This window comes from Burkholderia sp. NRF60-BP8, from assembly GCF_001522585.2.
Taxonomy (GTDB): domain Bacteria; phylum Pseudomonadota; class Gammaproteobacteria; order Burkholderiales; family Burkholderiaceae; genus Burkholderia.
Genome location: NZ_CP013373.1, coordinates 1,592,242 through 1,705,364, shown reverse-complemented (window position 1 = coordinate 1,705,364; position 113,123 = coordinate 1,592,242). Strand labels below are relative to the sequence as shown.

The 113,123-nt window shown below is 66.5% G+C and carries 106 protein-coding genes and 5 tRNA genes (1 of these 111 running past the window's edge); 41 read left to right on the top strand and 70 right to left on the bottom strand.

Features of this window, described 5'->3' with window-relative positions; genetic code table 11:
- Positions 1-831 carry the 3' portion of a M23 family metallopeptidase gene (locus tag WS54_RS21330; RefSeq protein ID WP_059785649.1) on the top strand. Its footprint begins 435 nt before the window's first position, so only the last 831 of its 1,266 coding nucleotides appear in the window; its start codon lies off the left edge, out of view; its stop codon occupies positions 829-831.
- Between the two features lie 140 nt (positions 832-971).
- Here WS54_RS21330 and WS54_RS21325 read toward each other — a convergent pair whose 3' ends face one another.
- The 13 genes from WS54_RS21325 to WS54_RS21260 all read right to left on the bottom strand — a co-directional run bounded on the left by WS54_RS21325 (position 972) and on the right by WS54_RS21260 (position 18,622).
- A complete protein-coding gene (locus WS54_RS21325; protein WP_034207264.1) occupies positions 972-1,694 on the bottom strand; it encodes an amino acid ABC transporter permease in 723 nt (240 codons plus the stop codon).
- Between the two features lie 2 nt (positions 1,695-1,696).
- On the bottom strand, positions 1,697-2,419 hold the full coding sequence (locus tag WS54_RS21320) for an amino acid ABC transporter permease (protein ID WP_059785646.1): 723 nt from the start codon (positions 2,417-2,419) through the stop codon (positions 1,697-1,699).
- Between the two features lie 94 nt (positions 2,420-2,513).
- Positions 2,514-3,329, bottom strand: a complete 816-nt coding sequence (locus tag WS54_RS21315) for an ABC transporter substrate-binding protein (RefSeq protein WP_059498964.1) — start codon at positions 3,327-3,329, stop codon at positions 2,514-2,516.
- Between the two features lie 448 nt (positions 3,330-3,777).
- Positions 3,778-5,082: an MFS family transporter gene (locus tag WS54_RS21310; RefSeq protein WP_034207261.1), complete on the bottom strand. Its 1,305-nt coding sequence runs from the start codon at positions 5,080-5,082 to the stop codon at positions 3,778-3,780.
- A gap of 233 nt (positions 5,083-5,315) precedes the next feature.
- Complete coding sequence (locus tag WS54_RS21305) at positions 5,316-6,995, bottom strand: SpoVR family protein (RefSeq protein WP_034207260.1); 1,680 nt, start codon at positions 6,993-6,995, stop codon at positions 5,316-5,318.
- Positions 6,992-8,260, bottom strand: coding sequence for a YeaH/YhbH family protein (locus tag WS54_RS21300; RefSeq protein ID WP_034207259.1), 1,269 nt, complete (start codon positions 8,258-8,260; stop codon positions 6,992-6,994). The genes WS54_RS21305 and WS54_RS21300 overlap by 4 nt, the downstream gene beginning before the upstream one ends.
- Positions 8,261-8,385: 125 nt before the next feature.
- Positions 8,386-10,308 (bottom strand): PrkA family serine protein kinase, encoded by a 1,923-nt coding sequence (locus WS54_RS21295; RefSeq protein ID WP_027784391.1) that lies wholly within the window; start codon positions 10,306-10,308, stop codon positions 8,386-8,388.
- A gap of 557 nt (positions 10,309-10,865) precedes the next feature.
- Positions 10,866-12,632: a methyl-accepting chemotaxis protein gene (locus WS54_RS21285; protein WP_059785644.1), complete on the bottom strand. Its 1,767-nt coding sequence runs from the start codon at positions 12,630-12,632 to the stop codon at positions 10,866-10,868.
- Between the two features lie 268 nt (positions 12,633-12,900).
- Positions 12,901-13,830: a ribokinase gene (gene rbsK / locus WS54_RS21280; protein ID WP_059785642.1), complete on the bottom strand. Its 930-nt coding sequence runs from the start codon at positions 13,828-13,830 to the stop codon at positions 12,901-12,903.
- Positions 13,827-14,858, bottom strand: a complete 1,032-nt coding sequence (locus tag WS54_RS21275) for a LacI family DNA-binding transcriptional regulator (RefSeq protein ID WP_059785640.1) — start codon at positions 14,856-14,858, stop codon at positions 13,827-13,829. The genes rbsK and WS54_RS21275 overlap by 4 nt, the downstream gene beginning before the upstream one ends.
- Positions 14,859-14,893: 35 nt before the next feature.
- Entirely contained in the window at positions 14,894-15,913 is a 1,020-nt protein-coding gene (locus tag WS54_RS21270) for an ABC transporter permease (RefSeq protein WP_059785638.1), read from the bottom strand.
- Positions 15,910-17,523, bottom strand: a complete 1,614-nt coding sequence (locus tag WS54_RS21265) for a sugar ABC transporter ATP-binding protein (protein ID WP_059785636.1) — start codon at positions 17,521-17,523, stop codon at positions 15,910-15,912. The genes WS54_RS21270 and WS54_RS21265 overlap by 4 nt, the downstream gene beginning before the upstream one ends.
- Before the next feature lie 145 nt (positions 17,524-17,668).
- Positions 17,669-18,622 (bottom strand): sugar ABC transporter substrate-binding protein, encoded by a 954-nt coding sequence (locus tag WS54_RS21260; RefSeq protein WP_059785633.1) that lies wholly within the window; start codon positions 18,620-18,622, stop codon positions 17,669-17,671.
- Positions 18,623-18,900: 278 nt separating this feature from the next.
- Here WS54_RS21260 and WS54_RS33745 point away from each other — a divergent pair, with 278 nt between their 5' ends.
- The gene (locus WS54_RS33745; RefSeq protein WP_159086701.1) at positions 18,901-19,224 is read left to right on the top strand and encodes a hypothetical protein; all 324 of its coding nucleotides are present in this window, start codon (positions 18,901-18,903) and stop codon (positions 19,222-19,224) included.
- 121 nt (positions 19,225-19,345) lie between these two features.
- On the opposite strand, the gene WS54_RS21250 is transcribed toward WS54_RS33745, so the two are convergent.
- The 5 genes from WS54_RS21250 to WS54_RS21230 form a co-directional block, all read right to left on the bottom strand.
- Positions 19,346-20,272: a CysB family HTH-type transcriptional regulator gene (locus WS54_RS21250; protein ID WP_059785631.1), complete on the bottom strand. Its 927-nt coding sequence runs from the start codon at positions 20,270-20,272 to the stop codon at positions 19,346-19,348.
- A 75-nt stretch (positions 20,273-20,347) separates the two neighbouring features.
- Positions 20,348-21,406, bottom strand: a complete 1,059-nt coding sequence (locus WS54_RS21245; RefSeq protein WP_059785629.1) for a sulfate/molybdate ABC transporter ATP-binding protein — start codon at positions 21,404-21,406, stop codon at positions 20,348-20,350.
- Positions 21,407-21,419: 13 nt separating this feature from the next.
- On the bottom strand, positions 21,420-22,364 hold the full coding sequence (gene cysW / locus WS54_RS21240) for a sulfate ABC transporter permease subunit CysW (RefSeq protein ID WP_059785626.1): 945 nt from the start codon (positions 22,362-22,364) through the stop codon (positions 21,420-21,422).
- A complete protein-coding gene (cysT, locus tag WS54_RS21235) occupies positions 22,361-23,254 on the bottom strand; it encodes a sulfate ABC transporter permease subunit CysT (protein WP_034207249.1) in 894 nt (297 codons plus the stop codon). The genes cysW and cysT overlap by 4 nt, the downstream gene beginning before the upstream one ends.
- Positions 23,255-23,377: 123 nt before the next feature.
- Entirely contained in the window at positions 23,378-24,415 is a 1,038-nt protein-coding gene (locus WS54_RS21230; RefSeq protein WP_059785625.1) for a sulfate ABC transporter substrate-binding protein, read from the bottom strand.
- 264 nt (positions 24,416-24,679) lie between these two features.
- On the opposite strand from WS54_RS21230, the gene lexA reads away from it, so the two are divergent.
- Genes lexA through WS54_RS21210 form a run of 3 tightly spaced genes read left to right on the top strand, consistent with a single transcriptional unit; the run spans position 24,680 to position 26,455 of the window.
- Positions 24,680-25,327 (top strand): transcriptional repressor LexA, encoded by a 648-nt coding sequence (gene lexA / locus WS54_RS21220; protein ID WP_006476077.1) that lies wholly within the window; start codon positions 24,680-24,682, stop codon positions 25,325-25,327.
- Between the two features lie 25 nt (positions 25,328-25,352).
- Positions 25,353-25,688: a hypothetical protein gene (locus WS54_RS21215; RefSeq protein ID WP_034207247.1), complete on the top strand. Its 336-nt coding sequence runs from the start codon at positions 25,353-25,355 to the stop codon at positions 25,686-25,688.
- A gap of 29 nt (positions 25,689-25,717) precedes the next feature.
- Positions 25,718-26,455, top strand: a complete 738-nt coding sequence (locus WS54_RS21210; RefSeq protein WP_059785622.1) for a DUF2939 domain-containing protein — start codon at positions 25,718-25,720, stop codon at positions 26,453-26,455.
- 87 nt (positions 26,456-26,542) lie between these two features.
- Here the strand turns inward: WS54_RS21210 and WS54_RS21205 are convergent, their stop codons facing one another.
- Positions 26,543-27,040: a universal stress protein gene (locus WS54_RS21205; protein WP_034207245.1), complete on the bottom strand. Its 498-nt coding sequence runs from the start codon at positions 27,038-27,040 to the stop codon at positions 26,543-26,545.
- A gap of 331 nt (positions 27,041-27,371) precedes the next feature.
- On the opposite strand from WS54_RS21205, the gene nodI reads away from it, so the two are divergent.
- Both nodI and WS54_RS21195 read left to right on the top strand, forming a co-directional pair.
- Positions 27,372-28,286, top strand: a complete 915-nt coding sequence (gene nodI / locus WS54_RS21200; RefSeq protein WP_059785619.1) for a nodulation factor ABC transporter ATP-binding protein NodI — start codon at positions 27,372-27,374, stop codon at positions 28,284-28,286.
- Between the two features lie 6 nt (positions 28,287-28,292).
- Positions 28,293-29,126 carry an ABC transporter permease gene (locus WS54_RS21195; protein ID WP_059785617.1) on the top strand — a complete coding sequence of 278 codons (834 nt, stop codon included), beginning with the start codon at positions 28,293-28,295 and terminating at the stop codon, positions 29,124-29,126.
- 37 nt (positions 29,127-29,163) lie between these two features.
- On the opposite strand, the gene WS54_RS21190 is transcribed toward WS54_RS21195, so the two are convergent.
- From WS54_RS21190 to WS54_RS21175, 4 genes are all read right to left on the bottom strand, one after another.
- Positions 29,164-29,586, bottom strand: a complete 423-nt coding sequence (locus WS54_RS21190) for a hypothetical protein (RefSeq protein WP_034207242.1) — start codon at positions 29,584-29,586, stop codon at positions 29,164-29,166.
- A gap of 101 nt (positions 29,587-29,687) precedes the next feature.
- Entirely contained in the window at positions 29,688-30,746 is a 1,059-nt protein-coding gene (locus tag WS54_RS21185) for a permease (protein ID WP_059785615.1), read from the bottom strand.
- Positions 30,743-31,873 (bottom strand): tRNA 2-selenouridine(34) synthase MnmH, encoded by a 1,131-nt coding sequence (mnmH, locus tag WS54_RS21180; protein WP_059785612.1) that lies wholly within the window; start codon positions 31,871-31,873, stop codon positions 30,743-30,745. The genes WS54_RS21185 and mnmH overlap by 4 nt, the downstream gene beginning before the upstream one ends.
- Before the next feature lie 64 nt (positions 31,874-31,937).
- Entirely contained in the window at positions 31,938-32,891 is a 954-nt protein-coding gene (locus WS54_RS21175) for a LysR substrate-binding domain-containing protein (RefSeq protein WP_059785609.1), read from the bottom strand.
- A 162-nt stretch (positions 32,892-33,053) separates the two neighbouring features.
- Here WS54_RS21175 and WS54_RS21170 point away from each other — a divergent pair, with 162 nt between their 5' ends.
- Positions 33,054-34,475: a M20 family metallopeptidase gene (locus WS54_RS21170; protein WP_059785606.1), complete on the top strand. Its 1,422-nt coding sequence runs from the start codon at positions 33,054-33,056 to the stop codon at positions 34,473-34,475.
- Between the two features lie 34 nt (positions 34,476-34,509).
- Positions 34,510-35,796, top strand: coding sequence for an MFS transporter (locus WS54_RS21165; protein WP_059785604.1), 1,287 nt, complete (start codon positions 34,510-34,512; stop codon positions 35,794-35,796).
- Between the two features lie 77 nt (positions 35,797-35,873).
- Here WS54_RS21165 and WS54_RS21160 read toward each other — a convergent pair whose 3' ends face one another.
- Positions 35,874-36,926 (bottom strand): NADP(H)-dependent aldo-keto reductase, encoded by a 1,053-nt coding sequence (locus WS54_RS21160; RefSeq protein WP_059785601.1) that lies wholly within the window; start codon positions 36,924-36,926, stop codon positions 35,874-35,876.
- Between the two features lie 149 nt (positions 36,927-37,075).
- Entirely contained in the window at positions 37,076-37,513 is a 438-nt protein-coding gene (locus tag WS54_RS21155) for a PaaI family thioesterase (protein ID WP_006484216.1), read from the bottom strand.
- 187 nt (positions 37,514-37,700) lie between these two features.
- On the opposite strand from WS54_RS21155, the gene WS54_RS21150 reads away from it, so the two are divergent.
- Both WS54_RS21150 and WS54_RS21145 read left to right on the top strand, forming a co-directional pair.
- Positions 37,701-38,189, top strand: a complete 489-nt coding sequence (locus WS54_RS21150; RefSeq protein WP_034207235.1) for a winged helix-turn-helix transcriptional regulator — start codon at positions 37,701-37,703, stop codon at positions 38,187-38,189.
- Positions 38,190-38,538: 349 nt separating this feature from the next.
- The gene (locus WS54_RS21145) at positions 38,539-39,162 is read left to right on the top strand and encodes a phospholipase D family nuclease (RefSeq protein WP_027784365.1); all 624 of its coding nucleotides are present in this window, start codon (positions 38,539-38,541) and stop codon (positions 39,160-39,162) included.
- 150 nt (positions 39,163-39,312) lie between these two features.
- Here the strand turns inward: WS54_RS21145 and WS54_RS21140 are convergent, their stop codons facing one another.
- Complete coding sequence (locus WS54_RS21140; protein ID WP_059785598.1) at positions 39,313-39,540, bottom strand: hypothetical protein; 228 nt, start codon at positions 39,538-39,540, stop codon at positions 39,313-39,315.
- A 264-nt stretch (positions 39,541-39,804) separates the two neighbouring features.
- Between WS54_RS21140 and WS54_RS21135 the strand changes: the two genes are divergently transcribed.
- A complete protein-coding gene (locus WS54_RS21135) occupies positions 39,805-40,776 on the top strand; it encodes a GGDEF domain-containing protein (protein ID WP_059785594.1) in 972 nt (323 codons plus the stop codon).
- 78 nt (positions 40,777-40,854) lie between these two features.
- Here WS54_RS21135 and WS54_RS21130 read toward each other — a convergent pair whose 3' ends face one another.
- The 4 genes from WS54_RS21130 to WS54_RS21115 all read right to left on the bottom strand — a co-directional run bounded on the left by WS54_RS21130 (position 40,855) and on the right by WS54_RS21115 (position 42,728).
- Positions 40,855-41,328, bottom strand: a complete 474-nt coding sequence (locus WS54_RS21130; RefSeq protein WP_059785590.1) for a VOC family protein — start codon at positions 41,326-41,328, stop codon at positions 40,855-40,857.
- 162 nt (positions 41,329-41,490) lie between these two features.
- Positions 41,491-42,027, bottom strand: coding sequence for a hypothetical protein (locus WS54_RS21125; RefSeq protein ID WP_059785586.1), 537 nt, complete (start codon positions 42,025-42,027; stop codon positions 41,491-41,493).
- Positions 42,028-42,130: 103 nt separating this feature from the next.
- Positions 42,131-42,379, bottom strand: coding sequence for a hypothetical protein (locus WS54_RS34470; protein WP_082725185.1), 249 nt, complete (start codon positions 42,377-42,379; stop codon positions 42,131-42,133).
- A 40-nt stretch (positions 42,380-42,419) separates the two neighbouring features.
- Complete coding sequence (locus WS54_RS21115) at positions 42,420-42,728, bottom strand: hypothetical protein (RefSeq protein WP_034207896.1); 309 nt, start codon at positions 42,726-42,728, stop codon at positions 42,420-42,422.
- A gap of 183 nt (positions 42,729-42,911) precedes the next feature.
- On the opposite strand from WS54_RS21115, the gene WS54_RS21110 reads away from it, so the two are divergent.
- Entirely contained in the window at positions 42,912-43,655 is a 744-nt protein-coding gene (locus tag WS54_RS21110) for a DUF695 domain-containing protein (RefSeq protein ID WP_059785582.1), read from the top strand.
- A 666-nt stretch (positions 43,656-44,321) separates the two neighbouring features.
- Here the strand turns inward: WS54_RS21110 and WS54_RS21105 are convergent.
- Positions 44,322-44,717, bottom strand: a complete 396-nt coding sequence (locus WS54_RS21105) for a hypothetical protein (protein WP_059785579.1) — start codon at positions 44,715-44,717, stop codon at positions 44,322-44,324.
- A gap of 287 nt (positions 44,718-45,004) precedes the next feature.
- On the opposite strand from WS54_RS21105, the gene WS54_RS21100 reads away from it, so the two are divergent.
- Positions 45,005-45,469 (top strand): plasmid fertility inhibition factor family protein, encoded by a 465-nt coding sequence (locus WS54_RS21100; protein ID WP_059785576.1) that lies wholly within the window; start codon positions 45,005-45,007, stop codon positions 45,467-45,469.
- A 95-nt stretch (positions 45,470-45,564) separates the two neighbouring features.
- Here the strand turns inward: WS54_RS21100 and WS54_RS21095 are convergent, their stop codons facing one another.
- From WS54_RS21095 to ssuD, 9 genes are all read right to left on the bottom strand, one after another.
- Positions 45,565-46,080 (bottom strand): GNAT family N-acetyltransferase, encoded by a 516-nt coding sequence (locus tag WS54_RS21095; protein ID WP_059785573.1) that lies wholly within the window; start codon positions 46,078-46,080, stop codon positions 45,565-45,567.
- 971 nt (positions 46,081-47,051) lie between these two features.
- Positions 47,052-47,127 (bottom strand) — tRNA-His (locus tag WS54_RS21085).
- A 54-nt stretch (positions 47,128-47,181) separates the two neighbouring features.
- Positions 47,182-48,168 (bottom strand): tRNA dihydrouridine(20/20a) synthase DusA, encoded by a 987-nt coding sequence (gene dusA, locus WS54_RS21080; RefSeq protein ID WP_059785570.1) that lies wholly within the window; start codon positions 48,166-48,168, stop codon positions 47,182-47,184.
- Between the two features lie 128 nt (positions 48,169-48,296).
- Positions 48,297-48,542 carry a hypothetical protein gene (locus WS54_RS21075; protein ID WP_034207177.1) on the bottom strand — a complete coding sequence of 82 codons (246 nt, stop codon included), beginning with the start codon at positions 48,540-48,542 and terminating at the stop codon, positions 48,297-48,299.
- Between the two features lie 55 nt (positions 48,543-48,597).
- Entirely contained in the window at positions 48,598-48,795 is a 198-nt protein-coding gene (locus WS54_RS21070; RefSeq protein ID WP_034207176.1) for a hypothetical protein, read from the bottom strand.
- 147 nt (positions 48,796-48,942) lie between these two features.
- On the bottom strand, positions 48,943-49,158 hold the full coding sequence (locus tag WS54_RS21065) for a TOBE domain-containing protein (protein WP_006476104.1): 216 nt from the start codon (positions 49,156-49,158) through the stop codon (positions 48,943-48,945).
- Positions 49,159-49,215: 57 nt separating this feature from the next.
- Entirely contained in the window at positions 49,216-50,175 is a 960-nt protein-coding gene (locus WS54_RS21060) for an ATP-binding cassette domain-containing protein (protein ID WP_059785566.1), read from the bottom strand.
- Positions 50,172-50,984 carry an aliphatic sulfonate ABC transporter permease SsuC gene (gene ssuC, locus WS54_RS21055; RefSeq protein WP_059785563.1) on the bottom strand — a complete coding sequence of 271 codons (813 nt, stop codon included), beginning with the start codon at positions 50,982-50,984 and terminating at the stop codon, positions 50,172-50,174. The genes WS54_RS21060 and ssuC overlap by 4 nt, the downstream gene beginning before the upstream one ends.
- 17 nt (positions 50,985-51,001) lie before the next feature.
- On the bottom strand, positions 51,002-52,159 hold the full coding sequence (ssuD, locus tag WS54_RS21050) for an FMNH2-dependent alkanesulfonate monooxygenase (RefSeq protein WP_059785973.1): 1,158 nt from the start codon (positions 52,157-52,159) through the stop codon (positions 51,002-51,004).
- Positions 52,160-52,499: 340 nt separating this feature from the next.
- Here ssuD and WS54_RS21045 point away from each other — a divergent pair, with 340 nt between their 5' ends.
- Positions 52,500-52,928 carry a hypothetical protein gene (locus WS54_RS21045; RefSeq protein ID WP_059785560.1) on the top strand — a complete coding sequence of 143 codons (429 nt, stop codon included), beginning with the start codon at positions 52,500-52,502 and terminating at the stop codon, positions 52,926-52,928.
- Positions 52,929-53,060: 132 nt separating this feature from the next.
- Here the strand turns inward: WS54_RS21045 and WS54_RS21040 are convergent, their stop codons facing one another.
- From WS54_RS21040 to WS54_RS21030, 3 genes are read right to left on the bottom strand one after another with little or no spacing between them, the layout of a single operon-like run.
- Positions 53,061-54,215, bottom strand: a complete 1,155-nt coding sequence (locus tag WS54_RS21040; RefSeq protein WP_059785970.1) for an enoyl-CoA hydratase/isomerase family protein — start codon at positions 54,213-54,215, stop codon at positions 53,061-53,063.
- A gap of 31 nt (positions 54,216-54,246) precedes the next feature.
- Positions 54,247-54,579 (bottom strand): DMT family transporter, encoded by a 333-nt coding sequence (locus tag WS54_RS21035; RefSeq protein WP_373557168.1) that lies wholly within the window; start codon positions 54,577-54,579, stop codon positions 54,247-54,249.
- 9 nt (positions 54,580-54,588) lie between these two features.
- A complete protein-coding gene (locus WS54_RS21030) occupies positions 54,589-55,086 on the bottom strand; it encodes a heme-degrading domain-containing protein (protein WP_006476110.1) in 498 nt (165 codons plus the stop codon).
- A gap of 197 nt (positions 55,087-55,283) precedes the next feature.
- Between WS54_RS21030 and WS54_RS21025 the strand changes: the two genes are divergently transcribed.
- The 7 genes from WS54_RS21025 to WS54_RS20995 all read left to right on the top strand — a co-directional run bounded on the left by WS54_RS21025 (position 55,284) and on the right by WS54_RS20995 (position 60,565).
- A tRNA-Met gene (locus WS54_RS21025) sits at positions 55,284-55,360 on the top strand.
- A gap of 172 nt (positions 55,361-55,532) precedes the next feature.
- On the top strand, positions 55,533-56,078 hold the full coding sequence (locus tag WS54_RS21020; protein ID WP_006476111.1) for an NUDIX hydrolase: 546 nt from the start codon (positions 55,533-55,535) through the stop codon (positions 56,076-56,078).
- A gap of 11 nt (positions 56,079-56,089) precedes the next feature.
- Positions 56,090-56,854 (top strand): leucyl/phenylalanyl-tRNA--protein transferase, encoded by a 765-nt coding sequence (aat, locus tag WS54_RS21015; RefSeq protein WP_059785558.1) that lies wholly within the window; start codon positions 56,090-56,092, stop codon positions 56,852-56,854.
- Positions 56,855-56,887: 33 nt separating this feature from the next.
- A complete protein-coding gene (locus tag WS54_RS21010) occupies positions 56,888-57,718 on the top strand; it encodes an arginyltransferase (protein ID WP_034207170.1) in 831 nt (276 codons plus the stop codon).
- Between the two features lie 98 nt (positions 57,719-57,816).
- The gene (locus WS54_RS21005; protein WP_027807358.1) at positions 57,817-58,854 is read left to right on the top strand and encodes a quinone-dependent dihydroorotate dehydrogenase; all 1,038 of its coding nucleotides are present in this window, start codon (positions 57,817-57,819) and stop codon (positions 58,852-58,854) included.
- 100 nt (positions 58,855-58,954) lie between these two features.
- The gene (locus WS54_RS21000; protein WP_059785555.1) at positions 58,955-59,749 is read left to right on the top strand and encodes a cystine ABC transporter substrate-binding protein; all 795 of its coding nucleotides are present in this window, start codon (positions 58,955-58,957) and stop codon (positions 59,747-59,749) included.
- Positions 59,750-59,872: 123 nt separating this feature from the next.
- Positions 59,873-60,565, top strand: a complete 693-nt coding sequence (locus WS54_RS20995) for an amino acid ABC transporter permease (RefSeq protein WP_006484207.1) — start codon at positions 59,873-59,875, stop codon at positions 60,563-60,565.
- 52 nt (positions 60,566-60,617) lie between these two features.
- Here the strand turns inward: WS54_RS20995 and WS54_RS20990 are convergent, their stop codons facing one another.
- From WS54_RS20990 to rnr, 6 genes are all read right to left on the bottom strand, one after another.
- Positions 60,618-61,604 (bottom strand): Gfo/Idh/MocA family protein, encoded by a 987-nt coding sequence (locus WS54_RS20990; protein ID WP_059785552.1) that lies wholly within the window; start codon positions 61,602-61,604, stop codon positions 60,618-60,620.
- Positions 61,605-61,702: 98 nt separating this feature from the next.
- The gene (locus tag WS54_RS20985) at positions 61,703-62,419 is read right to left on the bottom strand and encodes a FadR/GntR family transcriptional regulator (RefSeq protein WP_006476118.1); all 717 of its coding nucleotides are present in this window, start codon (positions 62,417-62,419) and stop codon (positions 61,703-61,705) included.
- 280 nt (positions 62,420-62,699) lie between these two features.
- Positions 62,700-63,395, bottom strand: coding sequence for a ribose-5-phosphate isomerase RpiA (gene rpiA / locus WS54_RS20980; RefSeq protein ID WP_034207167.1), 696 nt, complete (start codon positions 63,393-63,395; stop codon positions 62,700-62,702).
- 92 nt (positions 63,396-63,487) lie between these two features.
- Positions 63,488-64,360: an N-acetylmuramoyl-L-alanine amidase gene (locus tag WS54_RS20975; RefSeq protein ID WP_059785549.1), complete on the bottom strand. Its 873-nt coding sequence runs from the start codon at positions 64,358-64,360 to the stop codon at positions 63,488-63,490.
- 118 nt (positions 64,361-64,478) lie between these two features.
- Positions 64,479-65,222 (bottom strand): 23S rRNA (guanosine(2251)-2'-O)-methyltransferase RlmB, encoded by a 744-nt coding sequence (gene rlmB / locus WS54_RS20970; protein ID WP_034207165.1) that lies wholly within the window; start codon positions 65,220-65,222, stop codon positions 64,479-64,481.
- Positions 65,223-65,370: 148 nt separating this feature from the next.
- Positions 65,371-67,842: a ribonuclease R gene (rnr, locus tag WS54_RS20965; RefSeq protein ID WP_059785546.1), complete on the bottom strand. Its 2,472-nt coding sequence runs from the start codon at positions 67,840-67,842 to the stop codon at positions 65,371-65,373.
- A 251-nt stretch (positions 67,843-68,093) separates the two neighbouring features.
- Here rnr and WS54_RS20960 point away from each other — a divergent pair.
- Positions 68,094-68,180 (top strand) — tRNA-Leu (locus tag WS54_RS20960).
- 228 nt (positions 68,181-68,408) lie between these two features.
- Here the strand turns inward: WS54_RS20960 and WS54_RS20955 are convergent.
- A complete protein-coding gene (locus WS54_RS20955; protein ID WP_034207163.1) occupies positions 68,409-68,981 on the bottom strand; it encodes a ferritin-like domain-containing protein in 573 nt (190 codons plus the stop codon).
- Between the two features lie 181 nt (positions 68,982-69,162).
- Here WS54_RS20955 and WS54_RS20950 point away from each other — a divergent pair, with 181 nt between their 5' ends.
- Positions 69,163-71,544 (top strand): AsmA family protein, encoded by a 2,382-nt coding sequence (locus WS54_RS20950; RefSeq protein ID WP_059785543.1) that lies wholly within the window; start codon positions 69,163-69,165, stop codon positions 71,542-71,544.
- 384 nt (positions 71,545-71,928) lie between these two features.
- On the opposite strand, the gene WS54_RS20945 is transcribed toward WS54_RS20950, so the two are convergent.
- On the bottom strand, positions 71,929-73,593 hold the full coding sequence (locus tag WS54_RS20945; RefSeq protein ID WP_442861321.1) for a SulP family inorganic anion transporter: 1,665 nt from the start codon (positions 73,591-73,593) through the stop codon (positions 71,929-71,931).
- 651 nt (positions 73,594-74,244) lie between these two features.
- On the opposite strand from WS54_RS20945, the gene WS54_RS20940 reads away from it, so the two are divergent.
- A complete protein-coding gene (locus WS54_RS20940; RefSeq protein WP_059785537.1) occupies positions 74,245-75,777 on the top strand; it encodes a CYTH and CHAD domain-containing protein in 1,533 nt (510 codons plus the stop codon).
- Positions 75,778-75,942: 165 nt separating this feature from the next.
- On the opposite strand, the gene WS54_RS20935 is transcribed toward WS54_RS20940, so the two are convergent.
- Complete coding sequence (locus tag WS54_RS20935; protein WP_059785533.1) at positions 75,943-76,464, bottom strand: DUF6496 domain-containing protein; 522 nt, start codon at positions 76,462-76,464, stop codon at positions 75,943-75,945.
- A 289-nt stretch (positions 76,465-76,753) separates the two neighbouring features.
- Here WS54_RS20935 and WS54_RS20930 point away from each other — a divergent pair, with 289 nt between their 5' ends.
- The 8 genes from WS54_RS20930 (at position 76,754) to WS54_RS20895 (ending at position 84,437) form a co-directional block, all read left to right on the top strand.
- Positions 76,754-77,743 (top strand): aliphatic sulfonate ABC transporter substrate-binding protein, encoded by a 990-nt coding sequence (locus tag WS54_RS20930; RefSeq protein WP_059785530.1) that lies wholly within the window; start codon positions 76,754-76,756, stop codon positions 77,741-77,743.
- Between the two features lie 112 nt (positions 77,744-77,855).
- Positions 77,856-77,942 (top strand) — tRNA-Leu (locus tag WS54_RS20925).
- A gap of 188 nt (positions 77,943-78,130) precedes the next feature.
- Positions 78,131-78,217 (top strand) — tRNA-Leu (locus WS54_RS20920).
- A 241-nt stretch (positions 78,218-78,458) separates the two neighbouring features.
- A complete protein-coding gene (locus WS54_RS20915; protein ID WP_034207157.1) occupies positions 78,459-79,706 on the top strand; it encodes an ROK family protein in 1,248 nt (415 codons plus the stop codon).
- The gene (locus tag WS54_RS20910) at positions 79,693-81,246 is read left to right on the top strand and encodes a sugar ABC transporter ATP-binding protein (protein WP_059785527.1); all 1,554 of its coding nucleotides are present in this window, start codon (positions 79,693-79,695) and stop codon (positions 81,244-81,246) included. The genes WS54_RS20915 and WS54_RS20910 overlap by 14 nt, the downstream gene beginning before the upstream one ends.
- Positions 81,247-81,286: 40 nt before the next feature.
- On the top strand, positions 81,287-82,324 hold the full coding sequence (locus WS54_RS20905; RefSeq protein ID WP_034207155.1) for an ABC transporter permease subunit: 1,038 nt from the start codon (positions 81,287-81,289) through the stop codon (positions 82,322-82,324).
- A 96-nt stretch (positions 82,325-82,420) separates the two neighbouring features.
- The gene (locus WS54_RS20900; protein ID WP_059785526.1) at positions 82,421-83,365 is read left to right on the top strand and encodes an ABC transporter substrate-binding protein; all 945 of its coding nucleotides are present in this window, start codon (positions 82,421-82,423) and stop codon (positions 83,363-83,365) included.
- Positions 83,366-83,498: 133 nt separating this feature from the next.
- A complete protein-coding gene (locus WS54_RS20895) occupies positions 83,499-84,437 on the top strand; it encodes a carbohydrate kinase family protein (protein ID WP_059785969.1) in 939 nt (312 codons plus the stop codon).
- Between the two features lie 22 nt (positions 84,438-84,459).
- Here the strand turns inward: WS54_RS20895 and WS54_RS20890 are convergent, their stop codons facing one another.
- The 3 genes from WS54_RS20890 to WS54_RS20880 all read right to left on the bottom strand — a co-directional run bounded on the left by WS54_RS20890 (position 84,460) and on the right by WS54_RS20880 (position 87,512).
- Positions 84,460-86,199: a SulP family inorganic anion transporter gene (locus WS54_RS20890; RefSeq protein ID WP_059785524.1), complete on the bottom strand. Its 1,740-nt coding sequence runs from the start codon at positions 86,197-86,199 to the stop codon at positions 84,460-84,462.
- Positions 86,200-86,216: 17 nt separating this feature from the next.
- Positions 86,217-86,843 carry a ParB-like protein gene (locus WS54_RS20885; protein ID WP_034207152.1) on the bottom strand — a complete coding sequence of 209 codons (627 nt, stop codon included), beginning with the start codon at positions 86,841-86,843 and terminating at the stop codon, positions 86,217-86,219.
- 126 nt (positions 86,844-86,969) lie between these two features.
- Positions 86,970-87,512: a GNAT family N-acetyltransferase gene (locus WS54_RS20880; RefSeq protein WP_059785521.1), complete on the bottom strand. Its 543-nt coding sequence runs from the start codon at positions 87,510-87,512 to the stop codon at positions 86,970-86,972.
- Positions 87,513-87,793: 281 nt separating this feature from the next.
- Between WS54_RS20880 and WS54_RS20875 the strand changes: the two genes are divergently transcribed.
- From WS54_RS20875 to WS54_RS20860, 4 genes are all read left to right on the top strand, one after another.
- The gene (locus WS54_RS20875) at positions 87,794-89,014 is read left to right on the top strand and encodes an MFS transporter (RefSeq protein ID WP_059785518.1); all 1,221 of its coding nucleotides are present in this window, start codon (positions 87,794-87,796) and stop codon (positions 89,012-89,014) included.
- Between the two features lie 215 nt (positions 89,015-89,229).
- The gene (locus WS54_RS20870; protein ID WP_059785514.1) at positions 89,230-90,051 is read left to right on the top strand and encodes a TetR/AcrR family transcriptional regulator; all 822 of its coding nucleotides are present in this window, start codon (positions 89,230-89,232) and stop codon (positions 90,049-90,051) included.
- Between the two features lie 157 nt (positions 90,052-90,208).
- Positions 90,209-91,963 (top strand): AMP-binding protein, encoded by a 1,755-nt coding sequence (locus tag WS54_RS20865; RefSeq protein ID WP_059785511.1) that lies wholly within the window; start codon positions 90,209-90,211, stop codon positions 91,961-91,963.
- Positions 91,964-91,992: 29 nt separating this feature from the next.
- The gene (locus WS54_RS20860; protein WP_059785507.1) at positions 91,993-92,910 is read left to right on the top strand and encodes a DUF1571 domain-containing protein; all 918 of its coding nucleotides are present in this window, start codon (positions 91,993-91,995) and stop codon (positions 92,908-92,910) included.
- A 27-nt stretch (positions 92,911-92,937) separates the two neighbouring features.
- On the opposite strand, the gene WS54_RS20855 is transcribed toward WS54_RS20860, so the two are convergent.
- The gene (locus tag WS54_RS20855) at positions 92,938-93,225 is read right to left on the bottom strand and encodes a hypothetical protein (protein ID WP_059785503.1); all 288 of its coding nucleotides are present in this window, start codon (positions 93,223-93,225) and stop codon (positions 92,938-92,940) included.
- A gap of 295 nt (positions 93,226-93,520) precedes the next feature.
- Between WS54_RS20855 and hfq the strand changes: the two genes are divergently transcribed.
- Positions 93,521-94,069: an RNA chaperone Hfq gene (gene hfq / locus WS54_RS20850; protein ID WP_059785501.1), complete on the top strand. Its 549-nt coding sequence runs from the start codon at positions 93,521-93,523 to the stop codon at positions 94,067-94,069.
- 81 nt (positions 94,070-94,150) lie between these two features.
- On the opposite strand, the gene WS54_RS20845 is transcribed toward hfq, so the two are convergent.
- The 14 genes from WS54_RS20845 to WS54_RS20780 form a co-directional block, all read right to left on the bottom strand.
- A complete protein-coding gene (locus WS54_RS20845; protein WP_059785498.1) occupies positions 94,151-94,858 on the bottom strand; it encodes a DUF2968 domain-containing protein in 708 nt (235 codons plus the stop codon).
- A gap of 54 nt (positions 94,859-94,912) precedes the next feature.
- Positions 94,913-96,304, bottom strand: a complete 1,392-nt coding sequence (locus WS54_RS20840; RefSeq protein WP_034207143.1) for a sigma 54-interacting transcriptional regulator — start codon at positions 96,302-96,304, stop codon at positions 94,913-94,915.
- Between the two features lie 13 nt (positions 96,305-96,317).
- Positions 96,318-98,129 carry a TadG family pilus assembly protein gene (locus WS54_RS20835; protein ID WP_059785493.1) on the bottom strand — a complete coding sequence of 604 codons (1,812 nt, stop codon included), beginning with the start codon at positions 98,127-98,129 and terminating at the stop codon, positions 96,318-96,320.
- A gap of 12 nt (positions 98,130-98,141) precedes the next feature.
- The gene (locus WS54_RS20830) at positions 98,142-98,486 is read right to left on the bottom strand and encodes a DUF3613 domain-containing protein (protein ID WP_059785490.1); all 345 of its coding nucleotides are present in this window, start codon (positions 98,484-98,486) and stop codon (positions 98,142-98,144) included.
- A gap of 23 nt (positions 98,487-98,509) precedes the next feature.
- The gene (locus WS54_RS20825; protein WP_034207140.1) at positions 98,510-99,337 is read right to left on the bottom strand and encodes a pilus assembly protein; all 828 of its coding nucleotides are present in this window, start codon (positions 99,335-99,337) and stop codon (positions 98,510-98,512) included.
- Positions 99,338-99,366: 29 nt separating this feature from the next.
- Positions 99,367-100,365, bottom strand: coding sequence for a type II secretion system F family protein (locus WS54_RS20820; RefSeq protein ID WP_059785486.1), 999 nt, complete (start codon positions 100,363-100,365; stop codon positions 99,367-99,369).
- Positions 100,366-100,369: 4 nt separating this feature from the next.
- Complete coding sequence (locus tag WS54_RS20815; RefSeq protein WP_034207138.1) at positions 100,370-101,350, bottom strand: type II secretion system F family protein; 981 nt, start codon at positions 101,348-101,350, stop codon at positions 100,370-100,372.
- Positions 101,343-102,689, bottom strand: coding sequence for a CpaF family protein (locus tag WS54_RS20810; protein ID WP_034207137.1), 1,347 nt, complete (start codon positions 102,687-102,689; stop codon positions 101,343-101,345). Before WS54_RS20810 ends, WS54_RS20815 begins: the two co-directional genes overlap by 8 nt.
- Positions 102,690-102,692: 3 nt before the next feature.
- A complete protein-coding gene (locus WS54_RS20805) occupies positions 102,693-103,931 on the bottom strand; it encodes a fimbrial protein (RefSeq protein WP_034207136.1) in 1,239 nt (412 codons plus the stop codon).
- A 75-nt stretch (positions 103,932-104,006) separates the two neighbouring features.
- Positions 104,007-105,338: a type II and III secretion system protein family protein gene (locus WS54_RS20800; RefSeq protein WP_034207135.1), complete on the bottom strand. Its 1,332-nt coding sequence runs from the start codon at positions 105,336-105,338 to the stop codon at positions 104,007-104,009.
- Between the two features lie 21 nt (positions 105,339-105,359).
- Positions 105,360-106,259 (bottom strand): Flp pilus assembly protein CpaB, encoded by a 900-nt coding sequence (gene cpaB, locus WS54_RS20795; protein WP_034207134.1) that lies wholly within the window; start codon positions 106,257-106,259, stop codon positions 105,360-105,362.
- 95 nt (positions 106,260-106,354) lie between these two features.
- A complete protein-coding gene (locus WS54_RS20790; RefSeq protein ID WP_059785483.1) occupies positions 106,355-106,849 on the bottom strand; it encodes a TadE/TadG family type IV pilus assembly protein in 495 nt (164 codons plus the stop codon).
- Positions 106,846-107,340 carry an A24 family peptidase gene (locus WS54_RS20785; protein ID WP_059785479.1) on the bottom strand — a complete coding sequence of 165 codons (495 nt, stop codon included), beginning with the start codon at positions 107,338-107,340 and terminating at the stop codon, positions 106,846-106,848. Before WS54_RS20785 ends, WS54_RS20790 begins: the two co-directional genes overlap by 4 nt.
- A gap of 86 nt (positions 107,341-107,426) precedes the next feature.
- Positions 107,427-107,597 carry a Flp family type IVb pilin gene (locus WS54_RS20780; RefSeq protein WP_059785476.1) on the bottom strand — a complete coding sequence of 57 codons (171 nt, stop codon included), beginning with the start codon at positions 107,595-107,597 and terminating at the stop codon, positions 107,427-107,429.
- A 677-nt stretch (positions 107,598-108,274) separates the two neighbouring features.
- Here WS54_RS20780 and WS54_RS20770 point away from each other — a divergent pair.
- The 3 genes from WS54_RS20770 (at position 108,275) to WS54_RS20760 (ending at position 113,048) form a co-directional block, all read left to right on the top strand.
- Positions 108,275-109,828, top strand: coding sequence for a collagen-like triple helix repeat-containing protein (locus WS54_RS20770; RefSeq protein ID WP_059785473.1), 1,554 nt, complete (start codon positions 108,275-108,277; stop codon positions 109,826-109,828).
- 40 nt (positions 109,829-109,868) lie between these two features.
- Complete coding sequence (locus WS54_RS20765) at positions 109,869-111,218, top strand: collagen-like triple helix repeat-containing protein (protein ID WP_059785468.1); 1,350 nt, start codon at positions 109,869-109,871, stop codon at positions 111,216-111,218.
- A gap of 144 nt (positions 111,219-111,362) precedes the next feature.
- Entirely contained in the window at positions 111,363-113,048 is a 1,686-nt protein-coding gene (locus WS54_RS20760; protein WP_059785464.1) for a ShlB/FhaC/HecB family hemolysin secretion/activation protein, read from the top strand.
- Positions 113,049-113,123 lie beyond the last annotated feature (75 nt).

Below are 113,123 nucleotides of genomic sequence, written 5' to 3'. Positions count from 1 at the left end.
CTCGACGTGCCGCCCGAAGTGCGCATCCAGCTCGGCGATCTCGTCACCGGCAAGGTCGCGATGCGCGCGAGTGCGCAGCGCGGCGACTATTACCGCATCGCGTTCGACACGAACGACGGCACGCCGCGCCTCACCGCGCTCGAGCTGCGCGTCGCCGGCCGCACGTTCGGCGCGATCTGGTTCCGCGCGCCGGGCGCCGAGCATGGCGCGTACTACACGCTCGACGGTTCGCCGCTCGAAGCTGCCGCGTTCACGATGCCGGTCAAGTGGACGCGCATCAGCTCGTTCTTCGGCGAGCGCATCCATCCGCTGTCGCAGGCGATGGCATTCCATACGGGCGTGGACCTCGCCGCGCCCAGCGGCACGCCGGTCGATGCGGCCGCGGACGGCGTCGTGTCGTTCGTCGGCACCGATCCGGGCGGCTACGGCCGCTATGTGATCGTCGATCATGCGGACGGCTATTCGACCTACTACGCGCACCTGTCCGCGTTCGCGCGCGGGCTGAAGGTCGGCGAAACCGTGAAGCAAGGCCAGCGCATCGGCTCGGTCGGGATGACCGGTGCCGCAACGGGCCCGCACCTGCATTTCGAGGTGCGAGTCGCGAACGAGCCGGTCGATCCGCTCGTCACGCTCGCGAGCGCGCAGACGGCGCTGTCCGACATGCAGCTCACCGCGTTCCGCCAGGAAGCCGCGCAATGGCGCTTGCGCCTCGCGTCGATCAGTACGACGCCGTTCGCGTTCGCGCAGAACGACGGGCCGCTGTGGGGCGATTTCGCGATCGGTTCGTCGACGCTGCGCGCGGTGTTCGATACGCATTACAGCGCGTCCTGACGCGCGAACGCCGGCACGCACGCCAAGAAGCGCACCGCGACCACAGCAGCATGCTCACGCCCGTCGCCGCTCGACCAGCGGCGACGCGGCCATCCATCTTCATCACCGGGAATCGGCCACCTGCATCGGGCGGCATGCCGTCACCGCGCGGGTTCGGTGCGCTCCGCCGCCTGCGCAATGCGCTGCGCCCTCGGACGGCGCGACAGCAACCAACGCGCCGCGCCGTCGAGCGACGTGCACAGCACCAGATAGATCGCCGCGACGAACAGGAAGATCGGCGCCGGATACACCATCAGCCGGTTGTTCACCTGGGTCGCGACGAACGACAGTTCCGGCACGCCGACGATATACGCGAGCGACGTGTCCTTCACGAGCGCGACCCACTGGTTGACGAACGAAGGCGTCATGATCCGGATCGCCTGCGGCAGCAGCACGTAGCGCACCGTCTGCCAACGCGTGAGGCCGAGCGACAGCCCGGCCTGCCATTGCCCGTCGCCCGCCGCGACGATCCCCGCATGCACCGCATGCGCGAGATACGCGCCGCCGACCAGCGCCAGCGCGCACACGACCGTCGCGAGCCCCGGCACGTCCATGTGCAGCAGCACGGGCATCAGGAAATACGTCCAGAAGATCAGCATCAGCACCGGAATCGCGCGAAAGAAGCCGATGAATGCGAGCAGCAGCACGCGCGCCGGACCGCGTGCGAGCGCCATCGCGACGCCGAGCGCCACGCCGAGCCCGGCCGACGCGATCGCGGACGCGAGCGCCAGCACCAGCGACAGCGCGGCGCCGCCGAGCGGACCGTCCGGGAACGCGCCGACGAGCAGGTACGGCAAATTGGAGACGAGCAGCGAAAGATCCATCGTCAGCGCCCCGCTCCGAGCCGGTCGCGCCATTGCGTGGCCGCATACGCACCGGCCTCGATCGCGGCCACCGCCGCGACGTACAGCAACGTCGCGACGCCGAACGCGGCGAACGTCTTGAACGTTTCGGTCTCGACCTGGCGCGACGCATACGACAGCTCGGCGACGCCGATCGCCATCGCGAGCGACGAGTTCTTCACGAGATTCATGTATTGGCCGAACAGCGGCGGCAGCGCGATGCGCACGGCCTGCGGCAGCACCACGTAGCGCAGCGACTGCATCGGCGTGAGGCCGAGCGCGGCCGCCGCATCGTGTTGCGCACGTCGCACGCCGCGCAGGCCGGCCTCGCATTCCTCGGCGACGAATGCCGCGGTATAGGCGCTCAAGCCGACCCAGCCCGCGACGAATTCGAACGACGGCCACGCGAGCGTGAACGGGCCCACGCTCGCCGCATGGCGCGCGTTGAGCCACGCGATCCACGTATCGGGCAGCAACGACGCGACGCCGAAATACCAGAACAGCAACTGCACGAGCAGCGGCGTGTTGCGGAACGCGACGACGTAGGTGGCGGCGACCGCGCGCGGCGCCCTGCCGCGCGCATGCCGCATCACGGCGAGCAGTAGCCCGCCGACGGTCGCGGCGACCGCCGACGCGGCCGCGAGGCCGAGTGTCAGCAGGAAGCCCTGCCAGAGCCAGGACAGATATTTGGGAGCCAACCCGAGCATGCTGTGGCGCGCGCACGAAGCGCACGTTCGGATGAAAACAAAAAGCGCCGCACGGCCGATGTTCAGGCCGGTCGCGGCGCACGTGCGAGACCGCTCAGGTCTTGTCGCCGATACGGAAAATGCGCGTGAGCGGCGTTTTCGTGGTCGGCCCGAACCATGCGTCGTAGATCTGCGTGGCGCGACCGCTCGCCTCGAGCCCCTTCAGCGTGTCGTTGACGAAGCCGAGCAGGCGCGTCTCGCCTTTCGGCACGCCGACGCCCATGTAGTCGTTCGAGATCGTGAACGCCGGGATCTCGTAGTTCTGCTTGTCGGGCACGTTCGCGAGCAGGCCGATCAGTTTCGGGCCGTCCTGCGTGATGGCCTGCACGTTGCCGGCGCGCAGCGCGGCGAACGCGAACGGCGTGTCGTCGTACGCGACGATCGTCGCCTTCGGGAATTTCTCGCGCAGCGTGATCTCGTTGGTCGTGCCCTTGTCCGCGCCGACGCGCAGGCCGTTCAACTGGTCGGCCGATTTCAGCACGCCCTTCTTCGCGAGAAACTGCTGGCCCGACGAGAAATACGGAATGCTGAAGTCGACCTGCTTCGCGCGCTCGTCGGTGATCGTGAAATTCGCGAGCACGAGATCGACCTTGCCGGACGTCAGGAACGGGATGCGATTCGCGGGGTTGGTCGGTTGCAGCTGCAGCTTCACGCCGAGCTTGTCGGCCAGCGCCTTCGCGTAATCGACGTCGAGACCGACGATGCGGTTGCTTTTCGCGTCGACATAGCCGAACGGCGGATTGCTGTCGAACGTCGCGACGCGCAGCACGCCGGCCTTCCTGATGTCGTCGAGACGGTCCGCATGCGCGACGGTGCCTGCGGTAACGAGCGCGACCCCGATGAGCCACGTAGCGAGCGTGTTGATTTTCATGAGCACGACCTGATTTGTTATGGAGGCCGCCGCGGATCGCGCGGCGGCACGGTTCGAAGAACATCGCGACGAAGTGTGTCGTCGCGAAGCCGCTAACGTATCAGCGCGCGCGGCGAATTCGAACCAACAATTGGTGCTTTGCTCTGCGGGTTTCGTGATGAGGCGCGCGGGCTGCAGGCACGCGCTGCCGCATAAAAAAACGCCCGCTGCAAGCAGCGGGCGCGAATCCCAGTCAAGGAGGTGTCACACGAACTACGCAGTCAGATTAAGGAAATCGCGCGCCGTGGACAACGAATCGATTTCCATATCGATATGACGCGGCACGCTCGTGCCGGCACGTGCCGGGTCGAACAGCGGATTTCGCCGCACGTGTCATCACACGCCGCAAAAAAAACCGCTAACCGACCGGACGTTCGTCATCGTGCAAGTCCGCGCGACGCGCATCCGATCACGGCTCGTGGCGCAGATACCCTTCCTTGCTCGGATCGCGCATGCGCCACGACACGATCAGCGAGATCGCGCACAGCACGGTCACGTACCAGTAGAAGGTTTCCTCGCTGCCGATCGACTTGAACCACAGCGCGACGTACTCGGCCGAGCCGCCGAAGATCGCGTTCGCGACCGCATACGACAGGCCCACCCCCATCGCGCGCACTTCCGGCGGGAACATCTCGGCCTTGATGAGGCCGCTGATCGACGTGTAGAAGCTGACGATCGCCAGCGCGACCGTGATCAGCACGAACGCGGCCACGGGGCTCGTCACGTCCTTCAGCGCATGCATCAGCGGCACCGTGCCGATCACCGCGAACGCACCGAACAGGATCATCGACGTGCGGCGGCCGATCTTGTCCGACAGCGCGCCGAACACCGGCTGCATCAGCATGTAGACGAGCAGCGCGACGGTCATCACGTTGCTGGCCGTCTTCGCGTGCATGCCGGCGGTGTTGACCAGGTACTTCTGCATGTACGTCGTGAACGTGTAGAAGATCAGCGAGCCGCCGGCCGTGAAGCCGACCACCGTGAAGAACGCCCCCTTGTGTTGCCACACGCCGCGGATCGTGCCGGCGTCCTTCTTGTCGCGCGATGCGCTCGTCGACGTCTCGTCGAGCGACTTTCGCAGGTACAGCGAGATCAGCGCGGCCGCCGCGCCGACCACGAACGGAATGCGCCAGCCCCATGCTTTCAGCTCGCCGGCCGACAGCGTCTGCTGCAGGATCACGAGCACCAGCAGCGCGCACAGCTGGCCGCCGATCAGCGTCACGTACTGGAACGACGCGAAGAAGCCGCGACGGCCCTTCAGCGCGACTTCACTCATGTAGGTCGCGCTGGTGCCGTATTCGCCGCCGACGGAGAGCCCCTGGAACAGGCGCGCGACCAGCAGCAGTGCCGGCGCGAGCGCGCCGATCTGCGCATAGGTCGGCAGCACCGCGATCACGAGCGAGCCGCCGCACATCATCAGCACCGAGATCATCATCGCCGTGCGACGGCCGTGACGGTCGGCGATGCGGCCGAACAGCCAACCGCCGATCGGACGCATCAGGAAGCCGGCCGCGAACACGCCCGCCGTGTTCAGCAGCTGGGTCGTCGTGTTGCCGCTCGGGAAGAATGCCGGCGCGAAGTACAGCGCGCAGAACGAGTAGATATAGAAGTCGAACCACTCGACGAGGTTGCCCGACGAGGCGCCGACGATGGCGAACACGCGCCGCCGGGTGTCATGCGCGGACAGCGCAGCTTGGTCGGTCTGGACGTCCATGGGTTGGTCTGTTCCTTTTAGTGCTTTCTGGGCGAGACGGCTGGGCCGCCGCGTGCGGTCGCGCGTGGCACCGGTTCCGGCGCACGGCGCTACGGGATTTTAGCGAAATGTAAAGTAACAAGCGCTCCGGGTTCGTCCGGATGTAGAAAATTTTTCTCCGGCCGCGCGTTCGTCATATGAAAACGCCAGCCCTCAGGCTGGCGTCCGATGCAAACATTTTCGCTTGGCGACGATCACACGCGCACTTCCGGCGGCACGTAGCGGCATTCGTAGCGCTTGCGCACGGTGCCGGCCTCGTCGACGCTTTCCAGATACACGTCGAACTGCCAGAGCCGCGCCATGTGCTTGAGCACCTCCTCGCTGTCGTTCGACAGGTGACGGTTGTCGGTCATGAAGTGACGCAGCGTGAGGCTACGGTCGCCGCGCGTGTTGACGGCCCATACCTGGATGTTCGGCTCGCGATGATGGATGTCGTACTGCCGCGACAACGCCTGCCGCACGTACTGATAGCCGGAATCGTCGTGGATCGCCGATACCTCGAGCGAATCGCGCATGTCGTCGTCGAGCACCGAGAAGAGCCGCATCTCGCGAATCAGGTTCGGCGACAGGTACTGCGCGATGAAGCTCTCGTCCTTGAAGTTGCGCATCGCATAGTGCATCGCCGGCAGCCACGGCGTGCCCGCGATCTCCGGAAACCACTTGTAGTCCTCTTCCGTCGGCGCTTCGCAGATCCTTCGGATGTCGCTCATCATCGAGAAACCGAGCGCATACGGGTTGATCCCGCTGTAGTACGGCTTCGTGACGGGCGGCTGGTAGACCACGTTGCTGTGCGAATGCAGGAACTCCATCATGAAGCCGTCTTCCAGCTTCCCCTGGTTGTACAGCGTATTGAGCAGCGTGTAGTGCCAGAACGTCGCCCAGCCTTCGTTCATCACCTGCGTCTGCCGCTGCGGATAGAAATACTGGCCGATCTTGCGCACGATGCGGATTACTTCCCGCTCCCACGGTTCGAGCAGCGGCGCGTTCTTCTCCGCGAAATACAGCAGGTTCTCCTGCGGCTCGGGCGGATAGCGGTCTTCCTGCTCCTCCGTCAGTTCGGGCTTCTTGCCCGGCAGCGTGCGCCACAGTTCGTTGACCTGCGACTGCAGGTACGCCTCACGCTCGCGCCGCAGGGCCGCTTCCTTCGACAGCGACGGTTTCTGCGGCCGCTTGTAACGGTCGACGCCGTAGTTCATCAGCGCATGGCACGAGTCGAGCAGTTCCTCGACGCGATCGAGGCCGTAGCGCTCCTCGCATTCCGCGACGTAGTTCTTCGCGTACACGAGATAGTCGATGATCGCGTGCGCGTCGGTCCACAGCCGGAACAGGTAGTTGCCCTTGAAGAACGAGTTGTGCCCGTACGCCGCGTGCGCGATGACGAGCGCCTGCATCGTCATCGTGTTCTCTTCCATCAGATACGCGATGCACGGGTTCGAATTGATGACGATTTCGTAGGCCAGGCCCATCTGGCCGCGGCGGTAGCTTTTTTCGGTCGCGAGGAAGTGCTTGCCGAACGACCAGTGGCGGTAGTTGACGGGCATCCCGACCGACGCGTACGCATCCATCATCTGCTCGGCGCTGATCAGCTCGAGCTGGATCGGGTAGATGTCGAGCTCGTATTGTTCGGCGACCTGCGAGATGTGCGTGTCGTATTCCTCGAGCAATTCGAACGTCCAGTCGGACGGGCACGGCAGTGGCTTGCGTTCGGCAACGTTCATACGCGCTTCCTTTTGCCCGGAACCGGGCAAGTCGGCGGCCGGCGGCGGCGGTTCGGCCTGCACGCGTTGCTGCGGTGCGGCAGGGCCGGCCGTGTCGTCGCCGGAAGAGCGCGGCTCGTAGCCGCGCGACTCGTTGTGCAGATGGCGGGTCGTCATGACATTTCCACCTGCTTTTCGAACAATTCGCGAAACACCGGGTAAATGTCCGCAGCCGATTCCACTTTTTTCATCGCGAGATGCGGTTGCGACAGGGCCAGTTGCGCGTATTCCAGCCACAGATTCTGCTCTTCCGGCGCGACCTGGATATACGCGAAGTAACGCGTCTTGGTGAGAATATCCTCTTCCAGGATTTTGCGACACTTCGGCGAATCGTCAGTCCAGTTGTCGCCGTCGGACGCTTGCGCGCCGTAGATGTTCCACTCGGTCGGCGAGTAGCGCTCGTTCATCACCTTGCGCATCAGTTCGAGCGCGCTCGACACCACCGTGCCGCCGCTTTCGGTCGAATGGAAGAAGGTATCTTCGTCGACTTCCTCGGCGCGCGTATGGTGACGGATGAACACCACTTCGATGCGCTCGTAGTTGCGCTTGAGGAACAGGTAAAGCAGGATGAAGAAGCGCTTCGCGAGATCCTTGCGCTGCTCGTCCATCGAGCCCGACACGTCCATCAGGCAGAACATCACGGCCTGGCTCGACGGTTGCGGCTGCTTCACGCGGTTGATGTAGCGCAGGTCGAACGGATCGATGAACGGAATCCGCCAGATGCGCCCTTTCAGGTGATGGATCTCGGCTTCGAGCGTCGCGATTTCCGCGCGGCGGTCTTCGGTGTCGTTCTTCAGCGCTTCGAGCCGCGCCTCGAGCTCGCGCAGCTCGTTGACGAGCGGCGAGCCGAGCGCGATGCGCCGGCCGAGCGCGCTGCGCAGCGAGCGCACGACGTCGATGTTGTTCGGCGTGCCCTCCGCCGACCAGCCCGCGCGCACGTTCTTCCAGCTCGGCACCGTCAGCAGGTGCGTCTTCACGAGGCGCGGCAGTTCGAGATCGTCGAAGAAGTACTGCATGAACTCGTCGCGAGACAGCTCGAACACGAAGTCGTCCTGCCCTTCGCCCTCGTTGCTCGCCTGACTGCCGCCGCCGCCCGAGCCGCCCTGCGGACGCGGAATCTTGTCGCCGCGCACGTAGTCCTCGTTGCCGGGGTGCACGTATTCGCGACGCCCGCCCGGCGCGTGCCGGAAATTCGGCTCCGCGATGTCCTTGCGCGGGATCGTGATGCTCTGCGTGCTCTGGATATCCTTGATGCTACGGTCGCGCACCGCGTCGGACACGGCACGACGAATGTAGTTCTTGACGCGACGCAGAAAGCGTTCGCGATTGGCGATGCTCTTGTTCTTGCCGGCCAGCCTGCGGTCGATGATTTGATGAAGCACTCCCGGTCTCCCGCTCGAAAGTCGATCTGCCGGGGCACTCGCCGCGCATGCCGTCTGCCGTCATGCGGGCGGCGCCTCTGAAAGCGCCCGGGCGGACTCGCCGTCCGGGCACGATACCGCGCGTGTCATGACGACTTGCGCACGCGCAGGTACCAGTCGCAAAGCAGCCTCACCTGCTTCGGCGTATAGCCCTTCGCGACCATCCGGTTCACAAAGTCCTCATGCTTGCGCTGCTCCTCCGCCGAACCCTTGGCGTTGAACGAAATGACCGGCAACAACTCCTCGGTGTTCGAGAACATCTTCTTCTCGATCACGACGCGCAACTTCTCGTAGCTCGTCCACACGGGGTTCTTGCCGGCGTTCGCCGCCCGTGCGCGCAACACGAAGTTCACGATCTCGTTGCGGAAATCCTTCGGATTGCTGATCCCGGCCGGCTTCTCGATCTTCTCCAGCTCCGCGTTCAGCGCGGCGCGGTCGAAGCTCTCGCCCGTGTCGTGGTCGCGGAATTCCTGATCCTGGATCCAGAAATCCGCATACGTGACGTAGCGGTCGAAGATGTTCTGCCCGTATTCCGAATACGATTCGAGATACGCCGTCTGGATCTCCTTGCCGATGAATTCCGCGTAGCGCGACGCGAGCACGTCCTTCACGAAGGACAGATACTTCTGCTCGGTTTCCGGCGGGAACTGCTCGCGTTCGATCTGCTGTTCGAGCACGTACATCAGGTGCACCGGGTTGGCCGCGACCTCGCTCGTATCGAAGTTGAACACGCGCGACAGGATCTTGAACGCGAAGCGCGTCGATACGCCGGTCATCCCTTCGTCGACGCCCGCGTAGTCGCGATACTCCTGGTACGACTTCGCCTTCGGATCGGTGTCCTTCAGATTCTCGCCGTCGTACACCTGCATCTTCGAGAACAGGCTGGAATTCTCCGGCTCGTGCAGCCGCGACAGCACCGAGAACTGCGACATCATCTTCAGCGTGCCCGGCGCGCACACGGCCTCGGCCAGCGACGAATTGCGGATCAGCTTCTCGTAAATCTTGATCTCTTCCGACACGCGCAGGCAGTACGGCACCTTCACGACGAAGATCCGGTCGAGCAGCGCCTCGTTGTTGCGGTTGTTGCGGAAGGCCTTCCACTCCGATTCGTTCGAGTGCGCAAGAATCACGCCGTCGAACGGAATCGCGCCGAAGCCTTCGGTGCCCTTGAAGTTGCCTTCCTGCGTGGCGGTCAGCAGCGGGTGCAGCACCTTGATCGGCGCCTTGAACATTTCGACGAATTCGAGCAGGCCCTGGTTCGCGAGGCACAGGCCGCCCGAGTAGCTGTATGCGTCGGCATCGTCCTGCGCGTACTGTTCGAGCTTGCGGATATCGACCTTGCCGACCAGCGACGAGATGTCCTGATTGTTCTCGTCGCCCGGCTCCGTCTTCGCGATGCCGACCTGCCGCAGGATCGACGGATAGCGTCGCACCACGCGGAACTGGCGGATGTCGCCGTTGTATTCGTGCAGGCGCTTGACGGCCCACGGACTCAGGATGCTTTTCAGGTAGCGGCGCGGAATGCCGTACTGTTCCTCGAGGATCGGACCATCCTCGTCGTAGTCGAACAGCCCGAGCGGCGATTCGTTGACGGGCGAGCCCTTCAGCGCATAGAACGGCACGCGCTCCATCAGTTGCTTCAGACGCTCGGCGATCGACGACTTGCCGCCGCCCACCGGGCCCAGCAGGTAGAGGATCTGCTTCTTCTCTTCGAGACCTTGCGCAGCGTGGCGGAAATACGCGACCACCTGCTCGATCACCTCCTCCATTCCGTAGAACTCACGGAATGCCGGATACACCTTGATGACCTTGTTCGCGAAGATCCGCGACAGGCGCGGGTCGTTGCGGGTATCGATCTGTTCAGGTTCCCCGATTGCTTCCAGCATGCGTTCACCCGCCGTCGCATACGCGGATGGATCGTTCTTGCAGAGCGCGAGATACTCCTCCAGCGAGAGCTCTTCCTCTCGCGTTTTTTCGAAGCGGTTCGCGAAGCTGCTGTAAATATCCATGCTACCTCCCTCGCCTGAGTCTGAAGACGTGCCTGCCTTCGTATGACTGCGCAGAAGCAAGCGCGTTCGAATTCATCCTAAACCCTTTCTTATTTTTTTTCACGAACTCTTCGTATGAAGTTCGTCATTCTCGACAACACCGCTTGGACAACGCATTTCGTCGTTTTACAATCGACTTCCCGAGCCGCAGAAACTGCATCCGCCGCGTCTCGTCGAACATCGAAACGGCTCGTGCGTTGGACGCCGCCGACACCCCCACTTCTCCCCTTCATCCCTATACGTTCGAGCGGCCGCGTGCGATGACACGCCGCCCGCACCGTTACAACTTTTTTTGCAGTCCCTTACGGACATACCCGTACGGTGAACGCGGGAACATGACGTGCACGCAGCGCATCCGCGCGAACCCGTCGGTGCGTCACGCACGATGCGCGATGCACGTGCCTGTGCCCGATCGATCGTCCGCGTTGTCACATTCGGCCTGTCGCAGAAACGACGACGCCCGCGGAGCGCGGGCGTCGTTCGTCACCAAATGGGGATAGATACGCGGCGCACTCGGATCAGAACGTCTCCCAGTCGTCGCCGCCGGCGCTCGCGACGGCCGGCGCGGGCGCCGGCGCAGCCGATACGGCGGCAGGCTTGCGCGCCGGCATCGCGGCGGCCGCGCGCTTCGGCGCGGCATCGCGTTCGATGCGCGCGGCAGCCTGTGCCGGCGCCGCCGGCGCGGACGGCGTGCGTGGTGCGTGCCGCGCCGCCGCAACGACGGTGTCCGCACGCGCCGCTTCGTCGTCGAGCTGGAATACCGCCGCCGTTTCGCGCAGGCGCGTCGCCTGTTCGTCGAGCGACTGCGCGGCGGCGGCGGCTTCCTCGACGAGCGCCGCATTCTGCTGCGTGACTTCGTCCATCTGCGCGACCGCGCGTGCCACCTGGTCGATCCCGCCGCTCTGCTCCTCGGACGCCGCCGCGATCTCGCCCATGATGTCCGTCACGCGCTGGACCGCGCCGATCACCTCGTTCATCGTGCGCCCGGCTTCGTCGACCAGCGTCGAGCCGGTCCGGATACGCTCCACTGACGCGTCGATCAGCGCCTTGATTTCCTTCGCCGCGCTCGACGAACGCTGCGCGAGGCTGCGCACTTCGCCGGCGACGACCGCGAAGCCGCGGCCTTCCTCGCCCGCGCGCGCGGCTTCGACGGCCGCATTCAGCGCAAGTATGTTGGTCTGGAACGCGATTCCCTCGATGATCGTGATGATGTCCGCGATTTTCGCCGAGCTGTCGTTGATTTCGCCCATCGTGCCGACCACCTGGCCCACCACCGTATTACCCTTGTTTGCAATGTCGGACGCATTCGCGGCCAGCGAGCTTGCCTGGCGCGCATTGTCCGCATTCTGCTTCACGGTGCCGGTCAGTTGCTCCATGCTCGACGCGGTTTCCTGCAGCGCAGCGGCCTGTTCCTCGGTACGCGACGACAGGTCGATGTTACCGGCCGCGATCTGGCGAGCCGCGGTCGCGATCGACTCGCTGCCGCCGCGCACGGTGCGCACCGTGTCGACGAGCCCGCGCTGCATCCGCGCGAGGCCTTCCAGCAGCTGCCCCATCTCGTCGCGCCGGTCGACGACGATCGGTCGGCGCAGGTCGCCCGCGGCGATCGCGTCGAAATGCGACAGCGCATCGGCGATCGGGCGGCCGATCGCGCGGCTCAGCGTCAGCCACGACAGCACCGCGGCCCCGATGCCGGCCAGCAGCACGACGATCGACAGCACGCGCATCGTCTCGAACACCGATTCCGCCTGATCGAAGCGCGCCTGCGCATCGGTGAACTGAAAGTTGCGCAGCGCTTCGCCGGCCACGGCCAGTTCGTTATAGCGCGCCTGCAGCTGCTTCGCGCCGTCGCCGATCCGGTCGTGATCGCCCGTGCCGATCGCGCTCGCGAACGCGTCGCAGGCATCCTGCAGCACCTTGCGCCGAGCGGCGACGCCCTGGGCGAGGCGATCCTCCTCGGCGCCGCGCGGCAGCGCGAGGTACTTCTGCCACCATGCGTCGGATTGCGTGCGCATCGCGCGGCTGCGCTCGACGGCAGCCGCGGAATCGGGCGTGCCGGCCAGCAGCGCCGCCCGGTCGAGTGCGAGGCGCTCGCGCGCGGCGAACATTTCCGCGACCGACACGTCGACCGCGCTCGGCATCTGGTTCGTGAAAATCTCGCGCGTCGAATCGTTCGAACGCGTCATGCCGTACAGACCGAGTACGCCGGTGACACCCAGCAGTACCGCCAGAAACGCCATCGTCAAACCGATGCGCGCACGAATCGTCAGGTTCCTGAACACCATCTTCCATCCTGTATTGCGTCGTCATGAACGGGCTCGGCCCGTTGGCTCGAAGCATTGCTTCACTCGGTGCAATTACGACCGTGTGGCGCATAACTTGATGGTTTTGGCGTCATTATTTCGAATTATTCGTCTGTTTATTACAAATGGCTGAATTATTGACGCAATTCGGGGCGGGATGGCGAACAGGAGAAAGGCGCGCCGGTACGCGGCCGGCCGTCTCGTGCGACGGGCGGGCCGCGTAGCGGAACCGGAAAACGGTGATCCGGCCCTAGTCGGCCAGTTCGATGCGGCTCGGAATCGACGGTTGTGCGCCCGCGCGCGTGACCGACAGCGCCGCAGCGCGTTGCGCGAAGCGGATGGCCGTGTCGACATCCGCGCCCCCCGCGAGCCGTGCGGAAAAGCCGCCGATGAAGGTGTCGCCGGCCGCCGTCGTGTCGACGGCCTGCACGACCGGCGCCGGATAGTGTCGCGCGGCGCCGTCGGCCGTCAACGCGAGCACGCCGCGCGCACCGAGCGTGACCAGCACGTTGCGCGCACCGCCGGCCTGGAGCGCCCGTGCAGCGGCCTCGGCCTCCGTCGGGTCGCGCACGGGCAGCCCGGTGAGCGCGGCCGCCTCGACCTCGTTCGGGATCAGGTAATCGACGAGCGGCAGCCAGCCGTCCGGCAGCGGCGCGACGGCCGGGGCCGGATTGAGCACCACCGTGCGGCCGAGCCGGCGCCCGGCCGACAAGGCCGCGAACACCGCGTCCGGCGGCGTCTCGAGCTGGCAGATCAGCACGTCGGCCGCGGCGAGCGCGGCCTCGTGCCGGGCGATCGTGTCGGTCGTGACCTCGCCGTTGCCGCCTGCGACGATCACGATCGCGTTCTGGCTCGCATCGTCGACGACGATCAGCGCGACGCCGGTCGACGCCGACGCGCTCGTCGCGAGCCCCGTGCAGTCGATTCCCTCGACCTCGAGGCCCGCGCGCAGTGCCGCGCCGTGCGCATCCGCGCCGACGCAGCCGATCATCGCGACCTGCGCGCCGAGCCGGGCGGCGGCGACGGCCTGATTGCCGCCCTTGCCACCCGCTGCCTGCGCGAACGCGTGCCCGGCCAGCGTTTCGCCCGGCAGCGGCAAGCGCGGCGCCCGCACGACGAGATCCATGTTGAGGCTGCCGACCACCGTCACGCGGCCGGTGCCGATTGCGCTCGCCGTCATGCGCGGGCGCCCGGCGCGGCCGGCTCGCGGTAGACCGCCGTCGATTCGCGCAGCACGAGGCGCGGCGACACGACGCGGCGGCGGCTCGGCACGGCGCTCGAACCGCCGCCGATCCGTTCGATCAGCGTCTGCGCGGCCATTTCGCCGAGCGCGCGCACCGACTGGCCGACCGTCGACAGCGCCGGATACGTGTAGCGGGAAAATTCGATGTCGTCGAACCCGATGATCGAGCAGTCGTCGGGCACGCGCATCCCGCGCTCGGCCGCCGCGCGCAGCGCGCCGACCCCCATCAGGTCGTTGCCCGCGAAGATCGCGCTCGGCCGCACCGATTCGAACAGCCGCGACGCCGCGTGATAGCCGCCCAGGCACGAGAAATCGCTTTCGGCGATCGCGCCCGGCACGATGTCGACCCCGCGCTCGGCCATCGCACGGATGAAGCCGTGCACGCGCATCGCGCTGACGGCGGTGTCGGTCGGCCCGGTGATGCAGCCGATCTTCGCGTGCCCGAGTTCGAGCAGATGGCGCGTGGCCAGGTACGCGCCGCGCTCGTGGTCGATCTGGACGAGATCGGCCGCGAGCCCCTCGATGTTGCGGTCGACGACGACGAGCGGCGCGTGGATATCGGCGAGCGTCTGCGCGAGCACCGTGTCCTCGCCCGCCGACGCGACGATCAGACCGTCGATGCGTTTCTCCTGCAGCACGCGCAGGTAATTGCGCTGCTTCACGGGATCGTCGTCCGAATTGCAGAAGAACACGCAATAGCCGTTGGCCGCGCACTGATCCTCGATGCCGCGCGCAAGCTCCGCGAAGTACGGATTCGTGCTGTTCGGCACGACGAGGCCGATGGTCGCCGTGGCCCGCGCCTTCAGCGAGCGCGCCACGGCCGACGGCACGTAATTCAGCTCGCGGATCGCGCCCTCGACCTTCGCACGCACATCCGCGGACACCGGCCGCGAATTGTTCACCACGTGCGAGACGGTCGTAAACGACACGCCCGCCATGGCCGCCACATCCTTGATCGTCGCCATTTCCCGTTTCTCTCTGGTCTGTTCTGTGTGTCTTTTTACCGCACGCGCGTACGCCGGCTGCGATACGTATCGAGCACGACCGCCACCACGATGACCGCACCCGTGATGATCCGTTTCGTCGGCTCGTTCGCACCGATCTGCGCCAGCCCCGCGGCCAGCACGGAGATGATCAACACGCCGAAGAACGTGCTGATCACCGAGCCGCGCCCGCCCATCAGGCTCGTGCCGCCGATCACGACGGCGGCGATGACCTGCAGTTCGAGGCCCGCGCCCGCGTTCGGATCGGCCGCCTCGAGCCGCGAAATCTGGAACAGCGACGCGAGCCCCGCGAGCGCGCCCATCAGTGCGAATACGAGAATTTTATACGGCCGCGGGTTAACCCCTGCAAGTCGCACCGCTTCCTCGTTCGTGCCGATCCCGATCAGATAGCGCCCGAACACCGTACGCGTGAGCACGAACTGGGCCGCGATCATCACCGCGACCGCGATCAGGAACGCCGGCGAGATGCCCAGCGCGATCGGGTTCGACAGGAAATCGAACGCGTCGCCGATATACGCGGTGCGCGAATTCGTCAGCTGGTACGCGAGGCCGCGAGCGGCCTCCAGCACGCCGAGCGACACGATGAACGACGGAATCCGCCAGCCGACCGTGACGGCGCCGGTCAGCGCGCCCGTCGCGGTCGCGACCGCGATTCCGATCAGCGCGGCCGGCAGCGGCCCCCACTGCCATTTCAGCGCGGCGACGCTGACCATCGACGCGGCCAGCGCGAGCACCGAGCCGACCGACAGGTCGATCCCGGCGATGATCAGCACGAAGGTCATCCCGACCGACATCACGACGAGATCGGGAATCTGGTTCGCGATCGTGCTGAACGTGTCGTAGGTCAGGAAATGCGCGCTCAGCACCGAAAACAGCGCGATCATCGCGGCCAGCGCGCCGGCGAGCCCGAGATAGTTCGACAGGCCGAGCCGCGTGCCGGACAGCGTGCGCGCGCGGCGCCCCGTCACGTCCTGCTGCGCGCCTGCGTCGGTCGGGGATACGGGAGGCTGGGTCATTGCTGTGGTCCTGTCGTCGAAGTGCCCGGAGCGGCGCCGCGCGCCTGCCCCGCATCCGGATGCTGCATGGCGGCCGCCGGCGTCTCGCGGCCGAAGCCGGCGAACGCCGCGGCCAGCAGCGCATCCTGGGTCCAGTTGCCGCGCTCGAACACGGCCGTCATGCGGCCGGCCGACATCACGCCGATCCGGTCGCAGATCAGCATCAGCTCGCGCAGGTCGCTCGATACGACCACGAGCGCGCGGCCTTCGCGCGCGAGCGCGCCCATCAAAGTGTAGATCTCGAATTTGGCGCCGACGTCGATCCCGCGCGTCGGCTCGTCGAACAGCAGCACGCCCATGTCGCGCGCGAGCCAGCGGCCGATCACGACCTTCTGCTGGTTGCCGCCCGACAGCTCGCCGACCGGCTGCGTCGCCCCGTGCGTGCGGATGCGCAGCGCGTCGATCTGCTGCTCGGCGAGCGCGGTCTCGCGCGCCGCATCGACGATGCCGCCGCGCGCGAGCCGGTCGAGCTGGCCAAGCGACACGTTCGCGGTGATCGACTGCGACAGCAGCAGCCCCTCGCCCTTGCGATCCTCGGTGATCAGCGCGATGCCCTGCCGCACCGCGTCGACCGGCGACGCGATCCGCGCCGGCTTCAGCGGCTGGCCCACCGCGATCGTCCCCGCATCGGGCGTGTCGGCGCCGTAGATCAGCCGCAGCAGCTCGGTGCGGCCCGCGCCGATTAACCCCGAGATGCCGAAGATCTCGCCCGCGCGTACCTCGAGCGACACGTCGCGCACGGCCGTGCCGCGCGTGAGACCCGACACCGCGAGCCGCGGCGCGCCGAAACGCCGTTCGCCGAGATCGATGTGTTCGCCGATCTCGCGCCCGACCATCAGCGTAACGAGCCCGTCGGACGTCGTCGCCGCCATGTCGCCCACATGCACGAGCCGGCCGTCGCGCAGCACCGCGACGCGCTCGGCGACGCGCGCGAGCTCTTCGAGCCGGTGCGAGATGTAGACGATCGCGACGCCGCGCGCCTTCAGCCGGTCGATCTGCTCGAACAGCAGCTCGACTTCGCGCGCGGTCAGCATCGCGGTCGGCTCGTCGAGAATCAGCACGCGGCAGTCGCCGATCAGGTTGCGCGCGATCTCGACCATCTGCTGGTGGCCGATGCCGAGCGCGCCGACCGGCGTATCCGGATCGACCGCGTCGAGCCCGACCTGCGCCATCGCCGCGCGTGCGTCGTCGCGCAGCCGCACGCGATCGATGATCCCGAAGCGCCGCGGCAGGCGGTTCAGGAACAGGTTTTCGGCGACGCTCAGCGTCGGCAGCAGGTTCAGTTCCTGCATCACCATGCGCACGCCGAGCGCTTCGGCCTGCGTGCGGCTCGCCGGCGCATAGGCCTGGCCGCCGAGCTGCATCGTGCCGGCGGTCGGGTCGACGAGCCCGCCGATGATCTTCGACAGCGTGCTCTTGCCGGCGCCGTTCTCGCCCGTCAGCGCGAGCGCCTGGCCCGCGTCGAGCGTCAACGTGACGTCGGCGAGCACGGGTTCGGCATAGGTCTTGCCGATGCCGGATACGGCCAGCACGGGGTGGGCTGAACGGGAGGGTTGGAAGGTCGGTTCCATCGCGATCCTGGTTGCGGCCGCGCGCCCGGGGCGCGCGGATATGACGCTCACAAGTGCATGTGCATGCAGTGGCCGTGATCGCGCTCACACCGGATAACGGCCGCCGCGCCGGATTCTTGAGGGCGGCGGCCGGACCGGTGCGGCGTTACTTCGTCACGAGATCCACCGGCGTCTCGACCACGCCGGACATGTCGGCCTGCTTGCGATGCTCGGCGATCGCCTTGAGCGCCGTGTCGATGCCGAACACGGCCTGCTTCGCCGCGTACTGGTCGGCGGTCGCGAGCACGCGGCCGTCCTTCAGCATCGGCTTGATCGCGTTGATGTTGTCGTAGCCGACCACGAGCACCTTGCCCTGCTTGCCGGCCGCGCGCACGGCCGACACGGCGCCGATCGCCATGTTGTCGTTGCCGCACAGCAGCGCCTTCAGGTTCGGGTATTCGTTGAGCATCGCGGCCGCCACCGCATTGCCCTTGTCGATCTCCCATTCGCCCGACTGCACCGACACGACCTTCATCCCGCCCGCCTTCATCGCATCCTGGAAGCCGGCCGTGCGCTGCTGGGCGTTGGTGGTCGTCGACACGCCTTCGACGATGCCGACCTGGTCGCCCGCCTTCAGCCGCTTCGCGAGGTAATCGCCGACCTTGCGCGCGCCCTTGCGGTTGTCCGGGCCGACGAACGGCACGTTCAGGTTCTTCGACTTCAGCACGTCGGGATCGAGCCGGTTGTCGATGTTGACGACGACGATGCCGGCGTCGACGGCCTTCTTCACGACCGGTACGAGCGCCTTCGAATCGGCCGGCGCGAGCACGATCGCGTCGACCTTCGAGACGATCATCTGCTCGACGATGCGGATCTGGTTCGCGGTGTCGGTCTCGTCCTTGATGCCGTTGGTGACCAGGTCGAACTGGTTCGCGTTGTGTTTCTGGTATTCCTTCGCGCCCGTTTCCATGGTCAGGAAGAACTCGTTGGCGAGCGACTTCATCACGAGCGCGACCTTCGGCTTGGCGGCGGCGGATTGCGCGTGGACAGCCGGTGCGGCGACCACCGCGACGGCGGCGAGCGCGGCGGTCAGGAAGCGACGGCGAAAGCGGACATTCATACACATCTCCTGGCGACTGGCCCGAAGGGCCGGATTGTTATCTGGTTGTTGTTTTAATGTGAGCAAACGTTTGCGCCACACTACCCGGGCAATGGCCATCGATGCTGCTGTCGGTACCACGGAATGGAAGCAAGGCAGACGGCCGACTGCCTGGCGCGTGCTGTCGTCGACGCGCCACCGCCGGCGGGACGCCGGCGGAGTGAAGGCTATGCTGTACCGATTCGCTTCGGCGCGCAACCTGTCTGATCAATATTTAAGGGTTTATTCGGAGCGCGCGAGTGCGCTCCGCGACGCGCAAATGCGACAGTCTCGATGCCGACGGCGGCTCGCCGATGCGCGTCGCAGGCGGCGGGCCGACGATGAAGCGGTTCGGCGCGAACGACGCGATCGGCACGCGGATCGCCGGCATCCACCGGCCCGATATGCGGCCGACTGTAACGGAACCGGCGATTCGTATCGCGCTGCCTCGTGAACGAGGATGGCTGCCGATCTGGCGTTCCGCGCCGAGATTCGGCGTTGCAGACCGTTCTTGTTTTTCTGTTGGCACAGAAACGCGCGCCGATCGCCCTGACGCGACGCACTCGATCGGATGCCTCGGCTGATGATTCGGACGCGCCGGCGGCAATCCCCTCCGCCGCCCCGTGCGGTGTGCGGCAGGCTATGCGCGGCGCACGTCGCGCACCGTCCGCGGTATCTGCCCGGACGGCAGGCGACATGCGCCGATCAAACGGCTTCGCGCAACAGCCCCGCGATTTCCGCTTCGTTAAGATGCGGCGCGAACATTTCGATCAGCCGGTACGCATACGCACGCAGGAACGCGCCCTTGCGCAGGCCGACCCGCGTCGTGCTCGCCTCGAACAGGTGCTGCGTGTCGAGCGCGACGAGCCCCGTGTCGCGCTGCGGATCGTAGGCCATCGCCGCGACGACGCCGATCCCCATTCCGAGCTCGACGTAGGTCTTGATCACGTCCGCGTCGATCGCGGTCAGCACGACGTCCGGCACGGCGCCCGCCTGCGCGAACGCCTGGTCGATGTGCGAGCGGCCCGTGAAGTCCTGGTCGTACGTGATGATCGGGTACTCGGCAATCTCGTCGAGCGTCAGGTTCTCGCGACCGACGAGCGGGTGGCCCTTCGGCACGACGACCGTGTGGTGCCACGAATAGCACGGGAACGTGACGATGTCCGGATAGCGGTCGAGCGCTTCGGTCGAGATGCCGAGATCGGCCTCGCCGTTCAGGATCATCTGCGCGATCTGCTGCGGGCTGCCCTGGCGCAGCGCGAGATGCACCTTCGGGAACACGTCGGTGAACTGCCGGATCACCTTCGGCAGCGCGTAGCGCGCCTGCGTGTGCGTCGTCGCGACGACGAGGTGGCCGCTGTCCTGATCGGCGAACTGGCGCGCGACGCGGCGCAGGTTCTCGGCGTCCAGCAGCATCCGCTCGATCAGCTGGTGCACCGCCTTGCCCGGCTCCGTGAGCCCCGTCAGCCGCTTGCCGCGCCGAATGAAGATGTCGACGCCGAGCTCATCCTCCAGATCCTTGATCTGTTTCGACACGCCCGACTGCGACGTGTACAGCACGTTCGCGACTTCCGTCAGGTTCATGTTCTGACGCACCGCTTCGCGCACGAACCGCAATTGCTGAAAATTCATGGGTATGCCTCTTAGGCTGTCGTTGTTTGATTGTCGAATCGGAGCGAATCCAGCCCCCTGCCCTGCATTGTCCCGTCAACGGGCGGGAAACACCCGCACGGCGCGCGGCACGGCCGTCGCGCCGTCGCCGACTTGCAGCGAAAGCGCCCGCCATGCGTCGCGGTCGAGTTCCGCCTCGAGCGCGCCGCCCGCGCGCGCCTCGAGTTCCACGCGCACCGAACCGCCGAGCGGAATCACGCGCCGCACGTCCACCGCGATGCCGTCGCGGTGCCCTTCGCCCGCCGGCCACAGCTGCAGATCGTGCGGCCGCACGTAAGCGTTCGCGGGGCCCGCGAAATCGGCGTCGACCTCGATCGGCGCAGCCGCGCCCTCGGCGACGAAGCCACGCCCGGCAACCGTGCCCGGCAACCGGTTCGCCGCGCCGAGGAACTCGTACACGAACGCGCTTTGCGGATGATCGTAGACGTCCTGCGGGCTGCCGACCTGCTCGACGTGGCCGCGGTTCAGCACGACGATGCGATCGGCCACTTCGAGCGCCTCTTCCTGGTCGTGCGTGACGAAGATCGTCGAGATGTGCAGGTCGTCGTGCAGCCGACGCAGCCAGCCGCGCAGTTCCTTGCGGACCTTCGCGTCGAGCGCGCCGAACGGCTCGTCGAGCAGCAGCACTTTCGGCTCGACCGCGAGCGCGCGGGCCAGCGCGATGCGCTGGCGCTGGCCGCCCGACAACTCGGACGGGTACCGCTGCGCGAGCCAGTCGAGCTGCACGAGCTTGAGCAGCTCGTGCACCTTGTCGCGAATCGCGGCTTCCGACGGCCGCTCGCGGCGCGGCTTCACGCGCAGCCCGAACGCGACGTTCTCGAACACCGTCATGTGGCGGAACAGCGCGTAGTGCTGAAACACGAAGCCGACCTGGCGGTCGCGCGCGCCGACCGACGCCACGTCGAGCCCCTGCAGCACGACCTGGCCGGCGTCCGCGTGCTCGAGGCCCGCGATCACGCGCAGCAGCGTGGTCTTGCCGCAGCCGGACGGCCCGAGCAGCGCGACCAGTTCGCCGGGCGGAAAGTCGAGCGACACGTCGTCGAGCGCCGTGAAATCGCCGAAGCGCTTCTGAAGATTACGGACGGTGATACCCATTCTGGTTGCCTCTTTACGATTTCGACGAAACGGCGCCGACAGGGCCGGCATGTGCGGGACCGGCGTCGTGCGCGTCGGCCAGTTCGGCCGCGAGATGACGCTCGGCGATCAGCTTGAGCGCGAGCGTGACGAGCGCGAGCAGCGCCAGCACCGACGCTACCGCGAACGCCGCCGCGAAGTTGTATTCGTTGTACAGGATCTCCACGTGCAGCGGCATCGTGTCGGTCACGCCGCGGATGTGGCCGGACACGACCGACACCGCGCCGAACTCGCCCATCGCGCGCGCATTGCACAGGATCACGCCGTACAGCAGCCCCCACCTCACGTTCGGCAGCGTCACGCGGCGGAAGATCTGCCAGCCCGACGCGCCGAGCACGCGCGCGGCTTCTTCCTCGTCGGTGCCTTGCGCCTGCATCAGCGGAATCAGCTCGCGCGCGACGAACGGGAACGTGACGAAGATCGTCGCGAGCACGATGCCCGGCACCGCGAAGATGATCTGGACGTCGTGATCCTGCAGCCACGGCCCGAACCAGCCCTGCGCGCCGAACAGCAGCACGTACACGAGGCCCGAGATCACCGGCGACACCGAGAACGGCAGGTCGATCAGCGTCGTCAGCAGCGCCTTGCCGCGGAATTCGAACTTCGCGATCGCCCACGATGCGCACACGCCGAACACGAGGTTCAGCGGCACCGCGATCGCGGCGACGGTCAGCGTCAGCTTGATCGCCGACCACGCATCGGGATCGGCCAGCGATTCGAGATAGAAGCCGACGCCCTTGCGCAGCGCCTCGACGAACACCGCGGCGAGCGGTACGACGAGGAAGAACGCGAGAAACGCCAGCGCGATGCCCGTGAGCAGCCAGCGCACGACGCGCGACTCGCTGACGGGGTCGAGCCGCTTCGCGGCGCGCGCGGCCGGCGACGGGGTTTTCAGCACGACGGTGGCCTCCTGGCTCATTGCTGGCCTCCTGCTGCGACAGCGCTGACGGCGACGGGCGCCGGACCGCTCGCGCCCTTGCTCGTCCTGCGCTGCAGATACCACTGCAGCGTGTTGATCAGCAGCAGCATCAGGAACGACACGACCAGCATCACGACCGCCAGCGCGGTCGCGCCCGCGTAGTCGTACTGCTCGAGCTTCGTGATGATCAGCAGCGACGTGATCTCGGATTTCATCGGCACGTTGCCGGCGATGAAGATCACCGATCCGTATTCGCCGAGCGCGCGCGCGAACGCCAGCGCGAAACCGGTGAGCAGCGCCGGCAGCACGGCCGGCAGCACGACGCGCCGGAACGTCAGCCAACGCGACGCGCCGAGGCACGCGGCGGCTTCTTCCTGCTCGCGCTCGAAATCCTCGAGCACCGGCTGCACGGTGCGCACGACGAACGGCAGCCCGATGAAGGTCAGCGCGACCAGCACGCCGGCCGGCGTGAACGCGATCTTGATGCCGAGCGGCGCCAGATACTGGCCGACCCAGCCGTTGGTCGCGTACACGGCCGCGAGCGAGATGCCGGCCACCGACGTCGGCAGCGCGAACGGCAGATCGACGATCGCATCGACGAGGCGCTTGAACGGGAACGTGTAGCGCACCAGCACCCACGCGACGAGGAAGCCGAACACGGCATTGATCAGCGCGCCGCCGAACGCGGCCGAGAACGTCAGCCGGTACGACGCGAGCACGCGCGGCGACGTGACGGCGGTGACGAACTGGCTCCACGACAGCGTCGCGGTCTTCAGGAACGTGGCGGCGAGCGGAATCAGCACCACGAGGCTCAAATAGGCCACCGTGATGCCGAGTGTCACGCCGAAACCGGGCAGCGCGCTCGGCTTGCGAAAGGTGTACGTCGTCATCGGATGCTCTTGCTGGGTCGATGCTGCTCATGGGCCCGACGCAAACGCCGGCGCAACGAATCGCGCCGGCGGGCCGTCGGGGATGCGGCGCGCTGTCGTGGCGCGCCGCTTGTCGTTATGGCGTTACTGCGGCTTGTAGATCGAATCGAACACGCCGCCGTCCGCGAAATGCGTCTTCTGCGCATTCGTCCAGCCGCCGAACGTGTCGTCGACCGTGTACAGCTTCAGCTTCGGGAACTGCTTGGTCAGCTCCGCCGGCACGTTCTTCGAACGCGGCCGGTAATAGTTGCGCGCCGCGATTTCCTGGCCCTGCGGGCTGTACAGGAAGTTCAGGTAGGCCTCGGCCAGCTTGCGCGTGCCCTTCTTGTCGACCACCTTGTCGACCACCGCGACGGGCGGCTCGGCCAGGATGCTCACCGACGGCACGACGATCTCGAATTTGTCGGTACCGAATTCCTTGACCGACAGGAACGCCTCGTTTTCCCACGCGATCAGCACGTCGCCGATCCCGCGCTGCACGAAGCTCGTCGTCGCGCCCCGCGCGCCCGAATCGAGCACGCCGGCGTTCTTGTAGAGCTTCGTGACGAATTCCTTCGCCGTCTGCTCGTTGCCGCCCGGCTTGTGCAGCGCGTATGCCCATGCGGCCAGGTAGTTCCAGCGCGCGCCGCCCGAGGTCTTCGGATTCGGCGTGACGATCGAGATGCCCGGCTTGGTCAGGTCGTCCCAGTCCTTGATCCCCTTCGGATTGCCCTTGCGCACGAGGAACACGATCGTCGACGTGTACGGCGACGCGTTGTCGGGCAGGCGCTTCTGCCAATCCTTGCTCACCAGCCCCTTGTTCGCGAGCGCGTCGATGTCGTACGCCAGCGCCAGCGTGACGACGTCGGCCTGCAGGCCGTCGAGCACCGAGCGCGCCTGCGCGCCCGAGCCGCCGTGCGACTGCTTGAAGTTGACGGTTTCGCCCGTCTTCGCCTTCCACTCCTTGCCGAACGCCTGGTTGAAATCCTGATACAGCTCCCGCGTCGGGTCGTACGACACGTTCAGGAAAGTCGTATCGGCCTGCGCATGCGCCGCGACGCCCAGCGCCGCCGCCGCGCCCAGCGCGAGTGTCGCGATCAGGCGGCCCACGCCGCCCACCAGCCCCGTATTGCGCTTCGCCATCCTTGGTTCTCCAGTGTTGTCGGTATTGCGATGTCGGGCCAGTCTAGCGAACGGGTTACATGATTAAAAATAATCGTTCCTCATTTTTTAATACTCAAAAGTGCTAACGCATGCGGGGCGGACGGTTGCGGCGGACAAACCGGCGTCCGGGCGTCGCGAAATCGCGCCGGAATCGGCGCGATCGCGTCGAACCTCAAGTAACACTTGAAATTCACCAAGTACTGTATAAAAATACAGCTCACTGTCTATCCATACAGTTGAGCCATGACCAAACTCACCGCCCGTCAGCAGCAAGTGTTCGACTTGATCCGTCGCGCGATCGAGCGCTCCGGATTCCCGCCCACCCGCGCCGAGATCGCGGCCGAACTGGGCTTCAGCTCGCCGAATGCGGCCGAGGAGCATCTGCGCGCGCTGGCGCGCAAGGGCGTGATCGAGCTGGCCGCCGGCGCATCGCGCGGCATCCGGCTGCTCGGCATCGACGATGCCCCGCACCAATTCACGCTGCCGCACGCCGGCCTGATGCAACTGTCGCTGCCGCTCGTCGGCCGTGTCGCGGCCGGTAGCCCGATCCTCGCGCAGGAGCATATCTCGCAGCATTACGCGTGCGATCCCGCGCTGTTCACCAGCAAGCCCGACTACCTGCTGAAGGTGCGCGGCCTGTCGATGCGCGACGCCGGCATTCTCGACGGCGATCTCCTCGCCGTGCAGAAGCGCACGGAAGCGAAGGACGGCCAGATCATCGTCGCGCGTCTCGGCGACGACGTCACGGTCAAGCGCCTGATGCGCCGGCCCGGCGGCCTCGAGCTGATCGCGGAGAACCCGGATTACGAAAACATCTTCGTCAAGGCCGGCAGCGCGGATTTCGCGCTGGAAGGCATCGCCGTCGGGCTGATCCGCTCGGGCGAACTCTGACATTCCGTCTCTCCAGGAGAACATCATGGAACGCCTTGCCCGCCTGCTGCCTTTCCGTCAATTCGGTCGCCTGCGTCATCTGCGCGGCCGCACGCCCTGCGCGCCGCTGTCCGCGGCAGCGCCAGTGCAACAAGAAGTCGCAGTCGAACGGCAGGCGTCCCTGCTGCCGTCAGCGCTTCCCGCATTCGCGCGGGTATCGCTGAATGCCGGTCTGAATCACGCGGAACCCGCACGCCGCGCGCCGGTGCGCGTCTATCACGGCCGCTCGCGCCTGATCATGGTGGGTACGATCGATGCCGTGTGCCGAATGATCGATCGCTGCATTGCGGAGGAACGATCGGCCACGCCGGGCGGTCTCTGATTTCGGAACGTTCCCGCACCGGAGGCAACGTGACTGGATCGTCGCGCCGCGCACGGCGCCTCAAGCCCCTGCTGATCGTCGTGCTGATCGTCGCCGTCATTGCGACGCTCGGCTATGCGTACGCGTCGCCGTATGTCGCGCTCGGTCGCCTGAAATCGGCCATCGATGCGCGTGATGCACAGGCGATCAGCGAATATGTCGACTTTCCGTCGCTGCGCATCAGCCTGAAGCAGCAAGTCACGGAAGAATTGATGCGCCGGATCGACGCCGTGAAGAAAAACAATCCGTTCGCGGTGCTCGGCGCGCTGATCGGGTCTGCGCTGATCGGCCCGCTGGTGGATGCGTACGCGACCCCGGAGGGTGTCGCCGCACTGATGAGCGGATTGCCGCCGCGCGGCAATCCGGGCGAGCGTCCGCCCGAATGGTCAAACCGGCCGCCAGCAGGCAATGCACCCGGCAACACGCCTGCCGCACCACCTGCCCATCCTGCGCCGGCAAGTGCCGGCGCACCGGGCGGCAACACGGCCGCTTCGGCGGCATCGGCATCGGCATCGGCATCGGCACCGGCACCCGCGCCCGCCGCACCGGCCAGCCCGAGCGAAGCAGCGCCAGCGCCGCACCAGCAGCAAACCAGCGCGGGCTACCGAAATATCGATGAATTCGTCGTGACGTATCAGCGCAGCGCCGACGGCACGCGTTATGCGGCGATCTTCCACCGCTTCGGGCTGTTCTCGTGGAAATTGTCCGGCATCGACCTGCATGCGTAGCAGGCCGCGATCAACGCGCGCACTACCGATGCCGTGCGCCGCCTGACCGGCATGCATCGCCGGTCAGGCGGCCATCCGGCCTTTAGATCATTTGCCGCTCGCGAGGGTTGCTTCACGCTCGCGCGCGATTTCGGCCTTCTGCTCTTCCGCCGACGAACACGCCACCAGAATGCTGCAGTTCACGCGATCGAGCAGTTGCGTGTTGCCCGACCCCATCCACCATCTCGACAATCCGCTGCGGCACCGGTGGCCGACGACGACGAGATCGACCTTCAGCTCCGACGCGAGATTCGCGATTTCGTCGATCGGATAACCGAACGCGAAATGGCCTTCGGCCTGGACGCCGCGCTCGCGCAGCCAGTTCACGCCTTCCTGCAGGATTTCGCGCGCGGTTTCCTCGAAGCGCCCGCATGCGACATCGGTCAGCAAGCCTGCGCTTTGCGCAATACTCGAACGCATGTCGACGACCGACAGCAAATGCGTTTCGGCCTTCAGGTCCATTGCGAGATTGGCGCCGCAACGCAGCGCCTTGCGCCCTTCGAGCGTGCCGTCGTAGCACAGCAAAATCTTGTTGTAGCTAGCCATGGAGCCTCCCTATCGCGACAACGAGCCTACGCATTCATCATGGTGCGCCGCAATTCAGGACGCAAGGGATGGAAAACGCTGATTCGCCCCGCGCGGCGCGTGCGCGATGATGCGGTGCACGATCGGTGCGCACCTGCATCGCACCGTGCAGGCATGCGCTGAAGCGATGCAGCCGATGCACTAGAATGGCCCGTTCCATCTGGAGCGGATCGCGTCGCACCGGCGTCGTATGCTTCGGCCATGCCCATGTGACACGCATTCGCGCGATCCGTTCGCCGGCCCGCCACGCAACCGGCAACGGAACGTATCCGCATACAACGACAACCCGCCCATGTCCGTCGTACCGATCGATTTCCGCAACGTCGAAAAGCACTATGGCGACAAGCTCGTCGTCGACGGTCTGTCCTTCAACGTGAAGGCCGGCGAATGCTACGGCCTGCTCGGGCCGAATGGCGCCGGCAAGACCACGACGCTGAAGATGCTGCTCGGCCTCGCGCATCCCGATGCAGGCACCATTTCGCTGTGCGGCGAACCGGTTCCATCGCGTGCGCGACATGCGCGCCGGCGGGTCGGCGTCGTCCCGCAGTTCGACAACCTCGACCCCGACTTCACGGTCCGGGAAAACCTGCTCGTGTTCAGCCGCTATTTCGGGATGTCGGCGCAGGCCGCGCGCGCACTCGTGCCGCCGCTGCTCGAATTCGCGAAGCTCGAGAACAAGGCCGATGCGAAAGTCGGCGAGCTGTCGGGCGGCATGAAGCGCCGCCTCACGCTCGCCCGCGCGCTCGTCAACGATCCCGATGTGCTGGTGCTCGACGAACCGACGACGGGCCTCGACCCTCAGGCGCGGCACCTGATGTGGGAGCGGCTGCGCTCGCTGCTCGCGCGCGGCAAGACGATCCTGATCACCACGCATTTCATGGAGGAAGCCGAGCGCCTGTGCGATCGGCTGTGCGTGATCGAGGAAGGCCGCAAGATCGCCGAAGGTGCGCCGCACGCGCTGATCGAATCGGAAATCGGTTGCGACGTGATCGAGATCTACGGGCCCGATCCGGCCGCGCTGCGCGACGAGTTGTCCGCATTCGCGAAGCACACCGAGATCAGCGGCGAGACGCTATTCTGCTATGTGACCGACCCCGAACCGGTCAGCGCACGACTCAAGGGCCGTCCGGGGCTGCGCTATCTGCATCGCCCGGCCAATCTGGAGGATGTGTTCCTGCGGCTCACGGGCCGCGAGATGCAGGATTGATCGACCATGGACGTCCGTCACTATTCCGCTACCACGCCATCGGCCCCGCCGCGCGAATCGCGCCTCGCGATAGCGATGCCGGCGAACGCCAGCAACTGGATCGCCGTGTGGCGGCGCAACTATCTCGTGTGGCGCAAGCTCGCGCTCGCATCGATGTTCGGCAATCTCGCCGATCCGATGATCTATCTGTTCGGGCTGGGTTTCGGGCTCGGCCTGATGCTCGGCCACGTCGACGGCGTGTCGTACATCGCGTTCCTCGCGGCCGGCACGGTCGGCTCGAGCGTGATGATGTCCGCGAGCTTCGAATCGATGTATTCGGGTTTCTCGCGGATGCACGTGCAGCGCACGTGGGAAGCGATCATGCATACGCCGCTCGCACTCGGCGACATCGTGCTCGGCGAGATCGTCTGGGCGGCCAGCAAGGCGATGTTGTCGGGCGGCGCGATCATGCTCGTCGCGGGCGGGCTCGGCTACGCGCAGTTTCCGTCGATGCTCGCGGTGCTGCCCGTGATCGCGCTGGCCGGCCTTGCGTTCGCGAGCCTCGCGATGATCGTCACGGCGCTCGCACCGTCGTACGATTTCTTCATGTTCTATCAGACGCTCGTGCTGACGCCGATGCTGCTGCTCTCGGGCGTGTTCTTCCCGATCGCGCAGTTGCCGCCGCTCGCGCAGCACGCGGCCCAGGCGCTGCCGCTCGCGAACGCGGTCGAGCTGATCCGCCCTGCGATGCTCGGCCGGCCGGCGACCGACATCGCGTTGCACGTCGCGGTGCTCGCCGGCTATGCGATCGGTGGGTTCCTGCTGTCCGCGTGGCTGTTCCGGCGGCGGATGATGCGCTGACGGCCGGCGCACCGGCCGCCGGCTTCATGCGACGACGTTACTCGTCGTCGTCGCTCCACGGAATCTCGACGTCGGTCAGGAACGCGACGGTCGCGAGCGGTCCGCCTTCCTGGCGACCGAGCTTGCCGTCCGCGCGATGCCATTCGACGCGGAACTGCGTACCGGGATCGTCGGCCAGCAGATAGACCGTGCGCAGCTCTTCCTTGTCGGCTTCGTCCACCGGGCCGTCGAACGACACCAGCATCTTCTGCGGCCAGAGGCCGTTGACGGGATCGTAAATCCGATCGCCTTGCGGAATGTCGATGCTGGCCTCGACACCGATCGTTGCGGAGGCCTCGATGATCATCGTGCCGAGTGCCTGCAGCACGGCAGTCGCCCGCGCGGAATTGGCCTGGCGGATCGCGAGATCGCCGCGCGTCAGCGCCTTTTCGAGTCGAGGATGGATCTTCGGTTGGGTCATGCGTTTTCCTGTTTGCTTCTTGTAAAAGGCGCCGCACACGTGAAGCGGCGGCGCCGGATGAATACGGCGATGGCGCGCGACGGGCGCGCCGTTTGCGTGCGTCAGAACCCGAACGCGATCGCGAGCAAGCCGCTCGCGATCCCGAACACGACGACGAGCGCCGCGACGATCGCCAGCATGTAGGGCTTGAACGACCGCGCGAGCATCGCGAGCGACGGCACGCTGATCGGCGGCAGCGTCATCAGCAGCGCGGCGGCCGGGCCGACACCCATGCCGAGCGACAGCATCGCCTGGATGATCGGCACCTCGCCGGCCGTCGGGATCACGAACAGCATGCCCGCGACCGCGAACGCGACGATCCAGCCGAGATGATTGCCGATGTCCGGGCCGATATGCGGGAACAGCCATGCGCGTGCGGCGCCGAGCAGCAGCACGAGCACGATGTATTCGGGCACGAGCCGCACGGCCATGCGCGCGAGCAGTTTCATCCAGCGGACGAACGGATTGCCGGCCGCGGCTTGCTCGGCCGCCAGCGCGGCGAGCTGCGCATCGTCGATGCCGCGGTCTTCGGGACGTGCGATGCGGTTCAGCAGATAGCCGATCCCGAACACCATCGCGATGCCGAGCACGATGCGCAGCGCGCTCCAGTGCCAGCCGAGCACGAAGCCCATGAACACCAGCGCCGCCGGGTTCAGCACCGTATTGCCGAGCCAGAACGCGACCGCGCCGCCCGGCGACGCATGGCGCGCACGCAGGCCCGCCACGACCGGCGCCGCGCAGCACGTGCACATCATCCCGGGCAGCGACAGCAGCCCGCCCGCGGCGACGCTGCCGAATCCCGTGCGGCCGAGCACGCGCGCCACCCAGTGCGCAGGCAGCAGCGCCTGCACGGCCGAGCCGAGCAGCAGGCCGAGCACCATCGCCTGCCAGATCGCCTTGCCGTACGCCCACGCATAGTCGAGCGCCGCCTTCAGCGACGGTTCGGGCGCGGCCGCGGACGTGCCCATCAGGATCGACTGCCCGATCGAATGGTGCTCGGCGGCAACGAACGCCTTGTTGTAATACGGGAACCATTTCACATAGAACAGGCCTGCGACCGCGATCAGCAGGAAGGTCATCCAGCCGAGCGCCGGAGTGGGTTGGGTGCGTGTGGTCGTCATCGTGCGGTGGTCGTCGATTGGTCTTTGTCGGTTTCGGATGTCGCGCCGGCAGCAAGCGCGGCCGATGCCGGCAATCCGGCTCGCGCGAGTTCGGCCAGCAGCCTGCGCGCCTGATCGCGCACGTCGGCTGCGTTGGGCCGGAACGTGAACGTCAGCGCCCGGTTCGGCTTGTTGTACGTCGCGCGGTAAGTGCGCGCATAGGCGGGATCGTAATGCTTGTCGATCAATTCGGTGAACAAATCGGCCCGCGCGCCGGCATCGATCAGCCCCTTCCAGCGCGTCACCTCTTCGCGGCTGTGCAGGCCGATCAGCCGATGTAGCTGCGCCTTGAACGCATCGGGTTCGTCGAACAGATGCGCGTAATCGTCGAGCAGGAACGCGATCCGCTCGTCGTGGGCCGCCTCGACCTGCACCCACGGCCCCGCGTGAAATGCATCGACCAGCGCGATCGGCAACTGCACGAGGCCGATCCGGCGGCTTTCCGACTCGACGAACACCGGCCATTCGGGGTCGAAACGCCCGAGCGTCTCGACGAGCCCCGAATCGAACCCCTTTTGCGCCGGCTGCGGCTTGCCCGGCAGCGCGCCGAGCAGCGAGCCGCGATGGCATGCGAGCGCTTCGAGATCGAGCGTCTGCGCGCCCACGTCGCGCAGCGCGTTCAGCAGGCGCGTCTTGCCGCAGCCGGTATGGCCGACGAGCGCGATGTAGCGAAAGCGCGTCGGCAGCGAATCGAGCGTCGCGCACACCGACTGGCGGTACGCCTTGTAGCCGCCGTCGAGCTGGCGCGCCTTCCAGCCGATCAGGTTGAACCAGGTCGTCATCGAGCCCGAGCGCTTGCCGCCGCGCCAGCAATAGATCAGCGGCCGCCAGTTGCGCGGCCGGTCGGCGAACGTCGTATCGAGATGGCGCGCGATGTTGCGCGCGACGATCGCCGCGCCGACGCGCGTCGCCTCGTACGGCGATACCTGGCGGTACATCGTGCCGACGAGCACGCGCTCTTCGTTGCTAAGCACGGGCGCGTTCAGCGCGCCGGGAATATGGTCCTCGGCGAACTCGAGCGGCGTGCGCACGTCGATGATCTCGTCGAACTCGCCGGCGCGATCGAGGGTGACAATCAGATTCTTCAATTTGGCGTCGAACAGGGGCGATACGGCTCGGGGAGCCGCACGGGCACGGAAGGCGGATTGACGATTATCTCACGGGCCGGCGTCCCGAGCCTCGCGCGGCGGTCGGCGGCGGCGAGGCGGCCTGCATCGCGTCGATCAGATGGTCGCGGAACGCGCGCACCGACGCGGGCAGATCGCGCCCCGCCATCGTCTGCACCTGGATGCTGCGTTCGCGCAATTGCGGGTTCGTCACGGGCACGACGACGAAGCCGTCCGCCTCGGAGCGATCGCGCACCGACAACAGCCCGGTGAACATCACCGCGCCCGTGCGCCGCGCGTAGCCGTACATCGCCGCGGTGTTGTTGCTCGTCAGTTCGGGCTCGAGCAGCAACCCGTCGAGCGCGCACGCGATGTCGATCAACTGGCGCACCGTCGTGCCGGCCTCGGGCAGCACGTGCGCGTGCCGCGCGACGTCGGCGAGCGACACCGCCTCGCGCGCCGCGAGCGGATGATCGTGCCGGACCAGCGCAAAGACCGGCGCGCGCTCGGTGTGGTCGACGCGCACGCCCTTCTCCGGCGCGAGGCTGAAGGTCAATGCGATGTCCGCATCGCCGTCGCGCACGCGCCGGGTCGCGTCCGCCGGCGACACGACCCACACGATGAAATCGACGCCCGGGTGGCGCGCCTTGAAGCTCGCGAGCACGCCGGGCAGGAAATCGATCGCGAACCCCTCCGAGCACGCGATCTTCAGCAGGCTGCCGTGCAGCGCGTCGAGCCCGCCGATGTCCTTCATCACGTGCTCGGCCTCCAGCAGGCTGCGCTGCGCGAACGCCAGCAGCCGCTCGCCGGCCTCCGACAGCGCCATCCCGCGCGGTCGCCGCTCGAACAGCGGCGCGCCGAGCTCGCTCTCCAGCTTCGCGATCTGACGGCTGATCGCCGACACGGCCACGTGCAGCCGCGCGGACGCGTCGCTGATCGAGCCGGTACGCGCCACCTCGACGAAATATCGCAACGCCAGACCATGCAGGAAAGCCGCCATCGTTCTGTCTCCGCGCCGCATCCGGTCGCGCTGCTTTGCCTTTTCGGCAAAGAAAGGTTCGAAATTCGATCATTGTGACAAAAAAACCGGCTTTCTAGAATCGATCGCACTTCACGTTGCGAGCACGGCCCGCGCGCAGCGAACCCTCGGAGGAGACACGATTTGAGCCGTACCGCCGCCATCCAGCACGCACTGAACCAGTTCGAATCCGGTGCATTCTTCACGACCCTGAGCCGCCGCGTCGGCCTGCGCACCGAAAGCCAGGAAAGCGGCAGCGGCGCCGCGCTGCGCGCCTACCTGACCGACGAGATCGCGCCCGAGGCCGCCCGCCTCGGTTTCACGTCGCGAATCGTCGACAACCCGGTCGACGGCGGCGGCCCGTTCCTGCTCGCGTCGCGCCACGAAGACGACGCGCTGCCGACCGTGCTGATCTACGGCCACGGCGACGTCGTGCGCGGCTACGACGCGCAGTGGCGCGCGCCGCTGTCGCCGTGGACGCTGACGGCCGACGGCGACCGCTGGTACGGCCGCGGCAGCGCCGACAACAAGGGGCAGCACTCGATCAACCTGGCCGCGCTGGCGAGCGTGCTCGATGCGCGCGGCGGCCGGCTCGGCTTCAACGCGAAGCTGCTGATCGAGATGGGCGAGGAAACCGGGTCGCCTGGCCTCGACGTGCTGTGCCGCCGGGAGCGCGACGCGCTCGCGGCCGACGTGCTGATCGCGTCCGACGGCCCGCGCATCGCCGCCGCGCGCCCGACGGTATTCCTCGGCTCGCGCGGCGCGGTCAACTTCAAGCTGAGCCTGCGCGCCCGCGACGGCGCGCATCACTCCGGCAACTGGGGCGGACTGCTGCGCAATCCGGCGATCGTGCTCGCGCATGCGCTCGCGAGCCTCGTCGACGCGCGCGGCGCGATTCGCGTCGCGGGGCTGCGCCCGCCGCCGATCCCGGCTGCCGTGCGCGACGCGCTCGCCGATCTCACCGTCGGCGGCGGCCCCGGCGACCCGGCGCTCGACGCCGACTGGGGCGAGCCCGGCCTGTCCGCCGCCGAGCGCGTATTCGGCTGGAACACGTTCGAGATTCTCGCGTTCAAGGCCGGCAACCCGGAGCATCCCGTCAACGCGATCCCGCCCGCCGCGTATGCGCACTGCCAGTTGCGCTTCGTCGTCGGCACCGACTGGGAAGCGCTGCATGCGCATCTGCGCGCGCATCTCGATGCGCACGGCTTCACCGACATCGAGATCGACGTCGAACGCGGCGCACCGGCGACGCGCGTGCCGCCGGACGATCCGTGGGTCCGCTGGGCCGTCGCGTCGCTCGCGCGCACCACCGGCAAGAAGCCCGCGATCCTGCCGAATCTCGGCGGCACGCTGCCGAACGAGGTGTTTGCCGACACGCTCGGGCTGCCGACGCTGTGGGTGCCGCACTCGTACCCGGCGTGCTCGCAGCACGCGCCCGACGAGCATCTGCTCGCGAGCGTCGTCAGCGAGGGGCTGCAGATGATGGCCGGCCTCTTCTGGGATCTCGGCGACGACGCGCCGCCCGTTCGCCGCGCGGCAGCCGCCGCAGCCGGCGCCGCCCTGTAACGCGCTTCGCCCCTTTCACGGGACTGCACACACGATGAATACGACCACCCTGACCTCGCAGGACGCCGCGCGCCCCAGCGCCGCGAAGATCCGCCGCATCATCTTCGCGGCGTCGATCGGCAACGCGCTCGAATGGTTCGACCTGATCGTCTACGGCTTCTTCGCGGTCACGATCGCCAAGCTGTTCTTCCCCGCCACGAGCGAAGCGACGTCGCTGATGCTGACGCTCGGCACGTTCGGGCTGTCCTACCTGATTCGGCCGATCGGCGGCTTCGTGCTCGGCGCGTACGCGGACCGCGCGGGCCGCAAGGCGTCGCTGCTGCTGTCGATCGCGATGATGATGGCCGGCACGCTGCTGATCGCGCTGATGCCGACCTACGCGTCGATCGGCATTCTCGCGCCGCTCGGGATCATGCTGTCGCGGCTGATGCAGGGCTTTTCCGCGGGCGGGGAATTCGCGAGTTCGACCGCGTTTCTCGTCGAGCATGCGCCGCAGCGGCGCGGCTTCATGTCGAGCTGGCAGTTCGCGAGCCAAGGCCTCGCGACGTTGCTCGCGTCGGGCTTCGGCGCGCTGCTGACGGCCACGCTGAGTTCCGCGCAACTCGAAAGCTGGGGCTGGCGCGTGCCGTTCCTGTTCGGCCTCGCGATCGGCCCGGTCGGGCTGTACATCCGCCGCTACGTCGACGAAGGCGTCGAATTCAAGACGCAGGCGCGCTCCGACGCGCCGGTGCGTGAGCTGTTCGCGCACCAGAAGTTGCGGCTGCTGTTGTCGATCGGCGCGCTCGTGATCTCGACCGCGATCAACTACATGATCCTGTACATGCCGACCTACGCGATCAAGCAGCTCGGGCTGCCGGCCTCGACGGGATTCGCGGCGACGCTCGCGACCGGCTTCGTGCTGACGCTCGTCACGCCGGTCGTCGGCCATCTGTCCGACCGCACCGGGCGGATCCGCATGATGGCGGTCGCCGCCGTGCTGATGCTCGTGACCGTGTGGCCGACGTTCGCATGGCTCACACGCCACGCGTCGTTCGCGACGATGCTCGCCGCACTGGTGTGGATCGGTGCGCTCAAGGCGATGTATTGCGGCGCGCTGCCGGCGCTGATGGCCGAACTGTTCCCGTCGCAAACCCGCGCCACCGGGCTCGCGGTCAGCTACAACACCGGCGTCACGCTGTTCGGCGGCTTCGCGCCGTTCGTCATCACCTGGCTGATCGACGCGACCGGCAACCGGCTGTCGCCGGCGCTCTATCTGATCGGGTGCGCGCTGCTGAGCCTCGCCGCGCTGTTCGTCGCGCGCACGCGGCTGAAGATGCGCTGACGCGAGAAACGGCGGCGCAGCCATGCACCGCCGACACGGCCCGTCGCGGCATCGCTGCCGCGCGGGACGCGCGCCGTTTACGGCGCCGGATTCGGCTGCCGTTCGTGCAATGCGTCGATCTCGGCGAGGATCTCGTCGGACAGCGTCACGTCGATGCTGCCGATGTTCTCCTTCAACTGTTCGAGCGACGTCGCGCCGACCAGATTGCTGCGCACGAACGGGCGGCTGTTGACGAACGCGAGCGCCAGTTGCGCGGGCGACAGCCCGTGACGCCGCGCGAGCGCGACGTAACGCGACGTCGCCTCGACGGCCTGCGGCTTGCTGTAGCGCTGGAAGCGTTCGAACAGCGTGATGCGCGCGCCGGCCGGACGCGCGCCGTTCTCGTACTTGCCGGACAGCCAGCCGAACGCGAGCGGCGAATACGCGAGCAGGCCGACGCCGTCGCGATGCGTGAATTCCGACAGCCCGTTTTCGAACGTGCGGTTCAGCAGGCTGTACGGATTCTGGATGCTCGCGATGCGCGGCAACCCGAGCCGCTCGGCCGCGCGCAGGAACTGCGCGACACCCCACGGCGTTTCGTTCGACACGCCGATCGCGCGCACCTTGCCGGCCTTCACGAATTCCGCGAGCACGCCGAGCGTTTCCTCGATCGGCACCGTGTACGCGTCGTCGACCCACGGATACGCGGGACGGCCGAACGTGGTCGTGCTGCGATCGGGCCAGTGCAGTTGGTAGAGATCGACGTAGTCGGTCTGCAGGCGCTTGAGGCTGCCGTCGAGCGCTTCGGTCAGGTTCTTGCGGTCGAACTGGTTGCCCTCGCCGCGAATGTGGCGCGGATTGTGCGGCTGCCGCGCCGGCCCCGCGATCTTCGTCGCGAGCACGATGCGATCGCGCTGCGCGCGATGCTGCGCGATCCAGGTGCCGATGTATTGCTCGGTGCGGCCCTGCGTGTCGGGCTTCGGCGGCACCGGATACATCTCCGCGGCGTCGATCAGCGTCACGCCCTGCCCGAGCGCATAGTCGATCTGCTCGTGCGCGTCGCGCTCCGAATTCTGCTCGCCCCACGTCATCGTGCCGAGACCGATCAGGCTGACCTCGATGCCCGAATCGCCGAGTGTGCGGTATTCCATGCTGTTCCTGTCGCGTCGGTGGAAAGCAGGAACGCTATCACATCGAAGCGGTTGCTTCAGGCGGGCGCCGCGCACGCTTACAAGCGGCTTTTGGGCGGCCCGGCGCGCTCACGCGCCTGCTGCCCGGACGACGGTGCGGCCGCCCGCCGTCACTGCGGCCGCTGGATGAAGCAGGTCGCGGACGCATGCGCGACGATCTTGTCGTCCGGCGTCTTCAGCGTGCCCTCCGCGACGCCCAGCGAACGCGACAGGTGAATCACACGCCCTTCCGCGATCAGGTCGACGTCGCGCGGCACGGGCCGCAGCATCTTCACGTGCAGATCGACGGTACCGTAACCGACGCCCGCGTCGAGCATCGAATGCACCGCGCACCCGGTGACGGAATCGAGCACCGTCGCGGCGAACCCGCCGTGCACGCCGCCCAGCGGATTCAGGTGGCGGCCGTCCGCCCGCGCCGAAAACTTCACGTAGCCGAGCTCGACGTCGAGCGGACGCATTGGGATCGTCTCCGAAATCGACGCAAGAGGCGCGTCGCCCGACACGGCGGCACGCAGCAGATCCAGGCCAGACAGGGAAAGCGGATTCATCGGGTTGTCTCCGGGTTGAAAGCGCGTCGCCGCGCGAGTAAGTTCTAAATTGGAACTCATTATTGGCAGCGACACCGGTCGTTGTCAACGCGGCTGCGCCCATTGCGACCGAAGGCGGGTTCTATAATCGAACCCGCTATGTCGCTGAACCGCCGCAAGACCGCCGCAAGAGGCAAGAGACTCGACGATGAAATGGGATGACATCGGCACGCTGAACTGTTCGGTCGCGCGCACGCTCGCCGTGCTCGGCGACCGCTGGACCATGCTGATCCTGCGCAACGCCTTCCTCGGCTGCCGCCGCTTCGATGCATTCCAGGCCCAGCTCGGCCTGACGCGCCACGTGCTGGCCGAACGGCTGGCGCGGCTCGTCGACGAAGGCGTGCTCGTCAAGCGCGCGTATCAGGAACGCCCGCCGCGCTTCGAATACCGGCTGACGGAAAAAGGCCGCGACCTCTACCCGGCGCTGCTCGCGCTGATGGCATGGGGCGATCGCTGGAAGGACGACGGCCAGGGGCCGCCGGTGCAATTGCGACACCGGACCTGCGGCCAGCTGATGCACGCGGTGACCGTATGCTCGGCCTGTGGCGAGCCGCTCGACGCGCACGACGTGCAGCCCGAGCCTGGACCAGGATGGGTCGCGCCCGACGAGGCCGACGCGTCTGCCGCCACGGATTGACGATGCATTGCGCGCGGATGTCCGTCAGACGCGCCCATTGCACGCACGCTTCGGCGACAGGCCGCATGGGGGGCGAGCCCGCCCGACCGAGGGCACGCATTGTTCGCACACGCGTATCCTGCAACGGCGAATGCAATCGCATGCCATCGCCGGCGCTGTCCGCTGTCCGTTGACCACTGTCCGTTGACCGCCCCGCTCGCATACACGAGTTGCACAACGCAACTTCGCGTCACCCTCACCGCCCCTGCCGATCACCGCGCGGCCCCTCGCTTCGCATCCGTACGTGACCGGGCCGCCACGCGTGCGTTACACTCACGGCCCGCTGTCTCGAAATTATTCGCTGTCCAAGATGTTGTCGCGCAATCGCCTCGCTGCCGCCTGTCTCGCCGCTTCCCTGCTCGCCACACCCTTCGCCGCCTTCGGCAAGACGCAAAGCGAATCGCTGCTCCAGCAAGCGATCGATCTCGTGTCGCGATGGTTGCCGGCCCCCACTCACGAAGCACCCGCGACGCAGGTCGTCGAATCGGCGTTCTCGCCCGACGGCGGCGCCGAAGCGCTCGTGCTGAAAGCGATCGGGGCGGCGCGCAGCTCGATCCGGGTCGCCGCCTACTCGTTCACGTCGCCGCCCGTCGCGCGCGCACTGCTTGCCGCCAAGCGCCGCGGCGTGAATGTCGCGGTGGTCGTCGACGACAAGGGCAACCGCGCGAAGAGCAGCAAGCAGGCGCTGAACCTGCTCGTCAACGCGGGCATCCCGACGCGCACGATCGACGCCTATGCGATCCATCACGACAAGTACCTCGTGATCGACGCCGAGCACGTCGAAACGGGTTCGTTCAACTACAGCGCGTCGGCGGCCAGCCGCAATTCCGAGAACGTCGTCGTGGTCTGGAACAATCCGCAACTCGCGTCGCGCTACCTCACGCACTGGCAAAGCCGCTTCGACCAGGGCACGCCGTACCGCTCCAGCTACTGACGCGCGACACGCGCGTTCGCCCGGCGCTCGACCGTTCGCAATTTTGCCGCCGCGTGACAGATGATCGGCGAGCATCGCGCGATGTTCAATTCGGCCAGATGGCCAGCATGCCGGCTCACGAAGCGCCCATCACGCACGACGCCGCCACGTTCAATGGATTTCGGGCAACCGCCCGGTCGCTGCGCCGGCATGCGCGCCCGACACGCAGCGGTTCGCGTGCCCGTCCGCATCGCTCGCCGAATTCGCCGGCAAGCCGTGCTCGTCCATCGGCAGCACGCTGCGCACGCATCCGGTGCTGAACATCAGCGTGTTCTGAACCAGCGGGTAAAGGAGATACAGCGCAAACGCGAGATAGCCCGCGTACAGAATTCGAACCATGGTGCGATGGGATGCGATGAACGATTGGACTCGTCCTGTTTACGGCATCGCGACGCACACCTTGAGGTATCGCTTGTGGGACTCCGTATCGGAACGAAACACGGGCCGATGACACCCGCTTCTCACGGCATCTTCGCCGGCACTCACGCGGCCGGCCGCCGCAGCCGCAAGACGGGCAGCGTGGCGATGCATCGAGGAATGCGCGATACTTGCTCGACGTACGATCCATGACCGGCCCGACGGCCGGGACAAGAGACAAGGCCCATGCAAATCGCACCGAAACCGACCGACGAGGCGGCCCGGCTCGATACGCTTCGTTCGCTCTCGATCCTCGATACACCGCCCGAAGAACGCTTCGACCGCCTGACGCGTCTCGCGCGACGGCTGTTCGACGTACCGATCGCCCTCGTCAGCCTCGTCGACGAGAATCGCCAGTGGTTCAAGAGTCATGCGGGACTCGACGCCACGCAGACGCCGCGCGACGTGTCGTTCTGCGCGCATGCGCTGCTCGCGGGCGATACGATGGTGATCCAGGATGCACTGAACGACGATCGCTTCCACGACAACCCCCTCGTCACCGGCATGCCCGGCATCCGCTTCTACGCGGGCCGGCCGCTCACCGCACCGAACGGCGCCCCCATCGGCACGCTATGCCTGATCGACACGCGGCCCCGCTCGCTCGAACCCGACGAACTCGCACTCCTCGGCGACCTCGCCCACATGACCGAGCGCGAGATCGCCGCACTGCATTTCGCGACCACCGACGAGCTCACCCAGTTGACGAACCGGCGCGGCTTCGAGATTCTCGCCCGCCATGTGCTGAGCCTGTGCGATCGCGTCGGCCGTCACGCCGTGCTGCTGTTCTTCGACCTGAACGATTTCAAGGCGATCAACGATCGCTTCGGCCATGCCGAAGGCGATCGCGCGCTGAAGGCGTTCGCCGAAACGTTGACGGACGCGCTGCGCGACAGCGACGTCATCGCGCGACTCGGCGGCGACGAGTTCGTCGCGCTGTTGAGCGCCACCGATCCGGCCGACGTCGCCGAGCCCGTCGAACGCGTGACGCAGGCGCTCGCGCAGCGCAATGCCGCCGATGCTCGCGGCTACGCGATCCGTTTCAGCGTCGGACACGTTGCGTACGATCCCGCACGCCATCGCACCGTCGCCGACCTGCTCGCATCGGCCGATCGCCGGATGTACGAACACAAGCAGCGCGGCAAGACGGCCGGCGCATGACCGCGAACGAGCCGGGCCGGCGTGGCGCAATCCGGCTGCCGCGCCGTCGCTCGGCCGCGGTCGTGCCGGGACGTCGGTTCAGCTTCCGCACGGCGGCGCACTAGCCATTGCGTCCGCGATCTGCTCGGGCGTCAGGTCGCGCTGATGCGTCGCCAGCGACCAGCGATGCCCGAACGGATCCTCGACCTGCCCGTAACGATCGCCCCAGAACATGTCGGCGGCGGGAATCGTGATCGTCGCACCGGCCTCGACCGCCTTCGCGATCGCTGCATCGGTGTCCGGCACGTACAGATGCAGACAGACGGGTGTGCCTTTCAGCGCCTTCGGGCCCAGTGCACCGTGCTCGGGCATTTCATCCACCAGCATCAGCGTCGAATCGCCGATCGCAAGGCACGCATGCGCGAGCCGGCCGTCGGGCATCGCGAGGCGAAACTGTTCGGTCGCGCCGAATGCACGCGTGTAGAAGTCGATGGCTGCGGCCGCGCCTGCACAGATCAGATGCGGGGTCAGCGTGCGCATCCCTTCCGGGATCGGCTTGACGGACGTGGACATGGTGTCGCTCCTTCAGTCGGTTGTCGTATCGAAAATCGGGACGGACGCGCGATGCGCACGCCTCCGATGCTACGACGGACGACTCCCACGGAAATCGACACGACATACGGAATTTTTTGTTCGGCTGAGCCACCGGGTGCACCGGGCGCCCCCCGGGCCTCGTCAGCCGGTTCGCGCAGCCTGCTCGTCCGGCTCGCCGAACCGGCGGCGGCAGGCCTCCAGCAACTCGGCCACCGCGTCGAGCGGAAGATCGACGAACCGGGCGATCGGCAGCATCACGCCACCCGGCACCTTCGTGCGCGACGAATGAACGGAGAACTGATAGCCGATGTAATGATGACCGGCGACGCGGACGATCCGGAATTCCGTAACGTCACGCCACCGCGTGACAGGCTTTTCGCGGGCGGAGCCGATCAGCCGGAAGCCCGTCTCGTCGATCTGCAGCGCCATCTTGCGCCGCGACGAGACGAACAACGCGGCGCTGGACAGCCCCAGCAGCGCGGCCAGCGCCCCCACCGGCCAGAGCGTCGGGGCGGCCACATAACCGCACAGGCTCGCCGCAGCCAGCCCCGCGCACGCGATCGCCCTGCTTTTCAGGCTTCGGCCGTCGACTGCCAGCGTGATCGGCAACGAGCCGGTGATCGTTCCCGCGACGGGATCGACGTGCCAGCCGGAATCCGTCGTTTCGCGTATGTTCATTGCACGCTGGCCCGTGTCGACGGCCGCCGCGCCAGCGACGCGGGCGACATGCCGGGATTCCGGTCACGTTTGCGCGAATCACGCGCGATTGCGCCGACGTCGGTCAATTGCATACCTTGACCGTGCCGTTGGTCGTACATTGACCGACGGCCCAGTGGCTCTGTCCCGCCAGATGAGGCGCGAGGCCCATGCCGCGGATCGGCGCGGCCGGCGGCGAAGACGCGGGGACGGTCGCCGACGCGGTCTCGGGCGACGGTTGCACGGGCGACGGCCCTGACGCGGTCTGACAGGCGGCAAGCGCCGAACAAAGCGCGAATGCCAGCGAGGCGATGGCGGATCTGGGCATGGTCATGGGCGCGTTCGCGCGATTCGTTTCGGGGACCGGCTCGCCGTCAGATTTGCGGCAGATCGCGCAACGTGCGCGACTCGCTGGTTGCATCGATGTCGAGCTCGATGCCTTCGGACGCATCGCGATACAGCACGCGCTTCAGCCTGGGCCCGATTGCAGTGGTGTCCGATGCCGAGAAGATCGCGCGGACATCGCTGCCGGACGCGAGTGCGCGCGCCACGTCCGCCACCGGGGCCTCGCTGGGCGCCGCCGCCCACGAGCGATCGACCGGGTTCACGGCCGCCCAGCGCACGTGCGTCACGCGCGCGCTGCGCGGATCGATTCGGACACCATTCACCGCAAACGTCGACATCGGCATCTCCTTTGAGTTCTTGCGGCCCGCCGCATGCATGCTGCGGGCTGCGAACGGCCCGGACCTCGCCTGCGCGGCGTGCACGGCCCGCGATCATCTGCGCGGCTCCGGCCAACGCGATTTTCGATGATACATTGGGACGCTTTGCATCCGTCAACAGACAATCGTGTACGGGAGAAACACATGAGCGACGCCTGGGGAACCTTCCCTGCCAGAATGGGCGACCATCAGGCTTTCATCAGCTTCAACCACGACTTTGCGGAAATCGCGGATGGCGATCCGCGCACGTCGCTGCTCAGCGTGCGCGTTCCCTTCGCGCATCCGTCGCCCGACGGTCTGCCGACCGGCGACGAATTCGACGATCTCGCAAAGATCGAGGACCTGCTCGACGCCGCGATCGCCGCGAAGGACGGCGTGCAAGTCGGCCGCATCACCGTCGACGGCAACCGCGATTTTCTTTTCTACGTGCCGTTCGACGAAGCGGCGGCCGCGGAGATCGTCGACTCGCTGGCCGACCAGACGACCTATGCGCTTCAGTACGCCCATCAGGACGACCCGGACAAGACGACGTACTGGCAGACGCTCTACCCGACCGACGACGACTGGCAGATCATGCGCGACATGCGCACGCTGGAGGCGCTGCGGCAGCAAGGCGACGTCCCCGACGTGAGCCGGCGCGTGATGCACTGGGCGTACTTCCCCGACCCGAGCGACGCACACCAGTTCGCGGACTGGGCCGAAGCGAAAGGCTATCCGGTCGAATCGGTCGCGCCGACCGAAGACGGCAAGTCGGCGGTGCGGTTTTCGCACGAAGGGACGATGGCCCTCGCCGATATCACGCGCCATACGATCGCGCTCAATCGCGAGGTGCGCGCACTCGGCGGCAATTACGATGGATGGGAAACCAGCGTCGAACAGGCGGGCTGAGCGGCGCGCGATGCGACGTCACGCATGCGACAAAAAACATCCCGGCAGCGTTGTTGCGCGCTGCCGGGATCAAGGCATCGCCGGCAAAGACCGGCAATGGGCCTGAGGGTTCGCTCAGGCACGAGGAAAGCAATTCGTACGGATCGGGCGAACGGATGTCGGAGTGCGAACGCGTGCCGTCGCGCAGTCCGCCGAACGCCTGTCCGGTTCCGCCGACGCAACTTTCCGGCGTCGGGGGGCAAAAAGCCCCCGCTCCTGCGCGAGCGAGCGGGGAAATGGTTGACCGGGCCGGGGAAGAACGGTCAACCGGTCAAATTGTGATCTCGGGTCGCGCGGCGGTCTGTGCGGCAACTCACCCTTTAGTGACAACGCGACGGCAACCGGCATGCTCGCGTGCCGGCGAATACCGTCATGATTCAAGCGCGACGCACTGCTTGCCGGCCTCGTCGACGAAAAGCCGGGAGACAGCGTTCGTCTTTTCATTCCGGCGTTTTATTTTTTAATCAAGTCGATTTTTCAGGCCAAAAAGCGCAGCTTCCGGTAAATCGCAAGTATTGTCAAAGCAGGATTATTCTATTTTTTTCGCACGATGCGATTTCCGCCTCGTTTTTTCGCGCGGGATTTCTTGCGCGCAATGATCTGCGTCATGAAAATACGAGTTCGTCGCTACAACGAGCCGTTGGAAAACCAGTCGGCAACCAGATCGATCCAGTCGAGATTGCTGACGATTTCAATAGCAGCGCCGCCGACGATGTCGGCTGCCGACGAATCTGCCGCCACCGCGCCGGTTGCTCCCGCGCTCACCTTCGCAATCGCAGTCGATGCGACGGGCCTCGGATCGGCAAGCCGCTCCAGCCAGTCGACGATATTGGCGCGCGCGTCCACCTCGTCGGCGAAATCGTTTCGCTCGAGAAAACGATCGAATACGATCCATGCGAGCGTCTTGCTTCGCACCTCGGATTCGAGTTGCCTGTCGACGACGACGGTACGGCCGGACTCGGCGATTTCGAGCGTCGCCGTGAAGCAGTAATCCAGATATTCGATCTCGAGTTTCGACGACATGGCTTCTTCGCTCAATGCGCTCTCTCATTTTTCACGATGTCCGGCGTGCTTCGCGACACCGTGTGAATCTTGCGTGAATTTCGCGCAGGGCTTCATTCTCGCTGGCAGTATTGCGATATTCTCGCAACCTGTCGATATGGATCGTCAACCCATGATCGTTCCCATTCTTTTTGTCGATTGAGCCGTAAGTCGCTCCATTTTCCTATTTTTGGTATCGAACTGCTGTACAGCCGTCCGCGCTGCTAAACTCGAATCACGAGGGCCGCTTGCGCCACCAGGGGAAATCAATGACGCTCGCTCACGCACGACAAGGCGGCGTAGATGTCTGGATCGTCCAGCTTCCCGGGCACGCGCCCTATGCCTACACGCACCTCAAGCGGGTATTTTCGTCCGACGACTCTCGACATCGGGTCGTGACGGTCGACTTGAAGAAACTGCTGACCTGCGCCGACCGCGACACCACCGACTATGTGCTGCCGTCGGTTCAGTATTGGGCACCCGGCAAGGCCGCGGGCATTCGCGAATTCCTCGATCCGGACCGGGACCGGATTCCGGACATGCCGTTCATCACGTTTCGCGAGATGAGAACGCGAACGCTGCTCGGCATTCCCGGCCTGTCGAAAATCGGCGTCGCGTCGTTCCGTAACGGCCAGCATCGTGCGCGCTATCTCGCCTATGCCGGTGCGACGATCTTGCCTGTCGAAATCCACGAAACCGAAGCCGATTTGCTTGTCCGGTATTGCGGCGAATGATCGCGCAGTCCGTTCGGATTTCACCGGCCGCGATGCCGTAGCGGGCCGACCGCGGCTGCACGCGCGTGCGTGGCACGCCGACGCCGGCAACGCGTTCAAGCCTGGATCGCGTAAATCCGGTCGATCACTTCCGTCCGGCCGATGCGGCTCGTTTCGACACCGGCCAATTGCCAGCCGTTGTGTTCGTAGAACCCGATCGCACGCACGTTGCCCTCCAGCACCTGCAGATGGACCTTGTCCACGCCGATCGACCGCGCCCATGCGCGAACCGCTTCGATCATGCGCTTGCCCGTGCCGCCGCCATGATGCGACGGATGAACGTGCAGGCAGTCAAGCAACACACCCAGCGCCGGATCGACGGGGCGCTCGGCACTGACGAAGCCGACCGGCTCGCCATTCGATTCGGCGATCAGCACGAAGCCCCAGTCGCGCGCGTTGCGATCGAAATACTTGCGCCAACGAATCGCATGCTCGGTCGGCGCCTCGTCGGACAGATAGGTGGCCGGAAGGATGTGGCTATAAGCGGTTTGCCAGCTCAGCGTGTGCAGGCGAGCAATGTGGTTCGCGTCGTGCGCCGTCGCGGCGCGCAGTGTGGTCCGGGTGTCCGGCATCGGTAGCAACTCCTCGTGCTCGTTCTCTCGATCGGCATGTGTCGTCGCAAAATATACCGTGCTTTGCGGGAGGCATTTCGCAGGGGCTCATCGTCGGAAGGTCGGACGCGGCAAAAAAAATCCCGACACCTTCTCCGGTCGTCGGGATCGAACGGCCCTGCAAAGCATGAGGGCACGAGGAAGGTCATACATTACACGCGTGTAAGACTGTTGCGCTTTGTCGGTTTGCGCCAAGCCCCTGTTCGATTCCGCCAATCGGCGGGTTGCGAACGCCGTAAACGAAAAAAGCCTGCTCGCGTTTTGCGCGAGCAGGCAAGAAAACGGATCAGCATTCGAGGCACGAGGGCTGTCCAGGCAAGATAACGGCACGGCGCGCGGGAACCTTAGGCGGAAAGGAAGCGTCGCGGGCAAACTGATACGAACGTTGTCGTCGCAACGACACGGAAACGCGATATGCAGTACGCTCGCGGTCTCGCCGCCATGTCCGTCATCCACAACGGGGATGCCAGACAAGCGGTGCGATCGGTCGATACCACGCACGATCGCACGCCCGATTTCGATTCCTGCCCGCCTCGCGTCGCCCGACGGTCTGATATTCGGCATCGAAGTCATATCGACGAGGCAACTCGATTCCGTCTGCGCGAACCCGAACGTTCATCATCCACGTGCCGCCGGGGAGCCGGCTGCACGAACGCGACGATGATTTCGTAACCGTCGAATTCATCGCTCCGGCATTCGATTGTCTTGCGTATAGGGTGTCCGCTTTCATGCGCTTGATGCTGCTGTCGCGCAGTGCGCTTTAGCGCTATCGGTCTTTTGAAGCGCGAGGCCGAGATGGTATCGCGGCGATTCATTGAATACGGTGCGCCACTTCGTTAAAGACGCCGTGACCAAAACACACCGTGGCTGTATCCGAACGCCAGAAAGCAAAAAGCCCGGTTCAATGAACCGGGCTTTTTGCTTGAATTCGTTGGGGTGGCTGATGGGACTCGAACCCACGACGACAGGAATCACAATCCTGGACTCTACCAACTGAGCTACAGCCACCACTGATACTGCTTGCTTCGTTTCGCTGTTTTGTTTCAGCAGCGAAGAACAAGATTATACGAACACTTTTGAATCTTGCAAAGCCTTTTTTTCAAAAATTTCTTCGGCTTCGTTCAGATGCGCACGTGCCTCGTCGAACACGGCCAGATCGCCGCGCGCGAGCTTCTTGTTGTCCGACAGCACACGACGCCAGCCACGCGCGCCCGGCATGCCACGATACAGTCCGAGTGCGTGCCGCACGATCGCGCCGAGGTAGGTGCCGCGCTTCAGCTCGGCCGCGCAATACGCGATCAGTTGCGCCTCGGCCTCTTCGCGCGTCGGCACCGCTGCGCTCGATCCGTAAAAGCGCGCATCGACCTCCGCCAGCACGTACGGGTTGTGATAGGCCTCGCGGCCGAGCATCACGCCATCGACGTGCTCGAGATGCTGCTCGACTTCATCGAGCGTCGTGATGCCGCCGTTGATCACGATCTCCAGCGACGGAAAATCGCGCTTCAACCGATACGCATAGTCGTACTTGAGCGGCGGGATCTCACGATTCTCCTTCGGCGACAACCCCTTCAGGATCGCGTTGCGGGCATGCACGACGAACGTCTCGCAACCGGCCTCGGCCACCGTGCCGACGAAGTCGCGCACGAACGCGTAGTCCTCGACCGCATCGACACCGATCCGGTGCTTGACCGTCACCGGCACCGACACCGCATCGCGCATCGCCTTCACGCAATCGGCGACGAGTTGCGGCTCGTTCATCAGGCATGCGCCGAACGCGCCGCGCTGCACGCGCTCGGACGGACACCCGCAATTCAGGTTGATTTCGTCGTAGCCCCATTGCTCGCCGAGCTTCGCCGCACGCGCGAGATCGTCCCGCTCGCTGCCGCCCAGTTGCAGCGCGATCGGCGATTCGCTCGGCGTGAACGCAAGATGCCGCTGGGCGTCGCCGAACAGCAGCGCGCCCGTCGTGATCATCTCCGTATACAGCCACGTGTTGCGCGTCAGCGTGCGGTGAAACGACCGGCAATGACGGTCGGTCCAGTCGAGCATCGGCGCGACGGATACACGGCGGGGAGGAAGCGAGGACGGAACGGACATGGAATCGGGTACAGGCCAGACGGCGCGGAAACAACCGAATATTTTACCGCAATCCTGGCCGCCCCCGCCCGACGCGTGCGCTAGCCGTCGCCCAGCTCCGCATCGACCGCCCGGCGTGCCTCGTCGAGCACGCGCTCGATCACGCGCCGCTCGGTCAGCAGCATCCCGTCGACCTTGACCGGCCGCCAGTCGATCCGCACGACCTCGCCCTGCAGCACGCGATAGTGCGCATGCTCGCCGTCCCAGACCTGCTCGGTCTTCACCTCGATCTCGAAACCGCGGTACGGCTCGCTGAAATCGCCGAGGTCGCTGCCTCTCGGTTCCATCGCACGCTCCGTGACGACGCCGCGCCAGGCCGCCCGAGCGGCCGGCGCCGCGCGCTCAATCGTATTCGTCGGACAAGAAAGACCGGCCATCGGCCGTCAGATCGACCCGGTCGGCCGCCGCCAGATAGATCAGCCCGTCATTCAGCAACGCATGGACGACGTCGTCGAACACGGGGGGAACCGGCCGGCTGTCGCCGAACTGGTCGATCCATTTCAGCGCCTCGATGGCTTCGGGGGAAAGGATGGGGGTCATGCGTTCGCCTCCGGCATCGGTGTCGTTCCATCCTAGCACTTCGTCCGGGAGTCGAATACCGAGGCAAACGCGCGGCGCGGATGCACATGCGGCGCCACCGGGCACGCGCCCACCCGGCGGCGGCGCACCGATGCGCGACGCACGCGCTCAGAGGCGCGCGATCGATACTTCCGTCGACTTCACGAGCGCGACGACTTCGGCGCCGACCTTCAGTTCGAGTTCGTCCACCGAACGGGTGGTGATCACCGACGTGACGATGCCGAACGGCGTCTCGACGTCGACTTCGGAAACCACGGACCCGCGAATGATCTCCTTGACCTTGCCCTTGAACTGGTTCCGTACGTTGATTGCAGTGATGCTCATCGGGATGATCGCTCCGAAGAAAAAAGTCTCAGAACGGGCGGCCGGAGCCGCCCGGAATTAAACGGCCCAGCGGATCTGCCCGACCGGTCGAACCTCGTCTGCTGCTTGTTCCGCGTGTTGATCGGCCGTGCCGGGGCCGCCGGCGAGCACGCGTTTCAGCACGCGATCCTCCAGTGCCGCGAATGCGGCCGACGCACGGGCACGCGGCCGCTCGAGCGGCACCGACTGGTCGAGCGCCACGCGCCCCTGCTCGATCAGCAGGATGCGGTCGCCGAGCGCAACGGCCTCCTGCACGTCGTGCGTGACGAGCAGCGCGGTGAACCGGTGCTCGCGCCACAGGCGCTCGATCAGCGCATGCATTTCGATGCGGGTAAGCGCATCGAGTGCGCCGAGCGGCTCGTCGAGCAACAGCAGTTGCGGCCGGTGCACGAGCGCGCGGGCCAGTGCGACGCGCTGCCGCTGCCCCCCCGACAATTGCGCGGGCCAGTCGTTCGCGCGTTCCAGCAGCCCGACTTCGTCGAGCACCGCGCGGGCCTGGTCGCGCGCACCGCGGCCGAGGCCCAGCATCACGTTCTGCAGCACGGTCTTCCACGGCAGCAGGCGCGCATCCTGATACATGATCCGCGTATCGAGCACGCCGCCGCCCTCGCCGCGCGTCACGAGCGCGCCGCTGCTCGGCTGCTCGAGCCCGGCGACGAGACGCAGCAGCGTCGATTTCCCGCAGCCGCTGCGGCCGACGATCGCGACGAAGCTGCCGCGCGCGATGCCGAGCTCGACGTTGTCGAGTACCGCGCGGGCGCCGAAGCGCTTGCTGACACCCGACAGGGTGACCGCATCGTCGGGAGCCGGGCCGCCCGCGCGCCGCCGTGCGAGCGGCACGACCGATGCGCCGCCGTCGCGTTCGAGGATCGCCGCATCGCGTGCATCGCCGTCCGCGACGCGGGCCTGCGCCAGCTCGGCCTCGAGGTCTGCGCCGGCGAGCGGGCCGTAGGCGGCCGCCGAAGTCGTCGCATTCATGCCTTTGCTCCTGATTGATAAGCGGGGTGCCAGCGCAGCGTCACGCGTTCGAGCCATTTCGCCAGCACGTCGGCCAGTTTGCCGAGCACCGCGTACAGCAGGATGCCGACCACCACCACGTCGGTTTGCAGGAATTCACGTGCGTTCATCGTCATGTAGCCGATGCCCGACTGCGCGGAGATCGTCTCCGCGACGATCAGCATCACCCACATCAGCCCGAGCGCGAAACGCACGCCGACGAGGATCGACGGCAACGCGCCGGGCAGGATCACGTCGCGGTACAGCGCGAAGCCGCGCACGCCGTAGCTCTTCGCCATCTCGATCAGGTTCGCGTCGACCGAACGGATCCCGTGATAGGTATTGATGTAGACGGGGAAGAACACGCCGAGCGCGACGAGGAACAGCTTCGCCTTCTCGTCGATGCCGAACCACAGGATCACGAGCGGGATCATCGCGAGCGCCGGGATGTTGCGGATCATCTGGATCGTCGAGTCGAGCGCGACCTCGGCGGCTTTCGACAGCCCGGTCGCCAGCCCCAGCGCGAGGCCGACGCCGCCGCCGATCGCGAAGCCGAACAGCGCACGCCACGTGCTCACTTTCACGTTCGCCCACATTTCGCCCGACGTCACGAGCGACCACGCCGCGCGCACGACCGCCACCGGCTCGGGCAGCACGCGGGTCGACAGCCAGCCGGTGCGCGCACCGACTTCCCACGCCACCAGCAACGCGAGCGGCACGAGCCACGGCGCGACGCCGCGCCATGCGCGGGCGGCCACGGCGACACCCGTCGTCGACGTTTTCGTTGTCATCGCAAGCCTCCGTTCGCTCAGCTCTGGCTCGTCTTCGGCAGATAGTTGTTGCCGACGATCTCGCCGAACGGCCCCGACAGCGGGCCGGCCGCCTTCTCGACGCCCTTGCCCTTGATCAGCGGGAACACGAGCTCTGCGAAGCGATACGACTCCTCGAGGTGCGGATAGCCGGACAGGATGAACGTCTCGATGCCGAGATCCGCGTATTCGCGCATGCGTTCCGCGACCTGCTCGGGATTGCCGACGAGCGCCGTGCCGGCGCCGCCGCGCACGAGCCCCACACCGGCCCACAGGTTCGGATAGACCTCGAGCGTCTCGCGACCGCCGCGCTTGCCGCCGTGCAGCGCGGCCATCCGGCGCTGGCCTTCCGAATCCATGTTCGCGAACGCCTTCTGCGCACGCGCGATCGTGTCGTCGTCGAGCCGGCTGATCAGCCGCTCGGCGTCACGCCACGCTTCGTCCTCGGTCTCGCGCACGATCACGTGCAGGCGGATGCCGAACTTGATCTTGCGGCCGCGCGCGTCGGCACGGGCGCGGATGTCGGCGATCTTCTTCGCGACGGCCTCGGGCGGCTCGCCCCAGGTCAGGTAGGTATCGATGTGATCGGCGGCAATCGCGTGAGCGGCCGGCGACGAGCCGCCGAACCACAGCGGCGGATGCGGGTGCTGCACGGGCGGATACAGCGCCTTGCCGCCTTTCGACTGCAGGTGCTTGCCGATGTAGTCGAATCCGTCGTTGTCGTGCGACGCGGTCAGCAGCCCGCGCCAGATGTTCAGGAAATCGTCGGTGATCTCGTAGCGCGTGTCGTGATCGGCGAAGAGACCGTCGCCTCCGAGCTCGGCCGCATCGCCGCCCGTGACGACGTTGATCAGCAGGCGGCCGCCCGACAGGCGGTCGAACGTCGCGGCCATCCGCGCGGCCAACCCCGGCGAAGCGATGCCCGGGCGCACGGCGACCAGGAACTTCAGGCGCTGCGTTGCCGGAATGAGGCTCGACGCGACGACCCACGCATCCTCGCAGGAACGACCGGTCGGCAGCAGCACGCCGTCGTAGCCGAGCGTGTCCGCCGCCACGGCGACCTGCTTGAAGTAATCGTAGTCCGCGGCACGTGCGCCTTCGGCCGTGCCGAGATAGCGGCTGTCGCCGTGCGTGGGAATAAACCAGAACACATTCATCTGCTGCTCCTGCTTGACTGTCACTGCCGAAATTTGAAAAAACGTCGTCCTGCTCGCGTCGTGGATGAGCGACGCATGCATGGTGCGCATTCGAATCGGGATGGCTCGCCGGTCAGGCCGTGCAGCGGACGAGGACGCGATCGCACGGCTGTTTCCGGGAAATCAGTCTAGGGATCGGTACAGGGCTTTGGAACGATTTTTTTGAGCTTAGGTTTTCCGCTTTCGTGATTAGCACGACGCTGGAGCGAATATCGCCGCGGCGGGGCCCTATAATGACGCACCTATCCGAATAACTCCGCGCGTCCGGCCCCCGCCGTGCGCGCCCGCGGTGCGCTCATCGATGCAGAAAGTCATCCTGCCCTTCCTGTCCGGCTTCCTGGCCGCTCTGTTCTTCCGCGAGGCCACCCTCGCCCTCCTTCACACGGCCGACCTGATCGCCGCGACCGGCTTCTCGACACAACCGTTCGCGCCGCTCGGCATTCCTGAATTTGTCGCGAATGCGCTGATCAGCGCGTGCTGTGCGATTCCGATGGCGTGGTTGTTGCGCGTCTCGCCGGAACGCGAAGCATCGTGGGTCGGCGCGCTCGTGTTCGGCGGTATCGTGCTGACGGCCGCCCGCGTGTTCGCGATCGATCCGCTGCGCGGTATCTGGCCGTCGGGCAACATGTTGCCCGTGCTCGCGGCCGGCTTCGCGGCGAACGCGGTGTGGGGCTTCGGCGCGCTCGTGTTCATGCGCGCGTTCATGTCGGACGACGCGGGCGACGAATAACGCCGGCGCGAACGACACGCCCGTCTGGCCCGGACCGGCTGACGTCCATGAAAAAGGCCGCGCGCACATGCACGCGGCCTTTCCGTTTCTGCGTCGCGCGTCGATCGGCCGCACGCGCCGGCCCCATCGACGTCAGTCTTTCAGCTTGCGCAGCGGATGCGTGTCGGCCGTCCACGGGCTGTCGAACATCGCGAGCACGTCGGCACGGTCGACGTCGGCGGCCGACTTGAAACGCCACACGGGCTCGTGATCCTTGTCGACGATCAGCGCACGCACGCCTTCGATCACGTCGCCGCGCGCGAAGGTCGAGCGCGTGAGATCGAGATCGCGCCGCAGGCAATCGGCCATCGTCGCGCCGCGCGCGCGTTCGACGACTTCGAGCGACACGGCCATCGACAGCGGCGACAGCTGCTCGCGCATCGCGTGGGTCGCCTTCTCGACCCACCCGTCGACCGCCGCGCAATCCTGCTCGGCGTCGAGCGACGCAAGGATCGCGTCGAGATCGGGCTGCGCGAAATGCCGGTCGATCCCGGCACGCGCGTCGGCGAGCGCCGACGTGTCCGGCGTCGGCACGACCTTGTGCGCGGCGGCGGCATCGGTCACGCAGGCGACGGCCTGCGCACCGCTGTCGAGACGCACGCTGCGCAGCGTGTCGAGCAGCGCCGGCAGCGCGGCATCGGGCAGATAGACGTCGGCGAGTTGCGCGTACAGCGCGCCGGCCGCGTCGAGCGTCGCGCCCGTCACCGCGAGATAACGGCCGATCGCGCCGGGCGTACGCGCGAGGAACCAGCTCATTCCGACGTCCGGGAACAGGCCGATGCGCGTTTCGGGCATCGCCATTTTCGTCGAGTCGGTCACGACGCGCAGGCCGCCCGTATGCCGCGCCGCCTGCGAAATTCCCATGCCGCCGCCCATCACGACGCCGTGCATCAACGCGATGTACGGCTTCGGATACGTGAAGATCGCATGATTGAGCGTGTATTCCTCGATGAAGAACGTGTCGACCGCATCGCGGTCGCCGCGCTGCCACGCGTCGTGGAAGAAGCGCACGTCGCCGCCCGCGCAGAATGCGCGCGGATGCGGGCTGTGCACGACGACCGCGACGACGTCGGGATCGTCGCGCCACGTGTCGAGCGCCTGCTGCATCAGCCGGATCATGCCGACCGACAGCGCGTTCAACGCCTTCGGCCGGTTCAGTTCGAGAAAGCCGATGCGGTTCGCGACATACGCACGCACGTCGGGCTGGGCGGATTCGGCGGAAACGGCGGCGGAAGTGGAATCGGTCATGAAGGTCATCCGGCAAACGGCAGGCGCACGCTCAGTGCGCCTGCATCTTCGAAAACAGGTTCAGCACCACGACGCCCGAGATGATCAGCCCGAGGCCGATCACCGCCGGCACGTCCGGCACCTGGCGATAGAGCAGCATCGCGACGAGCGTGATCAGCACGATGCCGGCACCCGACCAGACTGCATAGATGATGCCGACGGGCATCGTGCGCAACGTGAGCGACAGGCAGTAGAACGCGACGCCGTAACCGGCGACGACGAGCACCGACGGCCACAAGCGCGTGAAACCGTCCGCCGCGCGCAGCGCGGACGTGCCGATCACTTCCGCGACGATCGCGATCGCGAGCCATGCGTAACCGGGCAGTTGCATCGCTCAGCTCCTTGCGAGGGCCAGTACCGCATAGTCGTGACCGAGCTCGGCGCACAGCGCCTCGACGACGAACTCGTGGTCCGCGCGCTGCGGCAGCCCGGACGCCGTGATCGAGCCGATCACGCCGGCGCCGGCGACAGTCAGCGGAAACGAACCGCCGTGCGACGCGTACTCCGCGACCGGCAACCCGTGCTTGTCCGCGAGCGTCGCGCCGGCCTGCTGCATGCGCAGGCCGATCGCGTACGAGCTGCGGCGAAAATGCGCGACGACGTTGCGCTTGCGGCGCACCCAGTCGGCATTGTCGGGCGTCGCGCCGGCGAGCGCCGCGTAAAACAGCGGCTGGCCGAACGTGACGATGTCGATCGCGATCGCATGACCGCGCGACGTCGCGAGCGCATGCATGCGGTTGCCGAGCGCCCATGCGCGGGCCGGGTCGAAATGGGGAAACACGAGCGCCTGTTCCTGCGCGCCGATCGATTGCAGATCGTGAGCGATGTCCATGAATCCGTCGATGCAGTAGTGAGAGTCGCAACGGCGCCGAGGCGATCGCGCAGGGCCGCTGCCGGGATGACGATACAAACCGCTCGATTCTAGCGCACGTGCTTCCCCGTACCGGCCCCGCCGGGGCCCACCATCCGGCCATCAGAAAATACTTGCACGCATTCTGGATAGCCCATATAATCTATTTCTTCGACGGACGCGGGGTGGAGCAGTCTGGCAGCTCGTCGGGCTCATAACCCGAAGGTCGTAGGTTCAAATCCTACCCCCGCAACCAACCGTCCAGAATTTCGCAAAAAGCCCGGCTTCGCGCCGGGCTTTTTGTTTTTGCGCGTCCGGGCGTCGCGCACGCGAGCGCCGTTTCGCGCGACACGCCGCGGCATGCGCGGGCGTTCGAGAATGCCGCGGCCCGGTGATACACTCGCATCAACTCGTCCCTTCCACTCGACATGAAATTCTGCTCCGTCTGCGGTCACGAAGTCCTTGCGCGCATTCCTCCGGGCGACAACCGCGAGCGCTTCGTCTGCGATCACTGCGGCACGATCCACTATCAGAATCCGCGCAACGTCGTCGGCACGGTCCCGGTCTGGGGCGACCAGATCCTGCTGTGCCGCCGCGCGATCGAACCGCGCTACGGATTCTGGACGCTGCCGGCGGGTTTCATGGAAATGGGCGAAACGACCGCGGAGGCCGCCGCGCGCGAAACGCTCGAGGAAGCCGGCGCGCGCGTCGAGGTGCAGAACCTGTTCACGCTGCTCAACGTGCCGCACGTGCACCAGGTCCACCTGTTCTACCTTGCGCGGCTCACCGATCCGGGTTTCGAAGCCGGCGAGGAAAGCCTCGAAGTCAAACTGTTCGACGAAGCCGACATCCCGTGGGACGAGATCGCGTTCCCGACCGTCAGCCAGACGCTGCGCTTCTTCTTCGCCGATCGCGCCGCCGGCGATTACGGCGTGCACACCGGCGATATCTTCCGCTCGCTGCGCAACGGCTGAGCCCCGCACCCATGGTTCCCTGGCTCGGTCCGGACGATCCGTTTCCGTCCATCGAACGCGCGCTCGGCCCCGCGACCGGCGCCCCCGGGCTGCTCGCCGCGAGCGCCGACCTGCTGCCGTCGCGCCTCATCGACGCCTACCTGCGCGGCATCTTCCCGTGGTATTCGGACGGCCAGCCGGTGCTGTGGTGGAGCCCGGACCCGCGCATGATCCTCGTGCCGGCCGAATTCAAGGTCGCGCCGTCGCTGCGCAAGACGCTCAAGCGCGTGCTGCGCGAGCCGGAATGGGAGGTGCGCGTCGATCACGACTTTCCCGGCGTGATGCGCGCGTGCGCGCAGGCGCCGCGCCGCGGGCAGCGCGGCACCTGGATCACCGCCGAGATCATCGACGCCTATACGTCGCTCTACCGCACCGGCAACGCGCACAGCATCGAGACGTGGCACGGCGGGCGCCGCGTCGGCGGCCTCTACGGCGTCTCGTTCGGCCGGATGTTTTTCGGCGAGTCGATGTATGCGGACGTGACCGATGCGTCGAAAATCGCGCTGGCCGCGCTCGTCGCGCACCTTCGCGAGCACGGGCTGGAAATGATAGACTGCCAGCAGAATACGTCGCATCTAGCGTCGCTCGGCGGCCGCGAGATCGCACGCAAGGCCTTTGTCGCTCACGTGCGCCGCGCGGTAGCCGAACCGCCGATTCCGTGGCAGTTCGACAAGCGCGTGCTCGCCGCGCTGACGAGCCCCGCCGAAACGGCGGCGCCCTCCGGGACCGAGCGCTAGCGCGGCACTCCTTCCCTGCATCGAGAGCTGCCCATGACTCACCCGACTGAGCTGCCGCTTTCACCGCTTTCGGCGCTGCAATTCTATGCAACGGCGCCCTATCCGTGCAGCTATCTGGACGGCCGCATCGCACGCTCGCAAGTCGCGACGCCGAGCCACCTGATCAATTCCGACATCTACACCGAACTCGTGAAGGCCGGCTTCCGCCGCTCGGGCGTCTTCACGTACCGCCCGTACTGCGACGGCTGCCGCGCATGCGTGCCGGTGCGCGTGCCGGCCGGCAAGTTCGTGCCGACGCGCACGCAGCGCAGGATGTGGAAGCGGCACCGCGCGCTGGTCGCGACGGTCTCGCCGCTGCACTACGACGAAGAGCATTACGCGCTCTACATGCGCTACCAGTCCGCGCGCCACGCGGGCGGCGGCATGGATCGCGACAGCCGCGACCAGTACGAACAGTTCCTGCTGCAAAGCCGGATCAATTCGCGCCTCGTCGAATTCCGCGACCTCGACGCACCAGGCGGCGAACCCGGCAAGCTGCGGATGGTCAGCATGATCGACATCCTCGGCGACGGGCTGTCGTCGGTGTACACGTTCTTCGAGCCCGACGAGCGGCACACGAGCTACGGCACCTACAACATCCTGTGGCAGATCGAACAGGCGAAGAGCCTCGGGCTGCCCTACGTGTACCTCGGCTACTGGATCCGCGAGAGTCCGAAGATGGCCTACAAGGCGAACTTCCATCCGCTCGAAGGCCTGATCGACGGGCGCTGGAAGGCGCTCGACCCCGAACGGGTCGACCTGCCGCCCGTCGACGCGGCGCTCGCGCGCGCGCCATTGCCGGGCGGACATTCGGGCACGGGCTGACGCGCGTCGCGGCGGCTACGGAGCGAAGCACGCCCGTGCCGTGCAACTCCCGGTAAAATAGCGGGTTGTCATTCATTTCGGCTGCCCGCCCCATTCCCGTGTTCAGTTCCCTCTACCCGCTGGCCCGCGCATCCCTGTTCAAAATGGATGCGGAAGACGCTCACCACCTTACGCTGCGCGCGCTCGGCGCGGCCGGCCGCACGGGCCTCGCCTGCGCGCTATCGGCCCGCGTGCCCGACGCGCCCCGCACCGTGATGGGGCTCACGTTCCGCAATCCGGTCGGCCTCGCGGCCGGCCTCGACAAGGATGGCGCGGCCATCGACGGCCTCGCGGCGCTCGGTTTCGGCTTCATCGAGGTCGGCACGGTCACGCCGCGCCCGCAGCCCGGCAATCCGCGCCCGCGGATGTTCCGGCTGCCGCAGGCCGAAGCGCTGATCAACCGGATGGGCTTCAACAACCACGGCGTCGACCAGTTCGTGAAGAACGTCCAGGCCGCCCGCTACCGCGGCATCCTCGGCCTGAACATCGGCAAGAACGCCGACACGCCGATCGAGCGCGCGGCCGAGGATTATCTGTACTGCCTCGAGCGCGTGTACCCGTTCGCGAGCTACGTGACGATCAACATCTCGTCGCCGAACACCAAGAACCTGCGCCAGTTGCAGGGCGCGGGCGAACTCGACGCGCTGCTCGCCGCGCTGAAGGACAAGCAGCAGCGCCTCGCCGACCTGCACGGCAAGCTCGTGCCGCTCGCGCTGAAGATCGCGCCCGACCTCGACGACGAACAGGTCAAGGAAATCGGCGACACGCTGCTGCGCCACAAGATCGAAGCGGTCATCGCCACCAATACGACGCTGTCGCGCGCGGCCGTCCAGGGCCTGCCGCACGCGGACGAAGCCGGCGGCCTGTCGGGCCGCCCGGTGTTCGATGCGTCGAACGAAGTGATCCGCAAGCTGCACGCGGAAGTCGGCAACGACGTGCCGATCATCGGCGTCGGCGGCATTTTTTCGGGCGAGGACGCGCGTGCGAAGCTGGCGGCCGGCGCGGCGCTCGTCCAGCTCTATACCGGCTTCATCTATCGCGGCCCGGCACTCGTGTCGGAGTGCGTGAAGGCAATTGCCCGCGAACGCAGCGCGTAATATAGTCATAAGCAAACAATATTTAGATATCGATAGCATTTTCGCTATCATCGACCTCGTTATCCGAATCATTGACCCGGACAGGGCAAGGACACTCACGATGAAATTTTCGCTGCTGAAGAAGCTGCTGGTTGCCGGCGTGATCGGCACGTCGTTCGCTGCGACAACCGCGCATGCGGCCGACCTCCTCGATCAGGTCAAGCAACGCGGCACGCTGCGGGTCGGTCTCGAAGGCACGTTCCCGCCGTTCAACTCGAAGAGCCCGCAAGGCGAGCTCGTCGGCTTCGACGTCGACATCGCGAAGGCCGTCGCGGCGAAGCTCGGCGTGAAGGCCGAATTCGTGACGACCGAATGGAGCGGCATCATCGCCGGCCTGCAGGCCGGCAAGTTCGACGTGATCGCCAACCAGGTCGGCATCACCGACAAGCGCAAGGAAACGCTCGACTTCTCGCCGGCGTACACGTACTCGTCCGCGCAGCTGATCCAGCGCAAGGACGACACGCGCCAGTTCAAGTCGCTGGAAGACCTGAAGGGCAAGAAGCTCGGCGTCGCGCTCGGCACGAACTACATGGACATGGCGAAATCGGTGCCGGGCATCGACGTGAAGACGTACCCGGGCGCGCCCGAGTACCTGCGCGATCTCGCGGCCGGCCGCCTCGACGCGGCGCTCAACGACCGCCTGATGCTCGCGTACCTGACGAAGAATTCCGATCTGCCGTTGCGCCCGGGCGCGAACGTCGGCTCGGCGAACCCGTCGGGCATCCCGTTCAAGAAGGGCAACCCGAAGTTCCAGAAGGCGATCGACGACGCGATGGCGCAACTCGAGGCCGACGGCACGTTCACGAAGATCTCCGACAAGTGGTTCGGCATCGACGTGACGAAACCGATCAAGTAAGCACGCCTGCATTTTCCCGCCCGACGGCGGGCCGGAAAGGGCGGCATCCGCAACGATGCCGCCCTTTGTTTTATCGGTCCGGTTTATGATTGCGCTTTCGCGCACGCATTCGCTTCGTATTCCATGTCGACAACGTCCCTGCTCGTCCAATCGCTGCCGGTGCTCGCCCAGGGTGCCGTACTGACCGTCAAGTTCGCCGTGCTGTCGATGGTGTTCGGCCTGCTTGGCGCCGTCGTGCTCGCGATGATGGGCATCCGGCAAAGCGAAGCGCTCGACGGCTTCGAGCGCATCTGGGTCAACGCGCTCGCGTGGCTGGCGCGCGCGTACGTGAGCCTGATGCGCGGCACGCCGCTGCTCGTGCAGATCTTCGTCATCTATTACGGGCTGCCGAGCCTCGGCATCTCGCTCGACCCGACGCCGGCCGGCGTGATCGCGCTGTCCGCGAACGTCGCGGCCTACATGTCGGAAAGCATGCGCGGCGCGATCAACGGGATCGCGCGCGGCCAGTGGCTCGCCGCGTACAGCCTCGGGCTGTCGTGGGGGCAGACGCTGCGCTACGTGATCGGCCCGCAGGCGCTGCGCATCGCGGTGCCGAGCCTGTCGAACAGCTTGATCAGCCTGATCAAGGACACGTCGCTCGTGTCGGTGATCACCGTGACCGAACTGCTGCGCAGCGCGCAGGAAGTGATCGCGGCGACCTATCAGCCGCTGCCGCTCTATCTCGCCGCCGCGGCCGTGTACTGGATCCTGTGCCAGATTCTCGAATGGGTACAGCGCTGGTACGAAAAGCGCCTGTCGCTGCCGTCGCGGCACTGAGCCGCGCAATTGCACCGGGCCGCGCTCGCGGGCCCGGCACCCGCCTTGCCGCTTACTCGCCCGAATAACGCACGCCGAGCACGGCGCGCGCCGCGTCGGTCATCGCGATCATCTGCCGCGAATGGTCGTGCGTCATGATCGGGCTTTCGATCTCGCCCGCGCGCAGCAGGTCGCAGAAATGCGCGGTTTCGTAGTTCAGCCCGCCGCCGTCGACCGGCGCGTCGAGCTCGACGGTGCGCCCGTCCGCGTAGCGGATCGTCGCCCGCGCGGGGTTCCACCACTTCTCGTGAATCGTCACGTGGCCGCCCGCCGCGGCGATCAGCGCATCGCCGCGCCCCATCACGTCGAGGCCGCAAAAGAGCTGCGCGATCCCGCCGTTCGCATGCACGCTGTTCAGGCTCGCGAACAGGTCGACACCCGTCGCGCCGACGCGGCCGAGCGTCTGCACGTCGCGCGCCGCGCCGAGCCAGTCGATGGCAAGGAACGCCTCGTAGATGCCGATATCGAGCAGCGCGCCGCCCGCGCGATCGAGCCGATAGACGGAATGGTCCGCCGGCACCGACGACGATGCGCAGCCGGCCCGCACGAGCCGGATCTCGCCGATCGGATCGTCGCGCAGATGCGCGCGCAACTGACGGTACAGCGGGAAGAACGGCGGCTTCATCGCCTCCATGAAGAGCCGCCCGGCATCGCGCGCCGCGTGCAGCACCGTGTCGAGCTGCACGGCGTTCAGCGCCGCGGGCTTCTCGCACAGCACGGCCTTGCCGGCGGCCAATGCGGCCAGCGTGTACTGCGCGTGACTGTCATGGAGCGTCGCGATGTAGACCGCGTCGATATCGCTCGCGAGGAGCGCGTCGAGGCACGCGGCAGGCGTGCCGCCGTATGTCTCGCAGAAGGCGGCCGCTGCGTCGGCGCGGCGGGCCCAGACGCCGGCGAGCGTGGCGCCCGGCACGTGCGCGAGGCTTTGCGCGAAGCGGCGCGCAATGCTGCCCGCACCGACGATGCCGAAGCGCACCGGGCGATGGTCGTTGTCGTTCATCCTGATCTTCCGTGTCGGTCGTATGACGGTTGCCGGCACGCTGCCGGCCGGCCGTCATGATAAACGGCCCGGCACACGGATGAGCGATACGCGCGGCGTCAGGCCCGCACCGGCACGTCGACCGAGAAATCGCGCGAAATCTCGTCCGCGCTGAAATCGATCAGCGCGAGCGAGGCCGCTTCGGCTTCGCGCGGGTCGCGCCGTTCGATCGCATCGACGACGCGCGCATGCGCCTTCACCGCGATGTCGTGCGCGCCTTCCTTCTGCACGACGCGCGGATTCACGAGACGCACTGCCCCGCGCACGATCGCCGCCATCTGCTGGAAGAACTGGTTGCCGCTCGCCTGGACGATCCGCGTATGCAGCAACTCGTCCGCCGTGTCGTAGCCGGGGTCGCCCGGCTGCAGCACCTTGAACGCATCGAACGCTTCGCGAATGCCCGCGATGTCGGCCGCCGTCGCGCGCACCGCCGCCTGCGCGGTCGCGCGCGGTTCGATCAGCATGCGGAATTCGATGACGTCGCGCATGAACTGCGGATCGGGCTTCGCCCGAAATCGCCAGCTCACGACGTCTTCGTCGATCATCCGCCAGTCGCGCATCGGCCGCACGCGCGTACCGACTTTCGGACGCACGTCGAGCATGTCGCGCGCAAGCAACATCGACAACGCTTCCCGCATCACCGTGCGGCTCACGTCGAACTCTTTCGACAGCACGTCCTGTGGCGGCAAGATGCCGCCGTACTTGTCTTCGACGATACCCGCGACAAGCCCATCCATCACTTTGGCGACCAGTGACCGGTCTTTGCCCTGCTCCATGACACCTCCCCGTGCGTCGATTTGCGAACACCTGCTCCGCAGTTCCGCCGGCCCTGGTTACTACTGTTCTTATGATCTATAAGTTGATGAGTTCGACGATATTTCGCTATCTGGTAAACACCTGACAGGGTTATCCCTCTTTTGAACGAGGTGATTTATACGGCTAAAAAAAAGGCCCGGGAAGCGCGCCGCGCCTGCCGGACCCCGGTTTCCACAAGATTTATATATCCAATCCATGACGGCAGACAGCGCGCCGTTACGGACTGCTTCTCATTCAGATTCAGCCAGCCGGATAAACGATCGTTTCAACGCCGTTTTCCGTGCCGAGCAAGCACAGATTCGCGCCGCGCTCGGCGAACAGGCCGACCGTCACGACGCCCGGCCAGGCGTTCACCTGCGCTTCGAAACCGCGCGGATCGGCGATCTGCAGGCCCTTCACGTCGACGATCTCGTTACCGTTGTCCGTGATGTAGGGCGCGCCGTCCTTCGTCACGCGCAGCACGGGCACGCCGCCGAGCGCGGTCACGCGCCGGCCGATCGCCGTGCGTGCCATCGGCACGACCTCGATCGGCAGCGGGAATGCGCCGAGCACCGGCACGCGCTTGCTGGCGTCGGCGATACAGACGAACGTGTCGGCCACCGACGCGACGATCTTCTCGCGCGTCAGCGCGCCGCCGCCGCCCTTGATCATCGCGCCGCTCGCGTCGATCTCGTCGGCGCCGTCGACGTACACCTGAAGCGACTCGACCTCGTTCAGGTCGAACACCTTGATGCCGTGCGATTTCAGGCGTTCGGTCGTGGCGACCGAGCTGGACACGGCACCGCGATAGCGCGATTTGACGGCGGCGAGCGCGTCGATGAAGCAGTTGGCGGTCGAGCCGGTGCCGACACCGATCACCGCACCTTCGGGTACGTTCTGGATCACGTAATCGGCGGCGGCTTGGCCGACGAGGCGTTTGAGTTCGTCTTGAGTCATGGCGTGGTAATGCTGCGGGATTGCGGAAAACCGCCAGTTTACCGGAGTCGGCGCACGGTCCCGCGTTTTTCCGCGGGCGATGCGCCGCGTATTCAGCGCGTGTCGGCGGCCGGCGTGGGGGCCACTGCTTGCGTGCCGGGGAAGTACTTGTCGAGCAGCGCCTGCGCGATCGCGTCGCTTTCCGCGTCCGGATTGCCCGCGTAATCGGACGGCCGAAAATGCATCTGGAACGCCGCGAACACGCGCCGCGTGCGCGTGTCGAGCACGCCGTCGGTCGGCACGTCGTAGCCGTAGCGCGCGAGCTTGAGCTGCAGTTCGCGCACGTCGACCGGCGCGTGCGGATCGCGGCCGCCGAGCCGTGCGGCGACGGTCGCGCCGTCCGGCCATGCGCCGACGCCGGCTTGCGCGAGCGCATGCCACGGGAACAGCGGCCCGGGATCGATCTTGCGTTGCGGCGCGATGTCGCTGTGCCCGACCACACGCGTCGGCGCAATCCCGTAGCGCGCGACGATGTCCTTCGACAGGCGGATCAGCGCGTCGACCTGTTCGGGCGGATACGGCTGCCAGGTGCGCTGCTGCGGATCGAGCGGGCCGCGGTTCACGTTCTCGATGCCGATCGACACCGCGTTCAGCTCGGTCGTGCCCTGCCACTCGCTGATACCCGCGTGCCACGCGCGCCGCGCTTCCGGAACGAGCTGGTAGACGACGGGCATCCCACGCTCGGTGCGCGGCTGCGGCGGGATGACGTAATGCACGCTGACCGACTCGCCGGTCAGCGTGCGCAGCGATTTCGCCTCGTCGCTTTCGGTGTAATGCATCACGAGAAAGCGGATCCGCGCATCGGCGCCGCGCGCATGCAGGCTCGTGTCGGCGTAGTAGGCGCCGCGATCGACGAGCGTCGGCGACATACAGGCCGCCAGCAGGCCGAGCACGGCGCAGGAGACGCCGACACGGAACAGGGTCATCGGTCTCGGATTCCGGAGAGCTTGCATCGGCGCACGCGTCGTTCGGGTCATTCGATGCCCGCGCATCGCGCGCGGGACGGGCCGGCCCCCGGATCAGCCTCGGGGGGCAGCCTCGGGGTCAGCCCTTCACGCGCCGCTGGCGCACGGCCTCGTACAGGCACACGCCGCTCGCGACCGACACGTTCAGGCTTTCCACGCTGCCGGCCATCGGGATGCTCATCACTTCGTCGCAGGTGTCGCGCGTGAGCCGGCGCATGCCTTCGCCTTCCGCGCCCATCACGAGCGCGACCGGGCCGTCGAGCTTCGTTTCGTAGAGCGTCGCCGGCGCCTCGTCCGACGTGCCGATGATCCATACGCCGGCTTCCTTCAGCTCGCGCAGCGCGCGGGCAAGGTTCGTCACCGTGATGTACGGCACCGTATCGGCCGCGCCGCTCGCCACCTTGGCCGCGGTCGCGTTCAGGCCGACCGCCCGGTCGCGCGGCGCGATCACCGCGTGCGCGCCGGCCGAATCGGCGACCCGCAGGCACGCGCCGAGGTTGTGCGGATCGGTGACGCCGTCGAGCACGAGCAGCAGCGCGGGCCCGTTGATGCCGTCGAGCAGCTCGGACAGGTTCTGCGCGAGCGGCATGTCCTCGACGCGCGCGACGACGCCCTGGTGGCGCTCGGTATGCGCGAGGCCCCACAGGCGCGTTTCGTCGGCTGCGATCAGCCGCACGCCCGCTTCCTTCGCGGCGTGCAGGAACTCCTGCATGCGGCGGTCGCGGCGCGTCTGGTCGTACAGCACCTCCGCCACCGTCGACGCATCGTGCCGCATACGTGCGGTCACCGCATGAAAACCGTAAAGAACCTTCAGACGTGACATGACTGGAACAACCTTCGATCAAACGTGCGGCCGCGCGACGTGCGCAGCCGCGATCCATGGAAAAGGAAAGCGCCGCGTGGCCGGCCGATGACCGGTGACGCGGCGTCTCTCGATACTGCAGGGCATGCGCTTGCGCCGCCCCGAACGCTCAATACTTCTTGCGGGCGCGGGCCTTCTTCGCGGCCGGCTTCGCCGGCGCGCCGCCGCCACCGCCCTTCTTCTTCGCGGCGCCACGCGCGGCGCGCGCTTCCTTCACCGCGACGCTCGGCGCGCTCGCGGCCGTCTTGCGGCGCGGCGCGGTTTCCTCCGCCGGCGGCAGCGCACGCACGCGCGGGCCGCTGCCGTTGCGATCGACGCCGGCAACCGGCGCGGGCGACGGCCGCGGCGCCTTCACCGGCGTATCGCGCACGAGGCGGAAATCGATCTTGCGCGCATCGAGATCGACGCGGCTCACCTGCACGCGCACGCGATCCGACAGGCGATAGCGGATACCCGTGCGTTCGCCGCGCAGCTCGTTCTTGATCTCGTCGTACTGGAAGTAGTCCGAGCCGAGCTCCGTCACGTGCACGAGCCCTTCGATGAACAGCGTGTCGAGCTGCACGAAGATGCCGAACGACGTCACGCCGTTCACCATCCCGCCGTACTCCTCGCCGAGCTTGTCGCGCATGAAGTAGCACTTGAGCCACGCTTCGACGTCGCGCGACGCTTCGTCCGCGCGGCGTTCGTTCGCCGAGCAGTGCAGGCCGAGCTCTTCCCAGATCGCCGTGTTCGAACGCGAGCGGCCGCGCGCTTCGTCGTCGGCCTGCTGCATCGCGCGGGCGCGCGGCGACAGCGCGGTATTCAGCTCGAAACCTTCCGGCGCCTTCGGCGCGTACTTCTTGCCCGACAGGATCGCGTAGATCGCGCGGTGCGTGAGCAGGTCCGGATAACGGCGGATCGGGCTCGTGAAGTGCGCGTATGCCTCGTACGCGAGACCGAAGTGGCCGATGTTGTCCGGGCTGTAGACGGCCTGCTGCATCGAGCGCAGCAGCATCGGCTGCAGCATCTGCGCGTCCGGCCGGTCGCGGATCTGCGCCATCAGCGCCGCGTAGTCGCTCGCATGCGGCTTGTCGCCGCCGCCGAGCGACAGACCCATGCCGCGCAGGAACGCGCGCAGGTTCTCCAGCTTCTCCGGCGTCGGTCCCGCGTGCACGCGGTACAGGCCCGGATGCTTGTTGCGCTTCAGGAAATCGGCCGCGCAGACGTTCGCGGCCAGCATGCATTCCTCGATCAGCTTGTGCGCGTCGTTGCGCTGACGCGGCACGATCTGCTCGATCTTGCCCTGCGAGTTGCAGACGATATAGGTCTCGGTCGTGTCGAAGTCGATCGCACCGCGCTTTTGTCGCGCGGCGAACAGCGACTTGTAGACGCCGTACAGATCCTGCAGGTGCGGCAGCAGATCGGCGCGGCGCGCAGCCTCCGGCCCCTTCGTGTTCGACAGCACGGCCGCGACTTCGGTGTACGTCAGGCGCGCCGCCGAATGGATCACGGCCGGATAGAACTGGTATGCCTTGATCTCGCCGCGCGCGGTGATCACCATGTCGCACGCGAGCACGCAGCGATCGACCTGCGGATTCAGCGAACAGAGGCCGTTCGACAGCTTCTCCGGCAGCATCGGGATCACGCGGCGCGGGAAGTAGACCGACGTGCTGCGCTCGAGCGCGTCGGCATCGAGCCCGCTACCCGGCTGGACGTAGTGCGACACGTCGGCGATCGCGACGATCAGGCGGTAGCCGTCGCCGCGGCCGACCTTGACCGGCTCGCAGTAGACGGCGTCGTCGAAGTCGCGGGCGTCCTCGCCGTCGATCGTCACGAGCGGCACGTCGCGCAGGTCGACGCGAAAACGCAGGTCGGCCGGCCGCACCTTGTCGGGCAGCGCGGCGGCTTCGTCGAGCGCCGGCTGGCTGAATTCGTGCGGCACGCCGTACTTGCGCACCGCGATTTCGATTTCCATGCCCGGATCGTCGATATCGCCGAGCACTTCGACGACACGGCCGAGCGGCTGCGAATGGCGGCTCGGGAAATCGGTCAGCTCGACGACGACGACCTGCCCGACCTTCGCCTTCTTCACGTTCTGCGTGATCAGGATGTCGTGGCCGATGCGCTTGTCTTCCGGCGCGACGATCAGCGCGCCGTTCTCGTTCAGCAGGCGGCCGATCACGCGCTTGTTCGCGCGCTCGGTGACTTCGACGACATGCCCTTCCGGCCGGCCGCGGCGATCGTAGCCGACGATCCGCGCGAGCACGCGGTCGTTGTGCATCACCTTCTGCATTTCGCCGTTCGGCAAAAACAGGTCGTCCTGGCCGTCGTCGCGGATCACGAACCCGTAGCCGTCGCGATGCCCCTGCACACGCCCCGCGACGAAATTCGACGGATGGGTCAACTGGTAATGGCCGCGCTTGTCGAGGCGGATCTGGCCGTCGCGCTCCATCGCGGCGACACGCCGGAAGAACCCCTCGCGCTCCTGACGCTTGATCGACAGGGCTTCGGCGATGTCGTTGGCGGCCAGCGGCGCGTCGCTCGTACGCAGCACGCCGAGAATCTCTTCACGGCTCGGAATGGGGTACGGATATTTGCTCAAGGGTTTGTCGATGATTGTTCTCGTTGCGTTGACCGATGGTGCACGGCATCAACATAGAGGTGTCCGTCCGAGACAGTTCTATATTGACGGCGGCGGGTCATTCTATCACCCGCCCGTGCCGCCAAATGTCGGGAATGCCGCGGCCGCGCACGGCGGCGGCCGGTTTGCGATGCACCGCAAAAAGATGTTGACAGGAATAATTGGGGCGCTATAATTTCACTTCTTTGCAGCAAGCAGCTACTGCAAAACGTGCCCAGGTGGCGGAATTGGTAGACGCACTAGGTTCAGGTCCTAGCGGTGGCAACATCGTGGAGGTTCGAGTCCTCTCCTGGGCACCATCTGTTTTTTAAAAAGGTCGGCTTTCAGCCGGCCTTTTTTCGTTTCGAGCTCAAGAAACACCGCACGCGCACACCTTGTGCGAAGACTCGCGGGCCCCGCGCCTCCCGGCGCGCCCGGGTGCAGAAAACATTCTCGCGGGAAGGACGGCCCGATCGGGCGCCCTTCCCGCGCCTATCGCCCAGCCCGCAGGCGTTGCCTGGGTTCCCCGGCGCGACGTCTTCAACGGACTATCCGCGCCCCTGGAGCAGATCGGCCATATCGTCGGCATGCTCTTCCTCGACCGCGAGAATCTCCTCGAACAGCCGGCGCGTCGTGACATCCTTCTCGCCGAGGTAGCGGATGATCTCCCGATACGTATCGATGGCAATCCGCTCGGCGACCAGATTCTCGCCGATCATGCTGGTCAGGTCCGTGCCTTCCCGGTACTCCGAATGCGCACGCGTTTTCAGGCCGTCCGGCGCGAAATCGGGTTCGCCGCCGAGCTGCACGATGCGCTCGGCGATCCGGTCGGCGTGCTCCTGCTCTTCGGTCGCATGCTGCGCGAATTCCTGCGCCACGGCTTCCGAATTGATGCCCCTGGCCATGAAGTAATGCCGCTTGTAACGCAGCGTGCAGACGATCTCGGTCGCCAGCGCGTCATTGAGCAGCTTCAGCACCTTGGTGCGGTCCGCGCCGTACGTTTGCGTGACCGGGCCGTCCGACATGTGCTTGCGCGCGTCTTCGCGAATTTTCTTGAGGTCCAGTACGAACGGGTCGCTGGATTCAGGTACGGCGTCATGGGTTGCAGGTGATTTCGTCATCGATCTGCTCCTTTATCCGGTAAGAAAATCTGCTGCCCGATGTGGACAGCAAAATCGATACCTGCTCGGTACTGCTCGATCGTCCCGCAACGCATGGGCCCGCTCGCGGTACGGCGATTGCTGCCTTCCTGCCGAAGGCCGGCCCGTGAGGGGCCGGACCGCCAACCTCTAGACCTTCGCCATGGCTCAACTGAACGCGTCCGGAATGACGATCGCCAGAATGGCAGGCAAAGTCGTTGCGTGGCTCGTCGCAGTACTGATCATTCTGATCGCGGCGATCGCGCTGTTCGTCTTCACGTTCGACTGGAACCGGGCGCGGCCCATGGTCGACGACAAGGTGAGCGCCGCGATCGGTCGTGCGTTCACGATCAACGGCGACCTGACCGTGAGCTGGCATCGCGCCAGCGGCGAAACCGGCTGGCGCGCGTGGATTCTTTGGCCCACCTTTGCGGCGCGAAACATCACGATCGCGAACCCGGACTGGACGAAACAGCGGTACTTCGCCACGCTCGACGAAATCGACTTCCAGGTGAAGCTGCTTCCGCTGCTCACGCACGACATCGTCATTCCGACCATCAACCTGGTGCGTCCTTCCATCGACCTCGAACGCGTCGCCGATGGACGAAACAACTGGACCTTCAAGCTCAAGTCCTCCGCGCACCCGCTCGAGTGGAAGCTCGACCTGCACGACATTCGGCTCGACCAGGGCAACATCGCGCTGTCCGACCAGCCACAAGACGTGGCGATGCAGGCGACGGTCAATACGCTCGGTCATGCGATCCCGATCGGCGAAGTCCTGAAGCAACAGGAAAACAAGTCGCGCAGCGCATCGGCCGACGTGGTCGGCAAGCGCGGCGCGCGAAAACTGAGCACGCAGGCGCAAGCGGCGGCATCTGCGGCGTCGGCGGCATCTGCGGCGTCGGCGGCGTCGGCATCCGGCGTATCGGCAGCGCCGACCATGCTCGGAAGCCCCGCTTCGGCCGGCCAACAGCCTGCAAGCGGAACGCCTGCCGCCGTCACGCAACCGACGAGCGAGCCGCAATACGGCATCGGCTGGACAGCGACAGGCAGCTACAAGCATTCGGCGCTGTCGGGCAGCGGCAAGCTCGGCGGCGTGCTCGCGCTGCAGGACGCGTCGCGGCCCGTCCCGGTACAGGCCGACGTCAAGGCGGGCGACCTGCATGTTTCATTGGTTGGGACCGTCACCGACCCCGCCCATCTGGCTGCCGTCGATTTGCGCCTGTGGCTGCAAGGCTCGAGCCTCGATCGCCTGTATCCATTGACGGGCATCACGCTCCCCCAGACCCCGCCCTATGCCACGGAGGGTCATCTGACAGGCAACATCAAACCCGGCGGCAGCGTGTTCCGTTATGAAAAATTTTCAAGCCGGGTGGGCGGCAGCGATCTCGACGGCACGCTGATCTATACGCAGCGCGCACCGCGACCGCTGCTCACGGGCGAGGTGGTCTCGAATCTGCTGCAGTTCAAGGATCTGGCACCGGTGATCGGCGCGGACAGCAACGCGAGCAAGGCCAGGCGCGGCGACACCGCGCGTCAGCCGGCGAACAAGGCCCTGCCTGTCGAGGGCTTCAGGACCGAGCGCTGGAAGGCGATCGATGCCGACGTGAAATTCACGGGCCGCCGCATCGTCAAGGATCCGGCGCTGCCCATTACGGATCTGTACACGCACATCGTGATGATCGATGGCGTGCTGTCGCTGGAGCCGCTCAAGTTCGGCGTCGCGGGTGGCGCGATCGCATCGGATCTTCATCTCGACGGCCGCGAGCGGCCGCTCAAGGCGCGCGCGTCGACGCGCGTGCGCCATCTCAAGCTGAAGCAGTTGCTGCCCACCGTGAAGACGATGCAAAGCGCGCTCGGCGAAGTCAATGGCGACGCGCAGTTGTCCGCGACCGGCAACACGCCGGCGGCGCTCGCGGCCAGCGCCAACGGCGAGGTGAAGCTGCTCGTCACCGACGGCGTGCTGAGCCGACTGCTCATGGAAGCCGCCGGCCTGAACGTCGCGAATGTCGTCTACGAAAAGCTGTATGGCGATCGCACCGTGCACATCAACTGCGCGGCCGCCGATTTCGTCGTCACCGATGGCGTGCTCGATTCGCATGCGTTCGCACTCGACACGGACGACGCCGTCATCAACATCGACGGCAAGGTGAACATGAAGAACGAAACGATGGATCTCGGCGTCCACCCGCACACGAAGGGCTTTCGCATTTTCACGCTGCGCTCGCCGCTCTACGTCAAGGGCACATTCAAGAATCCGCACGTCGGCGTGAACCCGACCGCGCTCGCGCTACGCGGCGGCGCGATGGTCGGCCTCGGCATCGTCAATCCGTTCGCCGCGCTGATTCCGTTGATCGCGCCGAGCAACAACAAACCGCTGCCGTGCCAGCAACTGATCGCGGCGATGCAGTCGCAGCAACCGACCGCCCCGCCGCCGGGCCAACGCAAGAAGGCCAAAGGACTGCGCCTGCCGCCGGGCACGCCGGTCGGGGACGCGACTCGTTCCTCCGTCCTCGGCATGCCGTTACCCAAGACAACGCGCTGATTCCCGCTGTTGCACCGGTCGTCCTTCCGCCCGAACCCGGAACGAATGAAGACCGGCCGCCGGGCACGGCCGACCATTGCGCGTCGGGGAAATTCAATGCCGGCCATTGCCGGTTGCCGCAACGGGGCGACTGGGGCGGCGATCGCCCGGCCTGACGGCCAGACTCCGCAGCGAGTCATGAACCGGCCGACCAGGCGCAGTCGGTACCGTGCATGTCGGGCCGCGGCGAACCGGACGATCTCGTCGCCACCGTCGCGGTGATGCCTGCCCGCCCAGCGCGGGCTGCGTGCGAACAGTACTGGCTGCGTGCGCTTCGCAAGGAACGGCTTTCGCGACGCGCGTCTCGCTACCCGCACCCCGTCGTCGTCGTCCGGACGCGGCGCATCATCCTTCGCCTTCCCAATCGTGCCACTCGACCGAATGAGATTTCAGATACGCCGACACGGTTTCGCCGACCGTCGGCATGAAATGATCCTCGCCGATCCGCTCGTACAATCCGTATCGCTTCAGGCTGTCCTTGACCGGCCCCTTGAGTTCCGCGAAGCATAGCTGCATGTCCGCATCGTCGAGTTCGTCGTCGAGCCTCGCCAGCATGTCGGCGGCGGTGACGTCGATATCCGTCACGGGCTCGGCCGCGATGGCGACCCAACGGGTACGGGTAGGCGCATCGCGCGCCGCGCTCATCACGCGCTCGCGAAAGATTTCCGCATTGGCGAAGAACAGCGGCGCATCCCAGCGCAGCAGAACCAGCCCGGGGATGCGCCGCGCGTCCGGATGACGCGCGATATCGTGATAGCCCTTCACGCCGTCGCGCCGGCCGAGCACGGCCGAATAAGGACGCCACGCCCTCCAGAGGAAGGCCAGCACGGCAAGCCCGAGTGCGATACCCACGCCAGCCACCACGCCCGACAGCACGACCCCGGCAAAGCATGCGAGCGACTGCACGAATTCCGGACGGCGCAGCCGGTAAAGCCGCCGCAGGCCGGCGATTTCGATCAACGAAAACGAGGCGGCCACGACCACGGCCCCCAGGGTGGCTTGCGGCGTATCGCGGAGCGCCTGCGGGGCAAAAACCAGCAACGCCGCCACGATGAGCGCGGCAATCAGGCCGCAGGCCTGACTCTTCGCACCGGCCCCCTCGGCGACCGGCGTGCGCGATCCGCTGGCCGCGACCGAAAAGCCCTGGAACAGTCCCGCCGCGATATTCGCGATCCCGAGCGCGACGAATTCGCGATTGCGGTCGACACCGTCGCCGCTGCGCAGCCCGTATATCTGCGACAGCATGCTGATGTCCGTAAACGACACCAGCGCGATGGCGGCGGCACTGGCCGATAGTGCGAGCCATTCGCTCGACGCAAGCGCCGGAAAACGCGGCAACGGCAGCCCCCGAGGCAATGTGCCCACTACGCTGACGCCGGCCCGGGCCGCCAGATCGAAACAGGCGGTCCCGACGGTCGCGACGACCACGGCGACCAGCACCCCCGGCACTTTCGGCGCCCAGCGTCTGAACGCGAGAATGACGGCGAGCGACAGCACACCGATCGACAAGGCCGCGAGGTTGGTTTTGCCGGCAGCCATGGCGCTCGCGACTGCGCGCAGTTGCTGCAGAATCGACGCTTCATGCACGGTCAGGCCGAGCAGCTTCGGTAACTGGCTGACGATGATCGTGACGATGATGCCGTTCAGATAGCCGTAGCGGATCGGCGTAGACAGCAGATCGGTGATGAAGCCCAGCCGGAACAGGCCAACCGCCAGACACAGGCCGCCGGACAGCAACGCAAGCGCGCCCGCGAGCGCCGCCGCATGCGCGGAGTTGCCGTGCGCGAGCGGTACGATGCTCGCCGCGATCAGCGCAATGAGCGCGGAATCTGGCCCGAGCACGAGGATGCGGCTCGGTCCGAACACCGCATAAGTGACCAGCGCGGCAATCGACGCATAGAGCCCCGACGCGGCGGACAGGCCGGACGCGATCGCATAGGCCATGCCGGCGGGCACCAGCACGGCGCTCAGCGTCACCCCCGCGGTGGCGTCGCCCGCCAGCCAGGCCATCCTGTACGTGCCGAGCCATGCGATACCGGGCACGCGGCACGCGATTTCCTTCAATCGTCGTACGAGGCTATCGCCGGCCACACGTGTCGCCTCCGCGCGTCGTGGCCGGCTCATGAACTGCCGGATCTCGTGATTCCATGCCGAGCCCTCTTCCAATCGTCCACCAGCGCGAGCAGCACCTTGTCGCTGTCGTGACAGCCCGGTCGAGGCTGTCTCCAGGCTGCCGCGAACGCCGGCGTTTGCGCAACGCCTTCGGATCGATCGCACTGCGCCAGTCCCGACGCGTCAGGTCGCGTAGTGGAAACGTCACGCATCGGTCCGGGTGCTCGTGTGCAGCAAGCCGCGTACCCACCAGCAGCGCGTAACCGGTCGAACCGCTTCGATTCGAATGGCCCCTTCCCGATGACGACCAGTCGATTTGTACGTTTTACCTGGCTCGCGCACCTGTACGTGTCCGGACCTCGGCGCATGACGGGGAAGATGCAGGCGGGCGCGAGCCCGCCGGGTATGTCGGCATGCCGGGCGCCATCGGCGGGACGGTCAAGGCCGCCGCCGAAGGGTGCAAAAAATGCTCGCCTGCGTCAGACGGCGAAGCGTCGCCGCCGAACGGCGTGCGAGCTGACCGGCCGATGACGACAGCAAGGGAGTGCAATGGAAAGGGAACTGAAGCTGCTGGTAGACCGCGAGCACGTGGGTCGAATCCGCGAGTCGCCGCTGTTCGCGAAAAGCAGGAACGCCGGGTGGTCGGACACAACGCTCGTCAGCACCTACTACGACACATCGGAACTCGCATTTCGCCGCTGCAATGCGTCGCTGCGCGTGCGCGATCACGGTGACGGGACGGTCCAGACCATCAAGCTCGACGGCTCGGCGCAGGCAGGCGTGTACGAGCGCGACGAATTCGAAATACCGGTCGACGGTCACGCACCGAATCTGAGCTTGTTCACCGATTCGATCCCCGCCGACAGCGATCTGGGAAAGCTGATTCGCGACGAACGCACCGCTTCGAATCTCGAAGCGCGCTTCGTCACCAGGATTCGCCGCACGGTGCTGCCATTGCGCCTGCCGTCGGACGAAGAAGTCGAGTTTGCGATCGACGAGGGCACCATCGAAACCGACACGGCTTCGACGCCCATCGTCGCGGTCGAGATGGAATTGAAGCGTGGCCGGCCCGACCGTCTCTATCAGATCGCGCTCGATCTGCTAGAGACGGTCCCGTTGCGCTTCGACCACCTGAGCAAGGCCGATCGCGGCTACGAAATGCTTGTGCAACGACACCAGACACCCGTGAAAGCGAAGTCGGTGACGCTCCATAAACGGGACAGCATCGAAGACGCCTTCCGCCAGATCGCGCACAATTGCCTCGAGCATATTCACGCGAACGAACGCGGTGTCGTGTCCGGTCACGACCCGTCGAGCGTGCATCAGATGCGGGTCGGCCTGCGGCGTCTGCGCTCGGCGCTCGATCTGTTCGACAAGGTTATTCCCCCTTATCCGGGGCTTCAGGACGAACTGCGCTGGATCGCATCGGAGCTCGGAGAGGCGCGCGACTGGGAGGTACTCGTTCGCTCGACACTCGGCCAGGCACTCGAGCAAACGCAGAAGAAGCCGGAACGTCGGGCAGTGGAACGCGCGTGCCAGCGGGTGGCGACGGAAAAGCGCGCCAAGGCGGCCGCTGCCGCGGAGTCCGTCCGCTACACGCGACTGATTCTGCAACTGACGCTATGGCTAAACGGTGCACGCTGGCGTGACGGCATGTCGCCCGAGGCGTCCGAAGCCGTGCAAAAGCCGGCGAAGCGGCTCGCATCCGACATAGTGCGTCGCAGGCATAAAAAGTTGCTCAAGCGCGGCCGCGGGCTGGCCGGGCTCGACGATCGCCGCCGGCATCGGGCGCGTATCGCCGCGAAGAAACTTCGGTATGCGACGGAATTCTTTGCCTCGTTGTTTTCGAAGTCGGCCGTGAAGCATTACGTGGCGACGTTGAGTACGCTGCAGGACGATCTGGGCTGGCGCAACGACGCGGTGGTCGCGGACCGTCTGCTGGATTTGCTTCCCCGCGCCCACGCCGATACCGCATCAGGCGCAGCTTTCGTGCGAGGGTTCTGGGCTTCGCGCGTGGCCGCCGATTACGCTCACTTGAAAAAATTGTGGAAGCGCTTCAGGCGGCTGTCTCCGCCTCGATAGAGATCGCATGCCGGCCACGCCGTATCGAGCCCGGCATAGCCGCAACCGCTGCGGCAGCGGGTGCTCGCGCAGCAGCCCATTCCGCGCGAGCGCGCAAGGTCTGCCCGTGCTGCCGACGCTTCGCCGGCGCCGCGATCGAGGGCGCGTTGCCGGTCGGCCAACGCGTCAGTGATGATGCGAACGAGCCGCCCGCGTCTGTGCCGCCTTCTTTGCCGCTGCCGAGCGGCCTGCCGCGCCCTTGGTCTGCGCCGCCTTCTTGGCCGCCGCGGAACGGCTCGCGGCCGGACGGCGCGCGGCCGCGCGCTTCGCCTGCTCCGACATCGCGGTCGACGACGCCCCCTCCTTACTCTCGCGCTTCAACACGGCGGTCGTGGTGCGCGAGCGTTTCGCTTTCGATTCGGTGCTCGGGCTCGTCTTTTTCCTGCCTTGTCCCGCAGCGGTGTCCTGTGCTGCCTTCTTGCGGGTCGCTTCGCTCGTCTTGCCCTTCGCGGGCGGCTCGAGATCGACACCCGCACGCCGCGCCTGCGACAGACCGATGGCGATGGCCTGCTTGGCGGAGCGTACGCCGTGCTTGCCGCTGCGTACGCGGTCGATCTCTTCCTTGACGAACTCGCCTGCTTGCGTGCTCGGCGACTTGCCGCTGCGCTTGTCGGCGCGCGCTCGCTGGATCGCTCTCTGTTCGGGCATGATCACTCTCCTCGATAAAGGCATACGCGCTTTTTCGAGCAACGGTCGTACCCGGCGCACCTTGAAGCGCGCGCGTATGAGGCGACTGCTCGGCGCAATCCGGGTCACCCCGCGCGCAGCCGAAAACCGGCACGCTCCGACACCCGGCGAGCGCATCCGAATCAGCGAGCGCTCCGCTTATGCCGGCTGGTTGGATCGATAGCAGAATTTATCGGTTATCGGCCGCCCTCGGGGTTGGTACGTTAGCCGGCTCGCCTCACCGCAACCCATCCACCGAGGAACCCGCTTGATGACGTCGATGAACCGCCGCGCGTTTGCGCGCACGATACTGGCCGCGGGCCTCGCCGCCACGGGTATCCGCACGCGTGCGGAAAATGCGCCTGCCGCGCTGCGCATCGGCTACCAGAAATCGTCGACGCTGATCACGCTGCTCAAGGCGCACGGCACACTCGAGCAGGCGCTTGCGCCGCTCGGCCTGCGCGTGTCGTGGCATGAATTCGCCAGCGGATTGCCGCTGACCGAGGCGCTCAACGTCGGCGCCGTCGATTTCAGCGCCGACGTCGCCGATACGGTCCCGGTCTTCGCGCAGGCGGCCCACGCGCGTTTCGTGTATGTCGCGCAGGAAGCGCCGTCGCCGAAAGCACAGGCGATCATCGTGAAAAAGGACAGCGCATTGCGCACCCTCGCCGACCTGAAGGGCAAGCGCATCGCGGTCACCAAGGCCGCCGGCAGCCACTACCTGTTGCTCGTTGCGCTCGCACGCGCACGCCTCGCTGCCGCCGATACGGCGATCCACTACCTGACGCCCGCGGACGGCCGCGCGGCGTTCGAGCGCGACAGCGTGGACGCCTGGATCACGTGGGATCCCTATATCGCGTCGGTCGACCAGCGTCCCGATGTGCGGATTCTCGCCGACGGCAGCGGGCTCGCATCCTATCAGCGCTACTACCTCGCATCGAGCGGCTTCGCCGCCGCGCATCCCGATGCCGTCCGGATTCTGTTCGATCGCTTGTCGCAGACCGGCACGTGGCTGCACGATCACCAGCAGGAAGCCGCGAATACGCTCGCGCCCATCTGGGGGCTCGACGCCGCGACGATCGCACGCGCGAATTCGCGACGCAGCTACCTCGTGCGGCCGGTGATCGCGCAACACTTCGGCGAGCAGCAGCAGATCGCCGACACGTTCCTCGCGGCCGGGGTATTGCCGACCCGAGTCGACACGCAAGAAGCGCAGCGCTGGAATTTCACGGCGAATCGCGCGGAGCCGGTCGGCGTGTGAGAGGCCGCCCCGCCAGGGCGGCAAATTTTTTTATGTGGCCGGCTGAAATTGTATTGACAGACTTTCCCGGCACGCTACAATAGCGGTCTTCGCATCGCAGCAAGCGAAACGTGCCCAGGTGGCGGAATTGGTAGACGCACTAGGTTCAGGTCCTAGCGGTGGCAACATCGTGGAGGTTCGAGTCCTCTCCTGGGCACCATCTGTTTTTGAAAAGGTCGGCTTTTAGCCGGCCTTTTTTCATTTCGAGCCCCCGAATCGATGCGCATGTTCGGCACGGGCTTCGCCTCCATCAAACTGCCCATTATTTTGGTTCGCGTCCCAAAATTATATTGACAGTCCGTAAAGACACGCTACAATAGCGGTCTTCGCATCGCAGCAAGCGAACGTGCCCAGGTGGCGGAATTGGTAGACGCACTAGGTTCAGGTCCTAGCGGTGGCAACACCGTGGAGGTTCGAGTCCTCTCCTGGGCACCATCTGTTTTTTGAAAAGGCCGGCTTTTAGCCGGCCTTTTTTCATTTCCGACCCCGGAACCGTTGCAGTCCCTCCGCTATCCCTCCCCGATTTCGGGTGTCCGCACCCGCCCTCCTTCCCTCGCCCGTCACGAAACAGAAACCGGGATTTCCCTAGGCTGACAGGTCCTCGCCCACGCGGTTAAATAAATCAACGTGATTTATTTAATGCGCCGCCGAGCGGTGCGACATGGAAGGAGACGCCATGAGAAGCCCGCACTTCGGCCAGGGAAGCAATTCGGCCAACGTGCGCCGTTACAACGAGCGCCTGTTGCTGAAGACGCTGCGCCGCGCGGGCAGCGCATCGAAGGCCGATCTCGCCCGTCTCGCGAGCATGACGGGGACGGCGGTCGGCAGCATCATCGCGTCGCTCGCCGACGCAAAGCTGATCGAGTTCGCCGGCCGCACCGAAGGCCAGCGCGGCCAGCCGGCTTCGCTGATCCGGCTCGATCCGCGCGGCGCGTTCGGCATCGGCGTCCATCTCGACCGGATGCGCATCGAGACGGCCCTCGTCAATTTCGCGGGCGACGTGCTCGGCCGCCGCTCGCACGACACGCTGCTTCCCCCGCCCGCCGACGTGCTCGAGATCGTGCGTCACGACATCGACGCGATGCAGGCCCTGCTCCCCGACCATGAACGCGCCCGTCTCACCGGTATCGGCGTCGCGCAGCCGTACAACCTCGGTGCGTGGATGCGCGAGCTCGGCCTCGCGCCCGACACGTTCCGCGCGTGGGAAGACGTCGATTTCGCGGCCGACCTCGGTCGCACGCTGTCGCTGCCCGTCTTCGGCGAAAACGACGGCAACGCAGCCGCGATCGCCGAACTGTTCTACGGATACGGCCGGCAGTGCGACGACTTCGTCTACCTGTTCATCGGGCCGGCGATCGGCGGCGGGATCGCGATCGACGGCGACTGCCTGCGCGGCGTGACGGGCAATGCGGGGGACATCGCGGTGATTCCGGTGCCGCCGAGCCGGCTGGCGTCCGCGCCGCCGCCGCGCGGCCAATGGGACATCCTGCTCGCGCGCGCATCGCTGCATGCGCTCGTGCGCCACCTGCGTCATCGCGGCGAAACGGTCGAGAACCGCGCCGATCTCGAAGCCTGCATCGCACGCGGCCTGCCGGCCGTCGACGAATGGATCGACGATTGCGTCGACGCCCTCGCGCCGGCGTTGCGCGCGGTGTTGTGCGTGATCGACGCGCCGGTGGTCGTGATCGACGCCGACACCGACGCGGGCCTGCTCGACGCGGTCACGACCCGCCTGCGCGCGGCGCTCGTGGCCACCGCGCCGGAGGCCCGCGGTACGCCCGTGCTCGTGCGCGGCACGTTCGGCGCCGACGCCGGCGCGATCGGCGCCGCCACGCTGCCGATGTTTTTCAACTTCTCCCCGCGGGCCGGCATCCTCAAGGGCGCCCGCACCGACTCGCAGGAGGTCAACCATGTCGCGATCTGAGTCGCCCCGTCCGTTGCTCGAGATGCGCGGAATCAGCAAGACGTTCCCGGCCGTGCGCGCGCTCGACAACGTCAGCCTGACCGTCTATCCGGGCGAGATCCATTCGCTGATGGGCGAGAACGGCGCGGGCAAATCGACGCTGATGAAGATCCTGTCGGGCGCCTATCGCGCCGACGCCGGCGGCGAGATCCTGATCGACGGCCAACGCATCGACATCGACGGCCCGCTCGCCGCGCGCGATGCCGGCGTCGCGGTGATCTACCAGGAGCTGTGCCTGTCGCCGAACCTGACCGTCGCGGAAAACATCTACGTCGGCCGCGAACTGCGCCGCGGCAACCGGCGCTGGGGCACCATCGACCGCGCGGCGATGGCGCGCGGCTGCCAGGACGTGCTCGCACGCCTGGGCGCCCCGTTCGGACCGGACACGCTCGTCGACACGCTGTCGATCGCCGAACAGCAGCTCGTCGAAATCGCGCGCGCCGTGCACACCCGCGCCCGCATCCTCGTGATGGACGAGCCGACCACGCCGTTGTCGTCGCGCGAAACCGAACACCTGTTCCGTCTGATCCGCCAGCTGCGCGAGGAAGGCCTCGCGATCATCTACATCAGCCACCGGATGGCGGAGATCTACGAACTGTCCGACCGCGTGTCGGTGCTGCGCGACGGCGCGTACGTCGGCACGCTGGAGCGCGCGGCGCTGTCGGCCGAGCGGCTCGTCGCGATGATGGTCGGCCGCGACATCTCCGGGTTCTACAAGAAGGAACACGCGCCGTACGACCCCGGCCACCTGCTGCTGTCGGTCCGCGACGTCGCCGACGGCGCGCGCGTGCGCGGCTGCAGCCTCGACCTGCATGCGGGCGAGGTGCTCGGCATCGCGGGCCTCGTCGGCGCGGGCCGCACCGAGCTCGCGCGGCTGATCTTCGGCGCCGAGCCGCGCGTGCGCGGCGACGTGAAGCTCGGCGAGCGCACGTTCGGCGCGCACTCGCCGCGCGACGCGATCGACGCGGGCCTCGTCTACCTGACCGAGGACCGCAAGCGCCAGGGCCTGTTCCTCGACATGAGCGTGCGCGACAATATCAACATCTCGGTGTGCAGCCGCGATGCCCGGCTCGGCGCGCTCGATCTCGCCCGCGGCGCCGAACGCGCACGCGACGCGATCGCATCGCTGTCGATCCGCGTACCGCACGCGAACGTCAACGTCGGCGCGCTGTCGGGCGGCAACCAGCAGAAAGTGCTGCTGTCGCGCCTGCTCGAAACGAAGCCGCGCGTGCTGATCCTCGACGAGCCGACGCGCGGCGTCGACATCGGCGCGAAATCCGAGATCTACCGGATCATCAACGAACTGGCCCGTGCCGGCGTAGGCGTGATCGTGATTTCGAGCGAACTGCCGGAAATCATCGGCGTCGCCGACCGCGTGCTCGTGATGCGCGAAGGCGAGATCGCGGGCGAACTCGGCGGCCACACGCATACGCCGATCACGCAGGAAGCGATCATCGCGCTCGCCACCGGCTCGCAGGCCGAGCTGGCCGACGCGCATTGACCACGGCCCCTTCATTTCCCTCTTCTTTCAAGGTACCGAAATGATCAACCCGACCAAGCAGCGGAACCTCGCTTCCGCGACCGCCCATCCGGTCGCCAACCGCACGCCCCTGATGCGCGGCGCCGATCATCGCGCCCGCATGCAATCGCTGATCCGCACGGCCGGCATGCTGCCGGTGCTGCTGGTCCTGTGCGTCGGCTTCGGCTTCCTGACCGACGGCTTCTTCACGCTGCAGAACCTGTCGATCGTCACGCAGCAGGCGTCGATCAACATCGTGCTCGCCGCCGGCATGACCTTCGTGATCCTGACGGGCGGCATCGACCTGTCGGTCGGCTCGGTGCTCGCCGCCGCGGCCGTCGCGGCGCTGCTCGCGTCGACCATTCCCGGCTGGGGCTGGCTCGGCGTGCCGTTCGCGCTCGCCGTCGGTCTCGTGTTCGGCGCGATCAACGGCGGGCTGATCTCGTTCCTGCGCCTGCCGCCGTTCATCGTCACGCTCGGCGCGATGACGGCCGTGCGCGGCGTCGCGCGCCTGATCGGCAACGACACGACGGTGTTCAATCCGCAACTGCCGTTCGCGTTCATCGGCAACGGTTCGATCCTCGGCGTGCCGTGGCTCGTCGTGATCGCATGCGCGGTGATCGCGATCTCGTGGTTCATCCTGCGCCGCACGGTGCTCGGGATGCGGATCTACTCGGTCGGCGGCAACCCGGAAGCCGCGCGCCTGTCCGGCATCAACGTGCGGGCGATCCAGATGTTCGTGTATGCGGCGTCGGGCCTGCTCGCGGGCCTCGGCGCGGTGATGTCGGCCGCGCGCCTGTATGCGGCCAACGGCTTGCAGCTCGGCCAGTCGTACGAGCTCGACGCGATCGCCGCGGTGATCCTCGGCGGCACGAGCTTCGTCGGCGGCGTCGGTTCGATCGTCGGCACGCTGATCGGCGCGCTGATCATCGCGGTGCTGACCAACGGCCTCGTGCTGCTCGGCGTATCCGACATCTGGCAATACATCATCAAGGGGCTCGTGATCATCGGCGCGGTCGCGCTCGACCGCTACCGCCAGCGCGACTCGGCCCGTACCTGACCGTATCCGCGCCGTACCGCTCCACGTTCAACCATCGAGGCGCAGGCAGGTCCTCCTGCGCCAGTTAGCCAACGGACCTTCCGGAGACACAACGACATGTTCAAGAACCAAGCCGCCCTGACCGCCGTCGCCTGCGCACTCGCATTCGGCACCGCCGCCGCCCATGCCGCCGACAAGCCGCTGAAATCGATCGGCGTCACGGTCGGGTCGCTCGGCAACCCGTACTTCGTCACGATCGTCAAGGGCGCCGAGGCACGCGCGAAGCAGCTCAATCCGAATGCGAAAGTCACCGCCGTCTCGGCCGACTACGACCTGAACAAGCAGTTCACGCAGATCGACAACTTCATCTCCGCGCACGTCGACATGATCCTGCTGAACGCCACCGACCCGAAGGCGATCGAGCCGGCGGTGAAGAAGGCGCAGGCAGCCGGCATCACGGTCGTCGCGGTGGACGTCGCGGCGGCCGGCGCGAACGCGACCGTGCAGACCAACAACGTGAAGGCCGGCGAACTCGCGTGCGACTACCTCGCGAAGAAGCTGAACGGCAAGGGCAACGTGATCATCGAGAACGGCCCGCAGGTGTCGGCCGTGATCGACCGCGTGAACGGCTGCAAGGCCGTGCTCGCGAAGAATCCTGGCATCAAGCTGCTGTCGAGCGACCAGGACGGCAAGGGCTCGCGCGAAGGCGGGATGAACGCGATGCAGGGCTATCTGACGCGCTTTCCGAAGCTCGACGGCGTGTTCACGATCAACGACCCGCAGGCGATCGGCAGCGATCTCGCGGCGAAACAGCTGAACCGCCCGAACATCGTGATCACGTCGGTCGACGGCGCGCCCGACATCGAGGCGGCGCTGAAGTCGAACACGCTCGTGCAGGCGTCGTCGAGCCAGGATCCGTGGGCGATGGCGCAGCAGGCCGTCAACGTCGGCTACGGGATCATGAACGGCCAGAAGCCGGCCAACCCGATGATCCTGATCGAGCCGACGCTCGTCACGCGCGACAACGTGAAGACCTACAAGGGCTGGAGTTCCCCGCGCTGATCGCGGCGACCGCCCGCGAGGCCGGGCGGTGCCGTGCCGCGTCGCCGCGCGCGACGGCCGGCACGGCCCGCCCGTTCGGATTCAGATCAACTACCGTACGGCCGCACGCGACGCCGCGGCACGAGGTTTCAACATGACGATGATGTTTCCCCGCCTGATCGTTTTCGGCGAAGCGCTGACCGATTTCATCCGCGACGACGCACGGCACTGGCACAGCATCGCCGGCGGCTCGTGCTGGAACGTCGCGCGCGTCGCGTCGCGACTCGGCGCGCCGACGGCCTTCGCCGGCACGGTGAGCCGCGACATCTTCGGCGACGAACTGATGCGCAAGAGCGCCGACGCCGGGCTCGACATGCGTTTCATCCGGCAGGTCGACCGCGCACCGCTGCTCGCGATGGTCGTATCGAAGCAGCCGCCCCACTATTTCTTCATCGGCGAAAACAGCGCCGATCTCGCGTTCGATCCGGACGACTTGCCCGCCGGCGCCTTCGACGCGGCCGACATCGTGCACGTCGGCTCGCTCGGCGTCGTGCGCGAGCCGCTCGCGTCGCGCCTGATCGCGCTCGCGCAGGCCGCGCGCGCGGCCGGCAAGCGAATCTCGTTCGACCCGAACTTCCGCGCGCCGATGGCCGCGCCGTCGTATCGCGACACGCTACGCCGGCTGACCGCGCTCGCCGACTGGATCAAGGTATCCGACGAGGATCTGCGCGGGCTGTTTCCGGAACTCGACGAAGCGGCCGCGCTCGCGCAACTGCGCGCGTGGGCGCCCGACGCGACGATGCTCGTCACGCGCGGCGCAGCCGGCATGCAACTGCTGCATCGCGATACCGTGCTGTTCCAGCCCGCGTTCCCGACCGAAGTTGCCGACACGGTCGGCTGCGGCGACGCGAGCATCGGCGGCTGGCTCGCGAGCCAGCTCGCACGGCCCGAAGCGTCGGCCGCCGAGCATCTGCGCTACGCGGCCGCGTGCGCGGCCGTCGCCTGTGCGCATGCGGGCGCCTATGCGCCGACGGCCGCGGAAGTGGCCGACATGATCGAGCGCACCGCCGCCGGCGCCGCGCTTTCGCGATAGACGGCGCCGACGCGCCGCGCCGTCACGCGGCGGGCGTGCCGTCGTTGCCGTCGTTGCCGTTCGGCGGACTGCCGGCCTGCAACAGTTGCAGGCTCTCGTCGACGCTCAGTTCCGACATCGCAACGTCGTGCAGCGTGTCGTCCGCCGCGCGGCGCAGCGCATGCAGCGCGTGCACCTTGAGCCGGACGAGCGCGAGCCGCAGCCCGCGCGCCGCGCATTCGGCCGCGAACGTGCGCAACGATTCGATCGTCGTGCCGTCGACATCCGGCGTTTCCTCGAGACTCAACATCACGGTCCGTGTGTCCGGCGCGGCCTTCATCAGCGCACGCACGCGATTGAGCATCCGATCCGCATTCGCGAAGAACAACTGCGCCTCGGGCCGCACGATCAGCACGCCCGGCACCGGCTTCGCGTCGGCATGGCTCGCGACGTCGACGAAATCGTGGCTGTCGCGCAGCCGGCCGAGCACGCTGACGTTCGGTTCGGACAGCTTGCGCAGCGTCAGCAGCAGGCTCACGCCGATGGCCGCGAGCAGCCCGTGCAGCACGCCGAGCACGAGCACCGCGAGCAGCGACGCGATCACGACGAGCCGGTCGCGATGCCAGGCCCAGTACGGCCGGAACACGGACGGATGCAGCGAGTGGCTGACCGCGAAGATCACGATCGCCGCGAGCACGGGCTCGGGCGTACGCGCGAGCTGCGGCAGCAGCAGCCAGACGATCAGCGCGACCACGGCGGCCGCACACAGGCCGGCCACGCGCGACTGCGCACCGGCCGCCTCGTTCGCCGAGGTCGCCGAATAGCCGGCGCCGACCGGCATCCCGTGCAGCAGGCCCGACACGAGGTTCGCACAGCCGAGCGCGACGAGGTCGCGGTTCGGCGACACGGTATCGCCGTGCTTCAGCGCGAAATTGCGGATCGATCCGTACGACTCCGCATACAGGATCAGCATCAGCGCGAATGCGAGCTCGACCGTCTGCATCCATGCGTTGCGGTCGAGATACGGCAAGCCGAATTCGAAGTGCCGGAAATCGATATGGCCGACGACCGCGATTCCGTACCGCTGCCAGTCGATTGCATAACCCGCCGCGATCGACAGCACGATCACGACGAGCGTCGCGGGCACGCGCGAGCCGCGGCCGAGTACGAACAGCAGCGCGAGCGCCGTCGCGCCGAGCACCGCGCTCGCGAGATTCGCGTGCGGCGCGCCGGCGAGCAGGTCGAGCGCGACGTGCGGCGCATCGCCGTGCTGCACGGCAATCGCGAGAATCTTCGGGAGCTGCTTGATGACGATCGTCAGCGCGAGACCGAACGTGAAGCCGCGCAACACGGGCCGCGCGACGAAATCCGACATGCCGCCGAGTCGCGCGGCCCCGGCCAGGATGAACAGCACGCCCGTCATCGCGACGAGTGCGGCCGCGAGCGCAAGCTGGGCGTCCAGCGCCATTCCCGATTCGGCGAGGACGGTCGCGGCGAGCACCGCGGCCGACGACGACGTCGACGACACGATCGCGAAGCGGCTGCTGCCCGTCAGCGCATAGACGACGAGCCCCGACAGCAGCGCGATCAGGCCGGCCTGCGGCGGCAGGTTGGCGAGCCCCGCATATGCGACCGCCTCGGGAATCAGCAGGCCGGCAATCGACAGGCCGGCCAGCGCATCGAGGCCGACACGCCGCATGCGCGGTGCGGGCGGCGCGTCGAGCGCCGCGAAATGGTCCGGACGCTGCGGGCCGGCGTCGGGGCGGATCGGGGCGGTCGTCATGAGGCAGTCGGCGCCGGTCAGGGTTTGACGGCAATCACGCCCGACCAGCCGGGCAGATAGCGCGCGTCCTGGTCGTGCGCGCGCCGCAGCGCGATATCGAGCGCCTTCGCGAAGTTCTTGCGGATCTGGTCGAGCGATACGTGCTGGCGCAGATAGTCGGCCCACAGGAATTCGCTGAACGGCGTCGCGTCCTTCGCATAGCCGCCCGCCGTGCGCAGTTCGCCGGCGAGGCTGCGGTACGGATCGTCCTCGAGCCCCGTCAGCGCCTTCGGCAAATGCGCATAGTCGCGCCGCGAGCCGTCCGGGCCGAACGGATGCACCCACTGGTTGTGCTCCATCATCCGCCAGAAGATCGTGTCGTCGAGCCACGACAGGTCCTTCAGCAGCATCGCGTTCACGCGCGCCTCGCCCTCCTCGATCAGCGCGAGGCCGAGATGGTGGTGATCGGTGATGTAGTGCAGCCCGTCCGGGCCGAGGACGGCCGGGAACCAGTGCGATTCGATCGCGGCCTTGCGCGCGCGCTTGTTCAGCGCCTTCCAGTGTTTGCGCTTCGCCTTGACTTCGCGATAGCCGACCGTCATCTGGGTCGGACGCAGCGCGTCGAGCCTGACGGGAATGAGATGAACGTCGTTGCCGAGTGCCATGGTCGTACCCCATGTTGCGAATTTCCGGCAACGATACTCCTGATCGCGCAAGCCGTTAATCCCTCATGAGCGCGACGTGCGTCCGGTTGACGATCTCTGACACCTGCCCACGCGCACGACGTCGCACTACGCGCGCAAATCGTTGCGTTCGAGGCGATGCCGAATGTAAGGAATGCCGTCGTGCACGACGCTCACGCGCCGCATGCCGAGCTTGCGCGCCACGTTCAGCGAGCCATGATTGGCCTGCGCGATATCGGCGATCACGCGCGGCAGGCGCACGGTGTCGAACGCATGCCGCACGACGGCCGCCGCGGCCTCGCTCGCGATGCCGCGCCCCCACGTCGCCCGCACGAGCCGCCAGCCGATCTCGACGTCGCGCGATGCGTCCTGATAGTCGGGAATCAGCAGGATCCAGCCGACGAACACGTCGGGCGCGGCCTTCTCGAAGATCGACCAGTAGCCGAGGCCCGGTGGATAGTCGCACGTGATCCGGTGCGTGACGAAGCGTCGATGCTCGTCGGGGTCGTGCCACGGGCCCGCGATGTGGCGCGTGACCTCGGGATCGCGATCCATCTCGATGCATGCCTCGAGATCGGCCAGCACGCGCGGCCGCAGCCACAGCCTCGCGGTTTCGAGCACGGGCAACGTGTCGGCGGAACGGTCATTCATCTGGACTCCTGATGCGGTGGCGTTGCGCATCGAACGCATTACAGAACGGATACAAAAATACTTCCGAAAGGATACAGATACCTGTCGCGTGCGTCGCGCGGTTCCGTTTCCGTTTCCGAAACAGTGCATTTCGTAGGGATTATTCCCGATTCGCGGTTATCGCGCCCCACATCGCGCTGCGCGCGAGCCTACACTCGATCAGTGCCCCCGCGCCGCGCGCGCGCCGGGCCGGCATCCGCATGCAAATCGCGAGCGCGCAAGCCAACGAGGAGACCCCGGACATGAGCTGGACCCGCGAGCAACGCAACGTCACGATCGCCGCCTACCTGGGCTGGACGCTCGATGCATTCGATTTTTTCCTGATGGTTTTCGTGCTGAAGGACATCGCCGCGGAATTCTCGTCGACGATTCCCGCCGTCGCGTTCGCGCTCACGCTGACGCTCGCGATGCGCCCGCTCGGCGCATTGATCTTCGGCCGCCTCGCCGACCGCTTCGGTCGCCGCCCGACGCTGATGGTCAACATCGCGTGCTATTCGCTGCTCGAACTGGCATCGGGTTTCGCGCCGAGCCTGACCGCGCTGCTCGTGTTGCGCGCGCTGTTCGGCATCGCGATGGGCGGCGAATGGGGCGTCGGCTCCGCGCTGACGATGGAAACCGTGCCGACCCACGCGCGCGGCTTCGTGTCGGGGCTGCTGCAGGCCGGCTATCCGAGCGGCTATCTGCTCGCATCCGTCGTGTTCGGCGTGTTCTACCAATACATCGGCTGGCGCGGGATGTTCATGGTCGGCGTGCTGCCCGCGCTGCTCGTGCTGTACGTGCGGGCGCACGTGCCCGAATCGCCGGCATGGAAACAGATGGAGAAGCGCCCGCGCCCGAGCCTCGGCGCCACGCTGAAGCAGAACTGGAAACTCACGATCTACGCGATCGTGCTGATGACCGCGTTCAACTTCTTCTCGCATGGCACGCAGGATCTCTATCCGACGTTCCTGCGCGAGCAGCATCGCTTCGATCCGCATACCGTATCGTGGATCACGATCGTGCTGAACATCGGCGCGATCGTCGGCGGCCTGTCGTTCGGCGCGATCTCGGAGCGGATCGGCCGACGCCGCGCGATCTTCATCGCGGCGCTGATCGCGCTGCCCGTGCTGCCGCTGTGGGCGTTCTCGAGCGGCGCGATCGCGCTCGCCGCCGGCGCGTTCCTGATGCAGATCTCGGTACAGGGCGCGTGGGGCGTGATACCGGTTCACCTGAACGAGATCTCGCCCGACGAGATCCGCGCGACCTTCCCCGGCGTCGTCTACCAGCTCGGCAACCTGCTCGCGTCGGGCAACGCGACGATGCAGGCGTCGCTCGCCGTGTCGAACGGCAACGATTACGGCTTCGCGCTCGCACTGGTGGCCGGCATCGTCGCCGTCGCGATCGCCGTGCTGATCCTGTTCAGCCGCGAGCGGCGCGGCATCGACATGACGCAATCGGTCAATACGCGTACCGCCGCCGGGTGAACCCGCACGTTGCGGCATCGCATCATCGCGCGCGCCCCGCCCCGCCGGGAGCGGGTGCGGCGCTTTCCGCACCTGCACATCGAACTAGAGGAATTGGTCCAGATTCCGCGCTTGCCCGGTCCGCCCGCGTTTTTTTATCTTAATGAAAACGACTGTTTGAATCAGATAATCAAATCACCTGTTCGCGGCCGGGCAACCGGCATGGGAGGCGGAACATGGCAGTAAGTCAGGAGGGGCGGCCATCTGCGGGACGGTCGTCCGGGGCGCGGTCATCCGGCACGCGGCAGACCGGCGGGACGAAGGCGCGCATTCTCGATGCGGCCGAGGATCTGTTCATCGAACACGGCTTCGAAGCGATGTCGATGCGGCAGATCACCTCGCGCGCGGCGGTCAATCTCGCCGCGGTCAACTACCACTTCGGCAGCAAGGAAGCGCTGATCCACGCGATGCTGTCGCGCCGGCTCGACCAGTTGAACCAGGAGCGCCTCGGCATCCTCGACCGCTTCGATGCGCAACTCGGCACGCACATCACCTGCGAGCACGTGCTCGGCGCGATGTTCATTCCGGCGCTGAAGGCATCGCGCGATCCCGAACGCGGCGGGCCCGGGTTTCTGCGGCTGATCGGCCGCGCCTACACCGATCCTTCGCCGTTCGTGCGCAACTTCCTGACGGCGCACTACGCGAGCGTCGCGGGCCGCTTCTTCGACGCCTTCCAGCGCGCGCTGCCGCACCTGCCGCGCACCGAGCTCGGCTGGCGGCTGCACTTCGCGATCGGCGCGCTGTCCGGCGCGCTCGCGGGCGCCGAAACGGAAAGCCTGATCGACGAATTCTCGCAAGGCCGCACGATGAACGACGTGCAGATGATCGCGCGGCTGTCGTCGCTGATCGTCGCCGCGCTGAAGGCGCCGATGCCCGACAGCGCACAACTGTCGATCTTCGCGGCAGTGCTCGACGACGCCGGTGCAAGCGAAGCATTCGGGCTGCCGCAGTCGGCTCCGGCCGCCGCCGAGACGGCGCCGCTGCATTCCACGAACTGAGCGCGCGAGGCCACGCGCGGCTTCCTGTTCACGATTTGATTGATACGCGCGGTCGTGCGCGGCGTCGAGGCGCCCGCGTCGACCGGCCGCGAAGCACGGGGCATGGGCTGGCGCTGGCGCGCCGACCCTCGCCGAGCGCCAAGACCGGAGACACGTCATGTCATCTTCCGCAGCACCCACCTCGGCTCAGATTCCGCCGAACACCGATGCCATCTGGTACGCGTCGTACCCGCCCGGCGTCCCGCACGAGATCGACGTCACGCAATACGCGTCGCTCGTGCAGTTCTTCGACGAATGCACGACCCGCTTCGCCGACCGCGTCGCCTACGTGAGCGCCGGCGCGTCGATGACCTACCGCACGCTCGCGCGGAAAGTCGACGCGTTCGCGTCGTATCTGCAAAGCCTCGGCGTGAAGCCCGGCGACCGCGTCGCGATCATGCTGCCGAACACGTTCCAGTATCCGGTCGCGCTGTTCGGCACGCTGAAGGCCGGCGCGATCGTCGTCAACGTGAATCCGCTCTACACCGTGCGCGAACTCGCGCACCAGCTGAAGGACAGCGGCGCGCAGACGATCGTCGTGTTCGAGAACTTCGCGCGCACGCTGCAGGACGCGCTGCCGGAAACGCAGGTGAAACACATCGTCGTCACCGCGCTCGGCGATCTGCTCGCCGACGGCTTCAACGCGAAAGGACGCCTGATCAATTTCGTGCTGAAGCACGTGAAGAAGCTCGTGCCGGCCTATCACCTGCCGCAGGCGATCCGGCTGCGCTCCGCCCTCGCGCTCGGCGCGCGCGGCAAGCCGCAACCGGTGCAGACCACGCGCGACGATCTCGCGTTCCTGCAGTACACGGGCGGCACGACCGGCGTCGCGAAAGGCGCGATGCTCACGCACGGCAACCTGATCGCGAACCTGCTGCAGGCGAAGGCCTGGATCGCCGACCAGGTGTCGGGCGACGTCGAAACCGTGCTCACGCCGCTGCCGCTCTATCACATCTATTCGCTGACGGTGAACGCGTTCATCTTCATGGGGCTCGGCGGCCGCAACATCCTGATCGCGAATCCGCGCGACATGAAGATGGTGATGAAGATCATCCGCCACGAGACGTTCACGGGGATCACCGGCATCAACACGCTGTACAACGCGTTCCTCGACAACGACGAATTCCGCCAACGCGACTTCTCGAAGCTCAAGCTCGCGATGGCGGGCGGGATGGCGATGCAGCGCGCGGTCGCCGAGCGCTTCCAGCAGGTGACGGGCCGGCCGGTGGTCGAAGGCTACGGTCTCACGGAGTGTTCGCCGATCGTCACGATGAATCCCGTGGACCTGAACGACATGGCCGCGTTCAGCGGTTCGATCGGCCTGCCCGCGCCATCGACCGTCGTGCGCTTTCGTCGCGAGGACGGCACCTGGGCCGCGATCGGCGAGCCGGGCGAGCTGTGCGTGCGCGGCCCGCAGGTGATGCGCGGCTACTGGCAGCGCCCCGACGAGACGGCCAAGGTGATCGACGCCGACGGCTGGCTCGCCACCGGCGACATCGGCGTGATGGACGAACGCGGCTTCATCCGCCTCATCGATCGCAAGAAGGACATGATCCTCGTGTCGGGCTTCAACGTGTATCCGAACGAGATCGAGGAAGTGCTCGTGATGCATCCCGGCATCAGCGAAGCCGCGGCCATCGGCATTCCGGACGAAGTACAGGGCGAGCGGATCAAGGTGTTCGTCGTGCGTCGCGACCCGTCGTTGACGGCCGAGGACGTACTCGCGCACTGCCGCAAGAACCTGACCGGCTACAAGATGCCGAAATTCGTCGAGTTCCGCGACGCACTGCCGCAGACGAACGTCGGCAAGATCCTGCGCCGCGCGCTGCGCGACGAGGAACTCGCCAAAATCCAGGCCGCGAAGCAAGGCTGAACGATCCATCGCTGCGGGAGACGCTATCGATGAACGAAGGAATGAAGCGCCGCGCGCGGCATGCCGCCGCGGCAGCCGTCGCATGCGTGCTGTCGCTCGCGCAGGCGGGCTTGCATGCACAGGAACAGGCCGACGCCGCGAGCGCGGCACCGGCCGCCGCGCTCCCCGCGGATCTCGCGAAGGTCACGCACGAGCCGCTCGCGCAGCAGGCGCGCTGGCTGCGCACGGCGGCCCAGCGCGGCACGCTCGCGCAACTCGACGATGCAACGCTCACGGCGCTCTTCAAGGCGCTCGATCCGCTGGCCGTGCCGCTCTATATCCGTAACGGCCCCAACGGCTATCCGTCTTACCAGTTCACGATGGTGCGCCAGGAGCGCATCAACGGGAAATGGTCCGACACGCCCGACCGCATGCTCGTGAAGACGACCCGCGAGCCGCTGCGCGTGTATGCGAAATGGTTGCCGGGCGGCGCGCATGCCGGACAGGAGACGATCTACGACACGACGCAGCGCAAGGACGAGATGTACGGCCATCTCGGCGGCCTGCTCGGCAAGATTCCGTTATGGACCGCGATCGACGGCGCGCTCGCGCGCGCCCAGTCGAATCACCAGGTGAAGGATCTCGGCACCGAGTTCATCGCGAACCTGTACCTGACCGAAGGGAAGAAATACCTGGAAGCCGGCGTGCAGCGGCCGACCGACGTGGAAGCCAGGACGATCGGCGGCGTGCGCGTCGTCGCGCTCACGTACGAAACGCCGACCGGCCGGCCGCAGTTCTATGCGAAAAAGGAAGTGCTGGGGCTCGACCTGCACGCCCCCTATTTCCGGACCGTCGAGTCCTATGACAACGACGGCAGGATTTTCGAGCGGATCGTCATCGAGAAAATCGCGCCGACACCCCTCGACGACACCGCATTCGACCCGAAAAACCCCGACTACGCGTTCTGACGCGCACCGACGGGGCCGCCACGGGGCTCAATCGTCATCGTCGTCGCCGTGGTGCCGATGCCAGTGCTTGTAATAGTGCTTGCGCCACTTGCGATAGCGATCGTCGTCGTCGTCATCGCCGTCATAGCCGTATCCGTAGCCCGGATAGGCGACGACGGCGGGCTGCGGCGCCACATAGACCGGCGCCGGTTCGACATAGACCGGCGCGACCGGCACGCCGATGCCGACCGACAGGTCCACATGCCCCGCCATTGCGCTACCGGAAACGAGCAACGCCATGCTCCCGATCATCCCTGCCACTTGCCTCTTGTTCATGCTCCGGATCCCTGATGAGCCGGCCCGCCCGGCTCGCGCGATCAATGTAAGCGCGGCGCGCGCACCGAGGTGATACGGGGCTGCGAGAGTCGTAACGCGACGTAACGAAACGACTTTGGCCGTTCGGCCTAATCGCGAAAATGCGCGGGAACGTCTATAGTGGGTTACGGTTCGACACAATCACGACTGCGCGCTTCCCTATCGAACAAGGTAGAATTCCGCCAAACGCCTTGTGGACGAACACGCCACACACACGCACAACATATTCTCTGACGCAGGCTCCTGCCGCACCTCAATGGCCAATCCCGCAGAATCCCATCCGCAAAACGACTTCATCAATTCGGCACGCAAGGAACGTAAGCGTGTTGAAATCTATCTCGTCAACGGCATTCGTCTGACGGGGTGTATCGAGTCGTTCGACCAGTATCTGGTGATGCTGCGCACCCCCGTGGGTCTGCAAGGCATCTACAAGCGTGCGATTTCCACGATCCAGCTCGACACCGGCGGCTCGCGCCCCGGCGGCGGCCCCCGCGGCCCGCGCACCGGCGGTCGCCCCGGCGGCCGTGAAGGCGGCGGTCACAGCCCGTACGGCTCGCACGGCGGCCCGCGCGAATCGCGCGGCGACGGCGGCTACGGCGCCCGCGAGCCGCGTGAAGGCTACGGCTCGCGCGAACCGCGCGAAGGCTACGGCGCACCGCGTGAACCGCGCGAGCCGCGTGAAAGCTACGGCGCGCCGCGCGACACCGGCGATGCATCCGGCAACGCCGCGCCGTCGGATTCCCGCGGCGGCAACGGGCCGGTCATCGTGACGCGCCGCCGGCGAATCGTGCCGGACGGCCAGTAAAACAAAAAGGGCAAGCCAACCGGCTTGCCCTTTTCACTGGTACGGCCGATGCAGCGCGTCGCCGCTCCGCCGTCACCGGGTTCAGCGGGCCGTCGTCGGCAGCCCCGCGTCGGCCTCGCGCTGCAGCGAACGCACCTGCTGCTGCAACGCCCGCAATTGCGACTGCAGCTGCGCCTGTTGCGCTTGCAGCGCCGCCGTTTCGCTCCGCACGCTCTTCTGGCGATCCGCCACCGCAGCCTGCTGCTGGCGCGCGATCGAGATGTCCGCCTGCAGCCGCCGCGCGCGCTCCTGCGTGACTTCGATCTGCTTGTCCATTTGCGCCTTCTGCGATTCCAGCTTCGCCGCTCGCAGTTCGTTGACGGCCAGCCGCTCCGCCTGATGCGAGAAATCGCGATAGATCGCTTCCGCGCGCGTTTCGTCGTAAGTCTTGATCACGCGCCAGAACGCCTTCTGCTGGAACAGCGCGACGAAATACGCACCGTCCTTGACGTTGAACAGCAGGCTCGCGCCGTAGCTGCCGTTGTAGCTCGTGCGCATTTCCGTCAGCGAATGCGCCTGGATCTGGCGTTGCAAATCGTCGACCGTGCTCGGCCCCGTCGTCTCGCCGGCCTGCGGCTGTATCGACGTCTGCGCCTGCGAATCGATCACCGGAATCGCGGCCACCGGCGCCGACGCCTGCTGCACCGCCGGCGAATCGCTGCCTGCCAGCCCCTGCGCGAACGCGCCTTGCATGCCTCCCATCATGGCGAGCAACACGCCTACCCGCCTCAACCCCGTCATTTGGCTCATGAAAATTTATTCCCGCCCGAGTCGTTGTAATTCACCGCGATTTTATCTCATTAATTACTCGCTTTCGCGGGTCTCGGGCTCTTCGTCGAAGATCTGATATTTGCGCATTTTTTCCCACAATACCTTACGGCTGATGCCGAGCTGCTGGGCCGTGTCCTGACGCCGCCAACCGTTTGCGTCGAGCGCCGCGATCACGCGGCTGCGCTCGTTCATGTCCCACTTGCTGCGATCGACGAACACCTCGGCCGCACTCTCCGCCGGCACCGGCTGGGCCGCGCTGCGTGCGTGCGCGATCAGCCGCTGCAGTCGCGCGGCATCCCAGCCGCCCGTCTGCCGCACCGTCACGCCGACGCGCTCGGCGAGGTTGCGCAATTCGCGCACGTTGCCGGGGAAATAGCTGTCCGCGACCGAATCCGTGAGCCAGTACGGCAGATCGGACAACTCGGCGAGCCGCTCCTCGCCGACCACCTGGGCGACGAACGACTTGAACAGCGCGATCTTGTCCACCGCGCCGCGCTCCTCCAGCGACGGGATGCTCAGCTCGATCACCGCGAGCCGGTAGTAGAGATCGGCGCGGAACAACCCTTCCTTGACGAGCTGCGGCAGCTTCTTGTTGCTCGCCGCGACCAGACGGAAATCGACCTTCACCGGCGCCGTCGCGCCGACCCGCAGCACCGCGCCGTCCTCGAGCACCCGCAGCAGCTTGACCTGCTGATACAGCGGCAGATCGCCGACTTCGTCGAGAAACAGCGTGCCGCCGGCCGCCTGTTCGAAATAGCCTTTATGCGCAACAACCGCGCCGGTGAACGACCCTTTCGCATGGCCGAAGAACAGCGATTCGAACAGGCCGTCCGGAATCGCGCCGCAGTTGACCGGCACGAATTCGCCGTGCCGGTAGCGCGAATGCTTTTCGTGCAGCAGTTGCGCGATGCGCTCCTTGCCGACGCCGGTTTCGCCGTGCAGCAGCACGTTGGTGTCGCAATCGGCGAACGTATCGACTTCGTGCAGCAGCGCCTGCATCGATTCGGAGTGCGCGACGAGTTCGGATGGCTGCAACGTTTCGGCCGCGTGCGCACGCAGCTGCGTGACGAGCTTGCCGATCATGCCGCGCAATTCCGCGCACGTGAAGTCGAGCGGCAGGATGTGCGAATACTCGGGCGGATACTGCGACGCGTCGTGGTCGCGCGCCGCGCCGACCCAGACCACCGGCATGCCGATGTTGGCCTGCCAGTCGCGCAGGAATGCCGCGCCGCCTTCGATCATCGTCACGCTGATGATCGCCAGCGACCGCCGCATCGCGGCGCGCTCGGGCGAGACCGCCGCGTTGTCGGCGCGGATCACTTCGACGTCGAAGCTCGCCATGCATCGGGCGACGCGGTCGACGATGTCCGCCTTGCCTTCCCAGACGTACAGGTCGAGCTCTTCGATTGCGGGCGTATTTCTCATCTGATCTGCTTCTTCAGTAAACCGTTTGGGCGACCCCGCAACTGAGCGAGATCTGATGGACCGTCGCCGCGCCGACCTGGACGCCGAGCAGATTCAGCAGCGGCACGAGGACTGCGTCAAGGCTCGACAGCACCGGGCCGAGCAGACTGGTCAGAAAACCGAGCAGCGTCGATACGAAGGAAGACGGTATCGGCAAACTGGTCAGGTCGGCCAAGCGGAGGTTGACAGTGATCGTCGCAGCCGCGAGTTGAGTCAGCGCCGAACTGAGCGCTGAGCCGAGCGCATTCGAATTCACGGTCCAATAGTTCGCGTCGATTCCCGGCACGCCATTGAACGTGTGCGATTGGGAAGCCCCCTGCACCTGCACAGATACGTTCGACATGGAGGCCGTCACCCGAACAAGCCCGAGCACCGCGTTCACGTCGATGATCTGCGCCGGCGACGCACAACTGTAATTCGACGACAGACTGATCTTGCCCGATGCATCGAGCGGCGGCTGACCGATGCACAGATTGGCCACGCCCGGTTGCGCCGTAATGACGACGGTACTCGCCTCCTGCGTGGACGCACATTGCGTCGAATTCAGCCATGCGGTACCGGTGCCGACTTGCAGGTAAATCGGGAGCTTGACATCGATCGATGCGATCTGATTCAGCAACGTTCCGAGTATCGGTAACTGCGCGGTGCCGAGAGCGACATTCAGATACACGCCCACTGCCGCCGTCGACGCCTTCGTACGCCACGTTCCCGTCGCCGGATCGATCCCGCCCTCGCCAACGCCGATCGACGGCGGGCTGATAATCTGCACCTGCAACTGCGTTCCCGTCAGCCCGCCGAGATTCAGCGACGGCACATTGACCGTGACCGCCGGCTTGCCCGTTGCCGCGATCTCCGCGCCGACCATCAGCAGGTCGAGCAGATCGACCTGCGCGTTGAGGGCCGCCTGCGTATCCGCGAGCGCGACGTTCAGCAACCCGCCCGCGCCGCCGAGACCGATCGACGTCCCCGGGACGTTGGCGTTCACGATCGCCTGCAGCGCGGCCACGCTCGCCTGCAGGCTTGCGTTCACGACGGACGTCTGCGAGGCCGCCTTCACCATCAACTGGATCAGTTGCGGCAGCGTGAGCTTCAGCGCGAGCAGTTGATCGACCGTGCCGACGCCCGCCGCCACGACGAGGTCGCCGACCGTCACGTTGGTGCACGCAAGCGCTTGATACGACGCGATGTTCAGGTTCAGGTTGGCGCCGAGCAGCGCGCCGATCAGCCCGTTGACGAGCCCCGGATTGCCGGACGTCGGCGCCGATCCGCCCGAGCAGCCAACCCCGCCGAGCGCGGCAAGGGTCGCGCCCACCGAGAACGTATCGATGTTCGTCGAACGCGCGGTCGATACCGCGGACACCGTCTGCGGCGGTCCGACGAAGAAGAACGGCACCTGGCGCGTGACGACCACCTTGGCGGCGTTCAACTGCGTGGTCCCGGATGTCGCGGCGGCGTAGTAGCTGGGTGCCGGATTCGCAGACGTGTCCCAGCGGCCGCATTCGATGCTGATCGTGTCGCCGTTCGACGCATTGAGCCCGTTCGATTGCGCATTGCTGGTCGCGGTGGCAGTCGGCTGCGAACAGGCATCGTCCATCCGCTGCACGGCCGCGAGCGCAGCCATGTCGGCAATTCGCTGCACGTCTCGGCGCTGGTAAAAGAGATTACCGACGCCAATGGCGCCAAGCGTGGTGACGGCGATCAGCATCGCGATGATCGCCATCACCGAGAACGCGCCGCGCTGTCGTGACGCGCGGCGGATCGTGCCGCCACTGTGCCGGGTAGTCACCGTTTTGCTCCGTCAGCGCGCGAGATCGCCGCCGGACAGCCCACCGCTGCCGCTGCCACCGCTGCCGCTGCCACCGCTGCTGCCGCCGCCCGACGCCGACATCGTGCCGAACCACTGCGGAATCGGCGTCTTGAACGAGTCGATATAGCGCTGATACGCATACGTCCCGGCCGTGCCGTCGATCGGTTGCGGCGTAGCGGCCGCCCGATTCGAGCGCTGCAGGTCGAGCAGCGCGCTGGTCGCATGACCGATTTCGGACGCCGGCGTGTCGCTTTGCGCATGCGCGACGCCCGCGCCCAGCGAGCAAGCGAACGCGATGCCCACGGCCCGCACGCGGATTGAGGAAAGGTGAAACATGATGGCCTCCGTGAATATCGTCGTTATCGCGCGAAACGCTGCAGCAGCGGCACGGCAAGATCGAAATTGTCGCTGCTCGCCACCGACGGCACGGACACGCTGGCCGGCGCATAGGCGATGGCGCGCTGCTTCGCGCGCATCGCCGCCGCAACCTTCGTCTCGTCGTCACGAATCTGGCCGCGCACCGCGGGCGACAGCTTCTGCTGATCCATCAGCCGCCGCGCATCTTTCGCATGGCCGGTCGCGAGCAGATACAGCACGAAGTTGCTGAGGATCTTCGGGTTCTTCTGCTCGAGTTCGGCCGCCTTCAGCAGCGGCACGCGCGCCCCCGCCAGATCGCCTTCACGCATCTTCGAATACGCGAGGTCGGACAACGTCGCCGCATCGGTCGGCGCAAGTACCGTCGCCTGTTCGAGCTGCTGCGCGGCCAGCGCGAAATCGCCGCGGGCGCCGGCGGTCAGCCCCAGCCCGCGATAGCCGCGCGCAGCGAGCGGCGTCGTCAGCAACTTGGTATAAGCGGCCACGCCGGCGTCGTACTGGCCGGTCGCGCGCAACGCGTCGGCACGCAGCAGGATCGTGTCCGGCGATGCACCATATTGCTTCTCGTACTGATCGATGTGCGCGAGCGACGCAAAATACAGCCCCTGCCCCTGCATCCGCTCGATCAGGCCCAGATACATGCCCGGCGTATCGGGCGGCGCATTCTTGTCGGCGGCGGCCTGCATCAGCGCGCCGCGTTCGGCCTGCGCGCCGATTCCGTATCCGGATTCCTTGAACATCGCGCACCCGCTGGCGAGCAACGCGCACGCCGTCGCGCCTGCGAGCGTGCGAACCCAACCCAATCGATTCATCTCGTGTCGCTCCTTCCCCTCATGCCGCATCAATGCTGAATCGCAGCGAGCGCGGACAGCACGGTCATGATCCCCGGCCCCGCGGTCACGATCAACAGTGCCGGCAACAGCGTGACGATCATCACGCCGGTCATCTTCACCGTCAGGCGACCGATCTGTTCGCGCAGCGTCGCGCGACGCCCTTCGCGCAGACGGTCACCGAATTGTTTCAGCGGCTCTTGCACCGCGCCGCCATGCTTGTCGACCTGAATCAGCAAGCGCACGATCGCGCGCAAATCCTCGTTGTCGAAACTGTTCGTCAGGCGTTGCAGCGATTGCTCGCGCGTGCGCCCGGCCGCGAACTGCCGCTGCGCGACGCCGAGTTCCCACGACAGCACCGGCAGCATCGTCTGAAAATCGTGCGTGACGACCTGGATGCTCTGGTCGAGCGACAGGCCGACGCCCTGCAGCAGCCGCAACATGTCGACGAGCAGCGGCAGTTCGGTCGCGATGCTCTGCCGGCGCGCGGTGGCGCGCCGGCGCACATAGATCTTCGGCAGCATGTAGCCGGTCACGAGCGCGACGGATATCCACAGCGGCCAGCGCGCCTGTTGCCCGCGGCCGATCAGTACCAGCACCGCGAGCGCCGGCAGCAGGATCGCGCAGACGATGCGAGCGCCGACGAACAGCGCTCTGGCACGCACGTCGACGAAACCGCACTGTTCGAGCAGTTGGCGATCTTCGTCGGCGATCAGATATCTGCTGAAGCCGGTATCGAGCCACCGCATCCCGACGTCTTCGAAACGTTCGCGCAGCCCCGCGAAACGGACACGCGGCGCGGGCGGTGTCACCGCCTCGCGTGCCGCTTCGGCGGAGCCGGCGCGCGCGGCAGCCGCTTCGACTGCGGCGGCCCGGCGGTCGAGCGCATGCGCCAGCGCGCGCTCGGCACGCTGCACGAGCACGACGCGGACGATCGCGAGCGCGGCAAGCAGCAGCACGCCGATCGATCCGAGCACCAGCGCCAGCGCGCCTAAACGGTTTGCATCCATCGATTCACCTCAGCCGCGCGAGCCGGAACAGCCAGAGACCGCCGATCGCCTGCAGCGCGAACGCCAGGTAAATCAGCTGACGTCCGTTATCGTCGCTCCACATCGCCGTGAAGTAGCGTGGGCTCGTCGCGATGACGAAGCTGCCGACCGCGATCGGCAACAGCGCCAACACCCACGCCGACAGCCGGGTCTCGGCCGACATCGCGGACAGTTCGCGTTCCGCCTGCTCGAGATCGCGCATGAAGGTCGACATCCGGTCGAGCATCACGTCCGCCCGTCCGCCGTAGCGGACCGACAGACGCAGCACCGCCCCGACCAGTTCGAATTCGCGGATACGGTAGGTGTGCGCGATGTGCAGCATCGCGCGGTCGATCTCGACGCCGGAGCGCAGCATCTGCGACACGTCGTCGAGGCAGCGGCGCAGCGGCATCTCGGCCGTCTGCAGCGCCGACTGGAACGCCGCCGGCACGCTGTTCCCGAGCGTCACGAGCCGCACGATCCCGTCGAGAAACGACGGCAACTGACGGACGATCTTCAGGCGGCGCCGGCTGATGCGCGACGTGACCCACAGAACGACGAGCACACTGCCCGCCACGGCCGCCGCCGCCGCGGCGAGCGCGCCGCCGGCCATGCCGGCCCACAACGCGAGCAGCACGATGACTGCAAGCACCATCACGAGCCCGGTACGCACTTCATCGAGGCCCGCGCGGTCGGACAGCACGGTCCACGCGTCGAGCACCGACGCGCGCCAGCGCGCGAGCCCTTGTTCGACTGCCTGCGCGTTCGCCGTACCGGCCGCCGGGGCGCGTGCGGGGCGCGTATCGCCAGTCGGGGGAGCGGAACGCGCGCCCTGTCCCACGCGGCTGTCGAAGAACCGCTGCGTATGCGCACGCCCTTCCCGCACCTGACTTCCACGCCACAGCAGCAATCCCGCCGCCGCGCAGATCAGCGCGAACATCAGCGCGAGCAAGGTGGCGCTAGACATTGAAGCCCCCGCCTCGCCCGAAGTTGCCACCGAACCCGCCGCCGCCCGCGGACACCAGCGTGCTGCGGAAACGTGCCAGCTTCGGCGAATGCGGATGAATGCCGAGCGACTCCCAATGATCGATCTCTTCGCCCTCCGGCGTGACGCGCGCCTCGTAGCGATACAGCTCCTGCGTCGACACGACGTTGTCCGACATGCCGGTGACTTCGGTGATCGACAGGATGCGGCGGCGGCCGTTGGACAGCCGGCCGATCTGCACGATGAAGTCGATCGCGTTGGCGATCTGCCGCCGCAGGCTTGCTTCGGTGCCCTGAAAACCGGCGAAGCCGGCCAGCATCTCGAGCCGGTACAGGCATTCGCGCGGCGAGCTGGCGTGCACGGTACCCATCGATCCGTCGTGGCCGGTATTCATCGCCTGCAGCATTTCGAGCACTTCGCCGCCGCGCACTTCGCCGACGATGATCCGGTCCGGCCGCATCCGCAGCGTGTTTCGCAGCAGGTCGCGAATCGTCACCACGCCGCTGCCGTCGAACCCGCCGGGACGGCTCTCGAGCCGCACGACGTGCGGGTGATTCAACGACAGTTCGGCCGTATCCTCGATCGTCACGACGCGTTCGGCCATCGGGATGTGAAACGCCAGCGCGTTCAGCAGCGACGTCTTGCCCGAACTGGTGCCGCCCGACACGAGGACGTTGCAGCGCGCATCGACCGCGGCTTCGAGCAGCCGGCCGATTTCCTCGTTGTAGGTGCCGTTGCCCAGCAGGTCCTCGGGCTTCAACGGGTCCTTGCGAAATTTCCGGATCGATACGACCGGCCCGTCGATCGACAGCGGTTCGATCACGACGTTGACCCGCCCGCCGTCGGGCAGCCGCGCATCGACCATCGGGTTCGATTCGTCGAGCCGCCGGCCAACCGGTGCGAGAATCCGTCGCACGATCCGCAGCAGATGCGCGTTGTCGGTAAAGCGGATCGGCAGCTTCGACAGGATCCCGTGGCGCGACACGTAGATGTCGTTGTAGCCGTTGATCAGGATGTCCTCGACGTGCGGGTCGGCCAACAGGTCTTCGATCGGCCCGAAGCCGGCGAGCTCCTTCGTCAGCGCCTCGGCCACCGCGCGCACCTCGCTCTCGTTGAGCGGAATGCGCCGCAGCCGCACGAAGCTGTCGATTTCGAGATCGACGAACTGGTTGATCGCCTGTCGCGACCAACGGCCGAATTCGGCACCCAGCTCCTCGATCCGCGTGAGCAGATGCTCGTGCGCGGCATTCTTGATGTCGTGGAACTGTTGCGTTTGCGAGAACGGCGCTGCGCCGTCGGCAAATTGAATGTCGTGTGCCATCGCTTACGACCGCTTCGTTGAGGATTGAATGATGCGCCTGAGCGCCGAGAGGCCGCCGGCCGCACGCGGGGTCGCTCCGGGCGCCGGCGCGCCCGCGAGGCGCTCGACCAGCGGCCCGAGCGCACGGACGTACGGATCGCGTTCCGCGACCTCGGCGATCAGCTTGCCCTGGTTCGCCGCATGCCCGATCGACACGCGCCGCGACGGCAGTGTCGCAACCAGCGACAGTTCGAGCCGTTCGGCGATCTGTGCGGGCATCAAGCCGAGCTCGGCGTCGAACTGGTTGACGACGAGCCGGATCCGGTCGGTCGCGGCACCGGCCTCGCGCAACCCGTCCAGCATCTCGACGGCAGACACGACCGACGCCACACCCTGGTCGCAAACCAGCCATGCTTCGTCCGCCAGGTTCACGACCTGCGCGATGAATTCGCGATTCGGAAAGCCGCCGAGATCGACGATCTGGTGATCGAAGAACGCCCGCAGCCGGTTCAGCAGCGCCGCGCACGACGCCGTCGCCACGTCGCGCAGCTCGGCGAGATTCGGCGGCAGCGTCGTCAGGGCGACGCCGCTCGAGTGGCGCGCGAGCGCAGTCGTCACGAACGTGCGGTCGATCCGGCGCAGGTTGCGCACCGCCTCGACGAAATGAAATTCGCAGCGCGTGTTCAGGAACAGCGCGCCGTCGCCGGCCGGCAGCCCGAGATCGAGGAGCGCCGCCGTGTGCGCGGGGGCGGCCGGCCGGCGCTGCATCAGCACCGACAGGTTCGCGGCGAGCGTGCTCACCCCCATCCCGGCGCGCGCACCGAGCAATGCGGTGACCTTCCCGTGGCGATTCGCCGGCTCGCCGACGTTGTCGAGCAACACCCGCGTGATCCGCAGCGCTTCGTCGGCCGGTGCGGAAAAATCGACGAAATCGCGCACCCCCGCGCGCAGCGCGGCGAGTGCGCCTTCGGGTTGCGCGAGCGAGCCCAGTGCGACGACCGGCACGCCCGGATGCGCCGCGCGTACCGCGGATACCACCGTGCTTGCAGCCGCGCAATCACCGGAAAAATCGATGAATACCAGCGCCGGATTCAACACGCCGATACGCTGCGACAGCGCGGCGCCGTCGAGCGGTACCCCTTCGACCGCGCCGGCGGACACCAGCGATTGCGACAGCCAATGCACATGCTCGGCAAGAGAGGATGCGCAGACGAAGTGGTCGGTGACGGCGGGCTCAGCCAAGGAATAGGTTCTCGCATTCATCTTGAATACTCCCAATGAAGCAAGGCATCGCGTCATGCGCGACGGCCTGCGCGGTCCGGTAACGATTCGGCGCGCTCATTTCGAGAACCCCGGCCCTGCGTCCGGCGATGCCATGCCGCCCAGGTACGAACGCCACACCGGACCGTCGCGCTGCTCGGACAGCTCCCCCGGCGTCGCCGGCAGCGGTGCGCCCTGCGCGATCGGTGCAACGAGATGCGGCGTCACGATGATCACGAGCTCCTTGTCGTTCTGCTGGTAGCTCAGATTCTTGAAAAACGCGCCGATGATCGGCAGATCGCCCAGGAACGGCACCTTGTTGACGTTGGACGTGGTCTCGCGGTCGATCAAGCCGCCGATCACGAAGCTTTCGCCGTCGCCGAGCTCGACCGTCGTGTCCGCACGCCGCGTCGTCAGCGCGGGCACCTGCACGCCGTTGATCGTGATCGAATGCACGAAGTCGAGCTGACTCGATTCGGGCGCGACCTTCAGCGCGATCCGCCGCGGATTCAGCACGGTCGGCGTAACCGTCAGCCCGACGCCGTAGGGTTTCCACTCGATCGAGATCGTGCCGAGCGATTGCGGCACCGGCACCGGAATTTCGCCGCCCGCGAGGAAATTCGCGCTCTGGCCGGACAACGCGACGAGCGTCGGCTGCGCGAGTACTCGGGCCAGGTTATTCGCCTCGAGAATCGACAGGTCGGCGAACAACCCGCGGGACATGGAATGGATGACGAGGTTGAACGCCGACGAAATCGGCACGTTCGTGTTGTAGGTGAGCGAGCTGTTCGGCGAGCCGGTAATCGACGTCAGCCCCGTCGGCGCGAAGGCCCCGAACGCAAAGCCGTTGCTCTGCTTGAAGAAATTGAGCCCCGCCTGCTTCAGCACCGAGCGGCTGAATTCGACGACCCGCACGTCGACCTGCACGACATTCTTGCCGGAGATCGTCGACGCATCCAGCGTCGTCCCGTCCTTGCCGCCGACCGTCTTCGCCGCATGCACGGCCCGCTGATGGCCGTCGAGCGTTCCGGACGTACCGCCGATCACCGTCGTGCCGCCGTACGTATTCACGCTCGGCGACGCGCCGTCGAGGAGTGCCCGCGCCGCCCCGCTCGTGACGTTCACGTTATAGACGGTCGGCTCGTCGCGGCCGCGCTCCCAGATCATCACGTTCGTCGCGCCGGCATTCTTCGCCACCAGCAGCACGCCGCCGCGCCCGCCCTTGACGACGACCACGTCGGCCACCGACGGATCGCCGACCGCAACCCGCTGCAGCGCACGCCCCGTCGCAAGCTGCCGTTGCGCGCCGATTGCAAGGCTGATCGTCCCGCTCGTGTCGGCCGCGTCCGACAGCGGCGGCATCGCCAGCGCGCTCAATGCAATAGCCAAACCAATCAGTTTCTTTTTCATTGTTTGCCGTCTTCGTCCCACTCAATAAGCGACCGTTTCGGTCCGCCCACCCCGAATCACTTCGATGCCGCCACCGCTCGGACGCCGTGCGACCACCCGCGGCGCCACACGCGGAGCCGGCGCCGTCGCACTCTTCGACAACTCGCCCAGCACCATGCCGGCAGCGGCAACCGCCGACGGGCTCTTGTCGTCGCCGACGCGAACCGCGACGGTTTGCGCCGCGACATCGTCGTCGCGTGGGTTACGCAGCGCGAGCAGGAGTCGACCGCTCTGCTCGGCGAGCGTCAGCGCGTCGACCTGTGCGGTGGGCACGGCCAGCACCGCGGTCCGCGTCCCGACCACCGAGCCGTTCGAACTGTCTCGCTCGGTCGTTGCATCGCCGAACGACAGCACACGAACCTTCGACATCAGCAGCCGCGCCTGAGTATTCACGATCTCCGCCGTCGACGTCCCGCCGATCGCCACACCGGTCCCGTCGCGCTTCAGATTCACGAACACGTCGACATAGTTGCCGGGGCGCACGCGATTGCCGACCGCGTTGGTCTCGTCGACCTTGATCGCGACGGCGCGCTCTCCCGGTGCGATCTGCTCGGCGAGACCGGACGACAATGCGCTCGCGACGACGGCCGCATGGGCGGGAATGTCGGCTGCCGGGGTGCGACCGACCAGTTGCAGCGGATCGGCGAACGCCCCCTGGGGCGCGGCGGTCGACTGCTGGACCTTCAGCGCATCGGCCGGAATCGGTTGGCCGGCTTGCAACGGCCGAGTCGTCACGACGACCGGCACGCTCTGCGTGGCGACCGTCGAGGCAACCGGCGCGACATCGGCCGGCTTGCGACCGAGCATCCATGCATAGACGCCGAGCAGAATCGCGATCGCGATCAGCAAACCCGCAATGATCTTCGTCAGATTGTTGGCCATGGTGTTGTTATGCTTCCCCGCTACTCACGATTGAATTCTCCACGCAACGTTGCCGACCGGGCGCCCTCGACCCGGCACGACGCCGCAGCTGCCGTCTATATGATGTTGACCGGGCTGATCTGGACCATCGCGGTTCCGGTGAGTGTCGATGGCACCGGCAACAGCGAACCGAGCAGCGGGAACGCCGGAATCAGGGGACTCTGCGAGTAGGGGTAGGTCAGCGTGATCTGCACGCACAGCATCGTCGGGTCGTACGAACAATTGCCTTGCTGCGTGGGCGAGCATGTCGACCCTTTCAGCCACGTGGTCAGGTTCGTCGCGGCCGTGCATGCGGCCTGGGCTCGCGCCGCCAACGCGGCTTGCTGCGCTGCCTGCACCGACGCGGCCGCACCGACCTGCTGATAGTTCAGCGCGGCGCGAGCGCCTTCCGTTGCGGCAAGCGTCAGGTTCTGCTGGGCCGCGAAGATCATCCCGTACGTGATGATCGCGTACAGGATCAGGAAGAACACGGGCAACATCAGCGCAAATTCGATCGCCGTCGCACCGCGCTCGCGACGTCGCATACCGGATACCGGACAAACGACCGTCATTGCATCCCCCCGGTCGCGATCCGGTACAGGCACCACAGCGCCGCGGGAATCACGAGAAACGCGGCATACGGCGACGCCCGGAAACCGGCGATCTGCATCGTCGGCGAACGCCGCTGCCACAACGCCGACACGGGCGTACGGGTGGCGAAGATCAGCGTACCGGCATGCGCGAATGCCAGCAGGCTCGCAATGATCCAGAGCCACAGCAGCGCATGCGGGCCGCACCACGCGCCCAGCACCGCGAATACCTTGACATCCGCGGCACCCATTACGCGCAGCACAAAAAAGGGAAAGAGGCTCAGAAAACCGACCAGTACGCCAATGAGCGCCTGATTCACGGATATGCCGAACGGATTATGTCCGGCGAGTACAAATGCAAACGCGAATCCACCGATCACCAGTGAATTCGGTATACGCCTATGACGGATGTCCTCGAGCGCGACAAGCATCGCCCACGCGAGGAAAACCCCGACGCCAGTGAGCAGGATCATTTACACCCCGAACGGCAAAACTTACCGCGCGGATTGCCGAAGCAATCCGCGCCCCTGACAACAGGGAAATGAGCAAAGCTCGTTCGTTATGCCGCCGGCAGTTTGCTGGCGATGTAGGTGAACGCACCCGAGATGCCACCCGTCAACGTGCTCATCGCACTGACGAGAGCGACGGCGATGAGTCCGGCGATGAGTCCGTACTCGACTGCGGTAACCCCGTCTTCTTCCTTAAGGAAACGCTTGATGATTGCTTTCATTTTATTCCTCGTGCCTGTATTTACGTTTTCTGGCCTTTTATACGTATACGTCCCCGCATATCTGGCCGTTTGCCCCAGCCGTTCGCCACATCTGCTGTAACGACAACCGGGTGCGCTTTCTTTATAGGTCGCCCCGAAGGGCATTGCTCACGATTTGATGCAAGTTAACATTCGCGATAGTGCCCCTCCTCGAACGTAGTGTACCGAACCGTACATTTGCTTACATCTGCTCCCGATTCTATATCCGTTCCCATTTAAATTCCAACCTCTTTTCAACTACTCGGGCGGAAAAAATGATCAGGAGCACAACGTATTTGTACGGCGTTTCGGTACGACTTACACATAGGATTTACGATAGGTTAGATGTGCACACCTAATCCACCAGTAAAACAATTGCCTCGTCCACCAAACCTGCGTGGGCCCCACGTTACGCCGCATCCGTAACGCCAATGTTGTGACGTTACGTTACGAAACGGCCGAAACCGTTCTCATTCATCCTCTCTTAAACAGATTCAACAATCTTTCAATTTCCATAACTTCCTTCTCCGACAAGGAATTGCCTCGTTTAAAACCGGTCGTCGAACCGTCGGGCATCGAAATGGCACGACAGTTGCAGAGTAGTCCTCGCACCACTCAACACAACGCAGTTCACAACACATTTTTAATGCGAGGACGAAATGGACATTAAGGTTATCCCTCATGGCATGTTCCGGACGACTCTGATCGCGGCCACCGTTGCAGCCATGCTTTCCCTTTCCGCGTGCGGCGGCTCCGGCTCCATCAGCCAGGGTCTCGGTGGCGGCTCGAGCTCCGGCGGCGGCGATACGATCTCCACGTCGGGCGGCAACGGCTCGAGCGGCACGTCGGGTACGAGCGGCACGAGTGGTACCTCGGGCACGAGCGGCACGTCCGGCACCAGCGGAACGTCGGGCACGAGCGGTACGTCCGGCACCAGCGGAACGTCGGGCACGAGCGGTACGTCCGGCACCAGCGGAACCTCGGGCACGAGCGGTACGTCCGGCACCTCCGGTGTGTCGGCGAACCCGGTGGGAAATGTCCTCGCAAGCGGCAGCAACATCATCACGAATGCCGGCAGCACCGTCTCCGGTCTCGGCTCCGTCATCGGTAGCCAAACGCTGCCGGGCGTCAATCCGGCCACCACGCAAGCCGCGGGCGGCATCGTGCAAAGCGTGGGCGGCGCGGTCTCTGCGCTGGGCAACGGCCTCGGCAACGGGCTCGGCCAGCTCGGCGCGACGAAGGATCCGGTCGGCACCACGGTCGCCAGCACGGGCGGCGTGGTCAATCAGCTCGGCGGCGCAGTCACGCAAACGGGCAACCTCGTCACGAGCCTCGGCAGCGGCCCGCTGTCGCCGCTCGCGCCGGTCACGGGCGCGGTCGGCGGCCTCGTCACGACGCTCGGCGGCGCCGTGTCGAACGGCGGCACCACGCTCACCAACGCACTGTCGACCGGCCCGATCCAGCAGGTCACGCAGACGGTCAGCTCGGCCATCACGCCGATCACGACGATGGTCGGCCAGACGACCCAGACGATCGGCACGGCAACCGGCCTCGGCGCACCGGTCAACACGCTGCTCGGCACGGTCGGCAACGGGCTGAACCAGGCCGGCGCCCTGCTCGCATCGACGGGCGGCAACCCGGTCACCACCGGCCTCGGCAATACGGTCTCATCGACGGGCAACACCGTGAAGGCCGTCGGCGGCCTGCTCACGGGCGGCACCGGCGGCGTGACCAACCCGCTTGCCCCGCTCACGGGTCTCGTATCGACGGTGACCGGCGCACTCGGCGGCGCAACGGGTGGCGGCAGCGGCCCGCTAGCGCCGGTCACGGGGCTCGTCTCGACGGTCACGGGTGCACTGGGCGGCGCAGCAGGCGGCAGCGGCGGTCCGCTCGCACCGGTTACGGGCCTCGTCTCGACGGTCACCGGCGCGCTCGGCGGCGCAACGGGCGGTACCAGCGGCGGCCCGCTCGCACCGGTCACGGGCCTCCTCGGCGCAGTCACGGGCGCACTCGGCGGCGTGACGGGCGGCGCAGGCGGCAGCAGCCCGCTCGCACCGGTGACGAATGCCGTCTCCACGGTCACGAGCACGGTCGGCGTACCGGCACTGAGCGGCGGCACGGGTGCCGTCACGAACGCGGGCTCGTCGTCGAATCCGCTTGCGCCCGTCACGTCGCTGATCGGCGGCCTGCTCGGCGGCACGCACGGCAAGTAATCCGACATCCATTCATCGAAAAGACAGCGAGGAGTCCATCATGTCCCAGCAACGTTCGATCACGACGGTCGCCCTGCGCCACTGGCGCATGCCCCTCACCGCCTTCGCCGCAGCGTGCCTGCTGGCCGCCTGCGGCGGCGGCGGCGTCAGCTCGCCGCCGACCAGCAGCAACGACAACAACAACCCGAGCACGAGCGGCACGCCCGGCACGAGCGGCACCAGCGGTTCGCCGACCGGCACCAAGGGCGTCATCAGCACGGTCGGCCAGACGGCCACCGACCTCGGCAGCACGGTCGGCAACATCAGCCTGCCGGGCCTCGGCGACGGTGTGACGAAGGGCGTCGGCAGCACGCTGTCCAGCACCGGCACGATCGTCGGCGCGGCCGCCGATGCGGTGAGCAACGGGCTGGGGCAGATCGGCTCGACGAAGGACCCGGTCGGCACCACGGTTGCCGGTCTCGGCAACGTCGTCGGCGCGACCAGCAACACGGTGTCCGGCCTGAGCTCGACGGTCAAGGCGCTGGGCACCGGCCCGCTGGCACCGCTCGCGCCGGTCACGACGCCGGTCGGCACCGTGCTCGATACGGTCGCCAACGGCCTGACGGCCGCCGGCACGACGATCGGCTCGACGCTGTCGTCGGGCGCCGTCCAGCAGGTCACGCAACCGATCAGCTCGGCGATCACGCCGCTCGTGATCACCGCCGGCCAGGTCACGCAGCAGGTCGGCACGACGACCGGCCTCGGCCAACCCGTCTCGGGCCTGCTCGGCCAGATCGGCGGCGCAATCAGCTCGGCCGGCAAGCAGGTCGCCGGCACGTCGAGCCAGCCGCTCGTCGGCGACGTCGGCCAGCTCGTGACCGCGGTCGGCAATACCGTGACCAACGCTGGCGGCCTCGTCAATCCGAACGGCCCGAACGGCGCGGCACCGATCCCCGGCCTGATCACGAGCCTCGTCGGCGGCTCGACGGCAACCGTCCAGAATGGCTCGTCCTCCGGTTCCGGTTCGACGAACCCGCTCGGCGGGCTGCTGTCGGGTCTCGGCTCGACGCCGCTCGGCTCGCTCACGGGCGCGCTCGGCGGCGCAGCGGGCGGCTCGGGCAGCAGCCCGCTCGCGCCCGTCACGAATCTCGTGTCGACGGTCACCGGCACGCTCGGCGGCGCAACGGGCGGCGCGGGCAGTGCTAACCCTCTCGCGCCCGTCACCGGTTTGCTGAATACTGTCACCGGAGCGGTCGGCGGTGCAGCAGGGTCCGGGGGCTCGAGCCCGCTCGCGCCGGTCACGTCGTTGGTCGGCAGCGTGTCGGGTACGGCGTCGTCGGGCAGCGGTTCGACGGGTCTGCTGGCACCGGTCACGGGGTTGCTGGGTACGTTGGGTAGCGTTGGCAAGTAAGGAGGACGGTCGCGTCATCGCAGCCGGAGCGAATGACGCGGCCGTACAAACACAACCGGCATTGCGGCACGCGGCGCGCGACACCCTGGTGTCGTGCGCCGGCATTACAAAGAAGACGAAAAGCAAGGCCTACGAGGAAGAACAATGAAATCCAGACTCGACAGATGGATGATGCTGCTCGCCATCGCGGCAGCAGGCACGGCACAGGCACAAACGCGCGTCGGCGGTAACCCGCTCGACTCCCTTCCCCAGATCAACGCACCGAAGACGGGCCCGAACGTCACCGTTCAGGTCGCACCGCAGGCGCCGCAATTGCAGGAGCTGCTGTCGCGACACCTGACGCCGACGACGTTCCAGGTCGAAGGCGTGAAGTCGGTGCCGTTCGAGGAAATCACGCGCCGCTTCACACCGCTCGTCGGCAAGGACATCACGATCGGCGAGCTGATCGAAACCGCCAACGGCGTGACGAAGCTGTACCAGGAACGCGGCTACGCGCTCTCGTTCGCGTTCGTTCCCGCGCAGACGTTCGAGAACGGTGTCGTGCGCATCACGGTGGTCGAAGGCTACGTGGCGGACGTCAAGGTCACCGGCAAACCCGGCGCGATGGAACCGAAGATTCGCGCGATCGCCGCGCACATCACGGCCGATCGTCCGCTGCGCCGCGCGACGTTCGAGCGCTACGTGAACACGTTCGGCCTGCTGCCCGGCCTGACGGTGAAAGCGAATGTCCCGCCGCCGCAAACCACCGACGGCGCGACGACGCTCGAACTTGCGGTGGATCGCAAGCCGTTCAACGTCAGCACGGGTATCGACTTCAACCACCCGGGCGTCCAGGGCCTCATCACCGCAACCGAAAACGGCCTCACGTCGTTCGGCGAGCAACTGAGCATCTCGGCGCTCGCGCCGCCGGGACGCGACAAGCAGACCTACTTCGCGTTCAGCGGCGCCCTGCCCGTCGGCAGCAGCGGCCTGATCACGCGCCTCGATGCCAGCACGTATCGCGGCAAACCGACCGATAACCCGGGGTTGCCGTCATACGTCCAGCGCACCGTGAAGAACGAGAAGCTCGGTCTTTCGGCCTCCTACCCGATTCTGCTGAACAACCAGCGCAGCCTGCTCGGCACCGTGTCGGGTTATGCGTCGCACAACGAGGACCGCTACCAGAACCAGATCAACGGCGCGACCCTCGATAACCGATCGCAAGTTCGCGTGCTGCAGATGCAACTCGACTACACGAACGTCCAGCCGAAACAGGTACAGAAGCTGAGCGTCAACGTCGCGAAGGGCTTCAACATCCTCGGCGCGTCGAAAGCGCAGGACATCACCGTCGGCACGACGACGACCTCGGTGGACAGCCCCATCTCGCTGACCTTCGTCCGCACCGGCGCAACCTTCACGCAGACGAACGAATGGCCGTTCCGGATCGGCACGTCGGTGTCGCTGACCGGGCAATACAGTCCCGACTCGCTGCCGACGTCCGAACAGATCTCGTTCGGCTCGACCCGTTACGCGCTCGGCTACCAGCCGGGCGAAACGTCGGGCGACTCGGGCTGGGGGATGTCGCTCGAAGTCAACCGCGGTTTCACACCGGGCTGGACGTATCTGAAATCGATTACGCCGTACATCGCATACGACATGGCGCGTGTGTATCTTCACTCGGGCACGCCATCGCCGAACCGCATGTCGTCGGTCGGCATCGGCGTGCGGCTCACGGACAGCCGCTACTACAGTCTCGATCTGAACGTCGCGAAACCGGTGGGCGACGCACCGGTCGAAAGCGCGTCACGCAGCCCGCGCATCAACGCCGCGTTCTCGTATCAGCTCAACTGATCGGTCACCAAAGTCGCCTCACAGCCCGCGTCACGCGGGCTGTTTCGATTAGAGTCCCCTCTATCAAACGTGGCG

Bases quoted from the DNA above. Each gene is read 5' to 3' on its own strand.
- WS54_RS21325 (WP_034207264.1), bottom strand. From the start codon at position 1,694: ATGGATCTTTCGCTGCTCGTCTCCAATTTGCCGTACCTGCTCGTCGGC.
- WS54_RS21320 (WP_059785646.1), bottom strand. From the start codon at position 2,419: ATGCTCGGGTTGGCTCCCAAATATCTGTCCTGGCTCTGGCAGGGCTTC.
- WS54_RS21315 (WP_059498964.1), bottom strand. From the start codon at position 3,329: ATGAAAATCAACACGCTCGCTACGTGGCTCATCGGGGTCGCGCTCGTT.
- WS54_RS21310 (WP_034207261.1), bottom strand. From the start codon at position 5,082: ATGGACGTCCAGACCGACCAAGCTGCGCTGTCCGCGCATGACACCCGG.
- WS54_RS21305 (WP_034207260.1), bottom strand. From the start codon at position 6,995: ATGACGACCCGCCATCTGCACAACGAGTCGCGCGGCTACGAGCCGCGC.
- WS54_RS21295 (WP_027784391.1), bottom strand. From the start codon at position 10,308: ATGGATATTTACAGCAGCTTCGCGAACCGCTTCGAAAAAACGCGAGAG.
- WS54_RS21285 (WP_059785644.1), bottom strand. From the start codon at position 12,632: ATGGTGTTCAGGAACCTGACGATTCGTGCGCGCATCGGTTTGACGATG.
- rbsK (WP_059785642.1), bottom strand. From the start codon at position 13,830: ATGACGGCGAGCGCAATCGGCACCGGCCGCGTGACGGTGGTCGGCAGC.
- WS54_RS21275 (WP_059785640.1), bottom strand. From the start codon at position 14,858: ATGGCGACGATCAAGGATGTGGCGGCCATGGCGGGCGTGTCGTTTACG.
- WS54_RS21270 (WP_059785638.1), bottom strand. From the start codon at position 15,913: ATGACCCAGCCTCCCGTATCCCCGACCGACGCAGGCGCGCAGCAGGAC.
- WS54_RS21265 (WP_059785636.1), bottom strand. From the start codon at position 17,523: ATGGAACCGACCTTCCAACCCTCCCGTTCAGCCCACCCCGTGCTGGCC.
- WS54_RS21260 (WP_059785633.1), bottom strand. From the start codon at position 18,622: ATGAATGTCCGCTTTCGCCGTCGCTTCCTGACCGCCGCGCTCGCCGCC.
- WS54_RS21250 (WP_059785631.1), bottom strand. From the start codon at position 20,272: ATGAATTTTCAGCAATTGCGGTTCGTGCGCGAAGCGGTGCGTCAGAAC.
- WS54_RS21245 (WP_059785629.1), bottom strand. From the start codon at position 21,406: ATGGGTATCACCGTCCGTAATCTTCAGAAGCGCTTCGGCGATTTCACG.
- cysW (WP_059785626.1), bottom strand. From the start codon at position 22,364: ATGAGCCAGGAGGCCACCGTCGTGCTGAAAACCCCGTCGCCGGCCGCG.
- cysT (WP_034207249.1), bottom strand. From the start codon at position 23,254: ATGACGACGTACACCTTTCGCAAGCCGAGCGCGCTGCCCGGTTTCGGC.
- WS54_RS21230 (WP_059785625.1), bottom strand. From the start codon at position 24,415: ATGGCGAAGCGCAATACGGGGCTGGTGGGCGGCGTGGGCCGCCTGATC.
- lexA (WP_006476077.1), top strand. From the start codon at position 24,680: ATGACCAAACTCACCGCCCGTCAGCAGCAAGTGTTCGACTTGATCCGT.
- WS54_RS21215 (WP_034207247.1), top strand. From the start codon at position 25,353: ATGGAACGCCTTGCCCGCCTGCTGCCTTTCCGTCAATTCGGTCGCCTG.
- WS54_RS21205 (WP_034207245.1), bottom strand. From the start codon at position 27,040: ATGGCTAGCTACAACAAGATTTTGCTGTGCTACGACGGCACGCTCGAA.
- nodI (WP_059785619.1), top strand. From the start codon at position 27,372: ATGTCCGTCGTACCGATCGATTTCCGCAACGTCGAAAAGCACTATGGC.
- WS54_RS21195 (WP_059785617.1), top strand. From the start codon at position 28,293: ATGGACGTCCGTCACTATTCCGCTACCACGCCATCGGCCCCGCCGCGC.
- WS54_RS21190 (WP_034207242.1), bottom strand. From the start codon at position 29,586: ATGACCCAACCGAAGATCCATCCTCGACTCGAAAAGGCGCTGACGCGC.
- WS54_RS21185 (WP_059785615.1), bottom strand. From the start codon at position 30,746: ATGACGACCACACGCACCCAACCCACTCCGGCGCTCGGCTGGATGACC.
- WS54_RS21175 (WP_059785609.1), bottom strand. From the start codon at position 32,891: ATGGCGGCTTTCCTGCATGGTCTGGCGTTGCGATATTTCGTCGAGGTG.
- WS54_RS21165 (WP_059785604.1), top strand. From the start codon at position 34,510: ATGAATACGACCACCCTGACCTCGCAGGACGCCGCGCGCCCCAGCGCC.
- WS54_RS21160 (WP_059785601.1), bottom strand. From the start codon at position 36,926: ATGGAATACCGCACACTCGGCGATTCGGGCATCGAGGTCAGCCTGATC.
- WS54_RS21155 (WP_006484216.1), bottom strand. From the start codon at position 37,513: ATGAATCCGCTTTCCCTGTCTGGCCTGGATCTGCTGCGTGCCGCCGTG.
- WS54_RS21150 (WP_034207235.1), top strand. From the start codon at position 37,701: ATGAAATGGGATGACATCGGCACGCTGAACTGTTCGGTCGCGCGCACG.
- WS54_RS21145 (WP_027784365.1), top strand. From the start codon at position 38,539: ATGTTGTCGCGCAATCGCCTCGCTGCCGCCTGTCTCGCCGCTTCCCTG.
- WS54_RS21140 (WP_059785598.1), bottom strand. From the start codon at position 39,540: ATGGTTCGAATTCTGTACGCGGGCTATCTCGCGTTTGCGCTGTATCTC.
- WS54_RS21135 (WP_059785594.1), top strand. From the start codon at position 39,805: ATGCAAATCGCACCGAAACCGACCGACGAGGCGGCCCGGCTCGATACG.
- WS54_RS21130 (WP_059785590.1), bottom strand. From the start codon at position 41,328: ATGTCCACGTCCGTCAAGCCGATCCCGGAAGGGATGCGCACGCTGACC.
- WS54_RS21125 (WP_059785586.1), bottom strand. From the start codon at position 42,027: ATGAACATACGCGAAACGACGGATTCCGGCTGGCACGTCGATCCCGTC.
- WS54_RS34470 (WP_082725185.1), bottom strand. From the start codon at position 42,379: ATGACCATGCCCAGATCCGCCATCGCCTCGCTGGCATTCGCGCTTTGT.
- WS54_RS21115 (WP_034207896.1), bottom strand. From the start codon at position 42,728: ATGTCGACGTTTGCGGTGAATGGTGTCCGAATCGATCCGCGCAGCGCG.
- WS54_RS21110 (WP_059785582.1), top strand. From the start codon at position 42,912: ATGAGCGACGCCTGGGGAACCTTCCCTGCCAGAATGGGCGACCATCAG.
- WS54_RS21105 (WP_059785579.1), bottom strand. From the start codon at position 44,717: ATGTCGTCGAAACTCGAGATCGAATATCTGGATTACTGCTTCACGGCG.
- WS54_RS21100 (WP_059785576.1), top strand. From the start codon at position 45,005: ATGACGCTCGCTCACGCACGACAAGGCGGCGTAGATGTCTGGATCGTC.
- WS54_RS21095 (WP_059785573.1), bottom strand. From the start codon at position 46,080: ATGCCGGACACCCGGACCACACTGCGCGCCGCGACGGCGCACGACGCG.
- dusA (WP_059785570.1), bottom strand. From the start codon at position 48,168: ATGCTCGACTGGACCGACCGTCATTGCCGGTCGTTTCACCGCACGCTG.
- WS54_RS21075 (WP_034207177.1), bottom strand. From the start codon at position 48,542: ATGGAACCGAGAGGCAGCGACCTCGGCGATTTCAGCGAGCCGTACCGC.
- WS54_RS21070 (WP_034207176.1), bottom strand. From the start codon at position 48,795: ATGACCCCCATCCTTTCCCCCGAAGCCATCGAGGCGCTGAAATGGATC.
- WS54_RS21065 (WP_006476104.1), bottom strand. From the start codon at position 49,158: ATGAGCATCACTGCAATCAACGTACGGAACCAGTTCAAGGGCAAGGTC.
- WS54_RS21060 (WP_059785566.1), bottom strand. From the start codon at position 50,175: ATGAATGCGACGACTTCGGCGGCCGCCTACGGCCCGCTCGCCGGCGCA.
- ssuC (WP_059785563.1), bottom strand. From the start codon at position 50,984: ATGACAACGAAAACGTCGACGACGGGTGTCGCCGTGGCCGCCCGCGCA.
- ssuD (WP_059785973.1), bottom strand. From the start codon at position 52,159: ATGAATGTGTTCTGGTTTATTCCCACGCACGGCGACAGCCGCTATCTC.
- WS54_RS21045 (WP_059785560.1), top strand. From the start codon at position 52,500: ATGCAGAAAGTCATCCTGCCCTTCCTGTCCGGCTTCCTGGCCGCTCTG.
- WS54_RS21040 (WP_059785970.1), bottom strand. From the start codon at position 54,215: ATGACCGATTCCACTTCCGCCGCCGTTTCCGCCGAATCCGCCCAGCCC.
- WS54_RS21030 (WP_006476110.1), bottom strand. From the start codon at position 55,086: ATGGACATCGCTCACGATCTGCAATCGATCGGCGCGCAGGAACAGGCG.
- WS54_RS21020 (WP_006476111.1), top strand. From the start codon at position 55,533: ATGAAATTCTGCTCCGTCTGCGGTCACGAAGTCCTTGCGCGCATTCCT.
- aat (WP_059785558.1), top strand. From the start codon at position 56,090: ATGGTTCCCTGGCTCGGTCCGGACGATCCGTTTCCGTCCATCGAACGC.
- WS54_RS21010 (WP_034207170.1), top strand. From the start codon at position 56,888: ATGACTCACCCGACTGAGCTGCCGCTTTCACCGCTTTCGGCGCTGCAA.
- WS54_RS21000 (WP_059785555.1), top strand. From the start codon at position 58,955: ATGAAATTTTCGCTGCTGAAGAAGCTGCTGGTTGCCGGCGTGATCGGC.
- WS54_RS20995 (WP_006484207.1), top strand. From the start codon at position 59,873: ATGTCGACAACGTCCCTGCTCGTCCAATCGCTGCCGGTGCTCGCCCAG.
- WS54_RS20990 (WP_059785552.1), bottom strand. From the start codon at position 61,604: ATGAACGACAACGACCATCGCCCGGTGCGCTTCGGCATCGTCGGTGCG.
- WS54_RS20985 (WP_006476118.1), bottom strand. From the start codon at position 62,419: ATGGAGCAGGGCAAAGACCGGTCACTGGTCGCCAAAGTGATGGATGGG.
- rpiA (WP_034207167.1), bottom strand. From the start codon at position 63,395: ATGACTCAAGACGAACTCAAACGCCTCGTCGGCCAAGCCGCCGCCGAT.
- WS54_RS20975 (WP_059785549.1), bottom strand. From the start codon at position 64,360: ATGACCCTGTTCCGTGTCGGCGTCTCCTGCGCCGTGCTCGGCCTGCTG.
- rlmB (WP_034207165.1), bottom strand. From the start codon at position 65,222: ATGTCACGTCTGAAGGTTCTTTACGGTTTTCATGCGGTGACCGCACGT.
- WS54_RS20955 (WP_034207163.1), bottom strand. From the start codon at position 68,981: ATGACGAAATCACCTGCAACCCATGACGCCGTACCTGAATCCAGCGAC.
- WS54_RS20950 (WP_059785543.1), top strand. From the start codon at position 69,163: ATGGCTCAACTGAACGCGTCCGGAATGACGATCGCCAGAATGGCAGGC.
- WS54_RS20945 (WP_442861321.1), bottom strand. From the start codon at position 73,593: ATGGCCTGGCTGGCGGGCGACGCCACCGCGGGGGTGACGCTGAGCGCC.
- WS54_RS20940 (WP_059785537.1), top strand. From the start codon at position 74,245: ATGGAAAGGGAACTGAAGCTGCTGGTAGACCGCGAGCACGTGGGTCGA.
- WS54_RS20935 (WP_059785533.1), bottom strand. From the start codon at position 76,464: ATGCCCGAACAGAGAGCGATCCAGCGAGCGCGCGCCGACAAGCGCAGC.
- WS54_RS20930 (WP_059785530.1), top strand. From the start codon at position 76,754: ATGACGTCGATGAACCGCCGCGCGTTTGCGCGCACGATACTGGCCGCG.
- WS54_RS20915 (WP_034207157.1), top strand. From the start codon at position 78,459: ATGAGAAGCCCGCACTTCGGCCAGGGAAGCAATTCGGCCAACGTGCGC.
- WS54_RS20910 (WP_059785527.1), top strand. From the start codon at position 79,693: ATGTCGCGATCTGAGTCGCCCCGTCCGTTGCTCGAGATGCGCGGAATC.
- WS54_RS20905 (WP_034207155.1), top strand. From the start codon at position 81,287: ATGATCAACCCGACCAAGCAGCGGAACCTCGCTTCCGCGACCGCCCAT.
- WS54_RS20900 (WP_059785526.1), top strand. From the start codon at position 82,421: ATGTTCAAGAACCAAGCCGCCCTGACCGCCGTCGCCTGCGCACTCGCA.
- WS54_RS20895 (WP_059785969.1), top strand. From the start codon at position 83,499: ATGACGATGATGTTTCCCCGCCTGATCGTTTTCGGCGAAGCGCTGACC.
- WS54_RS20890 (WP_059785524.1), bottom strand. From the start codon at position 86,199: ATGACGACCGCCCCGATCCGCCCCGACGCCGGCCCGCAGCGTCCGGAC.
- WS54_RS20885 (WP_034207152.1), bottom strand. From the start codon at position 86,843: ATGGCACTCGGCAACGACGTTCATCTCATTCCCGTCAGGCTCGACGCG.
- WS54_RS20880 (WP_059785521.1), bottom strand. From the start codon at position 87,512: ATGAATGACCGTTCCGCCGACACGTTGCCCGTGCTCGAAACCGCGAGG.
- WS54_RS20875 (WP_059785518.1), top strand. From the start codon at position 87,794: ATGAGCTGGACCCGCGAGCAACGCAACGTCACGATCGCCGCCTACCTG.
- WS54_RS20870 (WP_059785514.1), top strand. From the start codon at position 89,230: ATGGCAGTAAGTCAGGAGGGGCGGCCATCTGCGGGACGGTCGTCCGGG.
- WS54_RS20865 (WP_059785511.1), top strand. From the start codon at position 90,209: ATGTCATCTTCCGCAGCACCCACCTCGGCTCAGATTCCGCCGAACACC.
- WS54_RS20860 (WP_059785507.1), top strand. From the start codon at position 91,993: ATGAACGAAGGAATGAAGCGCCGCGCGCGGCATGCCGCCGCGGCAGCC.
- WS54_RS20855 (WP_059785503.1), bottom strand. From the start codon at position 93,225: ATGAACAAGAGGCAAGTGGCAGGGATGATCGGGAGCATGGCGTTGCTC.
- hfq (WP_059785501.1), top strand. From the start codon at position 93,521: ATGGCCAATCCCGCAGAATCCCATCCGCAAAACGACTTCATCAATTCG.
- WS54_RS20845 (WP_059785498.1), bottom strand. From the start codon at position 94,858: ATGAGCCAAATGACGGGGTTGAGGCGGGTAGGCGTGTTGCTCGCCATG.
- WS54_RS20840 (WP_034207143.1), bottom strand. From the start codon at position 96,304: ATGAGAAATACGCCCGCAATCGAAGAGCTCGACCTGTACGTCTGGGAA.
- WS54_RS20830 (WP_059785490.1), bottom strand. From the start codon at position 98,486: ATGTTTCACCTTTCCTCAATCCGCGTGCGGGCCGTGGGCATCGCGTTC.
- WS54_RS20825 (WP_034207140.1), bottom strand. From the start codon at position 99,337: ATGAATCGATTGGGTTGGGTTCGCACGCTCGCAGGCGCGACGGCGTGC.
- WS54_RS20820 (WP_059785486.1), bottom strand. From the start codon at position 100,365: ATGGATGCAAACCGTTTAGGCGCGCTGGCGCTGGTGCTCGGATCGATC.
- WS54_RS20815 (WP_034207138.1), bottom strand. From the start codon at position 101,350: ATGTCTAGCGCCACCTTGCTCGCGCTGATGTTCGCGCTGATCTGCGCG.
- WS54_RS20810 (WP_034207137.1), bottom strand. From the start codon at position 102,689: ATGGCACACGACATTCAATTTGCCGACGGCGCAGCGCCGTTCTCGCAA.
- WS54_RS20805 (WP_034207136.1), bottom strand. From the start codon at position 103,931: ATGAATGCGAGAACCTATTCCTTGGCTGAGCCCGCCGTCACCGACCAC.
- WS54_RS20800 (WP_034207135.1), bottom strand. From the start codon at position 105,338: ATGAAAAAGAAACTGATTGGTTTGGCTATTGCATTGAGCGCGCTGGCG.
- cpaB (WP_034207134.1), bottom strand. From the start codon at position 106,259: ATGGCCAACAATCTGACGAAGATCATTGCGGGTTTGCTGATCGCGATC.
- WS54_RS20790 (WP_059785483.1), bottom strand. From the start codon at position 106,849: ATGACGGTCGTTTGTCCGGTATCCGGTATGCGACGTCGCGAGCGCGGT.
- WS54_RS20785 (WP_059785479.1), bottom strand. From the start codon at position 107,340: ATGATCCTGCTCACTGGCGTCGGGGTTTTCCTCGCGTGGGCGATGCTT.
- WS54_RS20780 (WP_059785476.1), bottom strand. From the start codon at position 107,597: ATGAAAGCAATCATCAAGCGTTTCCTTAAGGAAGAAGACGGGGTTACC.
- WS54_RS20770 (WP_059785473.1), top strand. From the start codon at position 108,275: ATGGACATTAAGGTTATCCCTCATGGCATGTTCCGGACGACTCTGATC.
- WS54_RS20765 (WP_059785468.1), top strand. From the start codon at position 109,869: ATGTCCCAGCAACGTTCGATCACGACGGTCGCCCTGCGCCACTGGCGC.
- WS54_RS20760 (WP_059785464.1), top strand. From the start codon at position 111,363: ATGAAATCCAGACTCGACAGATGGATGATGCTGCTCGCCATCGCGGCA.